The organism is Bacillus cereus group sp. BfR-BA-01441 (assembly GCF_022663075.1).
Classification (GTDB): domain Bacteria; phylum Bacillota; class Bacilli; order Bacillales; family Bacillaceae_G; genus Bacillus_A; species Bacillus_A cereus.
On sequence record NZ_JAKUEU010000006.1, the window covers coordinates 1 to 115,343 of the forward strand.

Consider the following 115,343-nt stretch of genomic DNA (forward strand, 5'->3'; position numbering starts at 1 on the left):
AGGTAACACAGGTGCTACTGGTGCCACTGGACCTCAGGGTGTTCAAGGTAACACAGGTGCTACCGGTGCTACTGGACCTCAAGGAGATCAAGGTACAACAGGTGCTACCGGGGCTACTGGTGCTGCTGGACCTCCAGGTGATGCAGGTACCACAGGTGCTACTGGACCTCAGGGTGTTCAAGGTCACACGGGTGCTACTGGACCTCAAGGCATTCAAGGACCAACGGGTGCTACCGGCGCTACTGGTATAGGAGTTACTGGACCTACTGGACCTTCTGGTGGACCTACCGGACCTACTGGGCCTACTGGACCTAGCTTCCCTATAGCAACAATTGTTGTAACAAACAATATTCAGCAAACAGTACTGCAATTTAATAACTTTATTTTTAGTACTGCAATTAACGTAAACAATATTATCTTCAACGGCACAGATACAGTTACTGTTATTAACGGTGGTATTTATGTAATTAGCGTATCCATTTCTACAACTGCGCCAGGATGCGCTCCACTCGGAGTAGGAATTTCAATTAATGGAGCAGTCGCAACTGATAATTTCTCTTCAAATTTAATAGGCGACTCACTTTCATTTACTACAATCGAAACATTAGCAGCTGGTGCAAGAATTTCTGTTCAATCTACTCTTAATGAGATTACGATCCCTGCGACAGGAAATACTAACATCCGCCTTACTGTATTTAGAATCGCTTAAATTTCATCATATATTGTTTATGACAAATAAAAAAAGAGCGAGGAAACTCGCTCTTTTTTTGTTATGTACAATAATTCATTACTATTCTAATTCAATTGAAACATTTTTTTGTGGTACAAATGTGGAAATTGCATGTTTATAAATAAGCTGTTGCTTACCTTCTGTTTCCAGCAGGACTGTAAAATTATCAAATCCTTTAATTAGTCCACGAAGCTGGAAACCATTTAATAAGTACAGCGTAACAAACGTATTTTCTTTACGGAGTTGATTTAAAAACTGATCTTGAATATTGATTGATTGCTTCATGTCGAATCCTCCTCTTTTTCTCTACTTACTATTATTCGACTTTACTTGTAACTTTCCTTCTATGTATCGTAAAATTTCTGACGTTTTTTCACCGTCTGTAACATCAAACCACGTGACATCCATTTTATTACGGAACCACGTTAATTGACGTTTTGCATAACGACGCGAATTCGTCTTTAATTGTGACACCGCATCTTCTAAAGAGGCTCGATTCTCAAAATAATCATAGATTTCTTTATATCCAATCGCTTGAATAGATTGACAATCTCGTATCCCTCTATTATACAGCCCTTCTACTTCCTCTAATAGGCCTTGTTCCATCATCAAATCCACTCGTAAGTTAATGCGATCGTATAGCATTTCTCGATCCATTGTCAAGCCAATTAATGAAACATCATAGAGTAACTCTTTTTCTTGTTTCTCAATTTGTTCACTCATTTTTTCACCCGTCGTGTGGAAAATTTCTAACGCCCGAATGACACGTCGTACATTATTTGCATGAATACGCTCCGCACTTTCTGGATCTACTTCTTGCAATTTTTTATGTACATATTCCACACCGCGTTCTAAAGCTAACTTTTCCATTTGCTCTCGGTATATCACATCACCAGCATCATCTGTAAACTGATAATCGAATAAAACAGATTGTATATAAAGACCGGTCCCACCAACTATAATTGGTAATTTACCACGTTCTGTAATTTCTCGAATATGCTTGCGAACACGTTCTTGAAATTCCGCGACAGAAAATGAATCTTCCGGATTTTTTATATCGATCATATAATGTGGAATTCCGTCCATCTCTGCTTTTGTTACCTTTGCAGTTCCAATATCCATCGTTCGATAGATCTGCATGGAATCACCACTAATAATTTCACCGTTCAACACTTTGGCAAGATCGATACTTAACTTCGTCTTTCCAACAGCAGTTGGTCCAATGATGACAGCAACTTTTTCACGTTGCACTTCTCCCATATCATTCAACTCTCTTTATGTAATATACTCCATCTATTGATTATACCCAATCTTACCAATTTTAACGGCATGATTGCAAGTTCTTTCATTTCGGTACATGAAATTATACAGAAAAAAGAACATAGTTTGTCCAATTCTGCATATACATGATAAAAATAGTTTCGAGAGGATGAGTTAACTATGAAACAATCCACCATCAATTTTTCATCTTTGACAAAAGACCTCATTTTAGCCACTTCTACAAAAGAACAAAATTGTTCACAAGAGGAATTATACTTCGCCCTAAATTGTTTACTACGGGCTTTTCATTCTACTCTCCATGAAACAACATTACATCCAGAAAATAAAAATACAGAATATATACAAACGCAATTTTGCAGTGCATATAAAATTATTACAGGTAAAACTATTTATCCATTTCAATAATCTATAAAAAGCGGCTGCTTACATAGTTTTAAGCAACCGCTTTTTATATTAATATCGATAACCTATTGTATAACTTTCACTTTTACAGATTTGCGCCCCCAGCTATTAGCACTACCATCTGAACCGACTAATACATCAATACGATTTCCTTTAATCGCACCACCGGTGTCTCCAGCAATCGCTTCTCCATATCCTTCTACCCATACTTTTGATCCAAGCGGAATTACTTTCGGATCAACAGCAATTACTTTCATATTTGGATTTGCTGTTAAATCATGCCCCATTGCAGTTAATACACGACCACCATACGAACCATTCTCACTCGGATCTGCTGTATATGCCGTCGCTTCTACTGTAATTTCACGACCACCAGTAGGCGCACTTGTTTCAGTAGATTTTGCAACTGGTTTTGCAGCCGGTTTTTCTTTTACCACAGGTTTACTTGATTCTACATTCTTAATAGAATCGTTACTCTTAACAGACTCTTTATTCTTAACTACTGTATTATTTTTAACTGGCGTATTTGTTCTAGCTGGTGCTTCTTCTTGAGCTACAACCTCTTTCTTTTCGATTACAGGTGCTGTTCCTGTTAAAAATGGCACGTGAACATATCCAACTTTTCCATTGTAGTCGAATTGTAACCATTCATTTTGAACTTGATTCGTCGTTTCAATCACATCATTTTTATTAAGTTTACCTAAAATTTCAGAATCAGTATTCGCTCCAGCACGAACATTTAATACGCCCGCCGTTACATAATATGTGCTCTTTGTAAAATCGGCACTTACAAACGCTTCCTTACCGTTCAACTTAATTTTTGTCCATCCATTTTCTGTATTTATAACATCTAGTGTATTCCCACTGAACACTTTACCTACAAGCTTTGACTCTACATTTGGGTTTTCTCTAACATTTAATATGTCTGTTGTTACAATTGTTTCCGCTTTAGCAGAACCCGCAAAAATCCCAAGACCAAAAACTGCTGCTGTTGCTATACCTAATAATTTTTTCATGAATAGCCTCCATTTGCTTTGTTTTCGTATTTTCATTATAGCAACAGTTTTTTAGAATTTTTAGAAATCACACAATTACAAAGCATTCGTAATATACGATTAACGAGTTGTAACATAAATTTCCATATTAATAAAATGTATTTCTCATACAATCTCCAGTGGTTTTCATATATTTTTCATATAAGAGCACAAGAACTTTTTTCCAGAAAAAATTACAGTGTTACTTTTTTGTTACAAAAAATTCACAATTCGTTACATATTTTACCAAAAAACATCAATATTCAATTGTTAACCTATTTTTTTGTAATAAAAAGAGAGCAGCTACTAAAAACTGCTCTCTTTTTATTTGTTATTGAACTTTCTTTTTCCAAACACCTAGCATAACAGCCGAGACAATTGTTCCAATTAATATAGAGAAAATATATAGTAACGGTTTATTTACTAACGCTATTACAAATAATCCACCATGCGGTGCCGGTAATGTAATTTGGAATAACATAGATAACGCACCTGCAATACTTGAACCAACAACACAACTTACGATTACTCGAACCGGATCTGCAGCTGCAAACGGAATCGCACCTTCTGTAATGAACGACGCTCCCATAATATAATTTGTTAAACCAGATTTACGTTCCGCTTCTGTAAACTTTGATTTAAAGAATGTAGTTGCGAATGCAATCGCAAGTGGTGGTACCATCCCACCAGCCATAACTGCTGAGTGCACTCCAAAATTCTGCGCTTCTATTGCAGCAATACCAAACGTAAATGCCGCTTTATTAATTGGCCCCCCCATATCAATTGCCATCATACCACCTAAAATAAGACCTAGTAATATAGCATTCGTACCGTTTAAACCATTTAACCACCCTGTCAACATTTCATTTAATGCTACTACAGGCGGAATTACTACTTTTTGCATTACAACTCCTGTAATCAATAATCCAAAGACTGGATATAACAATACAGGTTTAATTCCTTCTAATTGTACTGGTAGTCCTGAAAATAATCTTTTCAACCCTAAAACAACATATCCAGCTAAGAAACCAGCAATTAATCCACCTAAAAATCCAGCATTCGCATTCGCCGCTAAAAATCCACCTACAACACCAGGCATAAAACCAGGACGATCAGCAATAGAACTTGCAATAAATCCAGCTAAAATTGGTACAAGGAATAAAAACGCACCTGTTTTTCCTCCACCAATTGACATGAACAATTCAGCTAAAGGACCTTCCGCCTTTATACCACCAAACGAAAACGCTAGCGCTATTAAAATCCCGCCACCAACAACGAATGGAAGCATATTACTTACACCGCTCATTAAATGCTTATAAATTCCTAATCCTTTTTCTCCCTCAATACTTTCTGATTTCCCGTCCTCTTTTACACCTTTAAAGATTGGTGCATCTTGTTTGACAGCTCGCTTAAGCAGATTTTCCGTTTTTCGAATCCCATCAGCAACTGGCACTTGAATGACATGTTTACCAGCAAAACGATTCATTTCTACTTGTTTATCCGCCGCAACAATAATAGCTGTTGCACGTTCAATATCCTCTTTCGTTAAACCGTTTTTAATACCTGTTGATCCGTTTGTTTCAACTTTAATCGCTATTCCTAACTCTGTCGCTTTTGCTTTTAAGCTATCCGCTGCCATATATGTGTGAGCGATTCCAGTTGGACAAGCTGTAACAGCAAGTACGTACGGTTCATTTCCTTCTGGTTTTGCGACTTCAATCTCTTCTTCTTTTTCATTCTCTTTTTCATCAAATAGTTGAAGAAGCTCACTTTCATCCTTTGCTTCTAATAGTTGCTTGCGAAATCCTTCATCCATTAATAATGTCGATAAACGAGACAACGTTTCTAAATGAGTATTATTCGCTCCTTCACTTGCAGCAATCATAAAGAATAAGTGTGCTGGCTGTCCGTCAAGCGACTCATAATTGATACCGCTTACACTTCTACCAAAACAAATCGATGGTTGTTTAACAGCCTTTGTCTTCGCATGAGGTATTGCAATACCTTCCCCTATTCCAGTCGTACTTTGGGCCTCCCGCTTTAAAATAGCTTCTTTAAATTCCGTTTTACTATTTAAACGATTTGCCCCGTTTAATTTCTCAACTAATTCATCTATGACAGCTTCTTTATTTGAAGCTGTCAAATCCATAATGACTGTATCCCTTTTTAATAGTTCTGTAATTTTCATATGTTGCTTCCCCCTATCGCTTAGCTACAATTACTTGCGACAATAATTCTTCTACTTTTTCCTTCTTACATAAATCAGCTGAAAATGCTGTTGCACTCCCTGTTGCAACGCCGTATTGAAATGCCTTTTCAATATCTTTTGTCTGTTCATATTTGCCTACAAACCCTGCAACAAGAGAATCCCCGGCCCCAACTGAATTAATTACAACACCTTTTGGAACAGTCGCTTCATATATACCTTCTGCCGTAAATAATAAAGCTCCCTCTCCAGCCATCGATACGATAACGTGTTTTACACCTTGTTCAATTAATTTTCTTCCATAAGGTAAAACGTCCTCTACTGTTGAAAGCTCCACTCCAAACAACTCACCAAGTTCATGGTGGTTTGGCTTAATTAAAAATGGCTTATTTTTAATTACATGTTGCAGTGCACTTCCACTTGCATCTACTACTACACGAATACCTTTTTCAGCTCCAAACGCAGCAATTGATTCGTAAAAGGTACTTGGAATAGAAACTGGTACACTCCCAGCAAGTACAACACAATCTCCAGGTTGCATACTCTCAATTTTTTTCATTAACTGTTCGAACTGCTCTTTTGTTACAATAGGACCTTGGCCATTTAATTCTGTTTCTTCTTCCCCTTTTATTTTCACATTAATGCGAGTATCTTCATCTACTTGGACGAAGTTTGTTGTTACACCTTCCGTCTGTAATACCTCTTTAATAAATTGACCAGTAAATCCACCAGTAAATCCAAGTGCTATATTTTTAACACCTAAACGCTGAAGAACACGAGAAACATTAATTCCTTTTCCTCCAGGAAACTTCATATCTTTTTCCGCTCGATTTATTGTTCCTAAATCAAAGGAAGAAACTTGCACTACATAATCAATAGATGGGTTTAAAGTAACTGTATAGATCATTGTTTATCAGCCTCAATTACATTGGTTTGTTGTTTATATTTTTCTAAATCAATTTCTAAATGGTTTGTAATAATATTTGCATCTTCAACATTTGCAATTTTCGCAAACGCAACTTCTGAAAACTTACTTTCATCAATTAAGAAATATCCTTCGTTTGCTAATGTTAATGCCATTTGTTTTAAGAGCGCTTCTTCTGGATCTGGCGTTGTAAAGCCAAGCTGTTCATGTACACCATTTGCACCTAAAAAACATTTATCAAAACGATACTTCTGCATACTTTCCTGTGCCATAGCACCGATTAAAGCTTTCGTCCTACTCTTCATCATTCCGCCTAGTAAATACGCACGAATATTATTTTCAACTAAAGCTTCAATATGCATAAGTCCATTCGTAACGACAGTAACATCTTTATTTATTAAAAATGGAATCATTTCAAATGTTGTACTTCCTGCATCTAAATAAATACAATCACCTTGTTCAATAACGCTAGCCGCATACTTAGCAATTTGTTGTTTTATTTGAATGTTTTTGGATGATTTTTCGACCATCGTTGGTTCTTGCCCTTTTCCTGTTAAAACAGCGGCACCACCATGAACTCTTTTTAATAACCTTTGCTTTTCCAATTGTGCTAAATCACGGCGAATTGTCGACTCAGAGCTTTCTGTTCTTTCAACTAATTGCTGTAATTTTACAACTTTCTGTTCTTTTACAAGTTGCAATATCATTTGATGACGTTCAGGAGTTAACATTTTATTCACCTCTTCTTTGATTACAGTATAATGAAAACGGTCACAAAAATCAACCATAAACAATCAAAAATAATCAAAAACATCCACAAACATTTATAAACAGCAAAAAAAGAAACCTATTCGATCAAACAATCAAATAGATTTCTTTTCTAAATTCACTTATAAAGAAGCTTTATATATACTTAAAACATCATCTTTATTTAATTTTTTAAAGTTACCAAATTCACCATACGCCATCGCTTTATCCGCCATTAAATCAATTTCATTTTCTCCAATAGCGTAATCAGATAATGTTACTGGCGCCTCAATTGAAGTCCAAAATTGACGTAACGCCTGAATTCCTTCTAACGCAATTTCTCGATCAGTCTTTCCATCTGTTTCTACATTGAATACTCGAATAGCAAACTGTTTAAAACGACTTACATTTCCCTCTACAACATGCTTCATCCAGTTCGGGAATAAAATCGCAAGGCCACCCCCGTGTGGTATATCATGAACAGCAGAAACTGCATGCTCAATATTATGAGTCGCCCAATCTCCTTTTACTCCCATTGCTAAAATGCCGTTTAACGCCATAGTACCACAATATAAAATAGTTTCTCTATGCTCATAATTTTCTAAATCACTTAAAAGCTTAGGAGCTGTCTCAATTACTGTTTTTAAAACAGCTTCACAATAACGATCTTGTAGTTCTGTATTCGTTCCATGATGGAAATATTGTTCTAATACGTGCGACATAATATCTACCATACCGTAAATTGTTTGATCTTTCGGTACAGAAGTAGTATGAACTGGATCTAAAATCGAAAACTGCGGGAAAGTAACCGGGCTACCCCATCCATACTTTTCATTCGTTTCCCAGTTTGTAATTACCGAGCCTGCATTCATTTCAGACCCTGTTGCTGCAAGAGTAAGTACAGTACCAAATGGTAATGCCTCATTAGCAAATGTTTTTTTCGTTACAATATCCCATACATCTCCATCGTACTTACTACCAGCTGCAATTGCCTTCGTACAGTCGATTACACTTCCTCCACCAACTGCTAAAATAAATTCAACACCATTCTCTTTACAAATTTGAATCCCTTTCTTTACAGTTGATACACGTGGATTCGGTTCAACACCTGTTAATTCAAATACTTCTGCATTAATATCCTTTAAAATAGAAATTACATTATCATAAATACCGTTTCTTTTAATGCTGCCTCCCCCGTATACGAGAAGAACTTTTTTACCGAACTGTGGAATTTCAGTTTTTAACTGTTCTAATTGACCTTTACCGAAAATAAGTTTCGTTGGATTACGAAATACAAAATTTTGCATATTTCTTTACCATCCCTTCTATATGAAAAGCAACTATACTTTTGTATACCATATTTTTTTCATTTCACAAAAATATTTGCTTAATAAAAAAATCCCAGCCTACAGGCTGAGATTTTTTTATTGGTAATAAGGTGAGATCATTAAGTAAACAATAACACCAGATAAACTTACATATAACCAAATCGGCATCGTCCAACGTACAATTTTACGGTGACGTGTTAATTGATTTGTAAAACCAAATACAAGCGCAAACAATGCAAGTGGTACGATAATTGCTGCTAGGATAATATGTGTAATTAAAATGATGAAATACACATATTTAATGAATCCTTCTCCGCCAAAATGTGTTGCCGGTGCTAAGTAATGATACGATAAATACGACACACAAAATAGTAAAGTTGTCGTAAATGCTGCAAGGATAAAACCACGATGCATTTTCACATTCTTTTTAATGATAGAGAATAACGCTGCTAATAAAAATACGAACGTAAAGCTATTAAAAATCGCGTTTAACATTGGTAAAATCGTTACATCAAAATGTACTTCTCCTTCATAGCCAACAGGTCCAAAGAACAAAAATAAAATAATCGCATTTACAATTACAGAAAGCGTTATCACAATAGGAGCATAGCTTTTCTGATTTGTTGATTGATCCACCAAAATGGTCACTCCCTCTTCCTTCAAGTATGTATACATAACCTCACTATTTTAACATATTATTCACAGTGTAAATGTGACAATAGTTTGACACAGCAAGACCAGACAAAGAAAAAAATCCTTCTTAATAAAACTTCTTAAGAAGGATTTTATCGCTTTATTATTCAAATAGCAATGCGATTAGTTTTTGTTAAAAAATGTATCGCTATATGCTTGAAAAATTTCAGACACTTGATATCCCATTAATGAAATTGCTGTTAATGAAAAGAAACCAATCATAAGAAATCGAAACCACATATAAATCTCCTCCTTGTATTTAGCTTAAAAAACGTTAGCTACCTTACAAGTTGCGTGGCACTCTTCATCATCACTTTCCTTTTTCCTTACAATTGCTGTAATAAATCGAATCATAAAGAAAACTACAAAAGGAAATTGTTCGTAATTCACATTGGCATAGTTTAGCAACGGCTCGCGCTGCACATCGAACGGAGATGAGAAGGAATAGAACATACCTTGCTCTTCCATATATACAATTACAATTTTCATGCAAAATACGATTCCTAGAAACGAAACAATATCTTGCCATTCTGTCGTATATAACAGGTTATACAGCTCTAATACGTACTCTTCCATCATCATCCCCCCTTCCTTTTTTACCATTTTGCTCGCCTTCGTATAAAAAGTCAAGAAAAAAGTTTATATTCACTATGACAATAGTAATTACTTGTTTCTATGATTATATATGATTCTTTTATAGCAATGATTGGGTGTAACTCTCTTCGAAAATAAGAAAATTAGAATCGAACAGATTCCTCATTCTTACTTTTAGGATGCAAAACTGTGCTATTTTTATTTCTATTAAAAATAAAATAAGAAAGTATGATAAGAACAGTAACAAACATTGTTAAAAATGCTTGTGAACGTAAAGTATCAATTGCGAACATCGCAACTAAAACTGCTATAATAGCAGCAATTGTAACATACGTTACATACGGAAAAAGCCACATTTTCACTTTCAAATTTTGTTGTTCTACTTTCCCCATTTTTTTACGCATCTTTAAATGCGAAACTGCAATAACGAGATAAACTAGTAACGCAATCCCGCCAGATGCATTCACTAAAAACAAAAAGACTTTATCTGGAGAAATGTAACTAAACACAACTCCAATATAAGCGAAGAAAGTTCCAAATAAAACCGCTCGAACGGGAACACCACTACTGTTCAATTTTAAAAATGACTTTGGAGCATCTCCTCTTTCTGCCATTGAAAAAAGCATTCTTGAATTTGTATATAAGCCTGAATTTAAGCAAGAAAGTACAGCTGTTAAAACGATAAAATTCATAATTTGTGCTGCCGCTGGTATTCCTATATGTTCAAGTACAGCTACAAATGGACTTTTTAATATGTTTGCTGAATTCCATGGCAGTAGCGTAACAACTACTGCTATAGACCCAATAAAAAATACAAGAATACGCCAAATCACACTGTTTGTTGCTGTTTTTACTGCTTTTACAGGTTCTGCAGATTCACCTGCGGCTACTGCTACAATCTCTGATCCCATAAATGAAAATATAACAACAGTAATTCCAAGCAGGACCGAACTTATACCGTTTGGCATAAATCCACCTTGTCCAATTAAATTCGAAGTGCCGGGTGCTTCTGTTCCTGGAACAAATCCTAAAATAACAGCAAGACCTAGACAAAGGAACAAAACAATACTTATTACTTTAATAAAAGAAAACCAATATTCAAACTCTCCAAATGATTTCACCGAAAAAACGTTCGTCAGCGTTAATAAAATTGTTAATATTAAACTTAATAACCAAAGCGGTATTTGTGGAATCCAATATTGGATAATACCAGCACCTGCTGTGGCTTCTATTGCAATAACAATTACCCAAAAAAACCAGTATAACCAGCCTATTGTATAACCCGCCCAAGGACCAATCGCTTCTCTTGCATACGTTGCAAATGAACCACTTGTCGGATTAACAGCTGCCATTTCTCCTAGCATTCTCATGACGAAAATGACTAGAAGTCCTGCTAATGCATATGAAACGATAGAACCTGGTCCTGCCGAATGTACAACTGCACCACTTCCAACAAACAAACCAGCCCCTATTACGCCGCCAATTGAAATCATTGTAATGTGGCGTATTTTGAGGTCTTTCTTTAGATTTTTATCCAAATCTTGTACATCCCCTTCCAAACTAAATTTTGAAACTTATGTAAGAGTACTGTGCGAAAGATTTTGTTCTATACGTTAAAATATATCAAAATATTCTGAATTTAACAATTACAATTCAACCTTCTTCAAAAATTATTACATTAGGTTTAATACTTTCCCATACACAATTGTTGAGAAAATTATAGTCCCCTTACAAAAGAAAGAATTTTCAGATATTATTAAATAAACAAGATTATACATCTAGACAACTTTTTGTATAGGAGTGTTGATATGTTAAACAAGTTCAAATTTTTTTGTTGCATTTTAGTAATGTTCTTACTTCTACCGCTATCCCCTTTCCAAGCACAAGCAGCAAACAATTTAGGTTCAAAATTACTCGTTGGATATTGGCATAACTTTGATAACGGTACTGGCATTATTAAATTAAAAGACGTTTCACCAAAATGGGATGTAATCAATGTATCTTTTGGTGAAACTGGTGGTGATCGTTCCACTGTTGAATTTTCTCCTGTGTATGGTACAGATGCAGACTTCAAATCAGATATTTCTTATTTAAAAAGTAAAGGAAAGAAAGTAGTTCTTTCAATAGGTGGACAAAATGGAGTCGTTTTACTTCCTGACAATGCCGCTAAGGATCGTTTTATTAATTCCATACAGTCTCTAATCGATAAATACGGTTTTGATGGAATAGATATTGACCTTGAATCAGGTATTTACTTAAACGGAAATGATACTAATTTCAAAAATCCAACTACTCCCCAAATCGTAAATCTTATATCAGCTATTCGAACAATCTCAGATCATTATGGTCCAGATTTTCTATTAAGCATGGCTCCTGAAACAGCTTATGTTCAAGGCGGTTATAGCGCATATGGAAGCATATGGGGTGCATATTTACCAATTATTTACAGAGTGAAAGATAAACTAACATACATTCATGTTCAACACTACAACGCTGGTAGCGGGATTGGAATGGACGGTAATAACTACAATCAAGGTACTGCAGACTACGAGGTCGCTATGGCAGATATGCTCTTACATGGTTTTCCTGTAGGTGGTAATGCAAATAACATTTTCCCAGCTCTTCGTTCAGATCAAGTCATGATTGGGCTTCCAGCAGCACCAGCGGCAGCTCCAAGTGGTGGATACATTTCGCCAACTGAAATGAAAAAAGCTTTAAATTATATCATTAAAGGAGTTCCGTTCGGAGGAAAGTATAAACTTTCTAACCAGAGTGGCTATCCTGCATTCCGCGGCCTAATGTCTTGGTCTATTAATTGGGATGCAAAAAACAACTTCGAATTCTCAAATAACTATAGAACATATTTTGATGGTCTTTCCTTGCAAAAATAACAAAGTAAAACTATAATTAGCCCCCATCAATCGGACATTTATGGGCAATCAATGCAGGATAAAAACAGCAATAGGACCCTTTATAGGTCCTATTGTTGTTTTTTATTTATGAAAATTACTTTGTCACATCTAAAGTTTTAAGAAACTGTTTTCCATCGCCCAACATCGCACGTTCCTCCGAATCATATTGTTAAATATTCTAGTCACTCTTTTGCTTCAACACAAAAACTGAAAGTTCAGGTACACTACAAAATCTAACAGGCATCCTAGTAGTCCCAATACCACGATTTACATATAAATATAACTGCTTACTCTTCCCCTCCACTTCATACATACCTTCAACATAACTCTCAGCTAGTTTGGTAGTAATTAACGGACCTACAAAAGGGATTTGGACTTGTCCTCCGTGACTATGTCCTGACAGTTGAAGATCAACTGGGTAACGATTTATTTTGGTTACAACATCCGGCTCATGTACTAATAACATGTTGAAATCATTTTGTTTCAAGTTTTTTAAAGTTGAATCTATTTTCGGCTTCCCTAATAGAAAATCATCCAAACCTGATATTGTAATATATTTGCCGTTTTCCACTTTAATTTTCTGCACTTCATTTACTAATACAGAAAAACCAGCTTCCTCCATATATTTTTTGTAAAATAAACTACCGCCCCCGCCCCTATCATGATTCCCAAACACAGCATATTTCCCTAAGGGAGCATAAATTTTCTGCAAAATAGCCTTCGCTCCCTCTCTTTCTGCACTATAAGAACCAAATTTATCTATTAAATCTCCGGTAAAAACTACTATATCTGGATGTAATTCATTCATCTTCTCCACCAAATGTTCAAGTTGCTTCAATGTAAACTCTGGCCCTAAATGTACATCTGAAAACTGTAATATTTTTTTATTATTAAATTCTTTAGGAATTGCAGAAGCTTCTATTTCATTCCATGTAACTGTTACTAGTTTTCGTTCTATTTCTGTCGCATAATAATACAAACTTACTAGTATCATTAATATACTTATAAAACTAATAATAAATATCTTTACGATTGATTTTTTTCGTTCTTTTTTTACATGATTCGTATTCATGTTTTCACCTCTAGAAACACTTTAAATCCTTATTGTTACATTAATGTGACAACATGAACAATGTTATTAATATGTAATTTCCTCCCTATTCACTTTGACAATTTTATACAGAAGTCATACCATATTTTTATAATACATATATTTTCGAATCTTTTTCTATTCATTCCATCATTTTATTACGGAGGGGTTATTCATGTCTGTATTTACACCAGAAGAAATTACGGAACTTGCTGCGAATTCCGGAAGGAAAAAAGCTCATTTATCATTACTCCCTATGCTAATTCTCGGTTTTTTTGGCGGTGCTTTTATCGCATTAGGGTATTTACTCGATATTCATGTTATTGGAACAATGCCAAAATATTGGGGATCATTTACTAGTTTTCTAGGCGCTGCTGTATTCCCTATCGGTCTTATTCTCGTTATTCTTGCAGGCGGTGAACTAGTAACTGGTAACATGATGACAGTTTCTATGGCTTGGCTTCAAAAGAAAATTACTTTATTTCATTTCATACGAAATTTAGTTATTGTTACGTTTAGCAATTTCATAGGGGCTGTATTTGTAGCCTACTTTTTTGGCCATATCGTTGGCTTAACTGAAGGAGCTTTTTTAGCGAAAACTATTTCTATCGCTCAAGCGAAACTACAAGATACACCATTGCAAGCATTTATTTCTGCAATCGGATGTAATTGGCTCGTTTGTTTAGCTGTTTGGCTCAGTATGGGAAGTAAAGAATTTATCGGAAAGATTATCGGTATTTGGTTCCCAGTTATGACTTTTGTTACGATTGGATTTCAACACGTTGTAGCAAATATGTTTGTCATCCCAGCCGCAATTTTTGCCGGTCATTTCACTTGGGCTGAATATTTTCCAAACTTTATTTTTGTTTTCTTTGGAAATTTAGTAGGAGGTATGTTATTTGTAGCACTACCTTACTTCATATCTTATAATAAGAAACTATCTTCTTATCAAGAGAAGACTGAAATGAAGAACAAATCTCTGTCGGCTTAAATAGAATGTCTATAAAGAACCCTAAAAATATTACAAATTTCATTTTTTTTGCGAATATATGTACGTACACTTGTTCTCGAATGTTTTATACGTTATAATAACAACTTAAATAGCATTATTTACATATGAGGTGAAAAACATGAACAAAACAGAATTAATTAAAAACGTAGCACAAAATGCTGAGATTTCTCAAAAAGAAGCTACTGTAGTTGTACAAACTGTAGTAGAATCAATCACTAACACTTTAGCTGCTGGTGAAAAAGTACAACTTATCGGATTCGGTACATTCGAAGTTCGCGAAAGAGCTGCTCGTACAGGCCGTAACCCACAAACTGGTGAAGAAATGCAAATCGCAGCTTCTAAAGTACCTGCTTTCAAAGCTGGTAAAGAACTAAAAGAAGCTGTAAAATAATGAAAAATATCCTTCTCATTTATGAGAAGGATATTTTTTCATAACATAATTAATAAAAATCTGACCATTATGCTGTTTCTTTTGTTCTTTTATGCAAATAAAATCTTTACTTTCAAAAAAAGGTTTTGCGGTAATGCTCGCCTCTGTATATATCTCCCTATGTCCCAAGTTCACTGCTTCTTTTTCTAACTTCTGTAGTATGTATGAAGCGACTCTTTTCCCTTGATAATCTTTATGCGTAAATAAACGATCTACGTAACGATCATCGTTATAATCCCCAAACCCCACAATCATACCTTTATGATCCGCTACATAGCTAATATTCTTTTCTAAAGACTGTAACCAATTTTCTCTATCTAGTCGCTCCGGTGCCCACGCCTGTAGCTGTAACTCATTATAATCTTTTGCATTAACCGTATGAACTGTTTCATAGAACAATTGTAATACTTGATCTAAATCTTTTTTTTGGAATGTTCTAATTATAATATCTTTTAACATATATAAGTCTCCTTACCAAACTACCTCTTAACTTTTCTACTACATACGATTCTATATTTCTGCTTTATTATATCGTTTTAATTTCTATACGAACAAAAAAACAATACTTATTCAAGTATTGTTTTTTAATTCTATTCAATTACTTAATGTAGCTTTTTAAGGTTTTAATTTAACTCTTTGTAATCGTAATGCATTTAATACAACGGATACAGAACTAAATGCCATCGCTGCTCCAGCAACCCAAGGGGCTAAGAAACCTAATGCCGCAATTGGAATTCCTAACGCGTTATAAGCTAATGCCCAGAATAAATTTTGTTTAATATTTCTTATCGTCATTTTACTCATAAATATCGCATCAGCAATACTATTTAAGTCACCGCGGATTAACGTTATATCCGCTGCTTCCATCGCTACATCCGTTCCCGTTCCAATTGCCATACCAATGTTCGCTGTAGCAAGAGCAGGAGCATCATTTATCCCGTCTCCAACCATCGCTACTTTCTTACCATTTGCTTGCAGTTTTTTCACTTCTTCTGCTTTTCCTTCTGGCAATACTTCTGCAATTACGTGATCAATACCAACTTGCTTTGCAATTGCCTGAGCAGTTTGTGTATTATCTCCTGTAATCATCACAACGTCTAGACCCATTTTTTTCAGTCTTGCGATAGCTGCTTTTGAAGTATCTTTCACAGTATCTGCAACGGCAACTATACCAGCATATTCTTTATCGATTGCAATAAGCATTGCTGTTTTTCCTTCTCGTTCTAGCGCTTCCATTGATTTAGAAACTTCTTCAATATCAATATTGAATTTCTTCATTAATCGACGTGTACCAATTAATAAGTGTTTTCCTTCTACAACTGATTCGATACCAAATCCCGGAATCGCTTCAAACGTTTCTGAACTCGGGATATCAATTTTCTTTTCTTTAATCCCTTCTACAATCGCTTCTGCAAGCGGATGTTCAGAATTTCTTTCTGCTGCCCCTACTAATCTAAGCAGTTCATTTTCATTGAATCCATCTGCTACAATTACATCTGTTAATACCGGCTTCCCATTTGTCACTGTACCCGTTTTATCTAGAATAACCGTATCTAATCGGTGCGTTGCTTCTAAATGCTCTCCACCTTTAAATAAAATACCATACTCAGCCGATCTTCCTGATCCTGCCATAATAGATGTAGGCGTTGCAAGACCTAATGCACATGGACAAGCAATAACAAGTACTGCTATCATTTTCTCAAGTGCTCCGCCAAAATCACCAGGTGTAACAAATATCATCCATACTGCAAATGTGATAATCGCAATCACAACTACAACCGGTACGAAAATACCTGAAATTTGATCTGCTACCCTTTGAATAGGAGCTTTTGAACCTTGTGCCTCTTCTACTACTTTAATAATTTGAGCTAATGCAGTATCTCTTCCTACCTTAGTTGCTTTCACTTTTAAAAATCCATTTTTATTTATTGTCGAACCTATTACTACATCCCCAATTGACTTATCAACAGGAATACTTTCACCCGTTAACATCGATTCATCAATTGCTGACTTTCCTTCTACAATCTCACCATCTACTGGTATTTTTTCACCAGGCTTTACATAGACGATATCACCAGCTACTACTTCTTCAATCAAAATTTTTATTTCTGTTCCATCTCGCACAACTGTAGCTGTCTTCGCTTGTAAACCCATCAATTTTTTAATTGCTTCTGATGAGCGCCCTTTTGCTTTCGCTTCAAATAATTTACCTAAAATAATTAATGTAATAAGTACCGCACTCGTTTCAAAATATAAATCTGTCATATGTTCCGAAGAACCAATAGATTGAATACTTAAATATACACTATAGAAGTACGCGGCCGACGTTCCAAGCGCCACGAGAACATCCATATTAGCACTTTTATTGCGTAACGCTTTATAAGCCCCAACATAAAACTGTCCACCAATGATAAATTGAACAGGAGTTGCAAGTGCTAGTTGCACCCAAGGGTTCATTAACATATCCGGTAAATAAATAAATGACGTAAATGAGAAATGACTAACCATTGCCCACAATAATGGGAAAGATAAAATAAACGAAATAATAAACTTCTTCTTTTGTCTTTCAATTTCTTGTAATCGATGATCAGTTGATGCATCTTGATCATCTGGTTTCACTTCTAATTTATATCCTAGCTTCGTAATCGCGCTCTTCATTTCATTTACATTAACTTCATCAGGGTTAAAGTCTACTGTGGCTGATTCTAAAGCAAAATTTACTGTCGCCTTGTTCACACCATCTAACTTATTTAAACGCTTTTCAACTCTATTTGCACATGCTGCACATGTCATTCCTGAAACAGTAAATTCAGCTTTATCACTTACAATTCCATATCCTAATGATTCAACTTTTTCTTTAAATTGTTGCGGATTTGTTTTAGTTGGATCGTACATTATTTTTGTTTTTTCAAGCGCAAAATTTACATTTGCCTCATGAACACCTTCTACTTTTTTTAGACCTTTTTCAATTCTATTTGCACATGCCGCACATGTCATTCCTGATATTTGAAGATTGGCCTCTTTTTTTTCATTCATGTCTCTCACCTCTATATACCCTTATGAGGTATAATGATTAGCAAAATAAATCGTACTTCATTTAAAGTACGATTTATTTCCATATCTAAAAATAATTATTGAACATCGTATCCTTGATCTTCGATTACAGCAACGATATCTTTTAATGTTACAGCAGACGAGTCGATAGTAACTTCAACAGTTCCTTCTGCTAATTGAACCTTCACTTGTTCAACACCGTTTAGCTCTTTCACACTGCTTTCGATAGCATTTACACAATGTCCACAAGACATACCTTCAACCTGTAATGTTAACTGTTCCATTTAAAATCCTCCTCTTGTTTATTCATTGTTTGTTAATCACAATTACATCTTACCATACCCCCCTAAGGTAATCAATGGTTTTGTATCATGATTTTTCAATTATTTTCTAAAAGTTTATTTTACACACACTTTTTCACTACAATACACCCAAATCCAATATGAGGGTAAACAAAAAAACAAGCCAGTTAAATACTAGCTTGTTTTTACGCTTTTGAAAAACGTTCAAATACTGTCATTAATTCTTCAATTGCTTCGTCACCATTTCCATTTTTAATAGCTCCTGAAACACAATGACTCGTATGATTTTTGAGAACGCCCATTCCTACTTTTTTCATCGCTGCATTAATCGCTGAAATTTGCACTAAAATATCTACGCAATAACGATCATTTTCAATCATGTTTTGAATACCGCGGACCTGTCCTTCAATTCTCTTTAATCTATTTATAATCTGTTCTTTTTCTTTTTCTGATCTATGTGTTACTGCTTCATGCTCTTTATGATCCATATTATCACCTTCTTAAAGTTTCTCTTCATCCAATAAAACAATTGTTTTTTATGAGTATATCAATTATAGCATTAAATATCTACGCATGATACCCCATAAGAGTATATTTACACTTTATGATTATTCTTAACAACGCATTAGCTTCTTAATCTCAATTTTCAGTATACCCTTTCCTTTTTGTCAAAAAATCATTATATCTCTCATCAAAATTCAATAAAGTGAAACAAGAATAAGCGGGGATTACCCGCCCCCGCTTATTCTTCGTCTATAATGTTTTAATTTAAATTTTCAGATATTTAACCTGAGAATTTTTTCTTTCCATATATAATTATTGCTGATCACATACTTTTGTATCATTCACTACTGAAGTTCCTTCAACGGTTACCGTATGAAAACAGTCATTTACTCGAACTGTCACAACATTATCTTGCCGATCAATGATATGATATTCATTAAAATTTTTATTTAGAGCACTGCGAATTTGTTCTCCTTCATAAATTGGAATGCCATGTGATAGAACCCAAATAAGTCCAGCGATAGCAAGAATAGTTTTCATACGATCTACCTCCTTGGGAATATAGTGAACTTTTCATCCATACTTTTTCAGCTCTACAAATCATGATTGGAATAAACCAAGCCTTTTTGGAAATAAGTTCATTTCGTCTATTTTATGTTTATGCTAATTGTGACCGTTTTGTGACAACTTTTTGTCTCTTTAGACGAAAAGTTGAAACAAAACTTTCGAAAAGGACAATTCTACACATTAAAAAAGGTTATGGAATGTTTCATCCATAACCTTTTTTCCTATACGTAACTAATAAACCTCAATCCTTTACTTAAAGACGTCGGCACAACAGATGCATGATTCTCCCCTTCAGCTTCATAAAACTTAAATTTAAGTTTATCGTGGTTTACTTGGAGAAGGCGCTCTGATAATTCATTTGCACCTACAACCATATGCTCTCGTTCAAGTGATCCAACTGTAAGGAACACTCCTGTTTCAAACTTAGCATTGTTTAATTCATGTATAAGGTTCTCTTCTTTTTCAAGAACGGATTTATTATTCCACCATATAGATGGACTACTAATAAAATAATTTTGAAAAGCGTTTAAGTTTGTAAATAGTATATGCAAAGCAAATAGTCCACCTAAAGAATGTCCAAATAACGTTTGCTTACTTTTATCAATCTCAAAATTCTTTTCAATTTGTGGTTTCAGTTCTTCTTCAATAAAAGTAAAGAAATTATGTGCTCCTCCTGTTTTAGGCCACGGTTTACCGTCTGGTTTTAAAGGGGCATCTTTTGAAATTACGCTAGGCGTAAAATCATAGCACCTTTCTTCCCCTGAAAATGCGCCTTCAATCGGATAACCCACTCCAACTATAACAGCTGGTGAAACACCAGTTTTTTCCGCTCTTACTGATTGTATTTTAACTGCTTCATGAAATGTTTGAAAAAAGGCATTGCCATCTAATACGTAAATAACGGGATATCCTGAATCCGGTGCTGGTTGCCTCGGCTTTGAAATATGAATTTGATATTCCTTACCTTCTAATTTTGAATACATTTTCCACTGCTCTGTATTAGATGTTATAATCTGCTGTTTTTCAATTGTAGTATTCACCCTATCCCCCCCTTTTAACTTGTTACATATATTTCGATTTTTTCTTCTTGAGATACAACGCTATCATAACCGAAACAAACAGGAGCCCCATTATGCGGATCAATCATGACACGCGCATCAATATGAAATACTTCTTTTAACACTTCATTTGTAATGATTTCTTCTGGGCTACCAGTTGTAACAATTTCGCCTTCCTTCATTGCAATAATTTCATCTGAAAACCTTGATGCATGGTTAATATCATGTAATACCATAACAACCGTACAATTATGTTCTTTATTTAACTTCTCCACAATTTGTAATACATCTAATTGATGAGACATATCAAGGTATGTAGTTGGCTCATCTAATAGCAACACTTCTGTCTCTTGTGCTAATGCCATCGCTAGCCATACCTTTTGTCTTTGACCACCTGATAAATTTGCAATTTGTCTCGTTCGAAATTCAGAAGTTTTCGTTATATCTAATGCCCAATCAATCATTTCTTTATCTTTTGTCGTTAACTTATTTACGTTATTTCGATGTGGATAGCGTCCATAAGAAATTAATTCTTCCACTTTAAGCTCACCTGGTGCAATTGGAGTTTGCGGAAGTAAAGCTAACTGCTTCGCAATTTCTTTCGTTGGAATTTTATGTAAATCCTGTCCTTGCAAATATACTTTACCGCTTTTTTGTTTTAAAATTCTTCCCATTGTTTTTAACAATGTCGATTTACCGCAACCGTTTGGACCTATAATTGTCGTTACTTTTCCTTCTTGTATTTCCACATTTAAATCGCGAAACACTGTAAGCTTTTCATAACTTGTTTCTAAATTTTTTGCACTTAAAATACTCACTTTTATTCCTCCTCTTACGCTTTCGCCTTATAAAGTAAATATAAGAAATACGGTACACCGACAATAGAAATAACGATTCCAACTGGTAGCTCTACAGGTGTAAAAACTGTTTTCGCAATAAAGTCTGAAGCAATTACAAGAAACATTCCGATTACGCCGCACGTAGGAATTATATACTTATGTTGAATACCGACAAGCCTTTTCGCTATATGCGGTGCCATTAAGCCAATAAAACCGATACTCCCTGAAACAGCAACACATGCGCTCACAAGCCCGATACTACTTAATAGTAAAATCGATTTCTCTCTTTCTACTGAAACACCTAAACTTGTAATACTCGTTTCTTCCAATTGAAATAAATCTAATAAATAAGCTTTCTTTTGTATAAGCGGAATTAAGATAATAAGCCATGGTAACATAGCCACAATATACTTCCAGTTTGCACTATATATGCTTCCAGACACCCACACTGCGGCCATTTCAAAATCAGTTGACTTCATTTTGAGTGATAAGTACATAGAAAAGGCTCCAAATCCTGATCCAATTGCAATCCCTGTTAATAAAAGTCGCTGCGAATCTAATTTACCGTTTTTCCAAGAAAACAGATAAATGATGATAGCTGCACCTAATCCGCCTACTAAACCAAACATTGGCATCATCATAATAGAAACCCAGTCTGTGCTTTTTAATTGCCCTTGAAAGAAAAACATAAAAATGACAATCGCTGTTCCTGCTCCGGCATTTACGCCTAAAATACCTGGGTCCGCCAACCCATTTCTCGTAATCCCTTGAATAACGGCACCCGCAACACCAAGGCCTAATCCTACTAATCCAGCAATTACGATGCGCGGAAGGCGAAACTCAAAAATAACTAAATCATGTTCTGGTACTGGATCAATTCTAAACAGTGTTTTAAATATATCTGTAATCGTAATGTCGAACGTACCATTTGTTAAACTAATATAAATAGCACATAGTATTAAAAATATAATAATCCCCATCGTCATTCCGAAACGTTGACTTGAACTTTTAAGCATGTCTCTCTCCTCCTCTAGTACGGATTAAATAAAGGAAGAAAGGAATTCCAATTAAAGAGGTAACGACTCCAATAGGTGTTTCAAATGGATAGTTTACAAATCTACTCAAAACGTCACATAACGCTAAGAAAACGCCACCAATAACACCTGCACATGGCAAAATCCACTTATAATCTACCCCAATTATAAAGCGCGTAATGTGCGGAATAATTAAACCTACAAAACCAACTTTCCCCACTAAAGCAACTGCTGTTCCTGTTAAGAAAATTACCGATAAAATTGCCATCGCTTTAACTAGTTTTGTACGTTGCCCTAAATTAATAGAAACCTCTTCGCCTAATGAAAGAATGGTAATAGATTTTGATATTAACAATGCTAAAATTATTCCAATTATCCCAAACGGTATCGTGATTTTAATGATATTAAGATCTACTTGATCTAACTTTGCATTAAACCAAAAACTAACATTTTGAGAAATTTGGAAATACGAAGCCATTGCAGCCGATACACTACTTAAAAATGTTCCAATAACTGTTCCTATAATCGCTAACCTAACTGGTGATAAGCCATTTTGAAGGAGCGAACCAAAACCAAACACGATACCGGCTCCTAGTGCAGAACCAATCATTGAACATACAACCATACCAATTGATGACATTCCCGGAAGAAAAATCATGCTAAGTGTAATAACAAAGGCAGCGCCATCCGTCACACCCATAATAGAAGGGGATGCAAGATAGTTTCTTGTCATCCCCTGCATAAGTGCTCCTGATATGGCTAGAAATGCTCCGACTAAAAGAGCTGCAACTACCCTTGGTAAACGTGAAGTAATAATAATATTATGATTTACATCGCTTGAATCAAAATGAAATAATGCGTTCCACACTGTTTCAGCGTCAATACTTTTTGCCCCATACAAAATCGAAAGTATAATTGTAAATAAGATGAGTATGGGTGCTATACATAATATAGTTACTGGTACTGCATTTGTTTTCTGCATATCATTCAACGCACCTTACTTATTGTATTATTTAGATAAATTTTTCACGGCTTCTTTTAAGAATGCTGTTTTACTCCAAGCTGTACCACCTTGTGCCATTGGATCTACAACATTTACAAATACTTTCTTTTCCTTCGCAGCATTCATACTTTGCCAAATTGGATTACTTTCAATTTCTTCTAACACTTTCGGGTTTTTATTTTCACTTGCCTCATATTGTAAGAAAATATAATCTGGGTTAAGTTCAGCAAGTTTTTCAAATGAAATTTTCTCTTGTGCTTTTACAGTTTTCAATTGTTCTGGAGCAGTTAGTCCAAGATCTTTATAAATTACAGGGTTGAAGTATACTCCTTCTGGATATAGGAATAATTCGTTTGCTCTTAGTCTTATGACAAGTACTTTTTTATCTTTTAACTTATCTCCTAGTTTTGCTTTTGCTTTTTCAGCGTCCGAATTGTAATCCTTAATAATTTTTTCTGCTTTATCTTTTTTACCAGTTAATTCTCCCATTAACTTTAAGTTATCTTCCCAATTTGTTGAAACGTGTGATACCGGGAATGTAGGAGCTACTTTCGTAAACTTTTCAGCTGTTTCTGCTGGGAATTTCGTACTCGATGTAATAACATCTGGTTTTAATTGTAGTAATGTTTCGAAATTGGGTTGCATTTTCTCACCAACAGATTTAGCACCTTCTAACTCTTTTTCAAGATATTTTGGTAATTTACCACCTACAGTAATGGCACCAACTGGTTTAATTCCAAGTATTGCCGCATCTTCCATTGACTCTAAACTAGCTGTCGCAATTTTATCTACTTTTGCTGGCACTGTATACTCTTTACCTAAATATGTGATTTTTCGTTTTTCATCTTTTTTCGTTTCCGTAGCTTTTGTCTGTTGTTTTTGCTCGCCTGAAGTTTTATCCGCACTATTACATGCCGCTAAACCTACACTTAAAACTGTAACCATCCCTAAAGTAAATAATTTCTTGTTCATCTTTATATGTCTCCTCTCGAATTTTCAAACTATATTCTCAATAAAATTTAACTATATGAACTTTGTCCCATATATATATTTCATTAGATTAATAATTTTATCCAGAACTCATTCCCGTTCACTTCCCCTAGACTATAATTCTTTTACGCCTTAACCACTTGATAATCATTTCCACTGATAATGATTATCGTTACTAAGTATATATTTAATATGAAATTATTTCAAGAATGATTTGAAAAATTTTAACAAACTGAATTAAAAAAAGAAGTATCTCCCTAATATTAGGGAGATACTTCTTTTTTTAGAAATTTATATGTAATTCAACTGGACAATGGTCTGACCCCATTACTTCACTATTAATTTTCGCTTCTGTTATTTGGTCTTTCATTCTTTCCGAAACAACAAAATAATCTAAACGCCATCCGATATTTTTCGCTCTCGCGCCCATACGATACGACCACCACGAGTATGCACCTTCTTGATTAGGATAAAGGTAACGATATGTATCAATAAATCCTTCTTCTAAAATACATGAAAATTTCTCTCGTTCCTCATCAGAGAATCCAGGATTTTTACGATTACTTTTCGGATTTTTCAAATCGATTTCTTTATGAGCAACATTTAAGTCTCCACAAAAAATAACTGGTTTCTTCTCATCTAATCGTTTGATATAGGACCTGAAATCATCTTCCCATTTCATTCTGTAATCTAATCGTTCTAATCCACGTTTTGAATTTGGTGTATATAACGTTATCATGTAAAAATCTTCGAATTCTAAAGTAATAAGTCGCCCTTCTTGATCATGCTCTTCAATGCCTAAACCATATGTAACTGAAAGCGGTTCTTTTTTCGAAAAAATAGCAGTTCCTGAATATCCTTTTTTCACAGCATAATTCCAGTATGTATAATATCCCTCTAAATTTAAATCAATTTGCCCTTCTTGTAATTTAATCTCTTGTAGACAAAATATGTCAGCACTTGATTCCTCAAGATATTCCAAAAATCCACCTTTTGCGATAACAGCTCGCAAACCATTTACATTCCATGAAATTAACTTCATCTATAGTCCTCCTCTTGATGTTTATTTCCAAATTTCATGCTATCACAAAATAGAAAACAATCATATTTTCACCTTTGTAATCTTGCTCTTACATTTATGAATACATACATACGCACTTTATTCAGGTTATACTAATTTCAGAGGTGATGTTCTATGCACAATGAAGGAGTTACATTAACAAATGAGTATTGGCAAGCAATTATTCATAATGATTCTTCCTATGATAGCAAATTCTTTTATGCTGTGAAATCAACTGGAATCTTTTGCAGACCATCATGCAAATCAAGAATACCGAATAGAAACAATGTACGAATTTTTCATCATGCAGAGCAAGCATTAAGTGAGAACTTTCGCCCGTGCAAACGTTGTAAGCCAAATGGGATCACTTTACCTAATGAAGAGTGGGTAGAACAAATTAAAGACTATATCGAAAAGCATTATGACGAATCCTTAACTCTCGACATGCTTGCGGAAATGTGTCACGGTAGCCCTTTTCATTTACAACGTACTTTCAAAAGAATAATAGGGTTAACTCCTATAGAATATATACAACAATTCAGGGTTCTTAAAGCAACCGAATACCTTTTACACACAAATCAATCTATTAAAGAAATTAGTACTGCTGTCGGGATAGAAAACCCAGAGTATTTCGCAACTTTATTTAAAAAGAAAACCGGATTTACTCCTACTGAATATCGAAAAAAGAACGAAATGAAAGAGGGATACGATAATGAATTCCTACAAAAATAATTATATATATTGGATGCTACTTACACATAAAAATTGGCGATTTCATATTGCTGCAACTGAAAATGGACTATGTTTCATTGGATCACAAGACGAAAACTTTGAAGAATTAAATATATGGGCTAGAAAAAAACTGCCCCAACATATATTGACCCATAGTCCAGATTACTTGCAAATATATACGCAAGAAGTTATCGAGTATTTAGAAAACAAGCGAGAAACTTTTACATTTCCTATCGATGCTTATGGAACTAATTTTCAATTATCTGTTTGGAATACGGTACGTGAAATTCCTTATGGAAAGACATATTCTTATACAGAAATTGCTGAAAGAATTCAAAAACCTAAAGCTGTGCGCGCCGTTGCTTCTGCTATTGCTGCTAACCCTCTTCTTATCACCATTCCTTGTCACCGCGTTATTGGGAAGAATGGGAAACTAACCGGATTTAGGGGTGGATTAGAAATGAAGAAAAAATTGCTTACATTAGAAAAGTTGCAGGTGGAATTCATATGACAGCAGAATATAATAGCGCATTATCTATAGCAGTTCCAAAAGAATTTTGTTTCCAAGAAAATTTACGTTATCTATCACGCTCTAACAATGAATGTATGTTCCATATTGAAGATAACAAAATTTATAAAGTTATCCCTGTTCAAGATGTAAATCCTTTAGTTGAAATTAGTGTGAATACAGATGGGAATATTCAAATACGTTGTTTAGAAGAACCATATACATCTGAAAAATCGATACGTGAAGCTGTAGTTAACTATGTAAAAGAATGGTTTGATTTAACTACTGATTTAGCCCCATTTTATACATTAGCTAAACATGATTTACTCCTTCAAGGACCAATTGAACAATATTATGGCCTTCGTACTTTAGGCATTCCAGACTTATTTGAGGCACTTTCCTGGGGAATTATCGGTCAACAAATTAACCTAACATATGCTTATACACTAAAAAGGAGATTAGTTGAGCAATTTGGAAGTTATGTAGAATGGGACGGTAGAAAACATTGGATATTCCCATCACCTGAAACAATTGCAAATCTACATGTAGAAAATCTTCAACAATTAAAAATGACGACTAGAAAATGTGAATATTTAATCGGTATTGCGAAGCTTATTACAGAGAGAAAATTATCAAAAGAGGATTTACTGCAAACACAAGATGTAAAGGTTGCTGAGAAACAATTAACTGCTATCCATGGTATAGGACCATGGACTGCCAACTATGTTTTAATGCGTTGTTTAAGATTTCCTTCGGCTTTTCCAATTGATGATGTTGGTCTGCATAATGCAATTAAATTTATAACAGGTTCCGAAAATAAACCGACAAAAAATGAAATAAAAGATTTCGCGGCAAACTGGGCTAATTGGGAGTCTTATGCGACTTTTTATTTGTGGCGAGTACTATATTAAAAGAACCAAGTAGCACATTCGTACTACTTGGTTCTTTTTTAAGCTTGCTCCTCAAAACGTCTTGCAATTTCCACAATAACTTGAACGGCTTTTTCCATAGTATCTACCGAAACATACTCAAATTTACCGTGATAGTTTTCACCACCAGTGAAAATATTCGGCGTCGGTAATCCCATATATGATAATTGTGATCCATCTGTGCCTCCGCGAATCGGATGAATATTTGGTTCAATGTCTAAACTTTTCATTGCTTCATATGCAATATCAACAATTTCTCTTACCGGTTCAATTTTTTCAAGCATGTTATAGTATTGATCATTCATTTCTAAAACGACTGCATCTTCGCCATATTTTTCTTGCATAGTTTTCACAATATTTTTAACGTTATTTTTACGTGCCTCAAAATTTTCACGATCAAAGTCTCGAATAATATAATATGCTTTACTTTGCTCAACATCACCATTTAAAGAAAGTAAATGATAGAATCCTTCATAGCCTTCTGTATATTCTGGCGCATCTTCTACTGGTAAATACCCATTAAACTCCATAGCAAGTTTAGTAGCATTGCGCATTTTATTTTTTGCTGTTCCAGGATGTGTATTCGTTCCGTTAAACGTTAACTTAGCACCTGCAGCATTAAAACTTTCATACTCTAAACCACCTAATGGACCTCCATCCATCGTATAAGCGAATGATGCACCAAACGCTTCTACATCAAAATGCGCTGGCCCACGACCAATTTCTTCATCCGGTGTAAATGCTACTCTTATTTTCCCGTGCTTAATTTGCGGATTATGTATTAAATGGTTCATTGCAACCATAATTTCTGTAAGACCAGCTTTATCATCTGCTCCTAGAAGTGTTGTACCATCAGTTGTAATAATGGTATGTCCTTTATATGATGGTAATTCCGGGAACTGCTCTGGTGTTAACACAACATTTAGCTCTTCATTTAACGTAATTGCATTACCATCAAAATTTTCATGAATTTGTGGTTTGACGTTTTTCCCTGTAAAGTCTGTTGCCGTATCTAAATGGGCTAAAAATCCGATTACAGGAACATCCTTGTCCGTATTAGCTGGAAGCGTTGCCATTACATAGCCATTATCATCCATCGTTACTTCTGTTAAACCAATTTCTTTTAGCTCTTCCACTAATAACTTACCAAACTCAATTTGTCCTGGTGTTGTTGGTACTGTATGACTTTCTTCATTTGATTGCGTATCAATTTTTACATATCTCGTAAATCTTTCAATAAGTTCTTGTTTCAAGTTCATTCACTCCCTTTTATGTTCCTCCCTCCATTATAATCCTTAAAACGAAATATTTTAACTTTTTTGACTGTGAAGATGTATATTTCATTTACATTGTTAACACTTTTACATAACAAAAAGAATATTAGTGAACATATTTAAAGTACAGCTTAATACAAATAAATTCACCCTATTTACGACTCTCATCGCAAATAGGGTGTTTCTGTTTTTATCTCGCAATTTAAGAATATATACTACTCATTTACAATAAAAGTATATACATCATCATAAATACAGCCATTTACTTTAATCACATACTTCCCAGGTTTATTAAAACTAATTGTGTATTTATTTAACTGAATTGCTTCTTTATCTCCAGAAAGAATATCAATGCTTCTGCCACTTAATACATACAAGTCATTTAGATTCATCGTTACATCAATTGTATTGAAATTTTCTACTTTCACTTGCTGTGCTTCCGCAACGCTTACACTTGGTTCTAAAAACAGTAATCCACTTAATCCAATCGTCCCCGCTAAAGCAACTCCCGCAAACTTTTTAATCTGTTTCATTACAATGACCTCCTTATAGATTTTACGTAAAGGCAATGTCCTCCCTTACACCACAAAGCCTATATGTAATGAAATGAAAAGTAAACGGGGACTGTAAGACAAAATTCTACATCTTTTTCTCCTATTGAATATAAATCCAACGTTTGGAATTTTGACACATTTAAAATTGTTTCCCTAAACCAATTTCTCCATAATTTATTCAAAGACTGAATAATTACTTATTTATTTAACATTCTAACAATAGTTGATAAAGATGCTTTCTATTCAAAAAAAGACTTTGCTATAAAAGTAACTTTTACAACAAAATCCATGCAACTAATTTTATTCAGCTTTCCATAATCTCTCTACATTCATTAATTGTTCTTCTTTAAATTCCATCTTATATATATCCGGTTTTGACGTATTCATTAAAAATTCAAAACCATATTGTTTATCAAAATAGTTCATCATTAATGTCATGACAAGCCCATGTGTACCAATTACAATTTTGCATCCTCGAAAATCCATTAAGATTTCTTTTAATACTTTCACTACTCTTCTCTGGCAATCTGCATATGACTCTCCTTCCGTTCGTGCAAAGTCCGGATTAGAGAACATCTTCTGTACAAGTGGATACACCTCTTTGTCTGATATAACCTGATCCTCACTTGAAAACATACACTCTTTAAGATTTTCATATACTACTATTTCTTTTTCATGGAAATTAGCTGACTCCTCTATCGTTAGCATAGCCCGATTATAAGGACTGGAAATAAAAGTATCAATCCTCTCCGCTTTTAATATGTCAGTTACTCTACGGGCATCCATATGTCCCCTCTCAGTTAATCCACGCATTCTTTCATTTCCTTCTAGTTTTGGTGATTCACCATGTCTAACCATATAAATATATGTGCTCATAATTTCTCCTTAAAATTTTTTATAAAGTGAAACTTTAATCAGCCCTCACTAATCGGGCTGCCCGGCAAATAGCGAGATAAGTTAATAAATCACGTTCATTTATCCCATTTCAACACTTAGGGGTAATACTAAAATACTTTATAAACTGTGCTGATTTGTTCGTCTAATCCATTCTCCTACTAAACTCTCAAATAATTCAGGCTGCTCAATTTGCAAATTATGCCCTGCCATATCTAACACTGCTAATGTTGCCCTTGGATATTCTTCAATAATTTCTATAATATTTTGATAACCTACTGATATATCTTGTCTTCCAGTCAGTAAAAGAACGGGATTTTCATATTTTTCATGCTGAAAATCCATAGTAAGAGAGTAATTCTTTTGCAACCTTTCAATAAATTCATAATTAGCAACATCTAACCCAGGCTTAATTTCTTCTTTAAATCGCTTATATGTATATTCATTTGCTATTACAGCTAACTCACAAAACTCCTCTCTTTCTGTGGAAGTGAGCGTATTTAAAAATTCCTCATCTTGTACAATTACCTGTTTATCTGGAAGAATCCTTTTTTCTGGCTCCGCTACAACAACAGGACATACTAATAGTAATCCGCTAACTCTCTCAAACATCTTTGCAAGTATACCTTTGGCTAAATAGCCTCCATATGATTCTCCTACCAATAAAAATTTTTCAGTAGAAATGATTTCCTCAATAAATGTGATAAGCACTTCTACTATACGATCTGAACTATTTATCCAATTTGGAGCATTCGATTTTCCCATTCCAGGTAAATCAATATATATTCGCTTATAACCTTCATATTTCTGAAATACTGATTCCATACATTTCATCATTAACCTATGGTCAGGGGCGCAGCCATGTATGATAATGACCGGTTTACCCTCTCCCACAATTTCATAGTATATTTCTGAATCTTTAATTCGATATATCATAAAAAAGCCTCCCTATTTAGTGGCAATACTATTCCACTCTGTAAGAATACACGTTCTTATTTTATATCTTTTCTCAACATTTTCACAAATATTAATCTTCAGATTAAAAATAAAAAGCTCACCAAAAAAAGATACTCATCATTTTATATGCAATTTTGCATCTCCACTTACAAATCACTAAAAAAACTTTACAATTCAAAGGATGACTAAATATACAATTTCTATTTAAAGTCTTGATACAGTCTATACTATCAACCGCAATATTTTTTCAACCTTAAGAATACTTACACTCTTTAACACTTTCCTTATAAACATGATTTTTATAAGGAAATCTGATACAATTCTTAAATAATATTATTATGTATAGATATAACGAACATAGTGCATAATTAAAGAAGGTGATTTCATTGAAATTAAATAAAAATTTACAATTATGTATATTAATCGGAACATTAATATGCTATTCAATCTATTTTATGTTTTTCTATCTGTTCCCTACTCATTTTTCAAATTCAGATGTACGCTTCGCTTCACTTGTCGTTGAAGCCATTACATTTGTATCACTGATTTACTCTATATATTCTAAAAAAGTCAGTTCAAATCCGTTTTGGATATGTATTACAATAGCAATTGGTAGTTTTTTATTAGGGAAAATAGTATATACATATCAAGATAGCTTCTTCGAAATTCCAATACATCGTTTTACGGTTTCTGATGTATTTTACATGTTTTTTCTATTTTTCTGTCTTATCGCTTTCTGCTATAAAATCTTAAAGGAATGCAATAAATGGGAAAAAGCGTTCTTTATTTGTGATATATGCATAGTGCTTACTTCCATATTTACATTAGAATGGTATTTATTTAATCAACCAAATTTAAATATATTCGCTCTTTCACTAGGAGATGTTTTCCTTTCATTTTTATACCCAATTGCAGATTTATTATTTCTACTGCTAGGTGTTAGTCTCTTTTTCCGTCCAACAATTTTTAATTCCAAACGGAAAATTTATATCTTTATTTTTGTATTAATAAGTTCTGCAACTTTTAACTATATTTATTTTTACTTAAATAACCACTTATCAACTGAAACGATAATATTATTACGTCTTTTATATAGAATACCTATATTACTTATTGCAATAGCTGGCTCTATTTCAGAAGATCATAATAGCCATAAAAATTATTTCCTTGTAAACCCTATAATAGGAAAAAAAGCTTTAGTTGTATTTCCCTATCTTGCTGTTGCAATACTAATCGGGTTTACATTAAAAGAACAAACATCATCTTCAACTCTCATTACAGGAAATTGTATTACTTTTATTTTCGTACTCATTCGTCATTCTATCGTACGTATGCAAAACAATTCCTTAACAAAACGTTTGCAGGCATTTAATGCCCAACTAGAAGAAAAAGTTACTTTACGGACTTCTGATTTAGTTCATAAATCAGAGGCTCTTTCTCAAAAACAACAAAAATTCAAATCATTATATGAATATCATCCTGACCCTATTTTCACCATTGATTTAAATGGAATATTCTTAAATGTAAATAAGGCTGGGAGTGTACTACTTGGAGCACCAACAGATGAGTTACTCGGTGAAACTTGTTTTTCGATTATTTTAGATGAAGATAAGCATAAGCTAGCATTGGCGTTAGAGAAAGTGAAACAACAAGAATCGGCATCCTTACAACTTAGTTCTCAATATAAAGATGGCTTTACTTATTTTTTATACGTTACAATCATTCCTATTATAATAGACGGACAAATTTCAGGAAGCTATATTATGGTGAAAGATATTACTGCACTAAAAAAACAGCAAGAAGAAATAAAATATTTAGCATTCCATGACACTGTAACGAAAATTGGTAACCGTGCCTTTTTCCATAAGAAATTAAAGAGAGTTATAAAAAATGCTGAAATAACAGAAAGCGAGTTTGCATTATTATATTTAGATTTAGATCGCTTTAAAGCAATTAACGATACACTTGGACATTCATCAGGAGACTACATATTAGAAGAAGTAGCAAAGCGCTTCCAATCATGTCTTCCATCACATACTCATCTTTCAAGAATCGGTGGCGATGAATTTACAATCATAATTGAAAACTATACTGACGAAGATTACTTATTCCAATTATGTAACCAATTATTTAAATGCATGAAAAAGTCATTTATCATACATGAGCATAAATTAACTTTATCACTGAGTATCGGCATCGCTATTTATCCACATTCCGGAATCGATACCGCTACACTTCTGAAAAACGCTAATGTTGCAATGTATGATGCAAAAGCAAAAGAACTTAACTGTGTATCTATTTATGACGATGTAATCGCTAAAAAAATTGAAAGACGATTGCGATTAGAAAAAGATTTACCAAACGCACTACAAAATGAAGAATTGTTCCTTTTGTATCAACCTCAAGTTGATAGTGAATCTAATAAAATTATCGGTGCAGAAGCTTTAATTAGGTGGAATCATCCTGAATTAGGTATTATTTCTCCATACGAGTTTATTCCGATTGCAGAAGAAACACTACAAATTATTTCAATAGGTAAATGGACATTAGAGCAGGCTTGTAAACAAATGAAACGTTGGCACGTACTCGGATATTCACATTTAAAAATAGGTGTAAATTTATCTGCTAAGGAATTTGAACAAGAGGATTTTGTAAAATCTATTTCTTCTACTTTAACAAATACAGGTTTACCAGCAAGCTCTCTTGATCTTGAATTAACAGAGCGAATTGCAATGATGGATGAGCGAGAAACATTGATAAAACTGCGTACACTAAAAAGTTTAGGGATTCACATTTCTATCGACGATTTTGGTACAGGTTATTCTTCGCTAGCCTACTTACCTTTGTATCCAATTGATACGTTAAAAATCCCGAGAGAATTTATTACAATGTCTGAAACATGTGATGATGGAATGGAAATTATTAAAACGATCATCACATTAGCAAATACATTAGGAATGTCTGTCATTGCTGAAGGTGTAGAAACGAAAGAGCACGTAAATTTCCTTCAAAAAAATAAATGTCAGTTTATTCAAGGTTATTATTACAGTAAACCTATTCATATTCATGCATTTACTGAGCTATTAGAAAACGGCATTCACCCATAGTACATAACTAATTAGAACAAATATAGCAAAAAGGAAAGAAGATACCTTCTTTCCTTTTGTTTTTCTATTTACATTTCTATTACTTCACCACTTCATTTATTATATCTATTATTTGATGAATTCCCTCATCATTTGTTTTCTTATATCCATTCATGTTTTGAATATATTTCTCCTTATTTGTATACAACTTATTTACTGCATGTATAAATGTATTCGTACTTACTCTGTCTTGGAGTATAACTTCCGCATATCCTTGCCGTGAAAAATATTCAGCATTTAAAACTTGATCTCCCCTACTGGAACTGTTAGTTAACGGGATAAGCAACATCGGTTTCTTCAAAAATAACAATTCAGAAATAGCAGTAGAACCCGCTCTAGAAACTACAACACTTGCCATATTTAGTATATGCGGCAACTCGTCGCCTATATATTCAAATTGCATATATCCCTCCATGCCAATAGATGGGTCTACCTTCCCTTTACCACATATATGAATAATATTAAAGTTTAATAGTATTGTATCTAAACATTCCCTTACCATATCATTTATCCACTTAGCACCTTGACTCCCACCCATAATTAATAATACTGGTTTATCTTGCTGAAATTCACAATATCTTCTTCCTCGTAATACGTTACCCTTCTCAATTTCTTCCCTTACAATTGGTCCTACATAAACCTTCTTCTCATTACTTACATTTTCTCCTGTCTGAGGAAATGTTGTGCATAGCTTTGTAGCAAAAGGTAATGCTATTTTATTGGCAAGCCCTAATGTGCTATCTGGTTCACGTATAATTATAGGCACACGATTTAACCATGCTCCTATAGCTACAGGAACTGAAACAAATCCTCCTGCTGAAAAGATAACGTCAGGCTTTGTTTTCTTAATTAAATTATAACTTTGTAAACAACCGCGTATAATTTTAAAAGGATCTTTAAAATTCTCCCAATCCCAATATCTCCTAAGCTTTCCCGTTGAAACACTATTGTATTTTACATTTTGCACTAATGATTTTTCAATTCCATTTTTGGATCCAATATACTCGACTCTCCAGCCTTTCTCTATAAATTTAGGAATTAATACAATATTAATCATAACGTGTCCGGCTGTACCGCCCCCAGTAAAAAGAATCGTTTTGCTCATAACTTATACCCACCTTTATTATTAAAAATCTAGCTTTCTCTTTACCTTTTAAATGTAAATAAACTTATTATTTTTTATATAAATCTTTAACTCCACCTCTATATCTTGTAAAAGATCGTTAATGAGTTCATAAAAATCATTTCCATACTCACTACACTCGTATTGAGCAAAGATTTGAATCACATATCTAGTTTCCGTCTCTAATGCTGACTTTATTCGATTAACCCTTTTTTCTTCTACATACGCTTGATATTTATGTATTGCCTCATAAATAAGCAATACATGCGCTTCTTCATCTCTCCAGTCCAGCGTATCAACAATTGAAAGAAATAGCGTATTTTGATTATCTATTACTTCATAACCATTCATATATTTCTTACACCCTTTTTTGTTTTTCATTGCACGCAGATGTCACTACACTTCGCATACTCAAGTACATCTTTTAATGATTGATGAAATTCAATTTCTGGGATCCAACCTAAATTTTTTATTTCCTCTGTTGCTAAACTCTCATTTGAGTCGCTCCCACTTTTCTCTGTTTCCTCTATAAAAAAATTTAGCTGTGTTAATTCTTTATATTGTTCTAGTACATCTAATAAAGATCGTTTTACTCCTGATCCGATATTATATTGTTTTCCATTTATTCCATCTCGTAATAACACATGATACGCTTTGACCGCATCACGTACATCTAGAAAATCTCTACTATCTTTCAAACTGTTTACTTCGATAATAGCCTTACTTCTACCTGATTCTATATCTATTATTTTCTTTGCGAGAATCGAACAAATACCATTCGATACCCCTGGACCAATTAAGTTTGAGGGCTTTGCAATGATAATATTTGAATCCATTAATCCTCCCCAAGCCTCTGCAATAATGACTTGCATCGTTTTACTTAAACTATATGGATTTGAAATTTTCATTTCGTTCATACTATCTGCTTGCAAAGCAGATCCTATAACTAATGTTCTACAATGCGAGGCTTCTTGCTTAATTGCTTCTAATAAATATAACGTTCCTATTACATTAATCTCTATATACTCAAGAGCAGCTGTCCAAGATTCTATAACCGAATTCCTTCCCGCTAAATGCAATACGTAGTCCGGCTTTATTTGTTTCATTACCTTCATTACTTCGCTCTTATTAGTTAAATTACACGTAATACCATTTCTAATTTTTTCTCTATGTGCACGATTTTGAAACATAGGAATTACATGAAAGCCCTGCTCTAAAAAATAGTGGCAAGCATGGCGGCCTGTGAAACCATTTGCACCAGTTATTAAAAGGCTCGCATTTTTTTTCATCGCAAAAACCCTCCTTTTAATAGCATTTGTTTCACCTCATGTTTTGCAAGTAAATCTTGTTGAGAACTAAAATTCTTCACATCCACTAGCGGATAGCTAGAATAATATTCTTGAAGTCCTTCGATAGGAATCGTCGGTAGTACCACAAAATAATTTTGATCAAAACTTATACTTGTTTTACTCTCTACCTCAGATAGAAGCATTTCACTTAATTTTTCACCCGGTCTTATCCCTACCTCTTTCACCTTAATATTTTCTTTTTTTGAATCTTCAATTAATATTTCCGCTAAATCTGTTATTTTACATGCCGGCATTTTCATAACAAAGATTTCCCCGCCTCTACCTTGAGATACGGCTTTAAATAACAATCCAACAGCATCTTCAACTGTTAAGAAAAATCTAGTCATATTCGCATCGGTAATCCCTACTTCTGAAGATCTTTTAATTTGTTGTTTAAAAAGCGGTACTACACTTCCACTCGTTCCTAAAACATTTCCACCACGAACACAAATGAATTTTGTTTTCTTCGTTTGTATATTCGCATGAACCATTAATTTTTCACCAATTGCTTTTGTCATCCCATACGTATTTGATGGATCAGCTGCTTTATCCGTTGAAACATATATAACTTTTTCAACTTGCATCTGTGTAGAGGCTTCAATTACATTTTGCGTACCATGTATGTTAGTTTTTATAGCTTCATAAGGATAATACTCACATACTGGAACGTGTTTTAAAGCTGCAAGATGGAATACATAATGTACACCTTGGCATGCATAGACTAGTTGATCTTTATCACGAATATCTCCAATAATAAATTTTAGCCTATCATCATTTATAAACTGTTGCTGCATTTCAAACTGAACCGTTTCATTTCTTGAAAAAACTCTAATTTCTTTCGGTGATTTTTCTAATAGTTGTTTTATAAGTTCATGCCCCCACGAACCTGTACCACCAGTAATTAAAATTATTTTATTTAACATTCCTTTTCCTCCTACGAAACATCTCAATTTAAATAATATTTATTGAATTATTTTCAATTGATTCAAATCATAATCGTCGTTTGTTACATTTAATTGACAAAATAAAAAAACAGAAACTATTAAACTTAGTTTCTGTTTTTCATTTCACCTCACAACAGTAAGATTTTCCATACTGTTTGCATGATAAATAAATTCCTTGTAAAAAAACACCGCTCATTTATTTCTTATACTCGTAATAAAATAAATAGAATGATTCATAGCCAATAATCATGTTTAAATTTATGAAAAAGGGAGGTAACGGAATGGACCGAAACAATTCATATCATACATATAACGGACCTTCCAAAGCACTGCCTCTCTCCCTATTCGATGTAAAAAATGAATTGAAACAAAAAAGCAAACTTATTCCTTCTGATACCATGTATAAATTAACGAAAGAAGAGCAACTCATCATCAACAAAATAAAAATACAAACAGAACAGCTAAATAAAAATAATGTTACAAGAACACGCGCATACTACCAATTTTACATTCAATATCCAGAAATACATTGGGCACTGCTTGGACATATGGTATCACGTAACGGCGGTTGGAATATGACTGATTTAAAGGGGGATTTATATACGAGAATTTTATCAGAGAAAGATCAATTCATATTTTTTTCTTTTTTAGAAAAAGGGAATTGGCTTATTTTCCAAGATGTATACCCTCAATTTTTACTTTACGAACAAAGTGTAAAGAGATCACAAAAGTTATTTCACCTTCTCCCTCACCTAAATGTTTCTACATTTATGGAAACGATGTGGCACCATTTTTGGAAAACAGGTAACAAAAAAACTTTAGCGATTGCCACTATTATTAATGAACAAAACTACTTAGAAAAAAGAGTGATTCAAAATGTACAATTTAAAAAGACTGTACTAAATAGTATTGGATTTAAACTCTTTGATTTCTTTCAGTTTAATCATATTCTTTTCCCATTCTACGAAAATGATAAGAAACAAAAAGTATTACTATTTGGTGATACAATGAAACATTTCACTTCCTTACATGAACGGATATTAATTGGAAAAAGATTGTACTCATTATTATTTCGAGATACACATGTTTTATCTCAAATAATAAGCTGGGCTCAACACCATCCACATACAGGATCAAGGAAAGATTACTGGCCCCATTTATTTTCAAGTGTAAATGAATCTTTTTCCCGTGAGTTTTATAAGCGCCGAATAAAGAAATGCCAGTTACGAAATGGCGCTTATCGCATATACAGCCCTGCACTCATCTATGCATGGCGAGATATGAAGCATGAAGAAGTTGACAGTGAAGATTGGTTTACCGATTGGCAAGTTGTAAATTACTTAGTTGATAAGGAGGAAAATATAAATGGACAAATTACAGAAGACTACTGCAAAACACTCGAAAAAATTGAACTCGCCATTCTCGCAAAGAAAAATGTCCTCCTCCGAGAAGAAGAATGAGTTTCTAGCATTAGTAGTTACAATCTTTCTCTCTTCTATTATTGGAACTTGCTTAGATGCCTTTTTTGTTCATAAACAAATATATTCCTTTCCGGCTAGGCCCTTCTCATCCACATTTTCGGTTAATATAGCTTTTACATTGTTCGTACTGCCGATTTTAACAGTTATCTTTATACACATTTCAAAAAAATTATCTAACGTTTCTAGAATTTTATTTATTATTTCAATCGGTATTTGTGCTAGCCTTTTTGAACAGATTGCTGAAAGTTTAGGTTTATTTGTACATAACGCGAATTGGAACCATACATATTCTTTATTTGGTTATATGATTTTTCATTCTTTTATTTGGAACGTATATAATTGGATAAAAAAATAAAGAGACCATTATAGGTCCCTTCTTAAGCATACTCTTCCGTTATTGCTAATGGTGCCAATGTTTGAAGGCTTTTAGAGCGTAAACGATAGGCAACGACTTTCTTCTTATATTGCTTAATGACATCAACATGTTCTTCATAGCTATATAGCGAAAATCTAATCTCTTTATTCCCTTTCTTCGTATCAATGACTATGGGTGTCCCTTCTCCGTGCGGCGGGAAATAATGTTTATCTAAAAACAAAGCCTCATTAAATTCATGAATAACTTGTAGTTTCATTTCTCCCTCTATATTTTTTCCATCTATCGCTATAGAAGTATTTTCCGCCTCAAGCTTTTGATGCAATTCAAATTTACTAATAATTGATTCCACAACAGAAGTGGGCATGCTAGAAACTAATACTTTAATAGCTCCAAAAACAAATAATGTAACTATAAACCATGTTGTCATTGTTATCATCTCCATTACATTTAAAAAATAAATTTCGTTCCATACGGTATTAGTATACTAATGAGTATTCCAGTTACAATCATCGTTACCGAACCGATTGTCGCCTCTTTCTCGCCTTCCTTCACGAGACGGCTCACACCGATAATATGTGATGCACAGCCCATTCCAACTCCTTTTCCAATCGTACTTGTTATACTGAAAAACTTAAGTACTGTTGGTCCGATAATAGCGCCTGTTATTCCTGCAACAACTACAAAACTAGAAGTCATAGATGGAATACCACCAATTTGATCCGCTAATGATAGGGCAATAGGCATCGTTGCTAACTGTGGTAAAGTAGTTAATATAAGTTCCTTATCTATATTTAAAATTCCGCCAATCACTACATTCATACTCGTTACAGCCACTATACCTATCACTACTCCAATAAGTATCGATAAAAAATTTTTCATAAGTATCTTTCGCTCTTTAAATAGAGGTATGGCTAATGCTACAATTGCAGGGCTCAATAAGCTTGAAAGAATGTCTCCTCCATTTTCCCTATACTCATGATGAGAAATACCAAAAATGAAAAATAAACAAATCATAATTGCCGTAACTGTTAACACCGGTAACGTAAATGCAAACGTAAATTTTTTATATAGCTTTGTCGCCAAGAAATAAATTGCTACAGTAATAATAATTAAGACCATTTGAATCGTGCACCTTGTCGATTTTATTTTTTTGTTGTTATTAATAATTGACTTATATACCCTGAAACAATCAAAGTTACTACAGTACTTGCAACTACTAAAAGGAATATAATACTCTCCTTACTGAAAAGAAAAGACCCGTATTCCATGAGCCCTGTTGTCGAAGGGATTAAAAATAACGGTAAAAATACGATTAACTTTTCCGCACCTAACTCAAACCATTTTAACGGTAAAACGCGAGTGGAAAGGAGCAGGAACAGTATTAACATCCCTATTAAACTTCCTGGCATTGATAGATGGAATACTCCTTGAATCCACGTACCCACTAGGCTAAATACATATAGCACGCCTACTTGAAGTAAAAGCGTCACGTACTTCATTTCTTTCCCTCATTTCACTATCACACATCCATATTATGAAATCTCATTTAGCGTGTCGGCAAACCGTTTAATTCCAAGTTGAATTTGTTCTATATTCGCTCTACCAAACGTAAATCGTATATATTCATTTTTCGAACCTAAAACACTGCCCGGAACAAATGCGACACCATTCTGTATAGATTCACCTAATAAGTGATATTCATCAAACTTTCCTTTCACTTTACACCATACATGTATTCCACCCTCTGGCACGAAACATTCAACTCGGTCTCCCAATGTTCCTTCAAGCTCTGCAATTAATACATCTCTTCTTTGCTTCAATTGTCCACGAAGTATCGTAATATGTTTATGGAAATCCTTTGATTCTAAAAATTGATTTGCTACCCACTGCGTAAATACACTATGGCCAAAATCAACTTGTTGCTTTGCATCTGCTAAACGCTCAATTACACGTGTAGGACCAATTATCCATCCAATACGTAATCCTGATGCAACAATTTTTGATAATGAACTTATATAAAGAACATTTCCATTTTGGTCCATTGATTTTAATGTCGGGTTCACTTCTCCATTAAAAGAGATTAAACTATACGGATCATCTTCTACAATTGGTATACCGAACTCAGAAGACAGTTCTAAAATTTTTTTACGTCTCGCTAATGAAAGCACAGTCCCCGTCGGATTCTGATAATCTGGATTCAAAAACACCATACGAATGCGATGCTTTTTGTGCAAATCGATTAAGTCATCTGGATTCATTCCATGCTCATCAACAGGTAAATGAAATATGTTTAAACCGGCCGATTTAAACATTGGAAGCGAAAAACAATACGAAGGATCTTCAATCGCGATCGCATCACCAGGTTTTAATAAACATTGAACGATAAGATTAAGCGCCTGTTGTGCTCCTGACGTAATAAGAATAGAGCTTGAATCTGCTTCAATTTGTTTATATTGCTGAACATGTGCTGCAATTGTTTTTCTCAACATCTCATTTCCAAGTGGATGATCATAACCGAGGTTTTCCATAAATGTTTTCTCCGACAAAATTGTTCGAAATCTATCACTTGGAATTAATTCTGGTGACAGTTCACCGCTTGCTAAATTAATTAAATCATCTTTTTGTGTTTCCGTTCGAATTTGTTGAACGAGTGGTACGTTAGGTAAGAACGATCCATCCTCCACGTACCTACCCCAGTTCGGTATTCGTTTATGTGAGACACCCCATATGTCTGTATTGACCCGTGTTCCGCTTCCCTTTTGCCGTTCTACTACTCCAAGTGATTTTAATTCTTCATACGCAGCTACTATTGTACTCCGGTTCACCTGTAATTCCTTTGCTAACATACGCTCAGAAGGTAACTTACTATCAGAAGGAAATTCACCTGAAGAAATGCCTCTTTCAATATAATCCGCAATTTGTTTATATACAGGTGTCTTATCTGCACGATTTGGTTTCCATTCCATCTAGTTTCCTCCTTTCAAAACGAACTATCCTCATTTTTTACTAACAGTATTCACCGTAAAAATAGTATTAATTAGTCACATTTTCTTATCCGTAAATGGATATATCCAAAATGGTTCTCTTTCTGATTACTCAATAGCTTCTGAAATTCCAACTTCATACTCTCATTTCAGTTCTTTTACAAACTATTAAATCATTACCGCGTACCATGTTACCCCGGCCAGTAGAACAAAAAGAAGAAGAATATAGATTGCAGATAAGTTTTTCACATTTCTTTTTGTAGACTTACCGTAATTCTCCTCCACGTTTCTTGCAACTAGTACAGTCCCAAATAGCGATACAATTACAATAATAACGACTAGTGAAATTGCAAAACTCATTGTCTTTTCACCTCTCTAAGACCCATCTATTTTAATTAAAGAACTTACATAAAAACCTTCCTCTTTAAAACGTCTATAACATACTACCTTTCTTCTCTTATCATAATAGATGTTTGCAAAAAGCGGACCAACCACTTTCATGTTTTTTTGCTCATCCACTTAAAAAATAAAAAGCAACTGATCACTTAGGACCAGTTGCTTTTTTCACACGATAATTTTTCATTTAAAATTAATTCGATTTAAAAGTTTCGCCTTTTCATAATGAAACATCGACTGAGATAACTCAAAAATTGTTCCATTTACAAGATACACTGTATTTTCAATAAGAAGCGCCGGATCACCTTCATTTAATTCTAAAAGCTGTGCATTTTCTTTATTTACTTTTTCACAACTAATAACTTTATCAGCAAAACCAATATTTAATCGTAAATCTTCAATGAAATAACTGTATACAGAGCTTAATGCTATTTCTTCGTTCAAATATGGAATAATATCCTTTTTGAAATAACTTACTTCAATAGAGAATGGTTTAGCATCTACAATTCTTAAGCGCTTCAAAAAATACAACCTAGTTCCAGCTTCGCATTGCATCCGCTTTGCTATCTCTTCGTCCGCATCTATTACTTCCAGCTCTAACACTTTCGTTTCAATATTTTGTGAAACAAGATTTTTCGTTAATCCACGTAAACTTCCTAAATTAATGTAATCTGTTACAGAAGTTTCGCGTAAAAACATGCCACTACCTTGCACTTGAAAAATATAACCTCTATTCACAAGCTGACTAATTACTTTACGTATCGTATTACGGCTTACTTCAAATCGATTCATCAACGCTTCTTCTGTAGGTAGTTTTTTCGTTTCATTAAAAAGCCCATCTCGAATGTTTTGCTCTAACACATCTGCAATTTGTTTATACTTTGCACTCATACACTTTCTCCTAAAATACGCTTTTATCTGTTATAACTCTTCCCCTCTCGTTTCGATCACACGTTTATACCAATGAAACGAAAGTTTCTTCTTACGTTTTAAGTTATCATTATGATCGACAAAAATAAAGCCATATTGCTTTTTATATCCATTTAACCAACTTAAAAGATCAATCACTGACCATGCATAATAACCTTTTAAGTTAATTCCCTCTTCAATTGCACGCTTCATTACTTTTAAATGCGCTTCAATAAATTTAATTCTCGGAACATCTACAATTTCTCCGTCAATGATTGGATCTTCATCACCAAGTCCATTTTCCGTTACATACATCTTTATGTCACCGTAACGCGCTTTCAACATATGCAATCCCTCTAAGAAACCTTCGGGAGATATTTCCCATCCCCATTTTGTATATGTTTTATCATCCATTTTAGCTGTTCGATAAAAACCATCAAAAGAAGGGTTACCTGGAGCAAGCGTTGAGTTTTCTCGAGAATGTTCCTCACTCTTTATATCCATATCGTATCTTTCTACTCGTATTGGTTGATAATAATTCAAGCCAATAAAATCATTTTCTTCTGCATTTTGTTTAATGATTTCTAATTCTTCAACCGTCCAATTAGGAGTCCATCCTTTTTCCTTTAATTGTTGTACAACATAAGACGGATACTCGCCTTTTAAAATTGGATCATAATACCAATACGTTTCATATTCATTCGCATGATTTGCTGCTTGTATATTTTCTTTTTGATCATCCACACTATAAGCTGGTAAGAAAACATGTGTAATCCCAATCTCACCATATTGTTTCAGCTGCTTGTACACCGCAACTGTTTTCGCGTGTGCATAAAATACATAATGAGTCGCTTGAAAATACTTTGGAACATCATTTTGTATTCCTGGTGGATGTGCACCTTTTAAATAACCTAATCCACAAAACATTACGGTCTCATTAAAAGTAATCCAATGCTTAACTCTGTCACCAAATGCCTTAAAACAAGTTTCTGCATATTTTACGAAAGCCTCTGCTGTTCTTTTATTCGTCCATCCACCATCTTTTTCTAACGGTAATGGTAAATCCCAATGATATAAAGTGACAAACGGCACAATCCCGTATTTTAAACATTCATCAATTAAGTTGTTATAAAATTCAATCCCTTTTTCATTTACCTTTCCATCTCCAGTCGGCAATATTCTCGCCCAAGAAATAGAAAAACGATACGATTCTAATCCCATCTCAGCCATTAAGCGAACATCTTCCTTATATCGATGATAATGATCAACAGCTATATCACCATTTGTTCCATTGTATGTTTTGCCAGGAATTTTTGAAAACTCGTCCCAATTCGTAACACCTTTTCCATCTTCATTCCATGCACCTTCTACTTGATAAGAAGCTGAAGCAGCTCCGAATAAAAAATCATGTGGAAACTTCATAGTATATACCTCCATTTCATTACAACAAATCAAATTCAATCATACATATAAAATTTATAGGTACAAATTTTATATGTATGATTATATCTTATGTTTTTATTTTTTTCTATTATAAAAGTACAATTTATATTGTTGGTTATTGGAAAAGAAATAAGAAGCGATATATTTTATCGCTTCTCACTCTCATCATCTTTATTCTTTTATTAATGACTTATTCGCTCTTATAACTTCTTGATACAATAATGGTGACCACTTTTCATTTATGTAGTCTTGAATTACCCAGCCTACTCTCGCAGGATTCTTTTGTTTTATATGGTTTGCAATTTCAGGATTTATATAAGAGGCATAGTAATATGGACTATTCCATGCTGTACCACCAGAAGACAAGCTTGTAAAATTTATATATAGATGATTTAAATCCTCGCTATTGTTCATCGTTTCATTCATTGTATCTTTAATAGATTTTACTTTCTCATCATAACTCACTTTATATTTATCTTGTACTGTTACATTTACATTTTGATTTACAGTTGTGGTAAACGTCTCATTATCTGGCCAATAAAAATTATTATATCCTCCAGATTCATTACTACCACTATATCTTTTTAGTAGTACAATTTTCCCACGAGCATCTCCAAGTTTTATATTTCCTTCTGTTTTTAAAAAGATAGGATCAACAAAATAATTTTTTTCAAACGTACTACTAAATGAATCTTCTGCCCCTTTCATATCCTCATACTCTTTTTTTAAAGACATAATAATCGTTTCACTCGGGTTATCTCTTAAAAATTGTTTCGCTTCGTTTATGAATTCATGCAGTGTTACATAAAGATATAATGGCCCATGATGAAGAACTATCGTATTATCATCTGTTAAACGTCCTCTTATATCAAAAATGCGAGCTCCATGGTCCATTTGATAGCGAAAATCATATTCTTGCGTCATTCCCCATACTTGCTTAATCGGATTTTGCAACTTGAACGTCCCACTATCGTGTGTTCCTGGAATTGAAATTCGTGCTAACGGGATATTATCAGGTATAGGTTGCATCCATTTCGACCAATTTTCAAGCTCATTAACAGAGCTAGCTGCAACTACTTGCTTATCATGTAAAGCAAATACAAATGTGATAAATATTGTACTACATATGAATAATTTCAAAATTAACTTCTTATTGCTCATTATTATCCCTCTCTTTTTCTGTTTTTATATCAAACTTATTGAATATAATATAAGCTAGTTCAGAAAAAATAAATAACATTTCATCAATATGAAATATTGCATAGAAGTAAAGTTAAAAAATCATCCACATATACTAAATTAGAAAAATTTAAAGGAACTTCATCTGAAGTTCCTTTTACTTATTTTATGTTCAATACGTATGAACCATCTTTATTCTCATATTTATAGACGTATAAATAATATTTACCTGGCTTTGCATTATAAGTTCCTTTAACTACATTGCCTTCATTTTCACCATATGCTACATAGTTATTTAAATCTGATTCATGATGAAGTACCCATGTCATTCCGATATTTTGTTCATTTAGTAGAGAAATATTAATATTTTCCGGCGAGTCAATTTGGAAAGTAAATACATCTACTCTATCACTATTATGTAGCGTTCCTTTCACCGGTGTATGAAAGTTAACTTTATTTGCCTGTCTAGGCTCATTATTTGGTTCATTTTCTGTTACTTGTAATTCATTCCCACCGTTTGGTTTTCTTTGTTCATAGCCTAAGTTTACTAGTATAGACTTCAAATCTGGTAAAACACCAATTTTATCTGCATATGGATCTTTAGATTTTGTTCCTGTGCTCTGGTTGCTTAATATTGCTCTTAGTTCACTAGGTCTATATGGTTGTCCTAAATTTTCTTTAGCAATGCTTTGTACTAAAGTCGCTGCCCCAGCAATAATTGGCGAAGCACTAGATGTTCCGCTAAAGCTTGAAGTATAAAGATTTACAGCACTTCTACTTTGTTCAGCTGTAGTTGTATCTACATTTTCTCCCCATCCGTACACATCAATACGGCTTCCATAATTCGAAAACCACATACGTTCATGAGGGAAAGATGAAGAGCCAGCGCCTACCATAATTGCACCCGAATCTTTAAAATCTTTACTATTACGATTTAAGACTTGCTTACCTTTTCTATCTTTGAACTGGTCTAAATCATTCCACCCATTTGCTCCAGCCTCTATAATTACAATCCCTTTATCTGTACCAGCACGAATTGCATCAAAAATATCTGGTTGTACTTCAACAGGTAAATATTTATCACCATATCCATCAAAGGATGCTTGCGCCTCTAATAATAAAACATCCCCAGCTTCTAACTGATTTACAGCGCTTAATATTGCATCAGCCGTATTATACTGTCCGTTATCTCTTATTTGAGAGATAACCTTTGCTTTCGCTTTTGGCGCAATCCCAATATTCCCGACTTCATTGTCCTCAGAGGATACAATTCCTAGTACAGACGTCCCATGACCGACATGCTGATCTATATTTCTTCCAGACATTAATTCAATATTTTGATGTAATAAATCCTCATGATTTAATAGCCATCCGTATTCCATATCAACAAAAGTAATACCATTTCCATTACCGCCTTGAATTCCCCAGGCGAAAGGCGCATTAATACCGTATGGGGCTGCTTCAAGATAACCTTGTTTTTTAAATCTAGGATTGTTATTAGGATTAAGAGCTACACTTGATGATTGCACTTCAGGTGGCATTATTTTCTGTTGTTTCTTCATATACGCATCTTCTATTAAAGAAGATGCCTTTAACTTATCTACTATTTCTTCTTCATACCCACTATTTTGATTTTGAAGAATATAGTAGTTTAATAGACTTGTAGATACATGATTAGGTGCTTTCACTTCAAGGTTTTGTATTTGTTCCGGGCTTACAGATGTGAATAAACGAGTAAATGTTACATCTGGATATTCTGTCAAAAGATCTTTTATTACTTTATCATTCGTTTGAGATTGTATTTGTTTTTCAATACCATCTTCATATGGCAAATCCAAATCCGCTTTAAATTTTACAATGATTTGCTTATCTGTTTCTTGTTCTATCCCTAATTTACTCTGCTGTTCTATAGAATCAGCATATACACTATTGATAGTGCCTCCTGTTCCTAAAAGTGTTGTAATGATTACAGTTGACGCACACATTTTTTGAAATATTTTCATTACATCAATCCTCCTATTAATAATTATTAATCATTATATTAATCTATAATGATTAATTCTATAACGTATTCCCTTTCTACTAAATAGATTATAGTAATCAGAAATATGAACTTCAATGTATTTTCATATGCAATATTTCATATTCTGACTCTACACTAAACGAATATGAAACTTATAGTGATTATTTATTTTATATGTGCTAATATACTTACATTAATATATTACGCATATACAAATTTCAAACTACATTACTTAATCGTTTCACCTTAATTTTTTCTTAGGAGGATTTACAATGAAATTACTAAAACTAAAACATATAATTCCTTTATCTGCGGCCGCAATTACATTCGTATGTAGTCAAAGTACAGCTGAAGCTTCTACCATTCATACAGTAAAAAAGAACGATACACTTTGGGGCATTAGTAAACAATACGGAGTTTCAATACAATCCATTAAACAGGCTAATAATAAAGGAAACGATAAAACCTTTATTGGCGAACAGTTACATATTCCAGGGTCCGTGAAATCAAATGAAATCACTGTTCCTCAAAATGCCAAGCCTGCGAACATTTCTGAACAAATTATTTATCAAGTACAACCGGGAGATTCATTAGAAACGATAGCAAAGCGTTACAATGTCACTGTCCAATCTATAAAACAAATGAACAATACAGTCGGAAACAAGCTTTATACAGGACAACATTTAAAAATCAACTCAAGTATTTCACAAAAAGAAAAAGACTTAATGGCACGCTTAGTTACCGCTGAAGCAGGTGGCGAATCCTATAAAGGAAAAGTAGCAGTAGCCAAAGTTATACTAAATCGTGTAAATGCAAAAGGTTTTCCAAATACAATAACAGGCGTTATTTATGAACCTATTAAATACGGATATGCATTTACTCCTGTTACAGATGGAAGAATTAATCAACCTGCAAGTGCAGAAGCAAAAATGGCTGTAGAAGAGGCTATCTCCACAAATGGAGTAGATTCAGACTGGATTTATTTCTACAATCCAAAAACATCAACGGACAAGTGGATTACGACACGTCAAACAGTAGCAGTAATTGGTAATCATGTGTTTGCTAAATAAGATTTAAAATCATTAACAGACCTCTTCACTTAAAAGGTCTGTTTTTTTCTATGTAAGATGTTATTAATCATATGACATAGTTATTTTTTAAACTGTTTCTTCTTTCAAATAAAAATTTTTGTATTTACTCCACCACTCGTAGAAATTAATAAAGCATCAAGTTCAAAAACTCCCACTTTATTAATAAAAGCTATTTCTTAACTTCATAAAATTGTTATACACTAGAAAAATAAAAAACAAACTATTCGTTAGCAGGTGGAAGAATATGTATGATGTTACGATTATCGGCGCTGGAGTAAGTAGCATTTTTATGGCTTATTCACTAGCTAAAAGTAACAAAAAAGTTTTAATTCTTGATAAAGGTAAAGCGCTAGAAGATCGCCATTGTCCTTTAGACGAAGGAAAAGTGTGTAATTGTACTACATGTGATAAATATTTCGGGTTTGGTGGTTTAGGCAAATCTGAAGGGAAATTTAATTATACAAACGGATTTGGCGGAGAACTTGAGAAAAAAGTCGGTAAAGAGGGTTTTATACAACTCATGGCTGAAGTAGATGAAATTCTATGTCAGTTTGGTGGAAGTTCGGTTTCAAAATATTCTACTGAAAATTCAAGTCTCACTAAGAGAGCTGAAGCGTGTGGTTTACAAATGCTAACAACAGAAGTAAGACATCTTGGTACTACACTTTCCAGTAACATTTTTCAGCAGCTCTATGAATTTTTACTGACGAAAATAAAGATCCAATTTCATATAGATGTACAACATATTCTGAAACAGGAAGATCATTTTACAATAGATACAAATCAAGGAACAGTTCAAACTACGCAACTAGTATTTGCAACTGGGCGCTCTGGGGCCGATTGGTTAAAAGAAATGTGCAGTTCCCTAAATATTTCTCAGGAGCAAACACGTGTAGATTTAGGAATTAGAGTAGAAATGAAAGAACATCAATTACGTTCTATATTAAAAGATACTTTTGAAACAAAACTTTCTTATCAAGGTGAGCATTTCACAGCAACTACTTACTGTATGAATCCAAAAGGACGCATCATTCGAAAGTACGAAGAAGGTTTAGTTATGCCTGACGGTCAAAATTTTCGAGAGCAAGGAACTGGCACTTCTAATTTAAATTTCACTTTATTTATTCCTAGCTATTTTCCAACTCTCAAAGAAGCAAATGTATACGCAAGTTCAATTATTAAAGGCATTAACCAAGGACGAGATCGGATTGTTATACAGCGCTTAGAGGACTTACTAAAGAAACAACCTACGGTGGAAAACATCATGGAACATAGCCGTATACAGCCTACACTACAGGGGGATTATGGAGATTTGAATCAAGAAATTCCTCAATTATATATTGAAGGGCTCAAAGAATTTTTATTACGTTTAGAACAATTTATACAAGAACCTATTGATCAACATACTTTACTATATGGAATTGATGGAAAGTTCTATGCTCCTACGATAAAAATTAATAATCATTTTGAAACTAGTATACATGGGCTATTTTTAATTGGAGATTGTTCAGGCGTTACGCATTCATTATCTCAAGCAGCTGCAAGTGGTCTGTATGTTGGAAAGTACTTATCTGACATTTAATTTCTATCATTAAAATGTCAGTCAAATATTTTCAATTTCAAAACACTTTACTTACATATAGTAAAATTATATTAATAAAACCCCTATCCTTCCCTGCTAATAATTAACCGACAAAAAATCGGGATTTTACAAAATACATATGTAATATAACTGTATATTTAAAACGATTGACATTCAATTCTAATAAATTGAATGTCAACAGTTTTAAAAGTCTCTATCCATTTTCACTTTTATTTGTTCGATATTTTGTAACATCATCATAGTGTTTAATATGGTAGGATGTCTATAAGTCAATTTCACTACAACTATGACTTGTTCTGCCCGTTTCTCAAAAAGAGTTATATTTATGCTACTACGCTTTAAAAATCCCCATTGTATATATATGAATACTTCAAATTATTCCCTTTAGAAAACAAAGTCTAAATGGTTCATTACACTCTAATAGTTATAAAAACATAATATATAACTTTAGTTAAATAAATTATATAAAGAAGGTGTAAAAATGAAGAACAAAATAAATTTACAAATGCAAAATATAAGTTTTGTTATAATAATGGCTTTAGCGGTATGGTTAAAAACATATCTTATTACGCGATTCAGTTTTGATTTAAAAATCGAGTCTTCAACGCAAGAGCTCATTTTGTTTATTAGCCCTCTAGCCGCATCATTAGCATTTGTTGGATTAGCATTATTTGCAACTGGTGAAAAGCGAAATTATATAGCGCTCTGTATTAATTTCTTATTAACAATCGTGCTTGTTGGAAATGTAATGTTCTATGATTTTTATAGTGATTTCGTTACATTACCAGTACTTGGACAAACCTCAAACTTCGGCCAATTAGGCGGCAGTATTATAGAAATATTAAACTACAAAATTATACTCGCATTCGTAGACATTGTTTTCTTCTTTATTTTATTAAAAAAGAAATCATTGGTCTTTAAAACAGAACGTGTAAATCATTCTACGCGCTTGTTATACTTTCTTTTAACGATTGGTGTATTCTTTGCGAATCTACATCTTGCAGAAAAAGATCGCCCTGAATTATTAACAAGATCATTCGACCGAGTCATGCTTGTCAAAAATTTAGGCTTATATACTCACCAAGTATATGACTTAACACTGCAAGTAAAAGCTGGGTCACAAAAAGCACTTGCTGATAGTAGTAAATTACAAGAAACTGAAAACTACGTAAAAGCAAATCAAAGCGAGCCAAACCCTAATATGTTTGGTGCAGCGAAAGGAAAAAACGTAATTGTCGTCACTCTTGAATCCTTGCAGACCTTCTTAATAGGCGCATCAGTGAACGGGCAAGAAGTTACACCATTCCTAAATGAATTCATAAATGAAAGTTATTACTTTGATAACTTTTTCCATCAAACTGGTCAAGGGAAAACATCTGATTCTGAATTTCTAATCGATACGTCGTTGTATCCATTAAATCGAGGAGCTGTATTCTTTACACACGGTAACAATGATTATACTGCAACTCCAGAAATTTTACGTCAGCAAGGTTATTTCACTTCTGTATTTCATGCGAATAACGCAACATTTTGGAATCGTAATATCATGTACTCTGCTCTTGGTTATGATCGTTACTATAATGAGCTTGATTACAAAATTACACCAGAAACAAATTTAAATTGGGGATTAAAAGATATCGAATACTTTGATCAATCAGTAGATATATTAAAAACTGTTAATCAACCATTCTATGCTCGTTTCCTTACTTTAACAAACCATTATCCATTTACGTATGATGAAGATACAAAATTCATTGAACCATACAACTCTGGTAATGGCGTATTTGATCGTTACATCGTAACAGCACGTTACTTAGACGAATCAATTAAAAAATTTATTGAACGTCTAAAGGCCGAGGGGCTTTACGATGATTCTATTATTGTGTTATACGGTGATCATTATGGTATTTCCGAAAAACATAATCGTGCAATGGCACAGTTTTTAGAAAAAGATCAAATAACAGAATTTGATACTTTAAATTTACAACGTACACCTTTATATATTCATATTCCTGGACAAACAGAAGGTCAAACTATTTCAAAGCCTACTGGACAAATCGATATGAAACCTACTATTCTAAATTTATTAGGTGTTGATTCTACGAATGATATTCGTTTTGGCCATGATATGTTTTCAGATGAATATACTGGCTTTGTTGTTTTACGTGATGGTAGCTTCGTTACAGATAAGTATGCATACAAAAACAACACTTTCTACGACCGTATAACAGGTGAAATTGTAGATTTACCAAAAAAAGAAGCTCAAGCCCTCATTAAACGTGCCCAAAATGAATTACGAATGTCTGACAAAATTATTGAAGGCGATTTATTACGCTTCTCAGAAAGTAATAAAATTAAAACTGGCGAAGTACAAACTAAAATTAAAGAAACAGAAAAATAATCTATATATGAAAAAGGAGCAACTTATTACAGTTGCTCCCTTTTACTTTTATTCTACGCTTATTTCTAAAGCTACATCCGTATAGGTATTATCATTACCTATATTTAAAATTACTTCACATTGACGCAATCTCAATTCAAAGAGCATGATAGAATCATGATAGATTTCAGGATTTGATTTCATCTTATGTAATATCTCTTGTTTTTCTTGTATTTCTAAATGCGTGTTTTCTACAGCTTGCTTTAAAGAGTTAAATGGATTCCTAAAGAATATATTAATATCTCGCTCTTGTGTGTTTTCAAACAGCTCAAATTGCAAGAAAAATTTCTTCATAATAGAAGCCGTTACTTCAGTATAATCTTCATTTTCTACATACTGTTTGTATTTGTTATATAGCATAGATTTATTTTTAGGAAGAACTCCAAACAATTTACCGGCACTTTTCAGTAAAAATTGTGCTGGCGTAAATCGACGTAAAATATTTACTTCATCCATTTGTATTCTAGTCGTCATCCTGTCAGTATCTCTGCGCCAGTCATCAAGCACTTTAAAGTCACATTCTAACTGTATTCTATTTTCTCCAAATAGTGAATTAAGCCCTTCACTAAGTTCTTCTAAATACGTTTGACTTTGAAGAAGCTCATTATTAGAAGTTGCAATCCAATTTTGCATAGAAAGAGCCAGATTAGGTAACACAGTTTGTTCTAAATATTTATGCACTCTTTCATTCATTGCTTTATTTAGTTCCGTATCCATGTGCCCGAAATCACTTTCTTCACTAATTAAATTAGAACAGCTCTTTAATATCTTCGGAATATTTTCAGTAAGATCATTTGTAATTTCAGTCTTCATTGAACGATATGATTGTGTAATGAAATGAATTTTTTCCCTCTCAAATGTAGTAAGGTTATTAATGCTACCGTTTAGTTTCACTAGCATATCTTCATTCCAATTAATAGCATCCACCAGATTATTTTCTTTCTCAACACGTTTATCCAAAAGATATGTAATTGTTTTTCGAATGAAAAATAATAACTTTTCAGTACGTTCTGCATCGATATTTTTATGATTAAAGTTAAAATGAATAAACTCAGTTAAATCATTTAATTGTTGACTACTTGTATATAACGAGGAATAAGGGAAAATTCTCGCATACGGGAAATATGTGTTTATTCTCGTTGCCGTATCATGTAATACCCTTTTCACTTCTGCTTCACTGTAAATGTTATCGATTTTATTTAATAAGAAATGAATTTGTAAATTTGGCGTATGTTCTTGAATACTTAATAGAATGTCACGTTCTTTATCAGTAAAAGGTGAATCCGCATTCAATACGAACAGTAATTCGTCTACAGAATTTAAATATTCGAATATCTCATCTCTAGTGTCGTTATTCCTATTAAAGCCAGGTGTCACTACAAATGTAAGTTTATTTTCATTTAAAAATCTGCATGGTAATTTAAATTCAACACACGCTCTATCTCTATATGTTTGATGGTGCTGAGACATCATATTATGGTAATCAGAGACATCTTCCGTTGTTGTAATTGCTGAGTCTGTTATAGCGTTTATTTCTATATGAGCATCATTTTTTAAAACTACTACATTTGAAATTGATTTTTCTAATATATTTTCTCCTAATATAGAGTTAATAAATGTAGTTTTTCCGTTCCCTGAAGTTCCCGTTACTAAAATACGATTTGTTCTTAAATCTGCGAGCTCGTCAACTAACCATTTAAATCGGTGACCTATTTCTATATTCTGCTTTTGTGCCCACTGTGTAATAGATTCAAAAAGGTGTAAGCTGTACTCTAAGCCATTTACATGATTAATAGAATGTGACAGTAAGTTTTCCGCATGTTCTATATTTGCTGAATCTATTTTGGAAGGGAAAATCTCATCCCATGCCAATACAGCTGCAGATGGAAATACAGCATAAGATGGATTGACTACCTTTAACCAATTTGCTAACAGATTTGGTATGATATCGTTTAATTGTCTAAGCGTATATTGACCTTGAATTAATGCAAAGTACGTTTCTTCGTAAAGAGCAGAAACTTTGTTCCATATATCGGACGAATGTATTTCAATATGTAAGAAAAATTCATTTATTGTGTTAAGCCACAATAAGTAATTTTTTTCATTTTTATAACTGTTCCAGAGTGATGAAACCATTTGCGTAAATTGTACTTGATCTACATTATTTAATGTAGCTAATGCATCATAAAAATAGTCTGGTGAAATATGTTTAGTAAACCCTTTATCGATATATCCTTTTAACACCTCAAACCAAGGATACGATTCTATGCGAATTAACTCATTCACAGCAAGCTCTACTGCACTATCAAAATCTTGCTGTTCCTCATAAAAGGAACGGGCAATTTTTGTGACATTCGGATAATCAGGATTTAAAGAAACTGCTTCTTTAATAACACCGAAAGCTGAGTCAAAATTATTTTGCTCAATGTAAAGAGAAAGTAATTGTAGTCTAATTTCGGTCATCAATATTTTATTATCAGTAGTAATAGAAGTATAAATATTTTCAGCAAATGATAACTGATTCAGTTCGAAATAAGCATCCGCAATATTTTTTTGTGCCCATGGTGCTAATTCATTACTAACCTTCTCCCATTTAAAAATAGCTGCTTCAAAATCTTGATGACGATAATAAAATTCACCTTGTGCAAAACGAATATAAGACCCATCAGAAATCTCATTTTTTTCTTCGTTTACATAAGCTTGTCCAAGTACGTCAAGAGTTGGTTTTGTTTCATTCTCCATTAGGAATGTTTCATAATACATCTTTTTTATTAATTGTTTTTCTAATCTCATCTTTTCCCCCACTATATCTTGAAAATACATTTTTAAGATATGTCAATACTTTTTGTATGTATGCTTTTTATCTTAACAAAGAATATCTTTTGGAAAATTTCATTTTCCTTTCATTTTTCAAGTTAGATTGAATTTTTATGAGAAAAGTTTCAGTTTTTTTTCAATTACCTTTCAGTTATGAAACAGCATTAAATGTTCCTAATAACCTAATAACACTATAATATTCCACATTATATTATCAAGAAAACCCCATATAAACCATATTATAAAAACAATCTATATTGAATTTATATACATAATTAACTGTGCTGTCAAACAAAAAAAACAACAATAGGAGCCAACAGCTATTCATACCATTTCTTTCTCAAATTGTTTTCCTTTAAAATGTTTCAGTAGTTATGTAATTAAATTCCATTAACCTATATAAATAACTAGTCCAAAAAATATCTATATGCATATCATGTTATAGTAAAGAATTTAGGAGATCCTAAAAGGAGGCATTTTCATGTTTGAAGATAAATCTAAAATAAATTACCCATATGAATTTACTGAAACTACAACAGTTCCTCTAAAGAACCCCATTGATAAAAAATTCAAGAACGGCACAGGTACACATAACTTCCCAATTAAGAAGCACTATAAAGAGCAAGTTCTATACACTGAAAAAATTAATAATAATAAAAATAAGTAATTGTATAGATCTTTATAACAATTAGCTAAATAAGAAGCAACATTCAACCATGCATAGTTATTTAGTTAGTAATGATACAATTCATGCACATTTTAAAAAGTGCTGTATACAGCGCTTTTTTATACATAGATAAATTTAAGCTAACACAACCAAGAAATAAACGGTAAAATTACTCCACCATATTCTCGTTTAACTATTAAATCTACATATGAAAAGGCAGCAACAGTAAATGTTGCTCCCTTTTGAAATATAATTTATTCACTCTACATAACCCTCTTAAACATCTTCTCCAACTCATAAGTAGAATGATGCACAAGAATCGGTCTTCCGTGTGGGCATGTGTATGGGTTTGTTGTTGTACGTAATTCTTCCAGTAAGGCAAATATTTGATCGTTCGTTAAATATTGATTCGCTTTAATGGATGCTTTACAGCTCATCATGATGGCTGCTTCTTCACGTAACTTTTTAATATCCACTTTTTTTAGTTTGACAACTTGCTCCATCATTTCATCGATAATTTCTGTTTCTTGTCCTTTCGGGAACCATGTTGGATGCGAGCGGACGATAAAGGATTGATGGCCGAATTGTTCTAAAAATAGCCCAACTTTTTTTAGTTCTTCTAACTGTTCTTCGACACGTAAAAATTCAGTAAGAGATAGATCAATACGGTACGGTACAAGTAACTCTTGTACTTCTTGCGCTACCCTTCCTACTTTATCACGGAAGTATTCATAATTAATACGTTCCTGCGCGGCATGCTGGTCAATCATATATAAGCCTTTATCATTTTGAGCGAAAATATATGTTCCATGCATTTGTCCAATTGGATAAAGCGGTGGTAAGTCATTCCCGTTCATTTCAATCTCTTTTATTTCCCGAACTTCTTCTTCTAATTCCTCTAGTTCAAAATCCTCTTCATTACTGTCCCACGATTTCTCTTCTTGAATTGGTTCTTCGATTATCGGTTTAGTGGATGGTTGCCAACTTTGTTCTTCTCTTATGAGCGACTGTGGTGGTTGCCATTCTTGTTTCGGCGGTTGCCACAGTTGTGGTGGCTGTTTCACAGCCTGCGGTTCTTCTTGTTTTGCATCTATGCCAGTTGGTAAAACAATGTCCGGCATAGATGGTTCTTTCGGCTTCGCATGCTCAAACTGGAACTGTTCTTGCACACTTTCGTCTTTTTCTTTTTTCTTCGTTGTTACGCCTGCATCTGGAATGAGCTGTATTTTTTTAAATGCAGCTTGCAATGTTTCTTCGATCAGCTTTAGCAATTCTTGTTCTTTACTAAAACGAACCTCTAACTTCGCTGGATGTACGTTAACGTCAACTAGCATTGGATCCATTTCAATCGATAAGAAGCCAATTGGATACCGGCCAACTGGCAGTAATGTATGGTAGCCTTGCTGAATTGCTTTCATTAGTACAAAGTTTCGAACGTAACGACCATTTACGATCGTTGACATATAATTACGAGATGCTCTCGTTACTTCTGGTAATGTTACATAGCCTTTAATTGTAAAGTCTAAAGATTCAGCTTCAATTGGAACAAGCTTCTTCGCAACTTGAATACTGTAAATCGATGCAAGTACTTGTCTTACATCACCGTTACCTGATGTATGAAGCAATTTCTTTTCATTATGAAACAGTTTTAACGATACTTCTGGATGTGACATTGCAATACGATACACGATATCTGTAATATTCCCGAGCTCCGTATGAATGGTTTTCATATATTTAAGACGCGCTGGTGTATTAAAGAATAAGTTTTGTACTGTAATATCTGTTCCTTTTCGGCTCGCAGTCTTCTCTTGCTTTATAATGTCTCCACCTTTAATTATGAGGTGTGTACCAGGCGCATCACCTGTGCTAGTAATTAATTCTAATTCACTAACAGAGGCAATACTCGGCAATGCCTCACCGCGGAAACCGAGTGTTCTTATGCGAAACAGATCGTTTTCATCTTTAATTTTACTCGTCGCATGGCGTTCAAAAGCGACGATACAGTCTTCTTCTGCAATACCATCACCGTTATCAATGATACGAATTTTCGATAACCCAGCTTCTTCTAAGTGGATTTCAATAGATGTACTATTCGCATCGATAGAATTTTCCACAAGTTCTTTTACGACTGAAGCAGGGCGCTCTACTACTTCCCCTGCCGCAATTAAGTTAGAGAGTTGGTCATCGAGTTTGCGAATTTTCCCCATCTACTTACTCATCCTTTCTTTAACTTTTTCTGTAAGCGATACAATTCGTTCATCGCTTCTAAAGGTGTCATATCAAGTAAATCGATTTTTTTAATTTGCGCCAATACTGCTGTTTCTTTTTGATCTAGCAGAGGTTTGTCTTGTTTCTTCGAAGACTGTTCTCCTCCAAAGAAAGATAGTTGCGATTCTTCTTCAGTCTCTACTTTCGTTTCCTGTATTTCTGCTATTTCCTCTTTTACAACTACAGGTTCTGGAGCAGCTTCTTGTACTTTCACTTCTACTCGTTTTGGAATAATAATTTCTTCCTGTCCTTCTAGCTGTGCTAACACTTCTTTCGCGCGGGCGATTAAGCTATCTGGAAGCTCTGCAAGTTGCGCAACGTGAATTCCGTAACTTTTATCTGCTGCCCCGTCTTGAATTTTATGAAGGAATACTACTTTTCCATTCTCTTCAATTGCTGAAACGTGTACATTTTTCAGTTGATCTAAACTCTCTTCTAACACCGTTAATTCGTGATAATGCGTAGAGAATAACGTTTTTGCACCAATTTGGTCATGAATATGTTCAATAATTGCTTGTGCAAGTGCCATACCATCATAGGTAGATGTACCGCGTCCAATTTCATCGAATAAAATTAAACTTCTTTCTGATGCGTTTGCAATTGCATTTTTCGCTTCTAACATTTCGACCATAAATGTACTTTGACCTGATATTAAATCATCCGCTGCACCAATTCTCGTAAAGATTTGATCAAATACAGGTAATACTGCTTCTGTTGCTGGTACGAAACAACCGATTTGCGACATAACCGTTACAAGCGCTAATTGTCTCATATACGTACTTTTACCAGACATGTTCGGCCCTGTAATTAAAAAGACATCCATATTCTCTGGCATAATACAATCATTCGGTACATACAATTTCCCGTTCAATACTTTTTCAACGACAGGATGACGACCATCTTTAATAAAGATTTCGCGCTTCGTTGTCAGTACAGGTTTTACAAACTGTTCTTCTTCACTAACTGTCGCAAAACTTTGCAGTACGTCTAATTCACTAATTACTTTCGCTAAATGTTGTAATTTCGGAATAAATACTTTTACTTCTTCACGAAGTGCTGTAAATAAATCGTATTCTAGCTGTACAATTTTTTCTTCAGCTTCTAAGATTAACGTTTCTTTTTCTTTCAGTTCATCTGTAATGAAACGTTCAGCATTAGCAAGCGTCTGTTTACGTTCATAGCGACCTTCTGGAAGTGCTGCAAGATTCGCTTTCGTTACTTCAATGTAGTAACCGAAAATACGGTTGTATCCGATTTTTAACGATTTAATTCCAGTAATATCACGTTCTCTTTTTTCAAGCTCAGCAATCCACGTTTTCCCGTTTTTACTCACGTAACGATATTGATCAAGCTTGTCATTATACCCATCTTTAATAATATCTCCATCTTTAATTGAAAGCGGTGGGTTTTCTTGAATACTTCTTCCTAGTAATTCTGTTAAGCTTTCACATGGATCTGCACCTTGAATTAATCTCGATGCATAAGCGTTATCTAACAAACTAATTGCTTCTAAAATAGCTGGCACTTGAAGTAATGAACGTCTTAATTGTAATAAGTCTCTTGCATTTACGTTACCAAATGCAACTTTTCCTGCTAAGCGTTCTAAATCATATACTTCTTTTAACTTTTCTTTTAAATCTTCACGTAAAAAGTAATCATTTACAAACGTTTCAACCATTTCTAAACGCTCTTCAATTCTTTCTTTCTGTATAAGTGGACGTTCCATCCACTGTTTTAACATACGACCACCCATAGCTGTTTTCGTCTTGTCCAATAACCATAATAGTGATCCTGTTTTTTCTTTCGTCCGAAGTGTTTCTGTCAGTTCTAAGTTTCGCTTTGAATGTACATCAATTTTCATAAATTGATTCGTATAATAAATTTCTACTGGTTGCAAATGATCTAAAGAACGTTTTTGCGTTCTTATTACATAGTTAAATAAACGTCCAACTGCTTTAATTAATTTTGCTTGTGAAACATTTTTCACAAGATGTTCTAATCCTTCCGGAATTGCCGTTGCATCTTCATACGAAATCGTCATTTTCAATGTTTCAGTTAACTTGTTTAGTTCATCTTTAGAAAATGAAGAATCAACAACAATTTCTTTCGAACCAGTTGCATACACTTCTAATAAAATATCTTCTACTGAACCAGTCAGTAACGTTACTGTATTTTGTCCAGTCGTTAAGTCGTTACAAGCTAATGCATATGATCCATCTTCAAAATGTGTTAATGCGGCTAAGAAGTTGTTTTCTTTCTCATCAATTGTACGCCCTTCCATCATCGTTCCTGGCGTAATTAATTGTACTACTTCACGACGTACTACACCTTTAGCTGTTTTCGGATCTTCTACTTGCTCACAAACAGCTACTTTATATCCTTTTTCAACAAGTTGTTCAATATAGTTTTTAGCCGCATGATATGGTACACCGCACATTGGTATACGTTCACTACTACCACCATCTCGGCTCGTTAATGTAATTTCAAGTTCATGGGCTGCTTTAACAGCATCCTCAAAGAACATTTCATAAAAATCGCCTAAGCGAAAAAATAAAAAGGCATCTTGATAATCTGCCTTAACCTTTAAATATTGCTGTATCATAGGCGTATATTGAGTCATACTTTTCCTCCATAATTCTTACATGATAATCTATTTTCATATATGTCGCATTTCACGGACACTCTTATCTCCTATTTCAGGAGTCTTTCTTCATTATAACATATTTCATAAAGAATCATGTTCATTCAGCGCCACTTATGTAAAGTAAAAAGCTAGGAAGAACTTCTCCCTAGCTTTCTATTACTCTTCTTCTGCATCAACGATAAAGTTCGGATCTAATTCTTCAAATTCATCATCAGCAATTTGGAAATCATCATCTGATTCTACGCAGCCTTCAGGATTTACACTTACACAAATTTTCGTTTCTCCAACTACTTCTGTTACAAATTCACGTTCTACAGTTACAACAATTTTATTACCATTTGGTGATACAAGTGCTTCTAAACAATTTGGCGGCTGAATAACACGAGCAATAATTTCTAAATCGTCACCAGAAAAGTTTTTATCACGATAACCAATACTTACTTCGTCCGTGTAGTTCACACGTTCTGTTACAACTTCAGTCTTTGTATTTCCATCAAATGAATACCAAGTGTTCACATCATAGAAACCTTCAATTTCCACATGTTTTCCATTCTTTCTTGCTTCGTACGAGTGGTTAATTACCCAGCACCCTAAAATACTTGTTGGCTCATTATTCGATTCACATGTATGCGTTGACTTTGTATACTTACGTCCTTTTCCAACCACTGCTTTTGTAATAATCTCTCTAAATTCGGACATTCGTAACCCTCCTCAATCACTATTCACTTAATCATATGCGTGACAATAGCGGAATGTGTCATTCTTTTTTTGAGAAGACCTTACGTTTAATCCACAAAAAAAGAGATGTCAATATGACATCTCTTTAACAACCACAATTTCCTTTTTTACTTTCTACCGCTGCGCCAGTTTCACCCTTTAGTACATCGCCACCAGTTGAAATTAATATTTCATCTGTTACGTTGTTAGAAATTGTACTAGCAACTAACTGTAATAAGTCATTTACGTATGTTTGTGAAGATTTAAATTGTTGTACGACTGGAATACTGTCTAACTTATCTTGCAATGCATCAATTTCAGCTTCTACCTTTTTTAAAGCTTCCCATTTCCCGTAATGTTGCAAGTTTACTGCTTGTTTTTGCAGTGCTTTAATTTCATCGATTGCGCGCTTTACATTTTCATTTTTATGAATTTGCGCCTCTGCTTTCTTAAAAAAATCAACTTCTTCTGTTTCAGAAATCATTTTTGCTAATTCTTTCGCTTGTTCAACAATGTCATCTTTCGAATATACTTTCATCTATTATTTCACCTCAATCGGCTCTTCAACTAATTCCCCGTTAAGAGACCAAGTTTTTGCTTCCGTTATTTTTACTTTCACAAGCTGACCAATTAAAGATTTTGAAGCGACGAAGTTTACAAGTTTATTCGTACGAGTATAACCTGCAAGTACTTCCGGATTATTTTTACTTTCCCCATCAACTAACACTTCTACAATTTGACCTTTGTAACGACTATTCTTTTCAATTGCCAACGTATTTACTAGTGTATTTAAGCGTTGAAGACGTTCTTTCTTTACTTCCATCGGTACATTATCTTTCATTTTTGCAGCTGGTGTACCTTCGCGAGGAGAGTAAATGAATGTAAAGGCAGTATCAAACCCTACTTCACGATATAACGACATCGTTTCTTCAAATTGCTCATCTGTTTCATTTGGAAAACCAACGATAATATCTGTTGTTAATACTGCATCTGGAATTGCTTCTTTAATTTTTCTTACAAGTTCTAAATAATGCTCACGCGAATATTTACGTGCCATAATTTTCAGCATATCCGTACTTCCAGATTGAACTGGTAAATGGATATGTTCTACTAGGTTGCCACCTTTGCCAAGCACTTCAATTAAGTGATCATCGAAATCACGTGGATGGCTCGTTGTAAAACGAATACGGGCAATATCAACTTTACGAAGTTCGTCCATTAAATCGCCAAGACCGTATTCTATATCTTCAAAGTCTTTACCATATGCATTTACGTTTTGACCAAGTAAAGTAATTTCTTTATAACCATTTGCAGCTAAATGACGAATCTCTTGGATAATATCTTCTGGACGTCTACTTCGCTCTTTTCCGCGTGTATACGGTACAATACAATACGTACAGAATTTATCACAGCCATACATAATATTTACCCAAGCTTTAATATCACCACGACGTACTTTCGGAAGGTTTTCAATTACGTCACCTTCTTTTGACCATACTTCAACTACCGTCTCTTTCGAGAACATCGCATCTTTTAGAATGTACGGTAATCTATGAATATTATGCGTTCCAAATACCATATCTACATGCTGATTTTTTTGCATAATTTTATTTACAACAGATTCCTCTTGAGACATACAACCACATACACCAATTAAAAGGTCTGGATTTCTTCGTTTGAGTGACTTTAAATGGCCTAGCTCACCAAACACCTTATTTTCAGCATTTTCACGAATTGCACAAGTGTTTAATAAAACTACATCTGCATCCTCAGTTGAAAAAGTTGGTTCATATCCAAGTGCGGTGAAAATGCCTGCCATTACTTCCGTATCATGCTCATTCATTTGACAACCATATGTACGAATATAGAACTTTCTTCCTGTACCAAAATTGCGAAACTCTTCAGGTAAGCCAAAATCTCGTTCAATTTTAACTTCTTCTTTCCCGCGCTTTTTCGCATCCTTTAAGGAAGGTGGTTGATATACACTTTCAAAGTATTTACTATAATCTTTCTCTTCTTTTTTCGTAGAGGAATTTGCTTGTTGACTTGCTAATCGTTGTTGCTCGTTCATCGGTAATCTCCTTTCACCCTTAACTATACATACTCTATAGTCCATTTTAATGCGCCTAGACTCACCTCAAAAATGGTTAGATAGCTTGAGAGATAACTTGTCCTTTGAAACTTGAGTAATCAATCTAATCATTCATAAGAATGAAGTCTTCCCCACGCAAATAGACATTCCCTTTTTATCATTTCTTGTTGTCCTACCAAAAAGCATATTGCTTTATCCCTATAAACATTACCATAGTATGATGTATTTCGCCAATTTTAACAATAAAGAGGCCCTTTATTATCTTACATTTCATAAGCAATGAACTTGCCATTTTCATACAACGATTTATATATTATTTTATCATTCTGAATTTTCTAAGTAAATAAGACTACCCTATATTTTTGTACATAAAAAAAGGTTACCAAATCGGCAACCTCCTCTTCTTACATTACATAAATTCAGCAACAAGCTCATCAAACATTTTCTGATCCATATTTAAATCAGATTTCACTAAAGGCTCTTCACTATAGCCTTTAACAAGTTCTTGATATGATGGTTGCTTAGTATTTTGATAAATTAACCCTGTTACTAAACCGTTATTTTCCATTAAAGTTTGCATAGCCATCATGCGATTAGATGGATCATATCCCTCTACTGTACTTAGTTTCGTTAAATTCTCTTTAAACCAATCGTAAGTATTTACTTTATTGTAAGTAACACATGGGCTAAATACGTTAATTAATGAAAATCCTTTATGGTTAATACCAGCTTCAATAATTTGTGTTAATTCTTTTAAATCACTCGAAAAGCTTTGCGCCACAAATGTCGCACCAGCTGTTAAGGCCATTTCCATTACATTTAGTGATGGTTCAATTGAACCTTGTGGTGTGCTTTTCGTTTTAAATCCAGCTTCACTACGTGGTGAAGTTTGCCCTTTTGTTAATCCGTAAATTTGGTTATCCATTACGATGTACGTAATGTCGATATTACGACGAATAGAATGGATTGTATGACCCATACCAATCGCAAATCCATCACCGTCACCACCTGAAGCGATAACTGTTAAATCACGATTTGCCATTTTCACACCTTGCGCAATTGGAAGGGCACGACCATGAATACTATGCACACCATATGAATTAATATAACCTGAAATACGGCCTGAACAGCCGATACCAGAAATAACAGCAAGTTCATCTGGATTTAGGCCAACGTTAGCTGCCGCACGTTGAATTGCAGCTTGCACTGAGAAGTCTCCGCAACCTGGGCACCAGTTTGGCTTTACACTGTTACGAAAGTCCTTAAATGTTGCCATTTAATACAACCCCTTTTTTGCATTCGTTGTAAATCTCTTTCGGCAAGAATGGGTTTCCATCATATTTTAAAAGACTAGAAATTTTCTCACCATTACCAAGATTCATTTTCATAATGTTAGCAAGCTGACCTGTTGCATTGTTTTCTACTACTACAACACGCTTCGCCTTTTTCACAAGTGGATCGATTTCAGCTGTTGGGAACGGGTGAATTAAACGCACATGAGCATGGTTTACTTTCATACCCTCTTGTTCTAAACGCGTCATTGCCTCTTCGATCGCACCACGAGTTGAGTTAAATCCAACAAGCAATACGTCTGCTTCTTCATGCTTAACATTTTTATAAACAGGGGTATTAAACTTCAAGTTCTCCATTTTACGGAAACGTTTGTCCATTTGATCTTTACGGTTTATTGCTGATTCCGATGGTTTTCCAGTTTCATCATGTTCTACACCTGTAACATGGTGAACACCATTTTTCATACCAGGTAAAACACGTGGTGAAACGCCGTCTTCTGTTACTTCATAACGCTTGAAGTATGCTTTATTTTCACGTTCTGGTAATTCTACTTCTAAATCAAGCTTACCACGACGAATTTCCACTTTATCTAATTTAAGTGGTTCTACTGTTTGTTTTCCTAAAGAAAGCTGTAAATCTGTTAAGAAAATAACAGGAACTTGATATTCTTCAGATAAGTTAAATGCTTCTACAATGTCATAGAAAGCTTCTTCAACTGTACTTGGCGCCATTACGATTTTTGGAATTTCACCATGCGTACCGTAAATCATCGCCATTAAGTCAGACTGTTCTTGCTTAGTTGGTAATCCTGTACTTGGGCCGCCACGTTGTGTATCAACAATTACTAATGGAGTTTCTGTAATACCTGCTAAACCGATTGCTTCCATCATTAATGAAAGACCTGGACCAGCAGATGCCGTTAATGTACGAACACCAGCATAGTTTGCACCGATTGCCATTGTACAAGCTGCGATTTCATCCTCAGTTTGGATTACTGTTCCGCCGACTTTCGGTAATTTTTTAATTAAGTATTCCATAATTTCTGATGCGGGTGTGATTGGGTATGCTGACATAAAACGAGCACCACCAGCTACCGCACCAAATGCGATTGCATCGTTCCCAATCATAAACATGCGTTTTTTACCATCAGCTTTTTCAAGCTGCATCATGTTTACTTTCTCACCTAGTAATTCTTTCATATATTGAGAGCCACGTTTAATTGCGTCCATATTCTTTTGAACGACTTGCTCTCCTTTACGACCAAAGATTTCTTCAACAACATCTAAATAAGCTGTTTCATCTAATCCTAATACTGCACTTGATGCTCCAACAGCAACCATGTTTTTCATTAATGATGTGCCTAATTCTGAAGCAATATCTGTAAACGGTATCACATATAGATTTACATCTGTATTGTCAGGTATTGTTGGATTAAATTTCGCATCCGCAACTACAATTCCACCTGGACGTAGTTCGTGGAAATTAAAATCAATTGTTTCTTGGTCAAAAGCAATTAAAATATCTAAATCATCTGAGATCGCTCGTACTTCTGTTGTACTTACACGAATTTTATTATTTGTATGGCCGCCTTTTATACGTGATGAGAAGTGGCGGTAACCGTATAGGTAATATCCTAATCGGTTTAATGCAATACAGAAGATTTCTCCTGTACTTTCAATTCCTTCACCTTGTTGGCCTCCAACTTTCCATGAAAGTTGACTAATCATCTCCTACACCCCTTTTGGCTGCATTCATTGTAGTGTATTTTTTTACAGTAATAGTTTAGCATTTTTTATGCAAATAAACTACAACGGACGCAAATTATGCCTCTTCTGATTTCCCTGAATCTTTAGTATAAAGCTATTTTGTTTTTCATTCTAGTATTAGGTCTTAAAAAAAGCAATAAAATCAAATGAATTAATTTTAATTTTTCTGAATTTTAAACCAAAACTTAAAAACTCATATGTTCTACAAAATTATCATATAAAAATCGTTCTACAGTAGATGTAGCATAGTGTTTACAAAGCTCATTCATTACATTTTCATAATCTCGATAAACTGATACATTTACAACTGTTTCTAAAATCCCATCAAAATCTGAACCAAATCCTATATTGTACTCTCCACCTAATGAACAAATATATTCGATATGTCTTACTATATCTGTTATATTTGCTTCATTTTCATTCGTTAGAAACTGCGGTACAAAAGTGACACCGATCATGCCATTTTTCTTTATAAGAGCTTTAAGTTGTTCATCGTTTAAATTACGTGGGTGCTCGCAAAGTTTCATACAATTTGAGTGGGAAGCAATAGGATTTTTTGCAATCTCTATAACATCCCAAAAACTTCTTTCATTCAGATGAGACACATCAGTCCATACATGTAGCGCATTCAGTTCTTGTACAACCTGTTTACCAAAATTCGTTAAACCCGCCCCACGTGTCTCTAGCGCACCATCAGCTAAGAGATTGGCATAATTCCATGTTAGTCCAAAAGAACGTACTCCTAGGCGATACAACAACCGTAATTTCATTGCTTCTTTTCCAATTGCTTCGCATCCTTCTAGTGTTAATATCGCTCCAACCTCGTCCTGTTTTAACATGTTAATATCATCTTTTGTCTGAATAAACTTTACACCTGGTAGGGATAAAATTTCATTATAAAAAATATCTACCATTTGTAATGCTGCTTCAAATCGGTTTTCATATGCCACTGTTTCTGGTACATATATAGCAAAACATTGTATACTTCCTTTTCTTCTCTTTAACTGTTCAAATGTAATATGTAATTGTGAATCATCGTTAAAATTCCTTTTCCCTTGTGCACTCCATAACTGAAGAAGCACGTCACAATGAGCATCAAAAATTTTCATTTTCATTCCTCCATTATAAAAACAACCTGTTTGCATACTGCAAACAGGTTGTTTAAAACTTAACGAGGTTCTACAATTAATTTTATTGCTGTACGCTCTTCGCCATCAATCATAATATCTGTAAACGCTGGGATACAAATCAGGTCCAAACCACTAGGCGCTACAAATCCTCTTGCGATTGCTACTGCCTTTACCGCTTGGTTCAATGCACCTGCACCAATAGCTTGAATTTCTGCTGTTCCGCGTTCGCGAATAACACCTGCAAGTGCACCAGCTACAGAATTAGGGACCGACGTTGCTTTAACTTTTAATATTTCCATTCCGCGTTTCCTCCTCGTTTCTTTAAAAAGTATTAGCAATTATTTCACTTTAACTTATATTCACGAGGAATGGCGCGTATTCCTGCTAAATTTTCGTAATTTTTCTAAAAAATTAAAATATAATAACTTATCTAAAATTTAACGGGAATTTACTCAAAAAATGGTTGATCGTCATTAATTAAAATACGTTCAATTTTCTTTGCTTTTCCTGTATTTGGATCCACATCAATTAACACTGCACTTAATTGCGTTCTACCATTTGTTACTTCAAATCGTACTGGTAAGTTTGTTAAAAACTTCTTCAATACTGCTTCTCTATCCATACCTAATATTCCATCATACGGCCCTGTCATTCCAACATCTGTAATGTATGCCGTTCCGCTTGGTAAAATACGGTTATCTGCTGTAGGGACATGCGTATGCGTACCTACTACTGCTGTAGCACGTCCATCTACATACCAACCTAGCGCTTGTTTTTCACTTGTAGTTTCCGCATGGAAGTCAACAAAGATAATATTCGTACGTTTTTTCGCAATATTAATTAATTCATCCACTTTACGGAATGGACAATCAATCGGAGGAAGGAAAGTACGTCCTTGTAAGTTAATAACTGCAACTTCTGTTCCATTACAGTTCACAAAGATAAGTCCTTTTCCTGGAGTTCCTTCTGGGAAGTTAGCTGGTCTTGCAAGATATTTTGCATCATCGATGAATTCAAATACTTCACGATTATCCCAAGCGTGGTTTCCAAGTGTAACTGCTTGCGCCCCACATTCTAAAAAGTTTCGATATATTTTTTCTGTAATCCCACGGCCACCTGCTGCGTTTTCTCCATTAATGATTGTTACTGTAGGTGTATATTTTTTCTTTAATGCCGGTACGTATTGTTGAATCATACCTCTACCAGGAGATCCTACTACATCCCCAACAAATAATATTCTCATATGTCTTACCCTTTCTATGTACTGCATTTTTTATTGCTATAGCATCAAGTAAATTCCTTATAATATGTTTATTATAAGTTTGTTTCACTTTTATACTATATAACTAACTGTCTTTATTTTATCCAATTCCAACACAAAAAAATAAAGTGGTGTTTCACCACTTTATTTTGCGTATTCCACTGCACGTGTTTCACGAATAACAGTTACTTTAATATGTCCTGGGTAATCCAGTTCATTTTCAATACGTTTTCGGATATCACGAGCTAAACGATGAGCTTCTAAGTCATCGATTGTATCTGGTTTTACCAAAATACGAACTTCACGTCCTGCTTGAATTGCAAATGACTTTTCAACGCCTTCATAAGACTCTGAAATCTCTTCTAACTTTTCAAGACGACGAATATAGTTTTCAAGTGTTTCACTACGAGCTCCCGGTCTTGCAGCTGATAAAGCATCTGCTGCTGCAACTAAAACTGCAATGATAGAAGTTGGTTCTGTGTCACCATGGTGAGATGCGATACTGTTTATAACTACAGGATGCTCTTTATATTTCGTTGCAAGTTCAACACCAATTTCAACGTGGCTTCCTTCTACTTCATGGTCAATCGCTTTTCCGATATCATGTAATAGACCTGCACGTCTTGCTAGTTTTTCATCCTCGCCAAGCTCTGCCGCCATAAGTCCAGTTAAATATGCAACTTCCATAGAGTGTTTTAAGACGTTTTGACCATAACTTGTACGGTATTTTAAACGACCTAAAATTTTAATTAAATCTGGATGTAATCCATGAACACCCACTTCAAACGTTGTTTGCTCTCCGACTTCGCGAATATACTCGTCCACTTCACGTCTTGATTTTTCGACCATCTCTTCAATACGCGCTGGGTGAATACGTCCGTCCTGTACTAGTTTATCAAGAGCGATACGAGCTGTTTCACGACGAATTGGGTCGAATCCAGAAAGGATTACTGCCTCTGGTGTATCATCGATAATTAAGTCAATACCCGTTAACGTTTCTAACGTACGAATATTACGACCTTCACGCCCGATAATACGTCCCTTCATTTCGTCATTTGGAAGATTTACAACCGAAACGGTTGTTTCAGCAACATGATCAGCTGCACATCTTTGCATTGCAAGAGATAAAATCTCTTTTGCTTTCTTATCCGCTTCTTCTTTCGCGCGAACTTCACTCTCTTTTACCATAACAGCGATTTCATGAGAAACTTCACTTTCTACTTTACCAAGAATAATTGCTTTCGCTTGTTCGCGTGTCAGATTGGAAATGCGCTCTAATTCTGTTTGTTGCTTTTGAACTAACTCTCCCACTTTGCTTTCCAACTCTTCAATCTGTTGTTGTCTCGCTACAAGAGATTCCTCTTTCTTCTCTAACTGTTGCTCGCGTTTATCGAGCGTTTCGTCTTTACGATCAAGGTTCTCTTCTTTTTGCATTAAACGATTTTCTTGTTTTTGTAATTCGCTTCTACGGTCACGAATTTCTAATTCAGCTTCTGTACGAAGTGTATGAATTTCATCCTTTGCTTCTAAAAGCGCTTCTTTCTTAAGTGCTTCAGCATCACGATTCGCTTCGTCTAAAATACGTCTCGCTTCATTAGCCGCACCATTAATCTTCGCTTCAGCAATAGACTTTCGAACAAAAAAGCCAACAACTGCACCGACTGTTGCAAGCAAAATGGAGATGAGTATCCAAACTGTACTCGTCATGATTTCACCTCCCCTTGCTATGAATGAAAAAAGACTGTCGGCATGTACATTGAATTACAACATACAGCAAAGACCGTCGTCCCGCTTTTTTAAGGGACTTTCTTCATTTCACAATTAAAATGTCATATTATTATTTCGGTAAGATTTAAACCTTACTCCGAATATTACTTCTCTTCTTGAGAAGAGTATATTGTATATAAGAAAAAATATACATTCTCATTGTATCTATCGTAATTTTCATTGTCAAGCGTTGTCTACTTTTACTTTCTTTGCCTTCAGCCTTGAATGTGACCTAAATTTTAAAAGTAAGGAGCCTACTATACTGGAAAACCTTAGTAATTCCCATTTCTTTTACTTAAAATATTTATATATCCCTCTTTACACAACGCATTTGAAGTAAAAAAATATTTTTTATCTATAGTATTATGCTCCTTAATAGTAGATAAAAAAATAAAAGACACGAGGCCGTGTCTTTTATTTTTTTAATCAAGAAGAGTTGAATCTTCTGCGCCCTCAGCACCAGAATCTTCACTAATTCCGTGATGCTCACGAATAAAGAAAGCAATTTCTTCTCTTAAATCTGTATTTTCTTTTAAGAACTGCTTCGAATTTTCACGACCTTGTCCTAGGCGTTCTTCATTATAAGAATACCAAGCACCGCTCTTTTGAACGATATCAAGCTCAGAAGCCATATCCAAGATTTCACCTTCTCTTGAAATACCTTCTCCGTACATAATATCAACTTCAGCAACACGGAATGGTGGTGCTACTTTATTTTTCACTACTTTTACTTTTGTTTTATTACCAACGATGTCGTTACCTTGCTTTAATTGCTCCGCACGACGCACTTCAAGACGAACAGTTGAATAGAATTTCAACGCACGACCACCTGGAGTTGTTTCTGGGTTTCCGAACATAACCCCAACTTTTTCACGAATTTGGTTAATAAAGATTGCAATTGTTTTTGATTTGTTGATTGCTCCTGAAAGCTTACGAAGTGCTTGTGACATTAAACGTGCTTGTAAACCTACGTGTGAGTCACCCATGTCGCCTTCAATCTCTGCTTTCGGTACAAGAGCTGCTACAGAGTCAATTACGATAATGTCAACCGCACCACTTCGTACAAGTGCTTCCGCGATTTCTAATCCTTGCTCCCCTGTATCAGGCTGTGATAATAGTAATTCATCTATGTTAACGCCTAATTTTTGTGCATATACAGGATCCATTGCGTGCTCCGCATCGATGAATGCTGCTTGTCCACCTTGACGTTGTACTTCTGCAATTGCATGTAATGAAACTGTCGTTTTACCTGAACTTTCAGGTCCGTAAATTTCGATAATACGGCCACGTGGATATCCGCCTACCCCTAGTGCCACATCAAGTGCTAAAGAACCACTAGAAACCGTAGAAACTCTACGCTCCGCTTGTTCTCCTAATTTCATAATTGAACCTTTACCGAATTGCTTCTCTATTTGTTTTAACGCCATATCTAACGCTGCTTGACGATCACTCATTCAAAATTCCTCCTTAACTGAATTGCTAATCTTATTATACCTATTTTCAATTCAATTTGCCAACAAAAATCGAACATTTATTCGATTTTTTTTATTTTCTATCAAATAATATCTAAATTTAACCGTAAAAAAACTAGAAGAAACTTATATCTCTTCTAGCTTTTTATATAAATGATAAAATCCATATTTTGCTGTTCGTTCTCTAATTTGTTGACGACTTCCGCTTAAATTAAGAGGAAAGACTACAGTTGGTTCATCCTTAATCGAAAGCCCAACAAATACTGTTCCTGGTTCTTTCTGTTCTGAAGCATCTGGCCCTGCTACCCCAGTGAAACTAATTCCAATATCCGCTTTTAGTACATCCTTAACATTTTCAGCAAGATAACGAGCACATTCTTTACTAACTGCACCATCAGTATGCAACACTTCTTCAGGCACACGTAAAACATATTGCTTCACATCATTATGATAACAAATGACACCGCCTTTAAACACAGAAGAAGCACCAGCGTTTTCAGTTACTTGATTTCCAAAAAGACCACCTGTTAAACTTTCTGCACACGCTAAAGTTAACCCTTTTCTCTTCAATAACTCGATTGCCTTATAATGCAAAAATTCTTGGTCATATCCGTAGAAAAATTCTCCTACTCTTTCTAAAATCAAATCTTCCACATGTTGAATTAGTTTCTCCGCTTCGCTAACATTTTGATGCTTAGCGGTTAAACGTAATGTCACTTCTCCATCATTTGCTAACGGGGCAATTGTTGGGTTTGTTTGTCCATCAATTAAATCTTGAACTTTCACCTCTAATTGGGACTCCCCAATGCCGAAGAAACGAAGCACACGAGAATAAATGTTTTCTCCTGTTGTAAAATTACGTAAAAAAGGCTCTACGTAACTTACATACATTGGTTTCATTTCTTTTGGCGGCCCTGGTAATAAAATATAAACTTTTCCGTTCTTATTTACCCCCATACCCGGCGCCATACCGTGGTCATTTGCAAATACTGTTGCTCCATTTAAAACGAGCGCTTGCTTTTTATTATTCTCCGTAAATTCACGGCCTGTACGCTTAAAGTAATTACTTATTAAGGCTAATGCCTTTTCATCATACACAAGCTCTTCATCTAAACTAGCAGCTATCGTTTCTTTCGTTAAATCATCTTTTGTCGGTCCTAATCCACCTGTAAAAATAAGTATATCAGCACGTTCTTCCGCAGCTTCAATCGCCTTTTGCAATCGCTTATTATTATCACCAACAACAGTATGATAGTACACGTTAATTCCGATTGAAGCTAACTTTTCAGATAAAAACTGGGCATTTGTATTTGCAATTTGTCCAAGTAATAATTCAGTTCCAACCGCAATAATCTCAGCATTCATCCCAATTCCCCCATAAACTTCTATTTTGAGTTTACAAAAGCAGCTCTATTTTTCCAGAAATAATCCCATCCTGAAATAACAGTAAAGATTAATGCAATCCATATGAAGATATCCGCAACTGGAATATGGATTAAATTTAAAGGTACATCGTGTAATAAATATGCTGCAATCGCAATAATTTGTGTCCATGTCTTAATTTTTCCTAGCTGGTTTGCTGCAACTACTTCCCCTGTTCCAGCAAGTACAAGACGTAAACCAGTTACCGCAAACTCACGACTGATAATTACAATAACAATCCAAGCCGGTACATATTGCATCTCTACCAATGTAATAAGTGCTGCCGAAACAAGTAATTTATCAGCTAACGGGTCAAGAAACTTCCCTAAATTCGTTACAAGATTATATTTTCTTGCGTAATGTCCATCAATCCAATCTGTAGCTGAAGCAATGATAAAGATAAGTGCCCCCACTAAATGTTGAATCGGTAAATCAACATCACCAATTTTGTATGAACCCCAATCAAAGGGTGCTAACATAATTACCATAAAAATTGGAATTAAGAAGATTCTAGATATTGTAATTTTATTTGGTAAATTCACAGCTATTCCTCCATCATATCAAAAACATTTGTTCATCGAAAAAAAGTCATCGAAGCGATGACTGTTATTGTGCAGGTTGCTCTATCCCCTGGTTTTTTATCACCAATCTTTGGTGAAGTTCTTTTTCTGGATCCAATGGATAAGCGACCACTTGGCCATTCAGTTTAACTTCAACATTCGTTGCATTTCCAATATTAAGTCGCACTTCTTTTAATGTTGATACATCACGTTTTTCTATTTGGCCCTCTTGTACTGTAGCGTTTAGAATCACATTCCCAGCATCATCTTTAACATCTACATAACTCGCACCTTTACCCGATAATTCCAGTTCTAATGTTTTATTATTATGAATTTCCAAAGTAGATACCTTTCCAGTTGTTCCAACTACTTTCACTTCTTGCTGTCCAGTTGGTTGTGCTGGTTGCTCCTCTTTCTTTGGTTCTTCTTTCTTTGGTTCCTCTTTTTTTGGCTCTTCCGCTTTCACTTCATCTTTCTTCGTATCTAACGGAGAATCTTTCGCTTTTTGAACTTCAATTTTCTCACTTTGAGCACTCGGAACTTTTTCATCATCTTTTCCAGTTAACGCTTGAAACACAAACCAGATTACCACTCCAACTGCGATTACTAACAGCGCAACTAAGATTTTCGGCATGTGATCTGCAATTGGCCATGATGAAGATTTTTGCATTGTTTCTTGTGTTTTTTGTCCCGTTGATACTTGTGGAACTTCACGCTTTTCAGATTGTGGTATCGTACTCTGATGTTCTACGAGCAGTTCCTCTCCATTTAATCCAACCGCATCTGCGTATTGTTTAATGAATGCACGCGCATAAAAAGCTCCTGGCAATACATCATAATTGCCTTCTTCAATTGCCACTAAATGGCGTTTTTGAATTTTTGTAATCTCATGCAGCTGATCAATAGACAAGCCTTTCGCTTCTCTTGCTTCTTTCAGCTTTTGTCCCAATTCCGTCACTACTAACACCTCAATATTTCTTTAAAAGTCAAACATAGAGAAATTATTTTGCGTACCTTGCTCAATTTCATCTACTAAATTATATTGAATTTCTTCATCATAATCGTTACGCAACTCGATAATATAATCAAAATCATCCAATGTGTATTCTGACTGACTCACAAATACATCAGGATGTTCCACAACTTTCGTTGCAGGCAATCTCATAATTTCACGAACGAGCTGCCAATGTCTTTCGTTAGCACGCTTCGTTGACACAATTCCATCTAGGATGAAAATATTGTCATCGCTATACTCATCTTCAATTAATTGACTACGAACAGTTTGCTTAATAAGAGTAGATGATACAAATAACCACCTTTTATTTGCACAAACACTTGCAGCAACAATGGATTCTGTTTTTCCGACACGAGGCATTCCGCGTATCCCAATTAGTTTATGGCCTTCTTTTTTCATAATTTCTGCCATAAAGTCTACAAGTAAGCCTAATTCATCACGCACAAATCGAAATGTTTTCTTATCATCTGCATCTCGTTGTATGTACCTACCATGTCTAACCGCTAGCTTATCTCTTAGCTTGGGCGGACGATATTTCGTTACCGTTATGTTATCCATCGTATTTAAAATTGATTCAAGTCTAGAGATTTGCTCTTGATTATCACACATAAGAAGTAACCCACGTCGTGCATTATCTACACCATTAATTGTGACAATATTAATGCCGAGCATACCGATTAACGAAGAAACGTCACCAAGCAAGCCAGGTCGGTTTTTATGTATTTCATATTCAAAATACCATTCAATCATCCAAGATCACTCCCCTTGCTTACTTTACACCTACGTACTATATTATATGATTTCACCTTAATAGGGAAGCTAAATGTATAATCTACCCTGTGTAATTATTATACAAAAAAAGTAGAGAGGAGAATCTCCTCTCTACTTTTACTTATGTTGTACGAACTTAACCATTAAATTTGCAATTGTATGTTGCTCCTGTTCATCAGCAACTTTCCAAAGCTCAGCTAATAATTTCTCTTGGTCATTGCGTCCTTCTACCTCATTAGCAAGATAGTCGCCAACACGAAACGCCATATCTGATACCGCACCGCCATCTAAACCTTTGTCTTGCGCTTGCTCTAAACGTTCTCCTAAAAAGCTCTTCCACTGATCAAAATTATCTAATACTGACATAATTAAGCACCTCACTATTGAGTAATAAAATCATCCTTAATTTGTGCAACTATTCATTTTTTATGTAAGAATTTTTTAGCAGTGCCAACCGCCATTCACTCCGATAATTTGTCCAGTTATGTAAGACGCTCCTGGTGATACGAGGAATGAAACTGTTTTCGCTACTTCTTCTGGTAATCCTATTCTACCTAATGGTATATCTTCAGCAATTCCCATTTTATCTTCTTCAGAAAAAACACTTAACATTTCCGTTTCAATTGCTCCTGGTGCTACTGCATTCACACGTAATCCACTTAAAGAAACTTCTTTCGCTAAAGCTTTCACATATGAATTTTGTGCCCCTTTTACCATTGAATAAAGCACTTCACAAGAAGCCCCTATTTGTCCCCATATAGATGAAACAATTACAATATTACCACTTCTTCTCCCGATCATAGGCGGAAGTGCCATAGAAAGTAATTTATATACGTTCTTCACTTGAAGTTCTACCATATAATCCAATTCATCGTTTGTTACATCTGTTACTAGTCCAAAAATACTCTTCCCAGCTGCGTATACAATAACATCAATAGGATGTTCAATTTGTCCCCACAATTGCTCTGCTCCATCACTAGAAGCTAAATTCGCTTGAACAGGGATAACTTCTCCCCATGCCTTCTGCAATTCCAATACCTTTTCTTCACTGTTATTGTAATGAACATAAACTGTATATCCATCTTGAATTAATTGTTTCGAAATAGCAGAGCCAATTCCTCCGCTCCCTCCAGTTACTAACGCATACTTTTTCATAAAGTCCCTCTCTTATCTCTACAAGTTCAATTTTCACATAACTAAATAATACCCTCATCTTACAATTTTTCAATGATAAGATGAGGGTATCTTTTTAATTTTATTTTTTCGGTAACACCTGACAAATACTCATTTTGTCTTCTGATAACAATAATTTCGCTACTTCTTGTAAGTCTTGAACGGTTAGTCCTTCTAATACAGTCAATGCGTCAAATAGGCTAGATTCATTAAACGCGTATCGTGTAAATTGATTTGCAATATATTCTGGTGAATTCAACGAGCGTAAAAAACCACCAATTTTCTTTTTCTTCACTCGTTCTAATGCCGCCGCATCTAATTGATCATAATCTGTTTTTAATAAAATATCTTTTAAACGATTTGCCAATTCATCAGGTTGTTTCGTATCACCGCCAACCATTGCAAAACCGAAGTTATTTTCTTCTGTATAGTCATACGAGAATGAATCATCAATAAGCCCTTCATTATATAAAGTTTCGTAATTAACAGAACTTTTCCCAAATAAATAATCTAAGAGTAACGTAAGCGCAATTTCTTGTTTTAAAAGCGCTTGCCCCTTTTCCTTTAAATTAGTCGCTTTAATACCAACTAAACATTTCGGTGTTTGCACAGGCATTGAAATAATTTTTTTCTTTTCATTTACCTCATTTGGTTCTTCTTCAAATGAACGCACAATTTCTGGCTGGTTTTTATAATCTTTTTTCGCTTGATTTTCACGTACTAAATCCATTGTTTTCTCTGGATCAATTGCACCCACAACAAATAATAACATATTGCTCGGATGATAAAATGTTTCATAACATTCATACAATAAATCTTTCGTAATTTTACTAATAGATTCGATTGTCCCTGCAATATCAATTTTAATTGGGTGTTTTACAAACAAGCTATCAATTAACCCGAAGTACAAACGCCAATCTGGGTTATCTTGATACATTTGAATTTCTTGCCCAATTATCCCCTTCTCTTTTTCAACCGTTTTTTCAGAGAAATAAGGCTCTTGCACGAAGTTTAGCAATGTATTTAAATTTTGTTCTACGTTTGAAGTACATGAAAAAAGGTAAGCTGTTCGTGTAAAGGATGTAAAAGCATTTGCCGATGCTCCTTGTTTACTAAACAATTGGAAAGCATCGTGATCTTCTTTTTCAAATAATTTATGCTCAAGAAAATGTGCAATTCCATCAGGCACACGAATCATTTCTTCTTTCCCTAATGGTACAAATGTATTATCTACAGAACCATATTTCGTCGTAAACGTCGCAAATGTTTTATTAAATCCTTGTTTCGGTAAAACATATACATCTAATCCATTAGGAAGTTTTTCATAATAGAGTGTTTCTTTTAATTGCTCATAAACAATTTTCTCCATTTACTCTCCCTCCGTTCCTTGTAAAAAGTAAATTGTATCTAGTTCAATATTTTTAGCAACTTTTACAATTTCTTCTTTCGTCACACTTTCTATACCTGTAAGCCATTCTTCAACTGGACGTGTACGATCTGAAATAATACCATGATATAGCATTTCTACAAAGCCACGTGGTGTATCAATTGCCTCTAATATTTGATTTTGGATGACACTTTTTGTTTGATGTATTTCTTCTTCAGAAAACTCTCCGTTTTGCATCGCAAGCATTTGTTCTTTAATAATCTCAACTGCTTTTTCATAATTTTTCGCTTCGATTCCTGACATAACAAATAATAAACCTTTATGACTTTCAAAGCGCGATGCTGCATAGTACGCTAAACTATTTTTTTCACGCACATTTACGAATAACTTCGAATGAGAAAAGCCACCAAACAATCCATTGAACAATTGCAATGCAAAATAATCTTCATCTTTATATGTGACAAATGTACGATAACCGATGTGTAATTTACTTTGTTTTAATTCTTGTTTTTCAACAACTTCTTTTTCTTCATTATTTCGTCTATGAAGGAGTACATTTCTTTCTCTCACTGGACGAGTTGAAATAGAAAAATACTTACTTACAAGATCAACGGCGTTTTCTGAAATATCACCAATAATATATAGATCCATTTCATCTTCCGCTAACACCTTTTGATAATATTGATACAAACTTTCATTTGTAATAGACATAACACTCTCTTTTTTTCCATTTGCACTTAAACGATACGGTTCTACTTTGCACATTTCTTCAATTAAACGCTCGTTTGCATAACGCATTTTATCATCATAAGTAGCTTCAATTCTCTGTAACAGTGCTCTTTTTTCACTTTCTACGATAGAAGATAGGAAACCGTTCCCCTCCGTTGCTGGATGTAACACAATATCTGACAACATAGAAAGCGCTTTTTCAAATAACGGTGGTGCATCATGTAAATAAACTTCATTTGCAATGTCTACATAAATGGAGATAATATGGTCTTCCCCTTTTTTACTTACATCTACCGCTAAAGAAGATCCGTATAATTCTTCTAAATATTGACGAAGACGAATTACAGAAGGTAATTTTTCTGTCGCACTTTGCAATACGTATGGCAATAGGGCACGCTCTGTCACCGTCTCCTCATTTAAAGGCGCTTTAAAACGAAATACAAAGGTATTCGTTTTATATTTATCAGTCGGAATAATATGTACGCGCAAACCACCTAACTCATGTAGTTGTTGTTCCATTAGTTTCATTTATAGCCCTCCTTTACGTATATAGGAATATTCCTCTTCAATATACAGTTTTTAGAAATAAAAAATCAACTTTTCTCCCTTATTATGCTTACATATGATTCTTTCTAAAAACTTTAATATGTAAGGAACATAGTAAAATTCCGTATTAAATATATTCTATGTAAAAAAGCCCACACTAATGTGCGAGCTTTTTTATACTTATAAAATACTTATCGTTTTCCTTTTTCATAAGGAGTTCCTAAAGCTTTCGGAGCTTCAGAACGACCTACAAAACCGACAAGCGCTAATATTGTGAATATATATGGTAATATCGTTAATAAAACACTTGGAATTTGATCTAATACAGGGATTGTTCCGCCCGTTACACTTAGAGATTGCGCAAAACCAAAGAATAGAGCTGCACCTAGTGCGCCTAGTGGATTCCACTTTCCAAAAATCATAGCAGCTAAAGCTAAGAAACCTTGTCCTGTAATAGTTGCCCCTGAGAAGTTATTAGAAATTGACATTGCAAAAATCGCTCCACCAATTCCAGCAAACACTCCTGAAATACAGACTCCAATATAGCGCATTTTATATACGTTAATCCCCATCGTATCCGCTGCCATTGGGTGTTCACCAACAGCACGTAGACGAAGACCGAACGGTGTTTTATAAATAACATACCAAACAACGAATGCTAAAATAATGGCAATATATGACGTTATTGGTACGTTCGAGAAAAATATTTTCCCTAAAACCGGAATATCCGAAAGGCCTGGAATATCAATCTTTTCAATACGATACTGAATAAAGTCAGTCTGCCCTTTATCAAAAATCTTCTTAATTGCAAATACTGTTAAACCAAGAGATAAGAAGTTAATGGCTACACCACTTACAACTTGATCTGCTCGGAATGTAATAGAAGCTACCGCATGAAGTAATGCAAATAACCCACTACCAATTGCCGCAAATAGTAACGCAATCCACGGAGTCATCGTTCCCCAAGTATCACCCATTAATAAGTTTGTAACGACTCCAATAAATGCACCAAATAGCATTAGTCCTTCTAATCCGATGTTTACAACACCCGATCGTTCACTAAATACACCACCTAGTGCTGTGAAAATGATAGGTGCCGATGTATATAACGTACCCGTCACAAGAATGGCTAATATATCTAAAAAGCTCATTTATTTCCCCTCCTTGCTCATGCGTGTAAGCGCCCATCTTAACACATAACTACATGCAACAAAGAAGATGATACATGCAATAATTACATTAATAAGCTCTGACGGTACATCTGCCTCAAAGTTCATTTGAGGGGAAGCACTTTTCAAACCACCAAATAATAAAGCTGAAAGGATTATACCAAACGGATTATTCCCTCCAAGTAATGCTACGGCAATCCCATCAAATCCTACTCCTGTAAACGAAGACATCGCTGTCATACTCTGGAATGTCCCTAATCCTTCCATCGCTCCACCAATCCCCGCAAATGCACCAGCAATTGTCATGGAGAATACTACATTACGAGAAACTTTCATACCTGCATATTGAGAAGCATGCTGATTAAATCCTACTGACTTTAATTCGTAACCTAAAGTTGTTCGATCTAATAAGAACCACATTAAAATAGCGATTAAAATTGCTACAATAATTCCCCAGTGTAGACGTGAACCATCAGTAATAGAAGCAAGCCAGTCTGAAGATAGTGACGCACTCTCTTTAATATCATACGTTTTGTCATTACCCGCATGTAAGAAACGCTTAATGATGTCATACGTTACATACAAAGCGATATAGTTCATCATAATAGTTACAATAACTTCATTCACTTGAAACTTCCCTTTTAAATATCCCGGAATGAAGCCCCAAATTCCGCCCACCAATGCTGCAAATAAAATAGATAATGGAATATGAAGGAAAGCTGGTAGTGAGACTGCATAACCGAACCAAACCGCTGCAAGCCAACCAACTAACAATTGACCCTCTACCCCGATATTAAATAAACCTGTACGAAATGCAAACGCCACCGATAAGCCAGCAAGAATAAGCGGTATCATTGTACGAAGCGTTTCACCAATCGCACTTGCGCTGCCGAACATTCCTGTCCAAAGTGCACTATAACCAACAATTGGATCATAGCCACTAACTAGCATTACAATCGCTCCTACAAGTAAGCCGAAAATAACGGATAGTACTGGGACTAAAATATTTATCGTTCGTTCTGTTAAAAGCTTTTTAGCCATTTGTACCCACCTGCTCCTTCTTTGTTCCTCCAGCCATTAACAATCCAAGCTGTTGTTCATTCGTTTCTTTCGCATCAACTATTGCTACAATTTCCCCTTCATAAATAACAGCAATTCGATCGCTAACATTTAAGATTTCATCTAACTCTAATGATAAAAGTAATACACCTTTTCCTTTATCCCTTTGCTCTATTAATCTCTTATGAATAAATTCAATTGCTCCTACATCTAAACCACGTGTTGGCTGTGCCGCAATTAATAAATCTGGATTTCGGTCTACTTCACGTGCAATAATTGCTTTTTGTTGATTCCCCCCAGATAGAGCGCGTGCTAACGTTTGCTCACTAGGTGTACGCACATCAAACTGTTCAATAAGAGCCTTTGCTTTTTCTGTAATTTTGCTGAAATTTAAAATCCCTTTCTTTGAAAATGGATTTTTATAATACGTTTGCAGAACTATATTATCTCTAACAGAAAAATCAAGAACGAGTCCGTGTTTATGACGATCTTCTGGAATATGACCAATTCCTTCTTCTGTTATTCTTCTAACAGGCCAATTTGTTATTTCTTTTCCTTTAATTGCAATAGAACCTGACTCAACTTTTCGTAAACCAGTAATTGCTTCTATTAATTCACTTTGTCCGTTTCCATCAATCCCTGCAATCCCAACAATTTCCCCCGCACGAACAGTTAAGTCAAGGCCTTTTACAGCAGGTAGTTGACGTGCATCGTGAACAACAAGGTTTGCAATTGAAAGTACCTCTTCTTTTGGCTTCGCGTCTATTTTTTCTGTTTTAAAATTCACTTGACGTCCGACCATTAATTCTGCAAGTTTATTTTCATCCGTATTTGCAACGTCAACCGTTCCAATCCCTTTTCCTTTACGAATAATCGTACAACGATCGCAAACTTCCATAATTTCTTTCAACTTATGTGTAATAAGAACAATAGATTTTCCTTCTTGCACAAGCTTTTTCATAATTTGAATTAGCTCATGAATTTCTTGCGGTGTTAACACAGCTGTTGGTTCATCAAATATTAAAATTTCTGCACCGCGGTAAAGAGTTTTCAAAATCTCAACACGCTGCTGCATACCAACTGAAATATCCTGTATTTTCGCATATGGATCTACAGATAAACCGTATTGTTCAGACAGTTTTTGAATTTCTTTAGCAGCTTCCTCAACAGCAATTTTCCCTTTTTTCTTCGGTTCATTTCCGAGAATAATATTCTCTGTAACTGTAAAATTATGAACAAGCATAAAGTGTTGATGGACCATTCCAATACCAAGGTCATTTGCTATATTCGGATTTGTGATTTTTACAGGTTTACCTTTAATTTTAATTTCACCCTGCTCTGGTTGGTACAAACCAAATAGTACATTCATCAATGTGGATTTCCCTGCACCATTTTCTCCAAGTAAAGCATGTATCTCACCCTGCTTTACTTGCAGCGTAATATCATCATTCGCTACAATGCCTGGGAATACTTTCGTAATGTTATTCATCTCAATTACGTATTCCATTGTGTTCCTCCTTTTAACAGGGAACATTCCCTATTACACTATTAACTTATTAAGCAATTCGGAAGTTTTATACATACAAAGGTTAGTTCTATGAACTAACCTTTGCTATTTCTCTATTTATTTTTTTAGAGAAGCTTCATATTCTTTATACTCTTTATCTGTAGCTGGCACTTTAATTTCACCGGCTGTAATTTTCTTTTCAAGCTCTTCTACTTTTGTTAAAATTTCAGGGTTAACTTTTTTCACGTTATCAGTTGTTTTTGAAATACCAATACCGTCATCTTTTAAGCCAAACTCTTCAATTTTCCCGCCTTTTAAATTCCCATCTTTTGCTTCTTTAGCTACTTTTTCTACTGCTACATCAACACGTTTAATCATTGAAGTTAATGTTACATTTTCAGGCATACCTTCTTGATGTTGGTCACGGTCAACACCGATTACCCAAACATTTTCACCTTTTTTCTTACGGTTTTTCGCTTCTGTGAACACACCGTTACCTGTACCACCAGCAGCATGATAAATTACGTCTACGCCTTGACCATACATTGCTGAAGCAAGAACTGTACCTTTTTCAGGCTTATCGAATGCTTCTGCATATTCAGATACGATTTCAATGTTTGGATTTACTGCCTTTGCACCAGCTTTAAATCCATTTTCAAATTTACTAATTAAATCACTTTTCATTCCACCAACAAATCCTACTTTATTCGATTTTGTTGACATAGCTGCTACCGCACCTACAAGGAATGATCCTTCATGATCTTTAAACGTAATACTCGTTACGTTCGGTGCATCTACAACAGTATCTACGATTGCAAATTGTTGTTTTGAAGATTCTTTTGCTACTTCTTTAATTGCACCTTCTAATTTATAACCAATTCCGAATGTTAAATCATATTTATCTTTTGAGAATTTTTTTAAATTCGGAATATAATCAGCTTCTTTTTCAGACTGAAGGTAACGATAATTTGTCTTTTCTTTTAAACCATTATCTTTACCAAACTTTTGTAACCCTTCCCAAGAAGATTGGTTAAATGACTTATCATCAACGCCCCCAACATCCGTTACGAGACCAACCTTGAAGTCTTTATTGTCTTTCGTGTCTTTCTTGTCACTGCTCGCCTTATCCGAGTTACCACATGCACCTAAAACTGTACTTGCTGCTAAAGTTAATGATAATAAAAGGCCTGCTTTTTTCTTCATACTAGAAACCCCTCCAAAAATGATATATATTTATTTATTCTTACGCTGCTGTTCCTTACTTCTTGCTGTCACCTCCCTAAAAAGGAATTTACCTACATACGCTTTCTTAATACGTGGAAGCTAAATTTATCAGCTCTAAAGTAATTGATAGAATATAAGATTGGCTCATCATTTTGATCATAGTGCATTTGTTTTAATACAAGCAGTGCTGTTTCAGGCTCACATTCTAAAATTGGTGAGATTTTAGGGTGATAGCCAATTGGCTCAATGTGAGCAACCGCATATGTTATGCGCTTATGCGTGTTATTATGTATCACCGTTAATAATGATTCCTCATTGTAACCCGATAAGTCTGGCAATATTTCTTTTGCAAGTTTATCGATACAATACACAACAGGTTCCCCATCTGCTGTACGCACGCGTTCAATCATCACTGCATTAAAACCATCTTCACTATTAAACTTCTCTTTTTCCTCTTCTGTTAAAGTTGTAGTAGATGATGATAAAAAGATTGTTCCTGGTGTTTTCCCCACACTAGAAATCATATCTGTAATACTAGAAAGTTGTTCTATTCCAGAAGAAAATAATGGCTTTGCATTTACAAATGTCCCTACACCATGTCTACGAATGACAACATTTTCTTCTTCTAAAATACGCAACGCTTCCCTTAAAGTCGCTCTACTTACGCCAAGTTCTTTCGCTAAATCAAACTCTGATGGTAACTTTTGTCGTTCTTTATAAGCTCCATCTTTAATTTTTTCTTTGATGTGATCAATCACCCGTAGATATAGGTGACGACTATCAGATTTTACTGACATAAGACTCCCCCGCATTTCAATTATTCGACCTCTGATGTAAGACTTCTTTTCTCTTTTTTCAACTTACAACATAGTACAAATGACTAAACACCAAAATAAGTGTAATTGTCGAATAAATAATAATAATTTTTTAAAATACAATTTTCACTCTTTATTGCATAAAAAAAACTTTGCACCATAAACATTCCTCATTTCGAGAAAAAGTTCGGCACAAAGATCCTTTACATCCTTTGTTACACACTTTTCCCCTCATAGTCTAGCAATTCATGGTTGCCAGGTAGAAACTTATGGACCTTATCTCCAAGATTATATGAGGCAGTGATTCTTTTCGAAGTAATCTTACCACTTGCTCTCATACGTGTCAACAAAATCTAACATTTTTCTGCATTAAATATCGAACATTTACATAAAACATACTCAAAGTATTCGTATTCTAAAGGGCACCCCTAAATGTAAGCCCTTTCTTTACCGCTGAGTATAGTATATAACAAAAACACTATATAAAAAAGCCTAATTGTAAAAACAATTAGGCTTTTTTTAAGAACTTTTTTCTTGTACATCATTAATGAGTACTTCTCTCGGTTTACTCCCTTCATACGGACCTACTACACCATTCATTTCCATTGCATCAATTAGGCGAGCAGCTCGCGTATAACCTACTCTAAACCTACGTTGTAACATAGAAACAGATGCTGTTTGCATTTCCACTACAAGTTGAACCGCTTCATCATATAATTCATCTTCTACTTCCTGCTTCGTATCAGGAACATCTTGCGGAATCATATCTTCTTGATATTGTGCTTTTTGCTGTCCAATAACATATTCTACAACTCTCTCAACTTCATCATCTGATAAAAATGCGCCTTGTACACGTACAGGTTTCGATGCACCAATTGGTATAAACAGCATGTCTCCACGACCTAGTAGCTTCTCTGCACCACCACCGTCAAGAATTGTACGAGAATCTGTTTGAGAAGATACAGCGAATGCAATACGTGATGGAATATTTGCTTTAATAACACCCGTAATAACGTCAACTGACGGACGTTGCGTTGCAATAATTAAATGAATACCAGCAGCACGAGCCATTTGCGCTAGACGCATAATCGCATCCTCTACATCAGACGAAGCAACCATCATTAAATCTGCTAACTCGTCCACAATTACTACAATATAAGGTAATTCGGGTTGTTTCGCTTCTGATTGACTATTATGCTCTTTTATATAATCGTTGTATCCTTCAATGTTACGTGTACCACTATGAGCAAACAATTCATAACGACGTTCCATTTCACTCACAACTTTTTTCAATGCTTGCGATGCTTTTTTCGGATCAGTTACAACTGGCGTTAACAAATGAGGCACACCGTTATATACATTTAGCTCTACCATTTTCGGGTCAATCATCATTAATTTTACTTCATGTGGTTTTGCACGCATTAAAATACTAACAATAATACCGTTAATACATACACTTTTCCCGCTACCTGTCGCACCAGCTACGAGTAAATGAGGCATTTTATTTAGCCGGGCTAATACAGCTTCACCTGTAATATCTCGGCCAAGACCAATTAACAACTTCTCTTCCGGATGATTATTAGCCTTAGAGTCAAGAACTTCCCTCAGCGTTACCATCGAAACTTCTGAGTTTGGAACTTCGATCCCTACAGCTGATTTCCCGGGAATTGGCGCTTCAATACGAATGTCCTTTGCAGCTAAAGCAAGGGCTAAATCATCACTTAAACTGACAATTTTGCTTACCTTTACCCCCATATCAGGATACACTTCATATTTTGTAACTGCAGGACCTCTATGCACTTTTGTTACTTTCGCTTTCACTCCGAAACTTTGGAATGTACGTTCTAATTTACGAGCATTCTCATAAATTTCCGCATTTTCATTTGTAACTTGCTTATTCTTTGGAAATTTTAATATATCAAGTGAAGGAAGCTTGTAATCTTTATTTTCTACATTTGAAAATTGCATAGGAGGTGCTTGCGCTTCACTCTCTAACGATTCAACAATTTTTTCTCCACGCTTTTTCTTTGGTTCTTCAATTGGCGGAGTCTCTTCAATAAACGGTGAAGTGATCAACTCTTCTTGCTCTACTTCGATTCGTTTATCCTCTTCTTCATTTACAGGATAATTCTCAGTGAAATTCGAAATAATCGGAGGATCAATTGAGATTTCTTCCATCGGCTCAATAATTTCTTCTTGTTCTGCAGCACGTTTGCTTCTTGTGCTTCTTGTTGTTTTTTTCTTTTCTGTTTGTTCAGCCGTTCTTTTGGCTCTCCAATCTTTATAATCCCCTTGCATCACTTGAAACTGACTTCTAAGAATTCTACCAACTGGAGCTAACACTTCTCCAATATGCTTATTTGTTATACAAAGTATACCGAGAATAACTAGAATAATACCAATGATATAAGCTCCTACTTCGTCAAATAAGAAGTAACATGTTGCGAACATAAGCGCACCAAACATACCACCACCTAAATGAACGCTATCTGGCCCCTTTTTCATTTCAAGAAAGAAGTTATCTTTCGTACTCACAATAACAGAAGTATTTTGCACTGCTCCATCTTTTGTAAGAAGGTTAAATAATGTAATATGACTAAACATTAATATCGCCAATACAATTAAATAAAATCCAATTAATCGTTTATTTAAAAGGTTCGGCCATCCGCGTTTTATAACAAAGGAAACCGATAAAGCTATTACACCTAACACACCAATTATGTACCACTCACCAAAGAAGAAGCGAAAAAATAACACAAACGATTTCCCTACAACGCCTAGCTGTAAAATCGTAATGATTGAAAGTGCAAAAAGAGTTAAACCGACGATTTCATAATACAAAGTTGGCTTTATCGTACGTCTTGCCTTTGCCTTCGTCCCTCTTTGCTTTTGTTTTGCCATTTCTTCACCTCGTGTTCTACATATAAGTAAAGCTCCCTTCAAAACGCTCTATTTATATGTCTGTTTTCTCTATTTTTCTGGTCTTTATATCTTCTATTTTTACACTTCTTGTAAAATGCTAAATAAACAGAAGAAAGCAGCCTACTCATGGCTGCTCAACCGTCTTGTTTTTTATATTATACCATAGCTTCTAAACAAAATCCTTCTTTTTGCTAAAAGGTTATTTTCTGACCGGGCTCAAACTCTAAATAGTGAAGTGGGTCCGTACTTAGCACACGTACAATAGAATAACATCCATGTTCCTCTTCAGAAACCATTAATTCCACACCATTTATATTTACAACTTTTTGACTTTCACATTGTGAATAATCGACCGGATACACAAGTTGCTCTGGCATAATTGTATATAAAATCATTGTAGCATTGTCCCTTCTGTACTATCTTCCGCACGAACATCTATTAATTCGTTTAATTTTCGAATCGCATTTCCAATACCGCCGACATCATCTATAAGACCGTACTTTACTGCATCCCCACCAATTACATTCGTCCCAATATCTCGCGTTAAATTTCCTTTCGCAAACATAAGCTCTTTAAAACGATCTTCTGTTACTTTCGAGTGCTTCGTCACAAAACGAATGACTCTTTCTTGCATCTTATCCAAATACTCAAATGTTTGTGGCACACCTATGACAAGACCTGTTAAACGAATTGGATGAATTGTCATCGTCGCAGTTTCCGCAATAAACGAATAGTCAGTAGAAACAGCAATCGGTACACCGATGGAATGTCCCCCACCTAAAACTAGAGATACTGTTGGTTTTGAAAGTGAAGCTACCATTTCAGAAATTGCTAGCCCAGCTTCAACGTCACCTCCAACTGTATTTAATATTAAAAGCAAACCTTCAATTTTCGGATTTTGTTCAATCGCAACAATTTGCGGAATGATATGCTCATATTTTGTTGTTTTATTTTGCGGTGGTAATTGAACATGACCTTCCACTTGTCCGATAATCGTTAAACAATGAATACGTGATTCATTCATCTGTGGTACATTTGTCTGTCCAAGCTGTTGAATTTTTTCAACTATTGAAGCCTCTTTTCCAGCTTCTTTTGGCTCAGCTTCTTTTTCTTCATTTGTATATCGATCACGTTCTGTCATTTCGCATCCCCTTTCACTCGTATATAACTATTATTTCTTAAGTTATAAATTTCATTCGATAGGGTTAAAAAGAAAAAAAATCACCCATAAGGGTGATCTTTTTATACTTCCATAATAATCGGTAAAATCATAGGTTTTCTCTTTGTCTCTTCGTACAAGAACTGTCCTAATAATTCACGAATATTTTGTTTTAACATTGACCATTCAATTGAATATTCTTTAATTGACTGCTCAACAATCATACGTACAATCTCTGTAGATCGTTCAATTAACGCTTCTGATTCACGAACATATACGAAACCACGTGAAATGATTTCTGGGCCAGAGATAATTTTCTTTTCATCTTTACCAAGCGTTACAACAACTACTAGTATTCCATCTTGAGATAACATCTTTCTATCTCGAAGAACGATATTACCAACGTCACCTACACCTAATCCATCAATTAAAACATTACCAGCTTGTACTTTACCGACTAAGTTTGCTTCATCGTCACCAAAAGCAATTACATCGCCTTTTTCTACGATAAAGATATTTTCTCTTGTAATACCTACATCTTCAGCTAAATATGCATGTGCTTTTTGCATACGGAACTCACCATGTACGGGTACAAAGTACTTTGGTTTCATTAAATTTAACATTAATTTTAATTCTTCTTGGCTACCGTGACCTGACACGTGAACTTTTCGTTCGCCGTAATAAACAACTTCAGCTCCAGCTCTAAATAACAAATCAATAATTTTTGATACAGATATTTCATTACCCGGAATTGGCGAAGCAGCAATGATAACAGTATCACCTTTACGAATTGAAATTTGTTTATGCGCTTGTTTTGCCATTCTAGATAGAGCAGCCATCGGTTCACCTTGACTACCTGTCGTTAAAATAGCTACCTTTTTCTCTGGGAAGTTGTCTACTTCTTGTAATGAAATAACCATACCTTCTGGAACATCTAAATAACCAAGACGTCTTGCAATGTCTACTACTTTCACCATACTACGTCCTACTACTGCTACTTTTCGTCCTGTTTCAGCAGCTGCATCAAATACTTGTTGAATACGATGTACATTCGATGCAAATGAAGCAACGATAATGCGACCTTCTGCGCCGTAGAACACTTTAGAGATTTCTACACCAACTTCTTTTTCTGAACCTGTATAGCCTGGGCGCTCTGCGTTTGTACTATCAGATAATAAGCAAAGTACGCCTTCATTTCCGATTTGTGCCATTTTACCAAGGTCTGCTCCACTATTTCCAATTGGAGTTTGATCGAATTTAAAGTCTCCCGTATATACGACTGCACCTTTTGATGTATGGAAACAAACGCCAACAGAATCCGGAATACTATGTGTCGTTCCGAAGAATGACACCGTTGTAGTGTTAAATTCTACTGTTGAATTTGAATCGATTGTTTTTAGGTCTACACGGCCTAACATGCCCGCTTCACCAAGTTTTTCTTGTATAAGTCCTACCGTTAATTTCGTTGCATAGACTGGAATAGATAATTTACGAAGTACATACACAATTCCACCAATATGATCTTCATGACCGTGAGTAATAAATAAACCTTTTACTCGCTCTTGATTTTCCACTAAATATGTAATATCAGGAATAACGATATCAATTCCAAACATTTCATCTCCCGGGAACATTAACCCTGCATCTACGATAAAGATTTCAGAATCAATTTCAACACAGTACATGTTTTTCCCGATTTCACCTACTCCACCAAGAGCAAATACTTTAACAGACTCATTCTCTTTTCTCTTCATGTTGTTGCCTGGTTTAAAAATCTTGCAAACACTGATTTCACTAAAATTGCAGAGACACCAGGGGAAACTCTACAACCACCATATTTTCACCGTCCAAGACGAATGTCCTTACCGTTATGCGATATCATGTCCTTGTTTATTTTTTAAACCAGGTTTCACCTCTCTTTCATTATATAAATCAAATATCTTATTCGATATGATATGAAAATTTAATTAAATTATAATTTTTCCCAATTTTGCTAAGCATACCCGTACTAAGCTACTTAGCCATATTATACCTGATACAAGAAATAGAACACAAGTTAAATCGTGCGAAAGAAAGAGGAAAAGAACGGAATGACAACAAAAGTATCGAACGTATTTCCTTTATATTTACTCCGATTTTATACTCCATATTATTTTGAAGAACTAGCCATACATACGCTAAATTCATTTCATAATAGGGAGTTTCAAGATTTATTTTTCTAGAATCCAACAAAAACACTTACAAAATGGAGTTTTTTTATGAATTACGTCACATTTGAGGGGATTTCTCTAAAAACAGACACCGTAGTTTATTACGTTTATGCCATAATATCTATCATTTTTTGACTCAGTTAAAGGGATACGATTATTTTCTTATACACATAATGAAGAAGCGATTAATATTCTTATAAGAACACATATAAGTAAGAAAAAGAGGAAAAGATTTGCATATAATAAAAAATGACCTAGTTCTACACTAGGTCATTTTTTATTAACGAGGGATAGATTGCATTACAGATTGTAACGTTACTCTTTCTTCTTCTGTTAATGGAAGAAGTGGTAAACGTACAGAACCTACATCTAATCCAACCATTTGTAACGCTGTTTTTACTGGAGTTGGACTTGGCGCCATAAATAATGAATCAGTTACTCTTACAAGTAATTGATGTAATTTTTGTGCCTTCTTAAATTCTCCTGCTTGAAATGCTGTAATCATTTCTTGCATTTCGTTTCCGATAACATGAGAGGCTACCGAAACGATACCTTTCGCTCCAACTGCCATAGCTGGTAACGTTAAACCGTCATCACCGCTGTATACCGCAAAGTCGTCCGCTGTTTTTTCAATGATTTCTGTCATTGTTAACACATCGCCGCCGGCATCTTTAATAGCAACAATGTTTTCTATTTCTGATAAACGAACAACTGTATCAACGGAGATTTGTACAATAGATCGTCCTGGAACGTTATATAGCATAACCGGAAGCGGTGTGCTTTCAGCAATTGCTTTAAAATGCTGATACATTCCTTCTTGACTCGGTTTGTTATAATACGGTGCTACTAGCATTACTGCATCCACACCAACTTCTGTTGCCTTTTTAGTTAAGTCAATAGAAGCATGCGTATTATTGCTACCTGTTCCAGCGATTACGGGCACTCTTTTATCGACAACAGATACGACATGGCGATATAACGCTACTTTCTCTTCTGAAGTTAATGTAGGAGATTCTCCTGTCGTTCCTCCTACCACGATTGCTGTTGTACCGTTATCAATTAAATAATTTACCAATTTCGTTGTCTTTGCAAAATCGATATTCCCGTTTATATCAAACGGTGTTACCATCGCGGTTGCAATTGTCCCAAAATCTATCATGGTCTCACTCCTTATTGTTCCAGTTGCTTTTCTTTTGAAAGCTCAAACGCACTATGTAATGCATTTACAGCCTCCACTAAATCAGTTTCTTTTACAAGAACCCAAATTGTTGTATGACTATCTGCCGATTGCAGGATTTGAATACCTTTTTCCGCTAAAGCTGTAACGATTTTCGCAGTAACCCCTGGGTATCCTGCCATTCCAGCCCCAACGATAGATACTTTCGCACAATGTTCTGTCACAATTGGCTCATATCCAAGGTTCTGTAATAATTTAACTGCATGACTTGATACATTATCACTCACTGTATATGCTACGCCAGTAGGTGAAATATTAATTAAATCAACACTTATTCCTTCGTTCGCCATCTCTTTAAACACATGTTGTTGCAAATCATATGCCGTTTCTTTTGCAAGCACTTTAATTTGCGTTACGTTTGATACGTGGGCAATGCCTGTAACAGGACGTTCTTCTACATCACGACCTCTTGTAGCACCGTCATATGCTGAAATAAGCGTACCTTCACTATCAGAATACGTAGAACGTACACGAAGTGGCACTTTTGCATGCATCGCAATTTCAACTGCACGTGGATGAACGACTTTCGCACCTTGATAAGCCATGTTACAAATTTCGTTATACGTTACAGTTTGAAGATGACGTGCATCTTTTACAATACGAGGATCCGCAGTCATAACACCTTCTACATCAGTGAATATATCGATGTATTCAGCATGAAGTGCAACACCTAATGCTGAAGCTGAAGTATCACTACCTCCGCGTCCAAGTGTTGTCGTATCACCTTTTTTCGTTTGTCCCTGGAATCCTGTAACGACGATTACATCTACATTTTCTAACTCTTCATGTATACGATCGCAATTCATTTCAATAATCTTTGCATTCGTAAAGTCATCATTCGTTACAAAACCAGCTTGTGCACCATTTAATGCTGCTGCTTTTATACCGTTCTCATTCAACATATTAGAGAAAACAATTGCAGAGATTAACTCTCCACACGATAATAATAAATCTTGCTCACGCTTAGAAATAGTAGATTCCTCTTGATTTACAAGACTTAATAACGTATCCGTTGCATATGGTTCACCTTTACGGCCCATAGCAGATACGACAGTAACTACTTTATAACCAGCAGCTAATGATTTTTTTATATGATGAAGCGCATGCTTACGTCCATTGTCATCACGTACTGATGTGCCACCAAATTTTTGAACAATTATTTTCATATTTTGCACCTTCTCTTAGCCGTTTACACTAATTGTAATTTTACTAAGCGCTCTGCAATTTGAACAGAATTCCATGCAGCGCCTTTTAATAAGTTATCAGATACGACCCAAAGATGGAATCCTTTATCGTTATTTAAATCTTTACGGATTCTTCCAACGAATACTTCGTTTTTACCTACTGCAGTAGCTGGCATTGGATATAACTGCTCTTCTGGATTATCTTGTAGAACAATACCTTCCGCATTTGCAAGTAAGCTCTTTAATTCTGCTACTGTTACGCCTTCTTTTTCTACTTCGATGTAAACAGACTCAGAGTGTCCTGATACAACTGGTAAACGTACACATGTTGCCGCTACTTCTAATTCAGGCATATGCATAATTTTTTTCGTTTCGTTAATCATTTTCATTTCTTCAAACGTAAATCCATTATCTTGGAATTTATCAATCTGTGGAATCGCATTAAAAGCAATTGGGAAATGCTTCTTATCACCTGATACAGGAAGAACATTTGCCTTAACTTCTTCGCCATTTAAGATTGCTTGTGATTGTTCATGCAGTTCTTCAATAGCTGCCGCACCAGCACCTGATACAGCTTGATATGTGGAAACGATTACTCGTTTTAAACCATATTGCTGACGAACTGGCTCAAGAGCTACTACCATTTGAATTGTAGAACAGTTTGGATTTGCAATAATACCATTATGTTCTTTTAAGTCGTTTTCATTTACTTCAGGTACAACAAGTGGCACGTTTTCTGTCATACGGAATGCACTTGTATTATCAACAACAATCGCACCGCGTTTTGCTGCTTCTGGCGCTAATTGTTTCGATACAGATCCACCAGCACTAAATAGTGCAATATCTACTCCTTCAAAGCTTTCAGGAGTTGCCTCTTGAACTGTAAATTCTTCGCCTTTAAATACAAGTTTCTTACCTGCAGATCGTTTAGATGAAAGTAACGTTAATTTCCCGATTGGAAATTCTCGTTTCTCTAAAGTATTTAACATTTGTTCACCAACTGCGCCGGTTGCTCCAACTACAGCGACATGAAAAGTTTTTTGCTTTTCCATCACTATGCCCCTTTCTAGATACCAATCCTTCTATAACTTAGAATCAGAAGGAGTATACAATACCCCTTCTAATCTTAATAACGTTAATTTTATCATATTCTACAGTAAGAATGATGGTTTCATCAAAAATTGTCCGTTTTTTTTCGTTTTTTAATTCATATATCTGAATTTTTCTACGACCACCGGTTGCAATTGCTTTCCTTGCAGCGCTTCTAATACTGTATCTTCCAGTAACTCCATACGAGCTACCATTGAGTTCGGTTTTTTCTCTGGCGCATCTTGACCGAATGGGACGAAGTAGATGTTTTTTGTTGCCATTAGGCGCATGAGATTTACCCCATTTAACCCTAAAGCATCATTCGTCGAAACCGCCAATACGACAGGCTTGCCATTTCTTAGCGTCGCTTTTGCTGCCATTAGTACTGGAGAATCTGTCATTGCATTTGCAAATTTACTCATAGAATTTCCTGTTAAAGGAGCGATTACCATGCAGTCTAATGGAATTTTAGGTCCAAGTGGCTCTGCTCCAACAATTGAATTAATTGCTTTAAAACCTGTTATTTCTTCAATCTTCTTAATCCACTCTGCTCCTTCTCCAAATCTAGTATTTGTTGATTGAACAGTGTATGAAACAACAGGACGTACTTCTGCTCCTTCAGCAATTAATTTTTCTAAGTGCGGCATAACTTCCTCATACGTACAATGTGAACCTGTAAATCCGAAACCAATTCGTTTCCCCTTCAAACTCATTTCTTTTCCTCCTCCTTTGCGATTGCATCTGCTGCTAATAACTGAGAAAGAACATTTGCTAAGATTTGCCCAGCCGTTTTTGGGGCAACAATACCTGGTAATCCAGGTGCTAGCAATGCTTTGACTCCTCTTTTTTCTGCATATCTAAAGTCAGTACCGCCTGGTTTAGAAGCTAAATCAATCACTAACGTATGAGCTGGCATTTTTGCAATAACATTCGCTGTTACAACGAGGTGCGGAATCGTATTAATTACAATATCGATATTTCCTACTTCTTTCTCTATGTCTTGCATATGAAAAGGAGAAAACATCATTTCTGTAATACGTGCAATATGTTCAGATCGTCTTGCTCCAACTTTGACATGGGCTCCTAATGATTGAAATGCTCTCGCAACACTCATTCCTGTTCTACCAAATCCTAGAACCATTACATTGGACCCATGAATTGTATAGTCGGTATGTTGAATTACCATCATTAATGTACCTTCTACCGTTGGAATAGAATTGTATATTGCTACATCATCACGATCAAATAATTTAACAAGTTTTCGGTTCGTAGTAGATACGAGATTTTCCAAGTAAGGTGTACCAATACCTGAATATATAGTAAAGTGTTCTGGTGTATTTTCAATTTGTTCTTTCGTTATTGAAACTTTTTCATTTGAAAAAATAGTATCTACTTCTCCTTTGGCATTTGTACCGGCAACCGGCAAAATAATTGCGTCTACAGAAGTGAAATCTAAATTTTGTATACTTTCTTTTGCTGCCCCTGTGAAACCATGATCTAACTGATCAAAACCTATCAAAGAAAGTTTCGCATCCAATTCAACTAGCTTACGAATTACTTCTAGCTGCCTTGCATCTCCTCCTATGACAGCAATATGCATCTCAGTCAACATTCCCTAATTCACCTTCTTTTTCTGTCATTTATAAGAAAAGTGCCTACTTTTTCTTTTTCCTCCACATCATATGTAATGTACGAGTTTATGGTGATTGAAAATCCAAATGCACATATGATTTATCAGGTTTCTATGTAGATACAAAAAAAGATGACCAAAATGGCCATCCTTCACTCCGAATTTGAACGATCTATACTATCACAAAGAAGCATATCGTGTCCGACTTTCTTTATTTGACTCCATGCCACCCTTACTTCTTGTGGTTCCTTTTTAAAACCTCCCCACTTACCTACAGGTATTATAAGTGTTTGTATTTGCCCGTCTTTCTCATTAACCTCTAAATCCATATAACCTAAGACTCCCATTTTTTCCGCTTTTTCTATATCTACAACCTCTTTACCACTTAATTCACTTAATCGCATACACACTCCACTCCCCTACTGAATTTTTCATTTGCATTGTCTATAATTAGTACCTATTCTATATGTATAAAAAAAATAACCTTCTCTCATTTAAAAAGAGAGAAGGTTATTTTTTATACATCGTAAAAATTGATTATAGTTTTATTCCTTTTGGAAGTTTTCCGTCTGGACTAATAAGTGCCGCAGAGAACTCGTCAGTAAACATATTGCGAATTAATCCGTCCACATTTTCTTTTGTTACAGTGTTTACACTTTCAATAATCTCATCAAGTGAACGATGTTTACGAAGAAGCAATTCATTTTTACCGTTACGGCTCATACGGCTATTTGTACTTTCTAAACTTAACATTAAGTTTCCTTTTAATTGCTCTTTACTATTCATAAGCTCTTTTTCTGTAATACCTGTATTTTTCAATGTCTCTAATGTTTCTTGCATTGTTTCATACAATGTATCTAATTGTTGGCTACCTGTTCCACCGTAAAGTGTTAACATGCCTGTATCTTCATAAGAAGAGTGGTAAGAAAATACTGAGTAAGCTAATCCACGTTGCTCACGTACTTCTTGGAATAAACGGCTACTCATGCTACCGCCTAAAACATTATTTAATACAATTAAGTTATAAATATCTTCGTGTCCCATTTGTAAGCCTTTATATCCTAGACATAAATGAGCTTGTTCCGTTTCTTTTTTACGGGCTACCTTATTGAAATGGAAAATTGGGCTATGTACTTGTTCACGGTTTGTTGTTCCTTCATAACTACCGAAATATTGCTCCACTGTTTGTAAAAATGCTTCATCAATATTTCCTGCGATTGATACAACTACATTTTCAGGTGTGTAATGATCTTTTATATATTGACGTAACGTATCACCTGTAAACGTATTAAGCGTTTCTTCTGTTCCTAAAATAGGATATCCAAGTGGATGCGTTTCATATGTTGCTTTCGTTAACATATCATGCACAATATCATCTGGAGCATCTTCGTACATTTTAATTTCTTCACATACGACATTCTTCTCTTTTTTCAGTTCTTCCTCATCAAATGTTGAATTAAAGAACATATCTGCTAAAACATCTAAAGCATATTTAGCATGCTCATCTAATACTTTTGCATAGTAACATGTATATTCTTTTGAAGTAAATGCATTCACTTGACCACCAATGCTATCAAATGATTCTGCAATCTCTCGTGCACTACGTGTTTCTGTCCCTTTAAAGAACATATGCTCTAAAAAGTGAGAAATCCCGTTATTTTTTTCATTTTCATTTCTTGATCCCGCATGGATCCAAATACCAATCGCAACCGATCTTACAGTTGGTATATTCTCCATAACTATTCTTACACCATTTTTACAAGTATATTTTTTAATCAAAAACTTTCCTCCTACTGCCAGTTTCTCTAAATAAGTGCTATTATTTAATGATAACAAGTTTAAGGATGAATGTCATGCAAATGTATTTAATCCACACGTTTTTCATCCAGTAATTCTGTTATATTCCCCACTTTATATCCTTGTTCCTTCAATTTTTTAATCATTGTATCTAATGCTTCTGCCGTTGACGAAGTAGGATGCATTAATACGATAGCACCTGGGTGTATTTTTCTCATTACTCTCTGCAATAGTACATCTGGCTCAGGTCGCTTCCAATCGATTGTATCGACAGTCCACATAATCGTTCCCATTTGGAAATCATCAGCGATTTTCACGACTTCATCTCGAAAACTTCCACTCGGCGGGGCAAACCATCTTACTTTTTGATTCGTTACTACTTCTATCATTCGATTTGTTTTTTGTAACTGCTCTCGTATTTCATCAGACGATAGCGTTTTCATATTAGGGTGCGTATAAGAATGATTTCCGACTTCTTGATTTGCATCGACAATCATTTTTGCAAATCGTAAATTTTCTTTCACCCAACGTCCTTCTAAAAAGAAAGTGGCCTTCACATCATGCTTTTTCAATATCTCTAATATGCGAGGCAAATACTCATTTCCCCATGCCACATTTATTGTTAATCCTACCATTTTTTTATTTGGATGGCCTCTATAAATTGGAGCGGGTGATAAATCTTCTAAATGAACACTCGGTGAGACTTCTTTGAATTCAAGATATTTTTGATCAAATTCCTTTAGCTTCTTCATATTATTATACGATGCTTCAATATCCACTTGTCTTCCATTATATCCAGGTGTTGCCTTCCATATTTTATCAATCATCGCATTTTGAGGTGCAATCTCATACTTTTTTGCATGCTTTTGAATTTCTTCATGCAAGTTATCTTGTGCAAAAACAGAATAAGAGCCTAAACTGACATATAAAGAAAATATACATATGTATGCCAATATACGAACTTTCATATAAACCCTCCCAAATTAACTATATAAAAACATTTTCTTCTTATCTTTGTTAATTTGAGCGTTATAATGAAAACTATACCTATGCTGACATAAAAATATATATAAATCATATTTTTACATAACAAAAAAAGCCAGTTAAACTGGCTTTTACTTATTGCTGCTCTTGTTTGTTTTCTTCTTTAGCAGCTTCTTTTTCTTGCTCTTCTTTTAGCAATACTTTTCTAGATAGATTTACGCGACCTTGCTTGTCAATCTCGATAACTTTAACTGTAATTACATCACCGATTTTTACAACGTCTTCTACTTTACCTACACGCTCAAGTGCAAGTTCAGAAATATGAACTAATCCATCTTTACCGCTGAATAATTCAACGAAAGCACCGAATTTCTCAACACGTTTCACTTTTCCTTCGTAGATTTCACCTACTTGTACTTCGCGAACGATATCTTCGATAATTTTCTTAGCTTTGTCGTTCATTTCTTGGTTTATTGAAGAAATGAATACTGTGCCATCTTGCTCGATGTCAATTTTAACGCCAGTTTCTTCAATAATTTTATTGATTTGTTTACCGCTCGGTCCGATAACGTCACGGATTTTATCTGGATTAATTGTCATTGTAATAATCTTTGGAGCGTACGCTGATAATTCAGTGCGTGGCTCTGGAATAACAGATAACATATGATTTAGAATGTGCACACGACCAACTTTTGCTTGTTGTAATGCCTCTTCTAAAATTTCACGAGATAGACCATCGATTTTAATGTCCATTTGTAGTGCAGTTACACCTTGTGCTGTACCTGCTACTTTAAAGTCCATATCACCTAAATGATCTTCCATACCTTGAATATCAGATAAAATTGTGTAATGCTCACCAGTTTTAACTAGACCCATTGCAATACCTGCAACTGGAGCTTTAAGTGGAACACCAGCATCCATCATTGCTAAAGTACTACCACAAATACTTGCTTGTGAAGTAGAACCATTTGATTCTAAAACTTCAGATACAAGACGTACTGTGTATGGGAAATCTTTTTCAGATGGAATTACAGGCTCAAGTGCGCGTTCTCCTAGTGCACCGTGACCGATTTCACGACGACCTGGTCCACGCATTGGTCTTGTTTCACCAACACTAAATGATGGGAAATTGTAATGGTGCATAAAACGTTTTGATTCTTCTACGCCAAGACCATCTAAAATTTGCACATCGCCTAATGCACCTAATGTACAAATACTTAATGCTTGTGTTTGTCCACGAGTGAACAAACCAGAACCGTGTGTACGAGATAAAATACCAACCTCTGATGCTAATGGACGGATTTCGTCACCTTTACGGCCATCTGGACGGATTTTTTCAACTGTAATAAGACGACGTACTTCTTCTTTTACAATTTTATATAAAATCTCATTTACTTGTCCTAATGTATCAGCGTCAGCTTCCTGCGCTTCGTAATGCTCAATAACACGCTTTTTCACTTCGTTAATTGCATCTTCACGTGCATGTTTCTCATGTACTTGAATTGCTGAATGCATATCTTCTTCAGCCATTTCACGTACAGCTTGGTTAAGATCAGCGTCAACTTCATAAAGTTTCACTTCTGATTTCCCTTTACCTACAGCTTGTACAATCTCTTCTTGGAATGCAATTAGACGTTTAATTTCGTCATGACCAAACATAATTGCTTCTAACATTGTTTCTTCAGGTACTTGATCTGCTCCTGCTTCAACCATGTTAATCGCATCTTTCGTACCAGCTACAACTAAGTGGATATCACTTTGTTCTTGCTGTTCTACTGTTGGGTTAATAACGAATTCGCCATTAATACGGCCAACTGTCGCACCAGCGATTGGACCTTCAAATGGAATATCTGAAATCGATAACGCTAATGAAGAACCAAGCATAGCTGCCATTTCAGAAGAACAATCTTGATCAACACTCATTACAATGCTGACAACTTGTACTTCGTTACGGAAGCCATCTGCGAATAGCGGACGAATTGGACGGTCGATTAAACGACTTGCCAAAATTGCTTTTTCACTTGGACGACCTTCACGCTTAATAAAACCGCCAGGAATTTTTCCGACTGCATATAAACGCTCTTCATAGTTTACTGTAAGTGGGAAGAAATCTACATTTTTTGCTTCTTTTGATGCAGTTGCTGTAGATAGAACCGCTGTATCGCCATATCTTACTAATACTGCTCCGTTCGCTTGTTTTGCAAGCTGACCAGTTTCAACTGTTAGCTGGCGACCAGCTAAATCTATCGAGAAGACTTGCTTTTCTTGACTCATTTAAGTACCCCTCTCAATTTAAAGTATTCAATTCTTCTATGTAAATGGATAGTATATCACAATATTCTACCTCTAGTATTGCCTAAAATTAAGTAAGCTATAAAGCGTAGAAGATATATTTTTACCTAACAAAAAAGCGGGAATATTCCCGCTTCTTTGACTATCGACGTAAGCCAAGCTTTGTGATTAATTCACGGTAACGTGTGATATCGCTATTACGAAGGTAAGTTAGTAAGTTACGACGTTTACCAACCATCTTTAATAGACCACGACGTGAATGATGATCTTTCTTGTGAGTACGTAAGTGCTCGTTTAGAGTGTTAATTTGCTCCGTTAGGACAGCAATTTGAACCTCTGGAGAACCAGTATCAGTCTCATGAGTTCTAAATTGTGCAATGATTTCATTTTTACGTTCTTGTGTTAAAGCCATCCTATTTCACCTCCTATTAATTAAACCCCCAATTACCTAGCAAGCGTCGGTGAGTCGCAATGCCAAGCAATGGTTGTCATAAAGTACATAACATAGAATACTACTTTTCATTTGAAAAAGCAAGTATATTCTTTTCGCTCATAAAATATTCTTGTGCTGTTTTCTTATCTTTTGCGATTTGTTCAACTAACTCATCAATACCGTTGAATTTCTTTTCTGCTCTTATACGCATATGCCACTCTACTGTAACATTTTGATCGTATATATCTTTGTTAAATTCAAATAAGTGCACTTCAATTGATAATTGACGCTCATCTTCTTTAAAAGTCGGTTTATATCCAATATTACATACACCATCGTACCATTCATCGTGAACTTTTAATCTCACTGCATAAACACCTACAGGTGGCAATAAATACTCATCACTTAAACCTACATTAGCTGTTGGAAAACCAATTTGACGCCCACGTTTGTCGCCGTGTATAACTGTTCCCGCTACAGTATAGGCTCTACCTAAAATAGATGGAATTTGCTCCATTTCGCCATTTCGAATTAACTTTCGTAATGCTGTAGAACTTACTTTCTCTTCTTGAAATTCAACTTTTTCAATCACAGTCTGTGTAAACTCCCCTCTTGCATGAAATGGTAAAGTCTCCATCTTTCCTTTTCCTAAACGTCCATATGAATAATCAAACCCTGCTACTACATGCTTTACATTTAAACCAATAATATAATCATCTACAAATTGTTGCGGTAATAACCCTGCAAATGATTCATCAAATTTAATCACATATAATATATCGATTCCTAAGCTTTCGACTATTTTTTCTTTATCGCGCATTGGTGTAATATACTCCACATGCGCATCCTTTTTCCCTAAAACAACAGATGGATGAGGATGAAATGTCATAACTGCACTTTTATATCCTCGTTCGTCCGCTATTTTTTTCGCAGTTCGAATTACACATTGATGTCCTAAATGAATGCCATCAAAAAATCCTAATGCCATTACAGTAGGTGGTAATTCTAATTTATTTTGTTCATGTGGATGAGTTAAATGAATAAGTTTCACGCTTGAATTCACCTTTTTCTGTAATAATCCTTCCAATAATTCATTATAGCTTTAGTTCTTGATTATTCACAAGTACTTTCATCGGCTTTAACATGCCAGGATGTTTCGGATGATGTTCATAAATTGCTAAGCAACGATCATTTTTATCAAACACTGTAATAAATGGTGCTGTTATTTCTAATTCATTCTTTAAGAACATACCATTCTTTATTTTCTCTGCTTGCTTTTCATCTACAACCATTTTTGGAAACTTACTTAATGCTTCATCAATTGAAATGAAGATAGACTCTACTGTTCCATTTTGCACGTTTTCTTCAATTTCTTCAAATGATATGCAATCTTCTAATAAAAATTCACCAGATGCCGTTCTTACAAGGTGAGACATATGTGATGGGAAACCAAGTTTCTCCCCGATCATTACAGCTAATGTTCTTACATATGTTCCTTTACTACACGTTACACGGAAACGGAATGAAATATTTTCACCTTCAAAAACTTCACGATCATCAAGTAATACGAATTCATGAATTGTAATTGTACGAACTGGACGTTCCACCTCTTGTCCTGCTCTTGCATATTCATATAATTTTTTCCCGTTTACTTTTACAGCCGAGAACATTGGTGGCATTTGTTCAATCGTGCCTGTTAATTCCGCAAGGGCTTTCTCTACTTCCATACGAGTAATAGTACGATCTACATTTTTCGTTTCAACAACCTCACCAGAAGCGTCTTCAGTTGTCGTCGAAAACCCTAATGTTACTTCACCTTCATATGTTTTCGTTTCACTTGTTAAAAATTGTGCAATTTTCGTTGCTCGTCCCACACAAATAGGTAATACTCCTGTTACATCTGGATCTAATGTTCCCGTATGACCAATTCTCTTTTCTCGCAATATCTTTCTTAATTTAAATACACAATCATGTGATGTCATGCCTTTTGGCTTATGTAATAATACTACACCTTCCATATATGTTCACCTCATCATAATTCTTTCGTATTAAATATCCAAAACTTATTTTGCATTGAAAAAATGGATAGACAAATGTCTATCCATTATTCTTCACGTTTACCGTCTTTATTAATTTCATGTAAAAGTGTATCAATTCGATGACCATATCCGATAGACTCATCAAACTCAAAGGTAATTTCCGGTGTTTTACGAAGACGAATACGTTGGCCAATTTCTGAACGAATAAAGCCTTTTGCCTTCGCTAAACCTTTTAAAGTATTTTCTTTCTGTTCTTCGCCACCTAAAACAGAAATATATACTTTAGCAATTTGTAAATCACCACTCACTTGTACATCTGTTACTGTAACAAATCCAATACGTGGGTCTTTAATTTTACGACTGATAATATCGCCTAATTCTTTTTTCATTTGCTCGCCCACACGGTTCGCACGTAATTTCATAACTCTTCACCTCATTCAATACCATTCCAAATGTGTTATTGTACGTTCAATTTCAGGAAATGAATCGATGTACTCAAGTACACGATTCATTTCTTTTTCACAGATAACACGATTTGAGGATACGGAAACAATTGCAATTTCTGTACGTTGCCATACATCTTGATGCCCAACTTCAGAAACAGCTACATTATAGCGCTGTTTCACACGAGTTAACACACGTTGTAAAATTGCACGTTTCTCTTTTAAAGAATGCACATCGTAAATCATACACTCGAATGAGAGTGAAGCGATAATCATCGCTTCACTTCTTCCATAATGTACGCTTCAATGATGTCCCCTTCTTTAAGATCATTATATCTCTCAATTGTAATACCACACTCATAGTTTTGTGCAACTTCTTTTACGTCGTCTTTGAAACGTTTTAACGTATCAAGTTGTCCTTCGAAAATTACTACGCCGTCACGGATAATACGTACGCCACTATCACGCGTAATTTTACCGTCTGTTACGTAACAACCTGCGATTGTTCCAACTTTTGTTACTTTAAACGTTTGACGAACTTCTGCTTGACCGATTACTTTTTCTTCGAATTCTGGATCAAGCATACCTTGCATCGCTGCTTCAATCTCTTCGATTACTTTATAAATAATACGGTGTAAACGAATATCAACGTTCTCTAATTCAGCTGTACGCTTCGCGTTCACATCTGGACGTACGTTAAATCCAATTACAATTGCATTAGATGCAGAAGCTAAAATGATATCAGATTCTGTAATCGCACCTACACCAGTGTGAATGATTTTAACTTTTACACCTTCAACATCAATTTTACGAAGTGATGCTGCCATCGCTTCAACAGAACCTTGTACGTCTGCTTTTACGATTAAGTTAATTTCTTTTACATCGCCCTCTTGGATTTGTTGGAATAAATCTTCAAGGCTTAATTTAGATTTCTCACCACGTTGTGCAACTAAAGCTTCTTGTGCACGTGATTCACCAATTTGACGAGCTTTCTTCTCATCAGCGAATGCCATGAAACGATCTCCAGCCTGTGGTACTTCGTTTAAACCAGTAATTTCAACAGGAGTTGATGGACCAGCAACTTTTACACGACGACCAATATCACTTACCATTGCACGAACACGTCCGAATGAAGTTCCAACAACGATTGGATCTCCAACTCGAAGCGTACCGTTTTGAACAAGTAATGTCGCGATAGTTCCTTTACCTTTATCAAGCTGTGCTTCGATTACTGTACCAGTTGCATAGCGGTTTGGATTTGCTTTATATTCTTCTACTTCACTTACAAGAAGGATCATTTCTAGTAAGTTGTCAATGCCTTCGCCTTGAATTGCAGAAATTGGTACGAAAATAGTATCTCCGCCCCAAGCTTCTGGAACTAATTCATATTCTGTTAGTTCTTGCATTACGCGATCAGGGTTTGCAGCTGGTTTATCCATTTTATTCACAGCAACAATAATTGGTACTCCTGCTGCCTTCGCATGGTTAATTGCTTCAACCGTTTGTGGCATAACACCGTCATCCGCTGCAACAACAAGGATTGTAATATCCGTTACTTGTGCACCACGAGCACGCATCGTTGTAAATGCTGCGTGACCAGGTGTATCTAAGAATGTAATCTTCTTATCGTTTACTTCAACTTGATATGCACCGATATGCTGAGTAATTCCACCCGCTTCGCCTGCAGTTACTTTTGAGTTACGAATAGAATCCAGTAATGTTGTTTTACCGTGGTCAACGTGTCCCATGATTGTAACTACAGCTGGACGTTCTTTTAAGTTCTCTTCATCATCTTGCTCATCAATGAATGTTTCAAACTCAGTCTCGCTCACAATTACTTCTTCTTCTACTTCAATACCGTAGTCGTTAGCAATTAACTCAATTGTATCTTTATCCAAGTCTTGGTTAATTGTTGCCATAATTCCAAGCATGAAGAGCTTCTTAATAATTTCAGATGGCTCTTTGCTTAATTTTTTAGCAAGATCTCCTACTGTAAGGCTTCCAGAGAAAGTAATTTTATCTGGTGTTTCTACAATTTGAGTTTGTTGTCTACCAGCAAAGTTCTCTTGACGTTTGTCTTCGTTCCCTTTGCCTTTTTTCTTTTTCTTATTGCTGTTCTTTTTACTGCGAACAACTTTTTCTTCTACTTCAAACTCATCTGCAACAGAAGGTTTTTCAGTTTGATATTCATTATCTAATTTATTTACTACTTCATCGTCTAACATTGTCATATGATTCGAAACCTCGATATTCATTTCTTTTAGTTTTGTCATAAGATCTTTACTTGAGATATTATGTTTTTTTGCATATTCATGCACTCGAATTTTACTCATACCTTCACCCCCGGTAATTTGTATCGAGCATGCTACGCAGCTTTTTCGCAAAGCCTTCATCTAACACAGCTACAACGACTCGCTCATCTCTCCCAATCGCATGCCCTAATTGTTGTCGATTTTCGACCTTTCTCATTGGTACGTTGTAGTACGTAGTTTTATCTGTGATGCGTTTTGTAGTATTTACTGACGCATCTTCAGATAGCAATACAAGTTTTGCTTTGCCACTTCGTACTTCTTTTAAAACGAGTTCTTCACCCGAAATAATTTTCCGAGCCCGGTTTGCTAGTCCTAAAAACGATTTCCAATCGGACACTTATTTCGACTCCTTCTCAACAAGCTCAAGAAGCTCTTCATATAAAGAACCGTCGATTTTCGCTTTTAGATGATGTTCCAAAACATTTTTCTTTTGAGCTTGAAGAATGCTCTCCTTGTCCTTCGACAAGTAAGCACCTCGTCCTGATTTTTTCCCAGTTAAATCAATGGACACTTCTCCCTCTTTGGAACGAACAATGCGAACGAGCTCTCGTTTTGATTTCATTTCTTGCGTTGCAACACATTTTCGTAACGGAACTTTTCGATTGCTCATACTCATCACCTCTATTCGATTTCGTCTTCCACTGAATCGAATCCAAATGCGATTACGCTATCTTCTTCTGTTACAATACCAAGTTGTTTCGCATCAGACTCACTCTTAATGTCAATTTTCCAGCCTGTTAATTTAGCTGCAAGACGTGCATTTTGTCCACGCTTACCGATAGCTAATGATAGCTGGTGGTCTGGAACAACTACTGTTGTCGCTTTTTCTTCTTCATCTACAAGTACTTTAACAACTTGTGATGGGCTTAATGCATTTGCAACATATTCAACTGGATCATTTGACCAGCGAACGATGTCAATTTTTTCACCTTTTAATTCGTCTACAATGCGTTGTACACGTTGCCCTTTTGGTCCTACACAAGAACCAACTGGATCAACATCAGTGTTCTCTGCATATACAGAGATCTTAGAGCGATCGCCAGCTTCACGTGCTACAGAACGAATTTCTACAGTTCCATCATAGATTTCAGGAACTTCCATTTCGAATAAACGTTTTAAAAGACCAGGATGTGTACGTGATACGTAAATTTGTGGTCCTTTTGTCGTTTTTTCTACTTTCGTAATGAATACGCGAATACGATCATGTGGTTTGTATTGCTCATTAGGCATTTGCTCACTTACAGGTAATAAAGCTTCTACTTTTCCTAAGCTTACATAGATGAAACGAGCATCTTGACGTTGTACAATACCTACCATAATATCTTCTTCACGGTCACTAAACTCAGAGTAAATAACACCGCGCTCTGCTTCACGCACTCGTTGTGTTACAACTTGTTTTGCAGTTTGTGCTGCAATACGACCAAAGTCTTTTGGTGTTACTTCAATTTCTAGTACGTCACCATCTTGATAGTTTGGATTAATTTGTCTTGCTTCCTCTACAGAAATTTCAAGACGTGGATCAAACACATTGTCTACTACGTCTTTACGTGCTAAAACTTGAATTGTTCCCACTTCTGGGTTAAAGCTCACACGAACGTTTTGTGCTTGATTAAAATTGCGCTTATAAGCAGAGATTAAAGCTGCTTCAATCGCATCAATAATAATGTCTTTGCTAATGCCTTTTTCAGATTCTAATACGAGCAAAGCATCTAATAACTCAGTGCTCATGAAGATCCCCCTTCTAACTAAAACGTAACAGCAAGTCGCGCATTTGCGACTTTATCCATCGAAATTTGGATTTCTTTTTTACGTGTTTTAATTGTTAATAATAATGTTATTGTTGTACCATCGTAAGAAAGCAGTTTTCCTTCAAACATCTTTTCACCATCAATCGGCTCATATGTTTTAATTGCCACTTGTTTTCCTACCGCTTGCTGGAAGTCTTTTTCTTTCTTTAATGGGCGTTCCGCTCCAGGAGATGATACATCCAAAAAGTAAAGATGAGGAATTGGGTCCTCTTTATCTAAAGCTTCGCTTAAACGTTCACTTACCGCACCGCATTCTTCAATGTCGACTCCCTTTTCAGAATCGATGAATACGCGTAAGAACCAGTCTTGTCCTTCTTTCACATACTCTACATCTACAAGTTCAAGATTTAACTCTTCAACGATCGGCTGCGCAAATGCTTCTACAACTTCTGTGACTTTCTTATCCATAAACAGCCTCCTTCCTGCCGTCATGTACCATTTAAAAGAAGAAGACCCCGCCAATTTAAAAACGGTCTATCTTATTCTTTCTCGTTAGCTAACAAAAGCCCCTGCTGTTCAGCAGGGATTATCTGTCTTAGTATTACCAAATTTAAGAAGTAAAACTTGTAACAAAATATGTATATACGACAGAAATCTTTTACCTATCTACGTAGATAAAACATAGATAGTAACACGAAAGAGTGGGTTTCCCCACTCTTTTCTTTACACAATATACATGACATGGTTATCTCGGTTAATAGTATATCATAGGAAATGTTGATTTGCAAAGACTTTTCCTACCTACTAGAACAGTGATAACTGGTTTTGATCTGGTAAGTCTCCTAAACAACCTTGGCTATCTAAATACTCAATAATTGTTTTCGAAACCTTACTTCGCTGTTGCAAGTCTTCTTTTGATAAAAAGTCTCCATTTTTACGTGCTTCTACAATACTTAAAGCTGCGTTTGTGCCAAGACCAGGTACTGCATTAAATGGAGGGATTAATGTATCTCCATCAATAATAAATTCTGTTGCATGTGAGCGGTATAAATCCACCTTTTGGAATGAGTATCCACGCTCACACATTTCAAGTGTCATTTCTAGTACCGTTAATAAACTCTTCTCTTTCGGCGCAGCATCGAGTCCCTTTTGAGCAATTTCATCAATTCTTGCACGTATAGATGCTGAACCTTTCGCCATTGCCTCTACATCAAAATCATCTGCACGAACTGTAAAATATGCGGCATAGAATAACAGTGCAAAATGTACTTTAAAGTATGCGATACGTACAGCCATAAGTACGTAAGCAGCCGCATGGGCTTTAGGGAACATGTATTTAATCTTCTTACATGAATCAATATACCAACCTGGTACATTATTATTTTTCATGTCTTCTTCCCATTCTTCCGGTACACCTTTACCTTTACGAACCGACTCCATGATTTTGAAGGCTAATGATGGATCTAGACCTTGATAGATTAAATATACCATGATGTCATCACGACAACCGATAACTTCGCTCAGCGTACATGTACCGTTATAAATTAACTCGTTTGCATTACCAAGCCATACGTCGGTACCATGTGATAGTCCAGAAATTTGGACTAACTCTGAGAATGTCGTCGGTTTTGTCTCTTCTAACATCTGTCTTACGAATTTTGTACCAAACTCTGGTATACCAAGTGTACCTGTTTTACAGTTAATTTGTTCTTCCGTTACCCCTAACGATTCTGGACCAGAGAAAATTTTCATTACTTCTGGATCATCCGTTGGGATTGTTTTCGGATCAATACCACTTAAATCTTGTAACATACGAATAACGGTCGGATCATCGTGTCCTAGTATATCAAGTTTCAATAAATTATCATGAATCGAGTGGAAATCAAAATGCGTTGTTCTCCATTCAGCACCAATTGAATCAGCTGGATACTGTATTGGTGAGAAATCAAAGATATCCATGTAATCTGGCACAACGATAATACCGCCTGGATGCTGTCCTGTTGTACGTTTTACACCGGTACACCCTGCTACTAAGCGATCAATCTCTGCATTTCGAATCGTTAAGTTATGATCATTTGCATAACCTTTTACATATCCGTAAGCAGTTTTTTCCGCAACTGTACCAATCGTTCCTGCACGATATACATAGTCTTCACCGAACAGTACTTTCGTATAGTTATGGGCACGTGGTTGGTATTCCCCGGAGAAGTTCAAATCGATATCGGGTACCTTATCTCCTTTAAATCCAAGGAATGTTTCGAACGGAATGTCATGTCCATCTTTTACATATGGAATATTACAAGCAGGACATTCTTTATCTGGTAAGTCAAAACCAGAGCCTACAGAACCATCATTAAAGAATTCTGATTGCTTACACTTCGGACATACATAGTGTGGTGGTAATGGGTTTACTTCTGTAATTTCCATCATCGTTGCAACAAATGATGACCCTACCGATCCACGCGAACCTACTAGATATCCGTCTACTAACGATTTTTTCACAAGCTTATGTGAAATTAAATAAATTACGGCGAATCCATGCCCAATAATACTTTTTAATTCTTTTTCTAAACGTGCTTCTACAATTTCCGGTAGCTCTTCACCATAAATGCTACGCGCCATTTTATAACTCATATCACGCGTTTCATCATCAGCACCTTCAATTTTCGGTGTGTATAGATCGTCTTTTACTGGATGCACATCACCAATTAATGACGCAATCTTTTGTGTATTTGTTACAACAACTTCTTTCGCTTTATCTTCACCTAAGAATGAAAAACATTCTAACATTTCATCAGTTGTACGGAAATGTACTGGCGGTAATGAATGTCGATTTAACGGATTGGCTCCGCCCTGCGAACTGACTAAAATTTTACGATACATTGCATCCTCAGGGTCTAAATAATGCACGTTTCCTGTAGCAACAACTGGTTTATCTAACGTCTCACCTAGTTTTACTAAGTTAGAAATAATTGTTTTTAATTGACCTTCGTCTCGAACAAGTTCACGTTCTACTAAATGACGCAACACCTCTGGAGGCATTACTTCAATGTAATCATAGAACTGGGCAATTTCTTCTACCTCTTCAGGTGCCTTTTGCATCATTGCCTCGAAAACTTCACCTTTATCACAAGCCGTTCCTACTAAAATTCCTTCACGGTATTTTTTTAATAGTGACCTCGGCACACGTGGTACACGGTAAAAGTAATTAAGGTGAGAATATGAAACAAGTTTATATAAATTTTTCAATCCAACATCTGATGTGGCAAGTAACGTCATATGACTTGGACGGCCACGCTTATACGCATCCCCTTGTCCCATGCTATCATTTAATTGATCGTGATATTCAAATCCCTTTTCAATTACGTCTTTCAACATTTTCACAAGTAAATATCCCGTCGCTTCTGTATCATAAATCGCACGGTGATGTTGTGTTAATTCAATATCAAGTTTTTTACACATCGTATTTAATCGATGATTTTTCATTTCTGGGAATAAGAATCGTGCAAGTTCTAACGTATCAATAACGGGGTTATTCGTTTTTTCTAGTCCAGCCTTTTTAAAACCTACGTTAATAAAGCCCATATCAAAGCTCGCATTATGGGCAACAAGTGTATGGTCGCCCATCCATTCCTCAAACTTTTTAAACACTTCGTCCACTTCAGGTGCATCAGTTAACATATCATCTGTAATACCTGTTAATTCAATGATCGTCGCCGATAATGGTTGATGCGGATTTGCAAAAGATTCAAAGCGGTCAATAATTTCGCCACCCTTTACTTTTACAGCAGCCAACTCAATAACTGTATCGTATACAGCTGATAAACCTGTCGTCTCAACGTCGAAAACAACATACGTTTCCTCTGCAAGTAAACGATGCGCTTCGTTATATGCTATCGGTACACCATCATTAACTAAATTTGCTTCTACACCATATATAACTTTAACTCCAGCCTTCTTCCCCGCAGAATACGCCTCTGGGAAAGACTGAGCCACGGCATGGTCTGTAACCGCAATAGCCTCATGTCCCCATTTACCAGCTTGAGCAACAAGCTTAGAAACTGGAGTGACAGCGTCCATTTGACTCATCGGAGTATGGAGATGCAGCTCTACTCGTTTTTCGCCTTCTGGTGCTTTATCTTTACGAGACGGTCCTGTGATTTCATTAATATCATTTGCAATCATTACTAAATCTCGAACGAATGTATCGTTTTGAACAGAACCACGCGCTTTCACCCACATTCCTTTTTTCAAGGATTGCAGCATTGGAATATCTTCTTTGTCACGCGAGAACATTTTGATCATAATAGAATCCGTATAATCCGTTATTTTTAAAGTTAATAACGTACGTCCACTACGAAGCTCTTTTGTTTCTACATGGAAGACATATCCTTGAACCGTTTTTCTTCTTTCTTCATCTTGAATTTCTCGCATCGGTGTAATCTCTTCATCTGGCTTAATAA

At 35.0% G+C, this 115,343-nt stretch carries 104 protein-coding genes and 1 riboswitch (1 of these 105 running past the window's edge); of the genes, 15 read left to right on the plus strand and 89 right to left on the minus strand.

All coding sequences use genetic code 11. The features are described 5' to 3' along the window. On the plus strand, positions 1 to 709 hold a 709-nt coding region (locus MR107_RS04315), incomplete at its 5' end, for a Gly-Xaa-Xaa repeat protein (RefSeq protein ID WP_242292080.1). An 81-nt stretch (positions 710 to 790) separates the two neighbouring features. On the opposite strand, the gene hfq is transcribed toward MR107_RS04315, so the two are convergent. Then, positions 791 to 1,015 carry an RNA chaperone Hfq gene (gene hfq / locus MR107_RS04320; RefSeq protein ID WP_000813896.1) on the minus strand — a complete coding sequence of 75 codons (225 nt, stop codon included), beginning with the start codon at positions 1,013 to 1,015 and terminating at the stop codon, positions 791 to 793. A gap of 21 nt (positions 1,016 to 1,036) precedes the next feature. After that, on the minus strand, positions 1,037 to 1,990 hold the full coding sequence (gene miaA / locus MR107_RS04325) for a tRNA (adenosine(37)-N6)-dimethylallyltransferase MiaA (protein ID WP_000504956.1): 954 nt from the start codon (positions 1,988 to 1,990) through the stop codon (positions 1,037 to 1,039). A gap of 180 nt (positions 1,991 to 2,170) precedes the next feature. Between miaA and MR107_RS04330 the strand changes: the two genes are divergently transcribed. Beyond that, positions 2,171 to 2,416, plus strand: a complete 246-nt coding sequence (locus MR107_RS04330) for a hypothetical protein (protein WP_000814429.1) — start codon at positions 2,171 to 2,173, stop codon at positions 2,414 to 2,416. Positions 2,417 to 2,478: 62 nt separating this feature from the next. On the opposite strand, the gene entD is transcribed toward MR107_RS04330, so the two are convergent. The 8 genes from entD to gabP all read right to left on the minus strand — a co-directional run bounded on the left by entD (position 2,479) and on the right by gabP (position 11,478). Beyond that, positions 2,479 to 3,429, minus strand: a complete 951-nt coding sequence (entD, locus tag MR107_RS04335; protein ID WP_000734605.1) for a cell wall-binding protein EntD — start codon at positions 3,427 to 3,429, stop codon at positions 2,479 to 2,481. A gap of 349 nt (positions 3,430 to 3,778) precedes the next feature. Beyond that, positions 3,779 to 5,635: a PTS fructose transporter subunit IIABC gene (locus MR107_RS04340; protein WP_000704605.1), complete on the minus strand. Its 1,857-nt coding sequence runs from the start codon at positions 5,633 to 5,635 to the stop codon at positions 3,779 to 3,781. A 13-nt stretch (positions 5,636 to 5,648) separates the two neighbouring features. Then, a complete protein-coding gene (gene pfkB, locus MR107_RS04345; RefSeq protein ID WP_000640859.1) occupies positions 5,649 to 6,560 on the minus strand; it encodes a 1-phosphofructokinase in 912 nt (303 codons plus the stop codon). Further along, a complete protein-coding gene (locus tag MR107_RS04350; RefSeq protein WP_000957279.1) occupies positions 6,557 to 7,309 on the minus strand; it encodes a DeoR/GlpR family DNA-binding transcription regulator in 753 nt (250 codons plus the stop codon). The genes pfkB and MR107_RS04350 overlap by 4 nt, the downstream gene beginning before the upstream one ends. Positions 7,310 to 7,468: 159 nt before the next feature. Then, positions 7,469 to 8,632, minus strand: coding sequence for an iron-containing alcohol dehydrogenase (locus MR107_RS04355; protein ID WP_001179093.1), 1,164 nt, complete (start codon positions 8,630 to 8,632; stop codon positions 7,469 to 7,471). 117 nt (positions 8,633 to 8,749) lie between these two features. Then, on the minus strand, positions 8,750 to 9,292 hold the full coding sequence (locus MR107_RS04360) for a DUF420 domain-containing protein (protein ID WP_000228315.1): 543 nt from the start codon (positions 9,290 to 9,292) through the stop codon (positions 8,750 to 8,752). A gap of 318 nt (positions 9,293 to 9,610) precedes the next feature. Next, complete coding sequence (locus MR107_RS04365; protein WP_002041693.1) at positions 9,611 to 9,949, minus strand: hypothetical protein; 339 nt, start codon at positions 9,947 to 9,949, stop codon at positions 9,611 to 9,613. Between the two features lie 134 nt (positions 9,950 to 10,083). Beyond that, positions 10,084 to 11,478: a GABA permease gene (gene gabP / locus MR107_RS04370; protein ID WP_000360112.1), complete on the minus strand. Its 1,395-nt coding sequence runs from the start codon at positions 11,476 to 11,478 to the stop codon at positions 10,084 to 10,086. A 270-nt stretch (positions 11,479 to 11,748) separates the two neighbouring features. On the opposite strand from gabP, the gene MR107_RS04375 reads away from it, so the two are divergent. After that, positions 11,749 to 12,831 (plus strand): chitinase, encoded by a 1,083-nt coding sequence (locus MR107_RS04375; RefSeq protein ID WP_242292081.1) that lies wholly within the window; start codon positions 11,749 to 11,751, stop codon positions 12,829 to 12,831. Between the two features lie 199 nt (positions 12,832 to 13,030). Here the strand turns inward: MR107_RS04375 and MR107_RS04380 are convergent, their stop codons facing one another. Beyond that, a complete protein-coding gene (locus tag MR107_RS04380) occupies positions 13,031 to 13,924 on the minus strand; it encodes a metallophosphoesterase (RefSeq protein WP_001095336.1) in 894 nt (297 codons plus the stop codon). Positions 13,925 to 14,117: 193 nt separating this feature from the next. On the opposite strand from MR107_RS04380, the gene MR107_RS04385 reads away from it, so the two are divergent. Together MR107_RS04385 and MR107_RS04390 are read left to right on the plus strand one after the other, a co-directional pair. Further along, the gene (locus MR107_RS04385; protein ID WP_086401011.1) at positions 14,118 to 14,933 is read left to right on the plus strand and encodes a formate/nitrite transporter family protein; all 816 of its coding nucleotides are present in this window, start codon (positions 14,118 to 14,120) and stop codon (positions 14,931 to 14,933) included. Positions 14,934 to 15,072: 139 nt separating this feature from the next. Continuing rightward, entirely contained in the window at positions 15,073 to 15,345 is a 273-nt protein-coding gene (locus MR107_RS04390) for an HU family DNA-binding protein (RefSeq protein WP_001043904.1), read from the plus strand. Positions 15,346 to 15,360: 15 nt separating this feature from the next. On the opposite strand, the gene MR107_RS04395 is transcribed toward MR107_RS04390, so the two are convergent. From MR107_RS04395 to MR107_RS04445, 11 genes are all read right to left on the minus strand, one after another. Further along, positions 15,361 to 15,843, minus strand: coding sequence for a GNAT family N-acetyltransferase (locus tag MR107_RS04395; protein WP_000910167.1), 483 nt, complete (start codon positions 15,841 to 15,843; stop codon positions 15,361 to 15,363). Between the two features lie 156 nt (positions 15,844 to 15,999). After that, positions 16,000 to 18,420 (minus strand): heavy metal translocating P-type ATPase, encoded by a 2,421-nt coding sequence (locus tag MR107_RS04400; RefSeq protein ID WP_001003178.1) that lies wholly within the window; start codon positions 18,418 to 18,420, stop codon positions 16,000 to 16,002. Positions 18,421 to 18,515: 95 nt separating this feature from the next. After that, the gene (gene copZ, locus MR107_RS04405; RefSeq protein ID WP_000436973.1) at positions 18,516 to 18,722 is read right to left on the minus strand and encodes a copper chaperone CopZ; all 207 of its coding nucleotides are present in this window, start codon (positions 18,720 to 18,722) and stop codon (positions 18,516 to 18,518) included. 203 nt (positions 18,723 to 18,925) lie between these two features. Then, entirely contained in the window at positions 18,926 to 19,228 is a 303-nt protein-coding gene (locus MR107_RS04410; RefSeq protein WP_000349637.1) for a metal-sensing transcriptional repressor, read from the minus strand. 328 nt (positions 19,229 to 19,556) lie between these two features. After that, positions 19,557 to 19,784, minus strand: coding sequence for a hypothetical protein (locus MR107_RS04415; RefSeq protein ID WP_000849103.1), 228 nt, complete (start codon positions 19,782 to 19,784; stop codon positions 19,557 to 19,559). A gap of 248 nt (positions 19,785 to 20,032) precedes the next feature. Then, positions 20,033 to 20,851, minus strand: coding sequence for an alpha/beta hydrolase (locus MR107_RS04420; protein ID WP_001098322.1), 819 nt, complete (start codon positions 20,849 to 20,851; stop codon positions 20,033 to 20,035). 14 nt (positions 20,852 to 20,865) lie between these two features. Next, entirely contained in the window at positions 20,866 to 21,687 is an 822-nt protein-coding gene (locus MR107_RS04425; RefSeq protein ID WP_242292082.1) for an ABC transporter ATP-binding protein, read from the minus strand. Between the two features lie 14 nt (positions 21,688 to 21,701). Beyond that, on the minus strand, positions 21,702 to 22,724 hold the full coding sequence (locus MR107_RS04430; RefSeq protein ID WP_000920438.1) for a FecCD family ABC transporter permease: 1,023 nt from the start codon (positions 22,722 to 22,724) through the stop codon (positions 21,702 to 21,704). Beyond that, positions 22,717 to 23,724, minus strand: a complete 1,008-nt coding sequence (locus tag MR107_RS04435; RefSeq protein WP_001173041.1) for a FecCD family ABC transporter permease — start codon at positions 23,722 to 23,724, stop codon at positions 22,717 to 22,719. Before MR107_RS04435 ends, MR107_RS04430 begins: the two co-directional genes overlap by 8 nt. Positions 23,725 to 23,751: 27 nt before the next feature. Next, positions 23,752 to 24,717 (minus strand): iron-hydroxamate ABC transporter substrate-binding protein, encoded by a 966-nt coding sequence (locus tag MR107_RS04440; RefSeq protein ID WP_242292083.1) that lies wholly within the window; start codon positions 24,715 to 24,717, stop codon positions 23,752 to 23,754. Between the two features lie 301 nt (positions 24,718 to 25,018). Beyond that, the gene (locus MR107_RS04445; RefSeq protein WP_000767621.1) at positions 25,019 to 25,777 is read right to left on the minus strand and encodes an exodeoxyribonuclease III; all 759 of its coding nucleotides are present in this window, start codon (positions 25,775 to 25,777) and stop codon (positions 25,019 to 25,021) included. A 153-nt stretch (positions 25,778 to 25,930) separates the two neighbouring features. Here MR107_RS04445 and MR107_RS04450 point away from each other — a divergent pair, with 153 nt between their 5' ends. The 3 genes from MR107_RS04450 to MR107_RS04460 are packed head-to-tail and all read left to right on the plus strand — an operon-like array spanning position 25,931 to position 27,946. Continuing rightward, complete coding sequence (locus MR107_RS04450) at positions 25,931 to 26,527, plus strand: bifunctional transcriptional activator/DNA repair enzyme AdaA (RefSeq protein ID WP_000551322.1); 597 nt, start codon at positions 25,931 to 25,933, stop codon at positions 26,525 to 26,527. Continuing rightward, positions 26,508 to 27,038 (plus strand): methylated-DNA--[protein]-cysteine S-methyltransferase, encoded by a 531-nt coding sequence (locus MR107_RS04455; protein ID WP_242292084.1) that lies wholly within the window; start codon positions 26,508 to 26,510, stop codon positions 27,036 to 27,038. Before MR107_RS04450 ends, MR107_RS04455 begins: the two co-directional genes overlap by 20 nt. Further along, entirely contained in the window at positions 27,035 to 27,946 is a 912-nt protein-coding gene (locus MR107_RS04460) for a DNA glycosylase (protein WP_000123504.1), read from the plus strand. The genes MR107_RS04455 and MR107_RS04460 overlap by 4 nt, the downstream gene beginning before the upstream one ends. Before the next feature lie 38 nt (positions 27,947 to 27,984). On the opposite strand, the gene pepT is transcribed toward MR107_RS04460, so the two are convergent. The 4 genes from pepT to MR107_RS04480 form a co-directional block, all read right to left on the minus strand. Continuing rightward, positions 27,985 to 29,217, minus strand: a complete 1,233-nt coding sequence (gene pepT, locus MR107_RS04465; protein WP_002164459.1) for a peptidase T — start codon at positions 29,215 to 29,217, stop codon at positions 27,985 to 27,987. Between the two features lie 236 nt (positions 29,218 to 29,453). Continuing rightward, on the minus strand, positions 29,454 to 29,771 hold the full coding sequence (locus tag MR107_RS04470; protein WP_242292085.1) for a hypothetical protein: 318 nt from the start codon (positions 29,769 to 29,771) through the stop codon (positions 29,454 to 29,456). Between the two features lie 321 nt (positions 29,772 to 30,092). Further along, complete coding sequence (locus MR107_RS04475; RefSeq protein WP_000109179.1) at positions 30,093 to 30,668, minus strand: histidine phosphatase family protein; 576 nt, start codon at positions 30,666 to 30,668, stop codon at positions 30,093 to 30,095. Between the two features lie 138 nt (positions 30,669 to 30,806). Beyond that, positions 30,807 to 31,622, minus strand: coding sequence for an alpha/beta fold hydrolase (locus tag MR107_RS04480; protein WP_000640346.1), 816 nt, complete (start codon positions 31,620 to 31,622; stop codon positions 30,807 to 30,809). Positions 31,623 to 32,029: 407 nt separating this feature from the next. On the opposite strand from MR107_RS04480, the gene MR107_RS04485 reads away from it, so the two are divergent. Beyond that, positions 32,030 to 34,750: a sensor domain-containing protein gene (locus tag MR107_RS04485; RefSeq protein WP_242292086.1), complete on the plus strand. Its 2,721-nt coding sequence runs from the start codon at positions 32,030 to 32,032 to the stop codon at positions 34,748 to 34,750. Positions 34,751 to 34,829: 79 nt separating this feature from the next. Here MR107_RS04485 and MR107_RS04490 read toward each other — a convergent pair whose 3' ends face one another. Genes MR107_RS04490 through MR107_RS04505 form a run of 4 tightly spaced genes read right to left on the minus strand, consistent with a single transcriptional unit; the run spans position 34,830 to position 38,184 of the window. Continuing rightward, entirely contained in the window at positions 34,830 to 35,894 is a 1,065-nt protein-coding gene (locus MR107_RS04490) for an undecaprenyldiphospho-muramoylpentapeptide beta-N-acetylglucosaminyltransferase (protein ID WP_000047562.1), read from the minus strand. A gap of 48 nt (positions 35,895 to 35,942) precedes the next feature. Then, a complete protein-coding gene (locus tag MR107_RS04495; RefSeq protein WP_002164458.1) occupies positions 35,943 to 36,293 on the minus strand; it encodes a DUF6572 domain-containing protein in 351 nt (116 codons plus the stop codon). Further along, complete coding sequence (locus MR107_RS04500; protein WP_000739078.1) at positions 36,290 to 37,201, minus strand: SDR family oxidoreductase; 912 nt, start codon at positions 37,199 to 37,201, stop codon at positions 36,290 to 36,292. Before MR107_RS04500 ends, MR107_RS04495 begins: the two co-directional genes overlap by 4 nt. Beyond that, entirely contained in the window at positions 37,198 to 38,184 is a 987-nt protein-coding gene (locus MR107_RS04505) for a UDP-N-acetylglucosamine 4,6-dehydratase family protein (protein ID WP_088362774.1), read from the minus strand. The genes MR107_RS04500 and MR107_RS04505 overlap by 4 nt, the downstream gene beginning before the upstream one ends. 302 nt (positions 38,185 to 38,486) lie before the next feature. Between MR107_RS04505 and MR107_RS04510 the strand changes: the two genes are divergently transcribed. Beyond that, complete coding sequence (locus MR107_RS04510; RefSeq protein WP_000375773.1) at positions 38,487 to 39,665, plus strand: DUF2515 domain-containing protein; 1,179 nt, start codon at positions 38,487 to 38,489, stop codon at positions 39,663 to 39,665. Further along, positions 39,640 to 40,041, plus strand: a complete 402-nt coding sequence (locus MR107_RS04515) for a CBO0543 family protein (protein ID WP_033666325.1) — start codon at positions 39,640 to 39,642, stop codon at positions 40,039 to 40,041. The genes MR107_RS04510 and MR107_RS04515 overlap by 26 nt, the downstream gene beginning before the upstream one ends. 22 nt (positions 40,042 to 40,063) lie before the next feature. Here the strand turns inward: MR107_RS04515 and MR107_RS04520 are convergent, their stop codons facing one another. The 9 genes from MR107_RS04520 to MR107_RS04560 form a co-directional block, all read right to left on the minus strand. Next, entirely contained in the window at positions 40,064 to 40,489 is a 426-nt protein-coding gene (locus MR107_RS04520) for a YfmQ family protein (protein WP_242292087.1), read from the minus strand. A 20-nt stretch (positions 40,490 to 40,509) separates the two neighbouring features. After that, on the minus strand, positions 40,510 to 41,181 hold the full coding sequence (locus MR107_RS04525; RefSeq protein WP_000242939.1) for an LrgB family protein: 672 nt from the start codon (positions 41,179 to 41,181) through the stop codon (positions 40,510 to 40,512). 23 nt (positions 41,182 to 41,204) lie between these two features. Further along, positions 41,205 to 41,561 (minus strand): CidA/LrgA family holin-like protein, encoded by a 357-nt coding sequence (locus MR107_RS04530; protein ID WP_000878488.1) that lies wholly within the window; start codon positions 41,559 to 41,561, stop codon positions 41,205 to 41,207. Between the two features lie 33 nt (positions 41,562 to 41,594). Continuing rightward, complete coding sequence (pdxR, locus tag MR107_RS04535) at positions 41,595 to 43,028, minus strand: MocR-like pyridoxine biosynthesis transcription factor PdxR (RefSeq protein WP_000454965.1); 1,434 nt, start codon at positions 43,026 to 43,028, stop codon at positions 41,595 to 41,597. A 186-nt stretch (positions 43,029 to 43,214) separates the two neighbouring features. Further along, a complete protein-coding gene (locus MR107_RS04540; RefSeq protein ID WP_000006458.1) occupies positions 43,215 to 43,406 on the minus strand; it encodes a hypothetical protein in 192 nt (63 codons plus the stop codon). A 219-nt stretch (positions 43,407 to 43,625) separates the two neighbouring features. Next, on the minus strand, positions 43,626 to 44,333 hold the full coding sequence (locus tag MR107_RS04545) for a GntR family transcriptional regulator (protein ID WP_001274912.1): 708 nt from the start codon (positions 44,331 to 44,333) through the stop codon (positions 43,626 to 43,628). A 30-nt stretch (positions 44,334 to 44,363) separates the two neighbouring features. Further along, the gene (locus MR107_RS04550) at positions 44,364 to 45,773 is read right to left on the minus strand and encodes a glycoside hydrolase family 1 protein (protein WP_242292088.1); all 1,410 of its coding nucleotides are present in this window, start codon (positions 45,771 to 45,773) and stop codon (positions 44,364 to 44,366) included. A 192-nt stretch (positions 45,774 to 45,965) separates the two neighbouring features. Next, positions 45,966 to 46,955, minus strand: coding sequence for a phosphatidylinositol diacylglycerol-lyase (gene plcA / locus MR107_RS04555; protein ID WP_000066288.1), 990 nt, complete (start codon positions 46,953 to 46,955; stop codon positions 45,966 to 45,968). Positions 46,956 to 47,134: 179 nt separating this feature from the next. Beyond that, positions 47,135 to 48,976 (minus strand): S8 family peptidase, encoded by a 1,842-nt coding sequence (locus tag MR107_RS04560; protein ID WP_242292089.1) that lies wholly within the window; start codon positions 48,974 to 48,976, stop codon positions 47,135 to 47,137. Positions 48,977 to 49,268: 292 nt separating this feature from the next. Between MR107_RS04560 and MR107_RS04565 the strand changes: the two genes are divergently transcribed. The 3 genes from MR107_RS04565 (at position 49,269) to MR107_RS04575 (ending at position 54,091) form a co-directional block, all read left to right on the plus strand. After that, positions 49,269 to 50,066, plus strand: coding sequence for a cell wall hydrolase (locus MR107_RS04565; protein WP_000771172.1), 798 nt, complete (start codon positions 49,269 to 49,271; stop codon positions 50,064 to 50,066). Between the two features lie 265 nt (positions 50,067 to 50,331). Next, positions 50,332 to 51,669 (plus strand): NAD(P)/FAD-dependent oxidoreductase, encoded by a 1,338-nt coding sequence (locus MR107_RS04570; RefSeq protein WP_000272399.1) that lies wholly within the window; start codon positions 50,332 to 50,334, stop codon positions 51,667 to 51,669. 502 nt (positions 51,670 to 52,171) lie between these two features. Further along, complete coding sequence (locus MR107_RS04575) at positions 52,172 to 54,091, plus strand: LTA synthase family protein (RefSeq protein WP_242292090.1); 1,920 nt, start codon at positions 52,172 to 52,174, stop codon at positions 54,089 to 54,091. A gap of 48 nt (positions 54,092 to 54,139) precedes the next feature. On the opposite strand, the gene MR107_RS04580 is transcribed toward MR107_RS04575, so the two are convergent. Beyond that, positions 54,140 to 56,923: a dynamin family protein gene (locus MR107_RS04580; protein ID WP_001235308.1), complete on the minus strand. Its 2,784-nt coding sequence runs from the start codon at positions 56,921 to 56,923 to the stop codon at positions 54,140 to 54,142. 505 nt (positions 56,924 to 57,428) lie between these two features. Here MR107_RS04580 and MR107_RS04585 point away from each other — a divergent pair. Continuing rightward, complete coding sequence (locus MR107_RS04585) at positions 57,429 to 57,614, plus strand: hypothetical protein (RefSeq protein ID WP_000461138.1); 186 nt, start codon at positions 57,429 to 57,431, stop codon at positions 57,612 to 57,614. A 263-nt stretch (positions 57,615 to 57,877) separates the two neighbouring features. On the opposite strand, the gene mutL is transcribed toward MR107_RS04585, so the two are convergent. The 49 genes from mutL to MR107_RS04830 form a co-directional block, all read right to left on the minus strand. After that, positions 57,878 to 59,821 (minus strand): DNA mismatch repair endonuclease MutL, encoded by a 1,944-nt coding sequence (mutL, locus tag MR107_RS04590; protein WP_242292091.1) that lies wholly within the window; start codon positions 59,819 to 59,821, stop codon positions 57,878 to 57,880. A gap of 8 nt (positions 59,822 to 59,829) precedes the next feature. Continuing rightward, complete coding sequence (mutS, locus tag MR107_RS04595) at positions 59,830 to 62,502, minus strand: DNA mismatch repair protein MutS (protein ID WP_000196026.1); 2,673 nt, start codon at positions 62,500 to 62,502, stop codon at positions 59,830 to 59,832. A 180-nt stretch (positions 62,503 to 62,682) separates the two neighbouring features. Beyond that, positions 62,683 to 63,225, minus strand: a complete 543-nt coding sequence (gene cotE / locus MR107_RS04600) for an outer spore coat protein CotE (RefSeq protein ID WP_001288799.1) — start codon at positions 63,223 to 63,225, stop codon at positions 62,683 to 62,685. Positions 63,226 to 63,349: 124 nt separating this feature from the next. Then, positions 63,350 to 63,781, minus strand: coding sequence for a YlbF/YmcA family competence regulator (locus tag MR107_RS04605; RefSeq protein WP_000870461.1), 432 nt, complete (start codon positions 63,779 to 63,781; stop codon positions 63,350 to 63,352). Positions 63,782 to 63,784: 3 nt separating this feature from the next. Beyond that, on the minus strand, positions 63,785 to 65,314 hold the full coding sequence (gene miaB, locus MR107_RS04610; protein ID WP_001005386.1) for a tRNA (N6-isopentenyl adenosine(37)-C2)-methylthiotransferase MiaB: 1,530 nt from the start codon (positions 65,312 to 65,314) through the stop codon (positions 63,785 to 63,787). A 430-nt stretch (positions 65,315 to 65,744) separates the two neighbouring features. Continuing rightward, entirely contained in the window at positions 65,745 to 66,611 is an 867-nt protein-coding gene (locus MR107_RS04615) for a 2-oxoacid:ferredoxin oxidoreductase subunit beta (RefSeq protein ID WP_000190155.1), read from the minus strand. Beyond that, positions 66,598 to 68,355: a 2-oxoacid:acceptor oxidoreductase subunit alpha gene (locus MR107_RS04620; RefSeq protein ID WP_000625418.1), complete on the minus strand. Its 1,758-nt coding sequence runs from the start codon at positions 68,353 to 68,355 to the stop codon at positions 66,598 to 66,600. The genes MR107_RS04615 and MR107_RS04620 overlap by 14 nt, the downstream gene beginning before the upstream one ends. 224 nt (positions 68,356 to 68,579) lie before the next feature. Continuing rightward, the gene (locus MR107_RS04625; RefSeq protein ID WP_000688046.1) at positions 68,580 to 69,503 is read right to left on the minus strand and encodes a dipeptidase; all 924 of its coding nucleotides are present in this window, start codon (positions 69,501 to 69,503) and stop codon (positions 68,580 to 68,582) included. 59 nt (positions 69,504 to 69,562) lie between these two features. Then, positions 69,563 to 69,823, minus strand: coding sequence for a stage V sporulation protein SpoVS (gene spoVS, locus MR107_RS04630; RefSeq protein WP_000404341.1), 261 nt, complete (start codon positions 69,821 to 69,823; stop codon positions 69,563 to 69,565). A gap of 149 nt (positions 69,824 to 69,972) precedes the next feature. Continuing rightward, positions 69,973 to 70,767 carry a TIGR00282 family metallophosphoesterase gene (locus MR107_RS04635; protein WP_001221095.1) on the minus strand — a complete coding sequence of 265 codons (795 nt, stop codon included), beginning with the start codon at positions 70,765 to 70,767 and terminating at the stop codon, positions 69,973 to 69,975. A gap of 162 nt (positions 70,768 to 70,929) precedes the next feature. Beyond that, on the minus strand, positions 70,930 to 72,492 hold the full coding sequence (gene rny, locus MR107_RS04640) for a ribonuclease Y (protein WP_000204911.1): 1,563 nt from the start codon (positions 72,490 to 72,492) through the stop codon (positions 70,930 to 70,932). A gap of 482 nt (positions 72,493 to 72,974) precedes the next feature. After that, entirely contained in the window at positions 72,975 to 74,006 is a 1,032-nt protein-coding gene (gene recA, locus MR107_RS04645) for a recombinase RecA (RefSeq protein ID WP_001283860.1), read from the minus strand. Between the two features lie 144 nt (positions 74,007 to 74,150). After that, positions 74,151 to 75,389 carry a competence/damage-inducible protein A gene (locus MR107_RS04650; protein WP_242292092.1) on the minus strand — a complete coding sequence of 413 codons (1,239 nt, stop codon included), beginning with the start codon at positions 75,387 to 75,389 and terminating at the stop codon, positions 74,151 to 74,153. A gap of 20 nt (positions 75,390 to 75,409) precedes the next feature. Beyond that, positions 75,410 to 75,988: a CDP-diacylglycerol--glycerol-3-phosphate 3-phosphatidyltransferase gene (gene pgsA, locus MR107_RS04655; protein ID WP_001052967.1), complete on the minus strand. Its 579-nt coding sequence runs from the start codon at positions 75,986 to 75,988 to the stop codon at positions 75,410 to 75,412. Between the two features lie 64 nt (positions 75,989 to 76,052). Then, on the minus strand, positions 76,053 to 76,964 hold the full coding sequence (locus tag MR107_RS04660) for a helix-turn-helix domain-containing protein (protein WP_000137461.1): 912 nt from the start codon (positions 76,962 to 76,964) through the stop codon (positions 76,053 to 76,055). A gap of 21 nt (positions 76,965 to 76,985) precedes the next feature. After that, positions 76,986 to 77,771 carry a DUF3388 domain-containing protein gene (locus tag MR107_RS04665; RefSeq protein ID WP_000574107.1) on the minus strand — a complete coding sequence of 262 codons (786 nt, stop codon included), beginning with the start codon at positions 77,769 to 77,771 and terminating at the stop codon, positions 76,986 to 76,988. Positions 77,772 to 77,909: 138 nt separating this feature from the next. Next, positions 77,910 to 78,158 carry a DUF3243 domain-containing protein gene (locus MR107_RS04670; protein ID WP_000114450.1) on the minus strand — a complete coding sequence of 83 codons (249 nt, stop codon included), beginning with the start codon at positions 78,156 to 78,158 and terminating at the stop codon, positions 77,910 to 77,912. Between the two features lie 75 nt (positions 78,159 to 78,233). After that, complete coding sequence (gene ymfI, locus MR107_RS04675; RefSeq protein ID WP_000759604.1) at positions 78,234 to 78,947, minus strand: elongation factor P 5-aminopentanone reductase; 714 nt, start codon at positions 78,945 to 78,947, stop codon at positions 78,234 to 78,236. A 100-nt stretch (positions 78,948 to 79,047) separates the two neighbouring features. Beyond that, positions 79,048 to 80,334 (minus strand): EF-P 5-aminopentanol modification-associated protein YfmH, encoded by a 1,287-nt coding sequence (yfmH, locus tag MR107_RS04680; protein WP_242292093.1) that lies wholly within the window; start codon positions 80,332 to 80,334, stop codon positions 79,048 to 79,050. After that, on the minus strand, positions 80,335 to 81,609 hold the full coding sequence (gene yfmF / locus MR107_RS04685) for an EF-P 5-aminopentanol modification-associated protein YfmF (protein WP_000772418.1): 1,275 nt from the start codon (positions 81,607 to 81,609) through the stop codon (positions 80,335 to 80,337). It abuts the gene before it with no gap. 209 nt (positions 81,610 to 81,818) lie between these two features. Then, on the minus strand, positions 81,819 to 82,778 hold the full coding sequence (locus tag MR107_RS04690; protein WP_000008856.1) for an ABC transporter permease: 960 nt from the start codon (positions 82,776 to 82,778) through the stop codon (positions 81,819 to 81,821). Continuing rightward, positions 82,779 to 83,837 (minus strand): ABC transporter permease, encoded by a 1,059-nt coding sequence (locus MR107_RS04695; RefSeq protein ID WP_001085254.1) that lies wholly within the window; start codon positions 83,835 to 83,837, stop codon positions 82,779 to 82,781. It abuts the gene before it with no gap. Further along, on the minus strand, positions 83,830 to 85,362 hold the full coding sequence (locus MR107_RS04700) for an ABC transporter ATP-binding protein (protein ID WP_000456914.1): 1,533 nt from the start codon (positions 85,360 to 85,362) through the stop codon (positions 83,830 to 83,832). The genes MR107_RS04695 and MR107_RS04700 overlap by 8 nt, the downstream gene beginning before the upstream one ends. 117 nt (positions 85,363 to 85,479) lie before the next feature. Next, complete coding sequence (locus MR107_RS04705) at positions 85,480 to 86,565, minus strand: BMP family lipoprotein (RefSeq protein WP_000725771.1); 1,086 nt, start codon at positions 86,563 to 86,565, stop codon at positions 85,480 to 85,482. A gap of 92 nt (positions 86,566 to 86,657) precedes the next feature. Continuing rightward, positions 86,658 to 87,383 carry a GntR family transcriptional regulator gene (locus MR107_RS04710; RefSeq protein ID WP_000114182.1) on the minus strand — a complete coding sequence of 242 codons (726 nt, stop codon included), beginning with the start codon at positions 87,381 to 87,383 and terminating at the stop codon, positions 86,658 to 86,660. 232 nt (positions 87,384 to 87,615) lie between these two features. After that, a riboswitch (purine riboswitch) is annotated at positions 87,616 to 87,717 on the minus strand. 203 nt (positions 87,718 to 87,920) lie between these two features. Continuing rightward, positions 87,921 to 90,302 carry a DNA translocase FtsK gene (locus tag MR107_RS04715; RefSeq protein ID WP_001118782.1) on the minus strand — a complete coding sequence of 794 codons (2,382 nt, stop codon included), beginning with the start codon at positions 90,300 to 90,302 and terminating at the stop codon, positions 87,921 to 87,923. A 212-nt stretch (positions 90,303 to 90,514) separates the two neighbouring features. Beyond that, positions 90,515 to 90,718, minus strand: coding sequence for a YlzJ-like family protein (locus MR107_RS04720; protein WP_000605036.1), 204 nt, complete (start codon positions 90,716 to 90,718; stop codon positions 90,515 to 90,517). Then, positions 90,715 to 91,464 carry a translocation-enhancing protein TepA gene (gene tepA, locus MR107_RS04725; protein ID WP_000139806.1) on the minus strand — a complete coding sequence of 250 codons (750 nt, stop codon included), beginning with the start codon at positions 91,462 to 91,464 and terminating at the stop codon, positions 90,715 to 90,717. Before tepA ends, MR107_RS04720 begins: the two co-directional genes overlap by 4 nt. 101 nt (positions 91,465 to 91,565) lie before the next feature. Next, positions 91,566 to 93,236, minus strand: coding sequence for a ribonuclease J (locus tag MR107_RS04730; RefSeq protein WP_000823096.1), 1,671 nt, complete (start codon positions 93,234 to 93,236; stop codon positions 91,566 to 91,568). 736 nt (positions 93,237 to 93,972) lie between these two features. After that, a complete protein-coding gene (gene dapA, locus MR107_RS04735) occupies positions 93,973 to 94,851 on the minus strand; it encodes a 4-hydroxy-tetrahydrodipicolinate synthase (protein WP_000564763.1) in 879 nt (292 codons plus the stop codon). A gap of 11 nt (positions 94,852 to 94,862) precedes the next feature. Continuing rightward, positions 94,863 to 96,095 carry an aspartate kinase gene (gene dapG / locus MR107_RS04740; protein ID WP_000692451.1) on the minus strand — a complete coding sequence of 411 codons (1,233 nt, stop codon included), beginning with the start codon at positions 96,093 to 96,095 and terminating at the stop codon, positions 94,863 to 94,865. A 23-nt stretch (positions 96,096 to 96,118) separates the two neighbouring features. Continuing rightward, complete coding sequence (asd, locus tag MR107_RS04745) at positions 96,119 to 97,165, minus strand: aspartate-semialdehyde dehydrogenase (RefSeq protein ID WP_000414846.1); 1,047 nt, start codon at positions 97,163 to 97,165, stop codon at positions 96,119 to 96,121. A gap of 150 nt (positions 97,166 to 97,315) precedes the next feature. After that, positions 97,316 to 97,915 carry a dipicolinate synthase subunit B gene (gene dpaB, locus MR107_RS04750; RefSeq protein WP_000053596.1) on the minus strand — a complete coding sequence of 200 codons (600 nt, stop codon included), beginning with the start codon at positions 97,913 to 97,915 and terminating at the stop codon, positions 97,316 to 97,318. Further along, positions 97,912 to 98,814 (minus strand): dipicolinic acid synthetase subunit A, encoded by a 903-nt coding sequence (dpaA, locus tag MR107_RS04755; RefSeq protein ID WP_000954735.1) that lies wholly within the window; start codon positions 98,812 to 98,814, stop codon positions 97,912 to 97,914. Before dpaA ends, dpaB begins: the two co-directional genes overlap by 4 nt. 170 nt (positions 98,815 to 98,984) lie before the next feature. Continuing rightward, positions 98,985 to 99,236, minus strand: a complete 252-nt coding sequence (locus tag MR107_RS04760) for a YlmC/YmxH family sporulation protein (protein WP_242292094.1) — start codon at positions 99,234 to 99,236, stop codon at positions 98,985 to 98,987. Between the two features lie 133 nt (positions 99,237 to 99,369). Continuing rightward, positions 99,370 to 100,611 carry a M16 family metallopeptidase gene (locus MR107_RS04765; RefSeq protein WP_000592996.1) on the minus strand — a complete coding sequence of 414 codons (1,242 nt, stop codon included), beginning with the start codon at positions 100,609 to 100,611 and terminating at the stop codon, positions 99,370 to 99,372. Positions 100,612 to 100,697: 86 nt separating this feature from the next. Next, entirely contained in the window at positions 100,698 to 101,597 is a 900-nt protein-coding gene (locus MR107_RS04770) for a polysaccharide deacetylase family protein (RefSeq protein ID WP_000868217.1), read from the minus strand. Between the two features lie 151 nt (positions 101,598 to 101,748). Then, a complete protein-coding gene (gene pnp, locus MR107_RS04775; RefSeq protein ID WP_242292095.1) occupies positions 101,749 to 103,887 on the minus strand; it encodes a polyribonucleotide nucleotidyltransferase in 2,139 nt (712 codons plus the stop codon). Between the two features lie 160 nt (positions 103,888 to 104,047). Then, on the minus strand, positions 104,048 to 104,317 hold the full coding sequence (gene rpsO, locus MR107_RS04780; protein WP_001229392.1) for a 30S ribosomal protein S15: 270 nt from the start codon (positions 104,315 to 104,317) through the stop codon (positions 104,048 to 104,050). Positions 104,318 to 104,417: 100 nt separating this feature from the next. Continuing rightward, complete coding sequence (ribF, locus tag MR107_RS04785; protein ID WP_000766706.1) at positions 104,418 to 105,389, minus strand: bifunctional riboflavin kinase/FAD synthetase; 972 nt, start codon at positions 105,387 to 105,389, stop codon at positions 104,418 to 104,420. A gap of 43 nt (positions 105,390 to 105,432) precedes the next feature. Next, complete coding sequence (truB, locus tag MR107_RS04790) at positions 105,433 to 106,356, minus strand: tRNA pseudouridine(55) synthase TruB (RefSeq protein ID WP_000399350.1); 924 nt, start codon at positions 106,354 to 106,356, stop codon at positions 105,433 to 105,435. Positions 106,357 to 106,442: 86 nt separating this feature from the next. Then, positions 106,443 to 106,799 carry a 30S ribosome-binding factor RbfA gene (rbfA, locus tag MR107_RS04795; protein ID WP_242292096.1) on the minus strand — a complete coding sequence of 119 codons (357 nt, stop codon included), beginning with the start codon at positions 106,797 to 106,799 and terminating at the stop codon, positions 106,443 to 106,445. A gap of 15 nt (positions 106,800 to 106,814) precedes the next feature. Beyond that, positions 106,815 to 107,096, minus strand: a complete 282-nt coding sequence (locus MR107_RS04800; protein WP_000582363.1) for a DUF503 domain-containing protein — start codon at positions 107,094 to 107,096, stop codon at positions 106,815 to 106,817. After that, positions 107,093 to 109,153: a translation initiation factor IF-2 gene (gene infB / locus MR107_RS04805; RefSeq protein ID WP_000036343.1), complete on the minus strand. Its 2,061-nt coding sequence runs from the start codon at positions 109,151 to 109,153 to the stop codon at positions 107,093 to 107,095. Before infB ends, MR107_RS04800 begins: the two co-directional genes overlap by 4 nt. A gap of 4 nt (positions 109,154 to 109,157) precedes the next feature. After that, positions 109,158 to 109,469 (minus strand): YlxQ family RNA-binding protein, encoded by a 312-nt coding sequence (locus MR107_RS04810; protein ID WP_001286523.1) that lies wholly within the window; start codon positions 109,467 to 109,469, stop codon positions 109,158 to 109,160. After that, entirely contained in the window at positions 109,470 to 109,742 is a 273-nt protein-coding gene (gene rnpM, locus MR107_RS04815; RefSeq protein WP_000071127.1) for an RNase P modulator RnpM, read from the minus strand. Positions 109,743 to 109,753: 11 nt separating this feature from the next. After that, on the minus strand, positions 109,754 to 110,860 hold the full coding sequence (gene nusA, locus MR107_RS04820) for a transcription termination factor NusA (RefSeq protein WP_000102604.1): 1,107 nt from the start codon (positions 110,858 to 110,860) through the stop codon (positions 109,754 to 109,756). 17 nt (positions 110,861 to 110,877) lie between these two features. Next, the gene (gene rimP / locus MR107_RS04825) at positions 110,878 to 111,348 is read right to left on the minus strand and encodes a ribosome maturation factor RimP (protein WP_000359096.1); all 471 of its coding nucleotides are present in this window, start codon (positions 111,346 to 111,348) and stop codon (positions 110,878 to 110,880) included. Positions 111,349 to 111,684: 336 nt separating this feature from the next. Then, positions 111,685 to 115,343, minus strand: partial view of a PolC-type DNA polymerase III gene (locus MR107_RS04830; RefSeq protein WP_000060005.1) — the 3' portion only. It continues 643 nt past the right edge of the window; only the last 3,659 of its 4,302 coding nucleotides appear in the window; its start codon lies beyond the right edge, outside the window — the gene reads right to left on this strand; it ends in the stop codon at positions 111,685 to 111,687.

What these genes read in the sequence shown, in the direction of transcription:
- rny (WP_000204911.1), bottom strand. Translation starts at nt 72,492, where the DNA reads ATGACGAGTACAGTTTGGATACTCATCTCCATTTTGCTTGCAACAGTC.
- MR107_RS04575 (WP_242292090.1), top strand. Translation starts at nt 52,172, where the DNA reads ATGAAGAACAAAATAAATTTACAAATGCAAAATATAAGTTTTGTTATA.
- MR107_RS04525 (WP_000242939.1), bottom strand. Translation starts at nt 41,181, where the DNA reads ATGGTCTTAATTATTATTACTGTAGCAATTTATTTCTTGGCGACAAAG.
- MR107_RS04695 (WP_001085254.1), bottom strand. Translation starts at nt 83,837, where the DNA reads ATGGCTAAAAAGCTTTTAACAGAACGAACGATAAATATTTTAGTCCCA.
- plcA (WP_000066288.1), bottom strand. Translation starts at nt 46,955, where the DNA reads ATGAGCAATAAGAAGTTAATTTTGAAATTATTCATATGTAGTACAATA.
- MR107_RS04470 (WP_242292085.1), bottom strand. Translation starts at nt 29,771, where the DNA reads ATGAAACAGATTAAAAAGTTTGCGGGAGTTGCTTTAGCGGGGACGATT.
- MR107_RS04330 (WP_000814429.1), top strand. Translation starts at nt 2,171, where the DNA reads ATGAAACAATCCACCATCAATTTTTCATCTTTGACAAAAGACCTCATT.
- truB (WP_000399350.1), bottom strand. Translation starts at nt 106,356, where the DNA reads ATGGAAGGTGTAGTATTATTACATAAGCCAAAAGGCATGACATCACAT.
- MR107_RS04670 (WP_000114450.1), bottom strand. Translation starts at nt 78,158, where the DNA reads ATGTCAGTATTAGATAATTTTGATCAGTGGAAGAGCTTTTTAGGAGAA.
- MR107_RS04435 (WP_001173041.1), bottom strand. Translation starts at nt 23,724, where the DNA reads ATGCAGAAAACAAATGCAGTACCAGTAACTATATTATGTATAGCACCC.
- pnp (WP_242292095.1), bottom strand. Translation starts at nt 103,887, where the DNA reads ATGAGTCAAGAAAAGCAAGTCTTCTCGATAGATTTAGCTGGTCGCCAG.
- MR107_RS04455 (WP_242292084.1), top strand. Translation starts at nt 26,508, where the DNA reads ATGAATTCCTACAAAAATAATTATATATATTGGATGCTACTTACACAT.
- ymfI (WP_000759604.1), bottom strand. Translation starts at nt 78,947, where the DNA reads ATGAAAAAGTATGCGTTAGTAACTGGAGGGAGCGGAGGAATTGGCTCT.
- MR107_RS04690 (WP_000008856.1), bottom strand. Translation starts at nt 82,778, where the DNA reads ATGAGCTTTTTAGATATATTAGCCATTCTTGTGACGGGTACGTTATAT.
- miaB (WP_001005386.1), bottom strand. Translation starts at nt 65,314, where the DNA reads ATGAACGAGCAACAACGATTAGCAAGTCAACAAGCAAATTCCTCTACG.
- MR107_RS04520 (WP_242292087.1), bottom strand. Translation starts at nt 40,489, where the DNA reads ATGACAACATGGTTTATAGTTACATTATTTGTTTTTGGAGCTATTAAA.
- MR107_RS04650 (WP_242292092.1), bottom strand. Translation starts at nt 75,389, where the DNA reads ATGAATGCTGAGATTATTGCGGTTGGAACTGAATTATTACTTGGACAA.
- MR107_RS04505 (WP_088362774.1), bottom strand. Translation starts at nt 38,184, where the DNA reads ATGTTAAATAAAATAATTTTAATTACTGGTGGTACAGGTTCGTGGGGG.
- MR107_RS04480 (WP_000640346.1), bottom strand. Translation starts at nt 31,622, where the DNA reads ATGATATATCGAATTAAAGATTCAGAAATATACTATGAAATTGTGGGA.
- MR107_RS04800 (WP_000582363.1), bottom strand. Translation starts at nt 107,096, where the DNA reads ATGATTATCGCTTCACTCTCATTCGAGTGTATGATTTACGATGTGCAT.
- MR107_RS04615 (WP_000190155.1), bottom strand. Translation starts at nt 66,611, where the DNA reads ATGGCAACATTTAAGGACTTTCGTAACAGTGTAAAGCCAAACTGGTGC.
- MR107_RS04715 (WP_001118782.1), bottom strand. Translation starts at nt 90,302, where the DNA reads ATGGCAAAACAAAAGCAAAGAGGGACGAAGGCAAAGGCAAGACGTACG.
- mutL (WP_242292091.1), bottom strand. Translation starts at nt 59,821, where the DNA reads ATGGGGAAAATTCGCAAACTCGATGACCAACTCTCTAACTTAATTGCG.
- infB (WP_000036343.1), bottom strand. Translation starts at nt 109,153, where the DNA reads ATGAGTAAAATTCGAGTGCATGAATATGCAAAAAAACATAATATCTCA.
- MR107_RS04540 (WP_000006458.1), bottom strand. Translation starts at nt 43,406, where the DNA reads ATGAGTTTTGCAATTTCACTAGTCGTTATTATTGTAATTGTATCGCTA.
- MR107_RS04665 (WP_000574107.1), bottom strand. Translation starts at nt 77,771, where the DNA reads ATGATTGAATGGTATTTTGAATATGAAATACATAAAAACCGACCTGGC.
- MR107_RS04625 (WP_000688046.1), bottom strand. Translation starts at nt 69,503, where the DNA reads ATGAAAATTTTTGATGCTCATTGTGACGTGCTTCTTCAGTTATGGAGT.
- MR107_RS04565 (WP_000771172.1), top strand. Translation starts at nt 49,269, where the DNA reads ATGAAATTACTAAAACTAAAACATATAATTCCTTTATCTGCGGCCGCA.
- MR107_RS04500 (WP_000739078.1), bottom strand. Translation starts at nt 37,201, where the DNA reads ATGAAAAAAAATGCGAGCCTTTTAATAACTGGTGCAAATGGTTTCACA.
- rnpM (WP_000071127.1), bottom strand. Translation starts at nt 109,742, where the DNA reads ATGAGCAATCGAAAAGTTCCGTTACGAAAATGTGTTGCAACGCAAGAA.
- MR107_RS04350 (WP_000957279.1), bottom strand. Translation starts at nt 7,309, where the DNA reads ATGTTAACTCCTGAACGTCATCAAATGATATTGCAACTTGTAAAAGAA.
- MR107_RS04515 (WP_033666325.1), top strand. Translation starts at nt 39,640, where the DNA reads ATGTCCTCCTCCGAGAAGAAGAATGAGTTTCTAGCATTAGTAGTTACA.
- pfkB (WP_000640859.1), bottom strand. Translation starts at nt 6,560, where the DNA reads ATGATCTATACAGTTACTTTAAACCCATCTATTGATTATGTAGTGCAA.
- yfmH (WP_242292093.1), bottom strand. Translation starts at nt 80,334, where the DNA reads ATGGAGAAAATTGTTTATGAGCAATTAAAAGAAACACTCTATTATGAA.
- MR107_RS04355 (WP_001179093.1), bottom strand. Translation starts at nt 8,632, where the DNA reads ATGCAAAATTTTGTATTTCGTAATCCAACGAAACTTATTTTCGGTAAA.
- MR107_RS04410 (WP_000349637.1), bottom strand. Translation starts at nt 19,228, where the DNA reads ATGGATCATAAAGAGCATGAAGCAGTAACACATAGATCAGAAAAAGAA.
- MR107_RS04585 (WP_000461138.1), top strand. Translation starts at nt 57,429, where the DNA reads ATGTTTGAAGATAAATCTAAAATAAATTACCCATATGAATTTACTGAA.
- MR107_RS04445 (WP_000767621.1), bottom strand. Translation starts at nt 25,777, where the DNA reads ATGAAGTTAATTTCATGGAATGTAAATGGTTTGCGAGCTGTTATCGCA.
- MR107_RS04570 (WP_000272399.1), top strand. Translation starts at nt 50,332, where the DNA reads ATGTATGATGTTACGATTATCGGCGCTGGAGTAAGTAGCATTTTTATG.
- MR107_RS04760 (WP_242292094.1), bottom strand. Translation starts at nt 99,236, where the DNA reads ATGCGATTAAGTGAATTAAGTGGTAAAGAGGTTGTAGATATAGAAAAA.
- MR107_RS04495 (WP_002164458.1), bottom strand. Translation starts at nt 36,293, where the DNA reads ATGAAAAACAAAAAAGGGTGTAAGAAATATATGAATGGTTATGAAGTA.
- MR107_RS04730 (WP_000823096.1), bottom strand. Translation starts at nt 93,236, where the DNA reads ATGAAGAGAAAAGAGAATGAGTCTGTTAAAGTATTTGCTCTTGGTGGA.
- dpaB (WP_000053596.1), bottom strand. Translation starts at nt 97,915, where the DNA reads ATGAGTTTGAAGGGGAAACGAATTGGTTTCGGATTTACAGGTTCACAT.
- mutS (WP_000196026.1), bottom strand. Translation starts at nt 62,502, where the DNA reads ATGACTCAATATACGCCTATGATACAGCAATATTTAAAGGTTAAGGCA.
- MR107_RS04450 (WP_000551322.1), top strand. Translation starts at nt 25,931, where the DNA reads ATGCACAATGAAGGAGTTACATTAACAAATGAGTATTGGCAAGCAATT.
- MR107_RS04390 (WP_001043904.1), top strand. Translation starts at nt 15,073, where the DNA reads ATGAACAAAACAGAATTAATTAAAAACGTAGCACAAAATGCTGAGATT.
- MR107_RS04605 (WP_000870461.1), bottom strand. Translation starts at nt 63,781, where the DNA reads ATGAAAGTATATTCGAAAGATGACATTGTTGAACAAGCGAAAGAATTA.
- MR107_RS04460 (WP_000123504.1), top strand. Translation starts at nt 27,035, where the DNA reads ATGACAGCAGAATATAATAGCGCATTATCTATAGCAGTTCCAAAAGAA.
- nusA (WP_000102604.1), bottom strand. Translation starts at nt 110,860, where the DNA reads ATGAGCACTGAGTTATTAGATGCTTTGCTCGTATTAGAATCTGAAAAA.
- dapG (WP_000692451.1), bottom strand. Translation starts at nt 96,095, where the DNA reads ATGAAAATAATTGTTCAAAAATTTGGTGGCACATCAGTACGTGATGAC.
- hfq (WP_000813896.1), bottom strand. Translation starts at nt 1,015, where the DNA reads ATGAAGCAATCAATCAATATTCAAGATCAGTTTTTAAATCAACTCCGT.
- MR107_RS04580 (WP_001235308.1), bottom strand. Translation starts at nt 56,923, where the DNA reads ATGAGATTAGAAAAACAATTAATAAAAAAGATGTATTATGAAACATTC.
- MR107_RS04720 (WP_000605036.1), bottom strand. Translation starts at nt 90,718, where the DNA reads ATGATTTTATATACAATTATGCCAGAGCAACTTGTGTATCCGGTCGAT.
- MR107_RS04705 (WP_000725771.1), bottom strand. Translation starts at nt 86,565, where the DNA reads ATGAAGAAAAAAGCAGGCCTTTTATTATCATTAACTTTAGCAGCAAGT.
- MR107_RS04545 (WP_001274912.1), bottom strand. Translation starts at nt 44,333, where the DNA reads ATGAGTGCAAAGTATAAACAAATTGCAGATGTGTTAGAGCAAAACATT.
- MR107_RS04415 (WP_000849103.1), bottom strand. Translation starts at nt 19,784, where the DNA reads ATGAAAACTATTCTTGCTATCGCTGGACTTATTTGGGTTCTATCACAT.
- MR107_RS04380 (WP_001095336.1), bottom strand. Translation starts at nt 13,924, where the DNA reads ATGAATACGAATCATGTAAAAAAAGAACGAAAAAAATCAATCGTAAAG.
- cotE (WP_001288799.1), bottom strand. Translation starts at nt 63,225, where the DNA reads ATGTCCGAATTTAGAGAGATTATTACAAAAGCAGTGGTTGGAAAAGGA.
- MR107_RS04365 (WP_002041693.1), bottom strand. Translation starts at nt 9,949, where the DNA reads ATGGTAAAAAAGGAAGGGGGGATGATGATGGAAGAGTACGTATTAGAG.
- dpaA (WP_000954735.1), bottom strand. Translation starts at nt 98,814, where the DNA reads ATGTTGACTGAGATGCATATTGCTGTCATAGGAGGAGATGCAAGGCAG.
- MR107_RS04530 (WP_000878488.1), bottom strand. Translation starts at nt 41,561, where the DNA reads ATGAAGTACGTGACGCTTTTACTTCAAGTAGGCGTGCTATATGTATTT.
- tepA (WP_000139806.1), bottom strand. Translation starts at nt 91,464, where the DNA reads ATGACAGAACGTGATCGATATACAAATGAAGAAAAAGAAGCTGAGCCA.
- MR107_RS04430 (WP_000920438.1), bottom strand. Translation starts at nt 22,724, where the DNA reads ATGCTTAAAAGTTCAAGTCAACGTTTCGGAATGACGATGGGGATTATT.
- MR107_RS04510 (WP_000375773.1), top strand. Translation starts at nt 38,487, where the DNA reads ATGGACCGAAACAATTCATATCATACATATAACGGACCTTCCAAAGCA.
- entD (WP_000734605.1), bottom strand. Translation starts at nt 3,429, where the DNA reads ATGAAAAAATTATTAGGTATAGCAACAGCAGCAGTTTTTGGTCTTGGG.
- MR107_RS04385 (WP_086401011.1), top strand. Translation starts at nt 14,118, where the DNA reads ATGTCTGTATTTACACCAGAAGAAATTACGGAACTTGCTGCGAATTCC.
- MR107_RS04340 (WP_000704605.1), bottom strand. Translation starts at nt 5,635, where the DNA reads ATGAAAATTACAGAACTATTAAAAAGGGATACAGTCATTATGGATTTG.
- MR107_RS04700 (WP_000456914.1), bottom strand. Translation starts at nt 85,362, where the DNA reads ATGGAATACGTAATTGAGATGAATAACATTACGAAAGTATTCCCAGGC.
- MR107_RS04710 (WP_000114182.1), bottom strand. Translation starts at nt 87,383, where the DNA reads ATGTCAGTAAAATCTGATAGTCGTCACCTATATCTACGGGTGATTGAT.
- rbfA (WP_242292096.1), bottom strand. Translation starts at nt 106,799, where the DNA reads ATGAAATTACGTGCGAACCGTGTGGGCGAGCAAATGAAAAAAGAATTA.
- MR107_RS04440 (WP_242292083.1), bottom strand. Translation starts at nt 24,717, where the DNA reads ATGAACAAGAAATTATTTACTTTAGGGATGGTTACAGTTTTAAGTGTA.
- MR107_RS04400 (WP_001003178.1), bottom strand. Translation starts at nt 18,420, where the DNA reads ATGAATGAAAAAAAAGAGGCCAATCTTCAAATATCAGGAATGACATGT.
- MR107_RS04550 (WP_242292088.1), bottom strand. Translation starts at nt 45,773, where the DNA reads ATGAAGTTTCCACATGATTTTTTATTCGGAGCTGCTTCAGCTTCTTAT.
- dapA (WP_000564763.1), bottom strand. Translation starts at nt 94,851, where the DNA reads ATGATAGATTTTGGGACAATTGCAACCGCGATGGTAACACCGTTTGAT.
- MR107_RS04770 (WP_000868217.1), bottom strand. Translation starts at nt 101,597, where the DNA reads ATGAAAGTTCGTATATTGGCATACATATGTATATTTTCTTTATATGTC.
- asd (WP_000414846.1), bottom strand. Translation starts at nt 97,165, where the DNA reads ATGGAAAAGCAAAAAACTTTTCATGTCGCTGTAGTTGGAGCAACCGGC.
- MR107_RS04620 (WP_000625418.1), bottom strand. Translation starts at nt 68,355, where the DNA reads ATGATTAGTCAACTTTCATGGAAAGTTGGAGGCCAACAAGGTGAAGGA.
- MR107_RS04490 (WP_000047562.1), bottom strand. Translation starts at nt 35,894, where the DNA reads ATGAGCAAAACGATTCTTTTTACTGGGGGCGGTACAGCCGGACACGTT.
- MR107_RS04635 (WP_001221095.1), bottom strand. Translation starts at nt 70,767, where the DNA reads ATGAGAATATTATTTGTTGGGGATGTAGTAGGATCTCCTGGTAGAGGT.
- recA (WP_001283860.1), bottom strand. Translation starts at nt 74,006, where the DNA reads ATGAGTGATCGTCAAGCAGCGTTAGATATGGCGTTAAAACAAATAGAG.
- spoVS (WP_000404341.1), bottom strand. Translation starts at nt 69,823, where the DNA reads ATGGAAATATTAAAAGTTAAAGCAACGTCGGTCCCTAATTCTGTAGCT.
- pdxR (WP_000454965.1), bottom strand. Translation starts at nt 43,028, where the DNA reads ATGGAATGGAAACCAAATCGTGCAGATAAGACACCTGTATATAAACAA.
- rimP (WP_000359096.1), bottom strand. Translation starts at nt 111,348, where the DNA reads ATGGATAAGAAAGTCACAGAAGTTGTAGAAGCATTTGCGCAGCCGATC.
- yfmF (WP_000772418.1), bottom strand. Translation starts at nt 81,609, where the DNA reads ATGAAACTAATGGAACAACAACTACATGAGTTAGGTGGTTTGCGCGTA.
- MR107_RS04395 (WP_000910167.1), bottom strand. Translation starts at nt 15,843, where the DNA reads ATGTTAAAAGATATTATAATTAGAACATTCCAAAAAAAAGATTTAGAT.
- copZ (WP_000436973.1), bottom strand. Translation starts at nt 18,722, where the DNA reads ATGGAACAGTTAACATTACAGGTTGAAGGTATGTCTTGTGGACATTGT.
- MR107_RS04560 (WP_242292089.1), bottom strand. Translation starts at nt 48,976, where the DNA reads ATGAAAATATTTCAAAAAATGTGTGCGTCAACTGTAATCATTACAACA.
- MR107_RS04475 (WP_000109179.1), bottom strand. Translation starts at nt 30,668, where the DNA reads ATGAGCACATATATTTATATGGTTAGACATGGTGAATCACCAAAACTA.
- miaA (WP_000504956.1), bottom strand. Translation starts at nt 1,990, where the DNA reads ATGGGAGAAGTGCAACGTGAAAAAGTTGCTGTCATCATTGGACCAACT.
- MR107_RS04375 (WP_242292081.1), top strand. Translation starts at nt 11,749, where the DNA reads ATGTTAAACAAGTTCAAATTTTTTTGTTGCATTTTAGTAATGTTCTTA.
- rpsO (WP_001229392.1), bottom strand. Translation starts at nt 104,317, where the DNA reads ATGGCTTTAACACAAGAACGTAAAAATGAAATCATTGCACAATTTAGA.